The following is a 115,343-nucleotide window of genomic DNA, read 5'->3' on the forward strand; positions in this document are numbered from 1 at the left end:
CGAGGCGCCGAAACCGTAGACGCCGAGCCTGCCGCCGGGGGGAAGGTCGCTGCGGAGCAGGGCACGGTAGCCGATGATCCCGGCGCACAGCAGCGGGGCGAGTTTCTCCGCCGACGGTCCCTGCGGCAGCGGGTGGACGTAGTCCTCAAGGGCGGTGAGGTATCCGGCGTAGCCGCCGTCGGCGTCCCAGCCGGTGTAGGTGGACGACGGGCAGAGGTTCTCCGCCCCTCTGACGCAGTGGCGGCAGCGCCCGCAGGTCGAGCGGAGCCAGGCCACGCCGACCCGGGCGCCGCGCGGCAACCGGGAGGCCCCCTGGCCGTGCCCGGCCACCCGGCCGACGACCTCGTGGCCGGGCACGGTCCTCGGCCGCCTGGGGGGCAGGTCCCCCTCCGCCAGGTGCAGGTCGGTACGGCAGACGGCGCACGCCTCGACCTCGACCAGCACCTCACCGGGACCCGGTTCGGGGACGGGCAGCCGGACCCGTTCCAGGGGGCGCGTGGCCATCGGCCCCGGGCGGGAGACGACCCAGGCGTCCATCTCGGCCGGGCTCCCGCCCACGGTCACGGAGTGTTCCTGATCCGCCGCCCGGTGATCTCCACTGGGACGATCTTGATGTACAGGTCGCGCTCTCCGCCGGCCCAGGGGGCGACCCCGGATCCGGCCGCGGCCTCCCGTTCCTCGCCGGTGACGTGGTGGGCGCCGCCGCGCGCCAGCACACTCCAGCCCTCGCGGTTGACGTCGTCGATCCGGTCGACCTCGAACGCGATCTTGAACTCGACGCCCCGGACGCCCGTGCGGAGGCTCTCGTCCAGGGTGCCGCCCAGGGAGGTACGGAAGATCACCGCGCCCTCGCGCAGCACGTAGTTGACAGGCAGGATCGCGGGACCGCCCGCCTCCTCGAAGGCCACCCTGCCGACGCCTCCCGGCGCGATGAGCCGCAGGCACTCCTCGGTCCCCAGCGGTTCGAGACGGGCGTGGGGGCCGGGAGCCCCGTGGCCGGGCGGCAGGTCGACGGTGCCGCCGAGCAGTTCCTCCGGGCTCGTGTCCAGGGCGGCGGCCAGCCGCCTGACGGTCTCCGCGGTCGGGGAGGCGGTCGTCTCCTCCAGGTAGCCGAGGTATCCGGAGTCGATTCCGGCCAGCGCGGCCAGCCGTTCGCGGGTCATGCCGAGCTCCTCGCGTCTGCCGGTCACCCGTCGGCCCAGGTCGCCGGGTGCCGTCGCACGTTCGGTCATCGCAGTCTCCAATGGCAGGTGAGGGGCGTCCGGGGCTCCGGCGCGCTCTTTCTGCCTGCCTCCCCCCGGTGGGCCGCCCTAATCCGGCCACGGCTCCGTCGGCCGGGAGCGCCGGGGGCTCCACAAAATCTACATTGTAAAGCGTGGAGGTCTTGTCAATTAGGGAAAGGCCGCCGGGGTCGCGCCCGGAAGACGATGGCCGGGTATCCTGTAACGCTACTTTTGGTAATTATGGTGACGTACGTTCTTTTTGAACGGTCTCGTAGTGCGGAGCATGCGGTGTGACCTGCGTCGTGAGGGTTCTCCGCGCGTCCCGGCCTTCTGGAGGGTAGAGTCCGGGGAAGTGATGATTTGCGGCTTTTGGTGAGCAAGATTCTGGGTCGCGCCCCGGAACTCTTCCCGGGGGCCCCTCGTTTGGGGTAAATGTGGGCCGTACGATAAACCCTCATTTATATGCATTAGATCGGTGGGCATATTGCATTGTTCCGGCATGGGCCCCGGGGTGGCCGCGCGGAGCGGTGATGGGGACCGACAGGTGCCTGGGCAGGGCGAGGGGTGGCGTCCGGCGAGGACGGCCGGGGGCCGGACGCCGGGAACCACGATGAATTCGACACCGGACCTGAGGTGCTGCTGAGTCGATGACGGAAGACAACCGGTTCCGTGACTACGCCGCGCCGGGGGGCGACTTCACCTGGTCGCCGCCCTCGCGCAACGGTCAGAGCCCCACGAATTCCCCGGCCTCCCCGGCCCCTCAGGACGACGAGACCCGGCCCGTGCGGGCGCGCACCGTGCTCACCGGTGGCGATTCCGGCGCCGAGCCGCCGGACGGGGACGCGAACGGGAACGGGGACAGGCGGGAGAGCGGTCCTGAGCATCCCCTGCCCGGCGGTCCCAACGGGACACGCGCCTACCGGAGCCCGGCCGGTCGCCGGGCCGCCCCCGGCGCGGGAGAACCGGACGACGCGGCCCCGAGCGCGGCTCAGGCGCCGGGCGCGGCTCAGGCCCCGACGACGCCGGAACCGAGCCCGGGCTCCTACTACAGCGAGTGGACCGCCAACGACCCGACGGACGTGTTCTCCGCGATCCGCGGCACCGGCCGCGGCACCGGTCGTGGCCGTCCCGGCACGAGTGAGCACGAGCGTGAGCCCGTCCACGAGGAGGAACGTCTCCGGGGACTCGGCGCCGCCTACGAACGCCTGTCGGGATCGCTCTCCGGGAGGCTGTCCGGACTGAGACGGCGCCGCGAGTCCCCGCCGCCCATAACGCCACAGTCGCCGCGGCCGGCGCCCGTGCGCGCCTCGTCCCGGCTCGACACCGACTTCACCGGCATCACCTCCTACCGGGTCCCCCGCCTGTCGCGTCCCTTCCTGTGGTGCGCGGGCGCCGACCCCGCCCTCATCCCGAACCGCAGTGAGCTGTACCGGTACTCGACGATCGGCGTCTTCGTCTGCCTGGTCTCCTTCGTCGCCGCCACGATGTTCGCGGTCTTCGCCTCGGTCATCGGCGGTGGCTTCTCCCTGGCCGTCCTGCCGTTCGCGGCCATCTGGGGCATCCTCATCTTCTGGGTCGACCGGTCGATCGTCGCCGAGCCGAGCTACGGCAAGGTGCTGTCCGGCACCGACGCCACCGGCCTGCTCGACCCGGTCGGCAAGGTCAGGAAGCCCGGCTGGCTGACCTACGTGATGCGCGGGGTCCTCGCCCTGGGCGTCTCCTTCGTCATCGCCGAGGCCGTGACCCTGCTCATCTTCCACTCCGAGGTCCGTGACCAGCTGGCCTTCAACCAGAACGCGCGCGCCGACCGGCTCGACGCCACGTTCAAGGCGGCTGACCAGGACAAACGCAAACAACTCGATGCCAAGTACGACCGGGTGGAGCTGTGCGCGACCGCCAAGAGCAAGGAGAAGGTGCGCGACGCCGCGCTGAGGAAGAAGCAGGACGAGTCGCTCGGCAGGAGGGGCGAGGGGCTCAGCGGCACCGTCGGGTTCGGCCCGATCGCCACCAAGCTGGAGGCCGACTACAACAAGGCCCAGCGGGAGTACGTCACGGCCCAGGGCAGGTGTGACCTGGCCCGCGACTCGGTCAGCAGGGAGTTCAAGACCTACGAGGGCCAGGAACGCGCGAACCGGGAGGCCGAACGCGCCGACGTGCGCAGGAACGTCGGCTGGGTCGCCCAGGAGCAGGCCCTGCACGACTTCATCGACAACAGCGGCAGCGCCGTCGTCGTCGCCCTGCCGTGGGTGCTGCGGGTCACCATCCTGCTGCTCGACCTGCTGCCGCTCAGCGTCAAGCTCTTCGGCGGCCCGACGGTCTACGAAAGGCGGCTGCGCGAGCTGGCCTACAGCCAGGCCTACGAGACGCAGCGCCTGCGCGACTCGCACATCGCCAAGATCGACATGAGGTACGACCTCGACCGGCTGAACACACGGGACAGCTACGACCGGGGCCGCGAGGACATCCGCGGCCCGGGCCGGAGCGTCTCGGGGACCCGGATCGACCGCAATCCATCTCCCTGAGGACCCGAGGAGTCTCGTTGACCGATTTCCACGCCGGGCAGGGCGGATCGGCCTCCTCATCCGCCACCGGCCACCGTACGGCGATCGCCCGCTACCGCGAGCTGGCCGACCGGGCGATGACCGCGCTCGGCCAGGAGGACGTCCCGCAGGCGGCGGCCTTACGCCAGGCCCACGACCGGGCCGCGGGACTGGCCGTGAAACTGAGGGAACGCTGCGCGAAACCCGTCTCGGTGGGGATCGTCGGAGAGTACAGCGCGGGCAAGTCCATGCTGCTGGGCACGTTGCTCGGCGCCCCCGGGCTGCTGCCGGTCTCCGGTTCGCCCACCACGGGGAACGTGACGGTGCTGCGCGTCGAGCCCGCTCCGCCGGGCGAGCCGACCCGGGTGCGCGCGGCCAGGATCGAGTACCTCACCCGTGACGAGCTGGCCGAGACGGTCGGCTACATCATGGACGAGCTGGTCAGGACCGTGCAGCGCGCCGGAGGCGGCAGGGACGTCTCCGCGCTGGGCGGCTACAACCCCGTCAGGGACGGCTGGGACGTCCTGAACCGGTGGGCGGAGAACACGCTGGACTGGGCGGCGATGGAGAACTCCAGGCTGTTGGGCATCACGCTCGAACTGACGAGGATCCGTGACGCGCTCAGGCTCGCGGGGGAGTTCGTGCTCGACGGCCACACGGGGCTGACCCTGCCGGTCGAGCCGGACATGCTCCGCCAGGCGCTCGACATCGAGGACATCAGGGACCTGCCGCGTGTTTTTCCCAGGACCGCACAGGGCTTTCCCCTCTCACCCCGCGACCCGCTGACCGCCCAGACGCTGCGGACCACCTTCACCCTGATCCGCAGGGTCGTCTGCCAGGTCTCGGTGGCCCAGGGCGACTGGGCGGGGCCGCTGCCCGGGGACGGCACCGCGGCGGAGCTGTGCGACCTTCCAGGGCTGGGCGCGACCGCGGTCCGCGACGAGTACCTCAGCGTCAGGGAACTGGACGAGATCGACGCCATCGTGATCGTGCTGCCCTCGCACCGGGCCGAGCGTGACGACGCGCGGCAGTTCTACTCGCTGCTCGAACGCAACCGCAGGGGCAAGGGCGCGCTCAGCGAGTCGATCCTGGTCGCGGCCAACTGCTTCGACCTGCTGCAGCCGCCGGACGTCCCGTTCGCGGGCGTGGCCGACCTGGTGGCCTCCTCCCGTGACCTGTCCTCCCTGCACCGGATGGCCACCACCCTCAACGGGCGCAGGGAGGACCGGGTGGCCTTCACCTCCTCGCTCGTCGCGATCGCCGCCCAGGGCCTGCCGTACGAGACCGGCGGTGAGGAGGGGGAGAAGATCACCGCGTCCCTTGGCGTCGCAGGGGCCCAGGCGGAACGGTGGAAGCGGATCGCCGCGGACCTGGCCCTGACCGATCCGGGCCACCCGTACACCGCGGCGTTCGGCGGGTTCGGGCGGGACGGAGGGGTCGCGGGGCTGCGGGACATGCTGGACCGGCACGTGCGGACCTACGGCGTGTTCCTCAAGCACGAGGCGGTCGTGCCGATCGCCACCGACCTGCTGGCGGCGCTGCGGGCGCTGGACCGGATGCTGCGCCCGGCGCTCGGCGGCGCCCCGGCGGGGGTGCGTGACACGGGCTCGCTGACCGCGCTGTTCCGGATGATCGAGGAGGAGACCTCCCACACGGTCAGGTCGCTGGGGTTGCTGGCCGACCCGGAACGCCTCGCGGCCGACGGCACGCAGGTCGTCCCCGGCGGCTCCGCGGTCCTCGACCTGGCGCGGGCGGGCGCCACCTACGACGTGTTCACCTGGCGGGAGTGGCAGCAGTACCGGGACCGGGTCGGTGACGACGGCCGGATCGGGCCGCCGCTCGGCGGGGGAAGGGCGGGCGGCCGGGGCTTCGGCGTGGCGCGGCGCATGCCGACCGAGGCCGACGCGACCGCCCCCGACACCACGGAACGGCTCTTCGCCAGGTTCGAGCCCACCTGCGTCAGGGCCGTCGGCGAGGCCAGGGAGATCTACCTGGAGGCCGTCGCCGCCTGGGCGGAACGGCGCCATCGGGAGCTGGCCCACGTGCGCGAACGGCTGCGCGCCCCGGACACGGCGGAGTCCGTAGGGCGGCTGCTGGCCGCGCTCGACCCGGAGGACGACGGACAGGCGCGCGGGCACAACCTGCTCAGCCTGGTCTCGATGGACTGGCTGCCCGACGCGGCGGCGGGTCTGCTGCCGGTGCCCGTCCCGCCGTCCCGCGGGGACCGCTCCCACGGGAGCGCCTACGGGGACTCCTACGAGGACAGGGAGCGGATCGCCGAGCGGTTCCCGCTGCGGACCGCGCAGGCGCTGCCCTGGAACGGCGGGCGCCGCAACATCGCCGGGGACGCGGGAGCCAGGATCGTCACCCACCAGATGAACATCTTCCGGGTGCGCGGCGACATCGTCGCGGCGGTCGGCCACCACGTACGGCGCCACCTGCTGGCCGACGCGGTCCGGCTGGGCCGGGAACTGCGCGTGGAGCTGCAGGAACTGCGTGAGGCCGTACCGGCTGAGGAGAGCGTGCGGCGCCTCACCCGGCGGGGGACGCACGACGGCGGACGGGCCCCGGCGGGTGGCCCGGTCCGTGATCTGCTCGACGAATGGGACGGGAAGTCCGGAGGTAACGCCCGATGACCGTGCGCCTGCTGTTCGCGGGACCCAACGACGGCGAGGGGGACGACGAGACCTCAGCCGGTGTGTTCACGATCTTCGAGGTGAACGGGGAGTACCGCCTGCCCGACGTGTTCGCCGAACCGGACGGGGTGGCGAACGCCGTGGACGTCCACGGGCCGGGGCCGCAGCCACCGGGCGACGAACTGGCCGCGCGGATCGCCGAGCTGTACACGCTTCCCGGCTGGCGCCCGCGCCGGATGCCGGGACGCTACCTGCTCGTCCAGGGGCCCGCCGTCCCGGCCGCCGACCTCGGGCTCGGCGGTGAGCGGACCGTCAGGATCGCCTGGTGGATCGGCGAGGCGGGGTCGGGGCCCAGGGAGTTCACGCTCGAGCTGCGGCTGATGCCGCCGGGGGCGCGTCACGCCAGGAGCGGCGTCAACCGGGACGCCACCCGGCGGGTCGCCCCGATCGGCGAGCCCCGGCGGCACGTGAGCTTCTTCGGGCACGCGGCGGTCGACTTCGGCACCTCCTCCTCGACCGTCACGCTGTACGACAGGACGGGCGGCAAACGCGTCGAGATGGACGAGCAGCAGTTCGAGGTGCTGCTCGCCGGGTTCGACCGGCTGCTGCTCGACGGCCCCGCCGGGACGCACGAGGCCGACTGGGCGCAGGCGCGCGAGGACATCGTGCGCGGCCTGACCACCCGGCTGAACTCGCTGCTCGGCCTGTCGGGCACCGGCGACTCCGTCCGGGTCACCGTCGCCACGGAGGGTCTCGAGGTGCTCCAGCCGGGCTTCCAGCATCTGCCGGTGCCGAGGGTCCGTTACCGGGACGTGCTCTGCAAGGAGCTCGACGTGGCGATCTCCCGGATGGACGAGAAGCTGGGCACGGCCTACGCCATGAGCCTCGACGGCTGCTACGCCGACGCCTTCGGCACGCCCGCGCTCGGCTCGCTGTACCTGCACCAGGTCGTCTTCGACGGTGACTCGCCGGAGATCTCCAGCGAGATCAAGGTGCTTGAGGGCTCTCCGCTGCGGGCGGTGCTCGGCGACCGGGCCGACCGGGTGACACGCGCCTACCCGGGGCTGAAGCGCGCCTTCTCCCGGCCCCGTGAGCTGCCCGAACTGCGGAGCGAGGGCGGGGCTCCGGTGACGACGGACACGTTGCTGATGCACGCCTACAACGACCTGGTCGACAAGACCATCGAGTACGGTAACGAGAAACGTTCCGCGGAGTGGGGCATCCGCGGGCTGAACCACCTCGTGCTGACCTACCCGACCACGCTTCCGCCGTCGGGGCGCCGCGCGCTGGAGAAACTGGCGCAGTCCAGTCTCAGGATGGCCAGGGTGACCACGACGTTCGACGAGGCCGTCGCCGCCGCGTTGTTCTTCGTCATGCGTGACTTCGGCGGCGAGTCCGACACCGGTGTCGAACCGTTCCGCGCCAGGTCAAGGCGGGTACGGCCGGGGCGTCCAGCCTGGCGGCAGAACATGCTGGTCATCGACATCGGCGGGGGCACGACGGACGTCGCGCTGTTCGCGCTGCACCTGATCGACCGGCAGGTGCCCGCCGGGGACGTCCCCGAGGAGTTCTTCGGCCGCCACTACGTGATCCGTCCCGAGGTGCGGGGCTCGACCGGGCACCCGCAGCTCGGTGGCGACCTGCTGACCCTGCGGGTGTTCCACTGGCTGAAGGCGGAGATCGCCGACGCCCTGATGGCCCTGACCGACCGCGACGGCGGGAAGACCGCCGGGAGCGCCGTCGGGGGCCCCGCCGGGAGCACTGTCGGGGGCACGGAGGAGGAGGCGTGGCTGGGGCACTGGCCGTCCTCCCACGTCGGCGCGGACGGCGTGCCGCGCCCGATCGCCCCGGCCTTCATCGCCAACCCCGACCCGGGGCCGAGGCCCGAGCAGGTCTGGACGGCGCTGCGGGAACTGCTGCCGACGCACAGCCCGGCACTGGCGGCGGGCGGGCGCGCCGCGCCGGGACGGGCGTTCTTCCGGCTGTGGCAGGAGGCCGAACAGGCCAAACGGCTGCTGGGCGCGGGCCGGGAGTACACCCTGCCGAAGAACAAGCTGCAGGAGGTGCTCAACAACATCGACGGCCGGTCGAGGCCGCCCGCGGCGCTGGTCGAACGGCTCGGGCACACCGTGGTCACCCTGCTTCCCGAGCAGTTCGAGCACCTGGCGACACCCGTGATCACCGCGGCGGTCGACATCGCGCTCACCACCTTCAGCGCGCAGCGCCGCCGGGAGCCCGAGGAGCCCATCGACATCGTCGCGCTGTCCGGCAAGACCAGCACGATGCCCCTGGTCGAACGCATCGTGGCCAGACGACTGCGCGAGCTGACCCTGAACGCCACGGACGGGACGGACGCCGTCCCGGTTCCCCGCCTGGTCGTCGAGCGCCGCTACGCCAAGCAGGCCACCTCGATCGGCGCGTGCTGGGCGCACAGCTTCAGCCGCTACGCCGATATCGAGAGCGAGGACACGGGCGGGCCCTCGGGTGAGGCCGAACGTCACGTGGACGGTCGCGAGCGGCTGCGGGCGGGCCAGAACGTCGTCGGCATCGCCGTGGACAACCTGTTCCAGAGCCTGCCGTGCGACTTCTCCCTGCAGAACGCCGACACGCGGGTCGGCATGCTGCTCAACGCGGGCGACCAGCTCGACATCGCCGACCGCACCGGCAGACTGTCGGTCCGTACGGCCTGGCGCCCGATGAAGGAGGACATCCACATCCACCGCGAGCTGGGCGGTGACCGGGGCGAGTCCATCGAGTGGGGCAGGTTCACCTTCGACAGCAGACAGGACAGGCTCACCAGGGCCAACGTCGACTGGGGCAGGATCCGCTTCCAGATCGAGGTCAACCAGGAGCTGGAACCGGTCATCCACCTGTGCCACGGCGGCAACCCCGTCTACCTCGTCGACGGCGACCACGGCGAGGTCGGGACGGCGCTGAACGGCGGACGCCGGGGCGTCCCGCTGGAGGCCACGGGGCTGCCCGCCGCCATCCACGTCAGGAGGACTCCGGACGCGCTCGACGACAGGGCGACCGTCGAGCTGTTCCCGATCCTGGCTCCGGGCGAGGAGACCCGGCGCCACCTGCGCTCCTACCTGCTGGAGAGCGGAGGCGACGGCCGGGTGTTCAGCGGGGCGATCTCCCCGGCCTGGCTGCCCCCGCCCGCCCAGGCGCACGGCGCGGCGACGTGGGAGTTCCTCTGGGTGGACGGGCGCGGCAACCTCTCCCCGCTGTTCCGGATGTCCGCGCCCCGCAGGGACGCGCACGTGCGCTACCACGTCACCCTCGACCACCTGGGGCGGCTGCGGATCCACGTCGGCTACCCCCGCTACCTGGCCGCCCGCGGTCTCACCGATCTGGCCGACTACCCCGGCGCGGTGTTCACCTCCCCGATGGAGCCGGGGGAACCGTTCGGCAAACCGGAGTGGGAGCCCTTCACCGGTGACCACTGACCTTCGACAGGACGACTCCATGCGAACGCTCGACGATCTGCTCGAACCCCTGCTCGGCCTGGACGGGCGGCCCGCGCCGTTCGCCGGGCCGCTGCGCGACCTGCTGCGCGACGTCGTCACCCGCCTGGACACCCATCTCGACCAGCGGGCCGCGCAGGCGCCGACCGACCTCTACCTGCGGGGACAGGACCTGATCGGCCGGCTGCGCACCGTCTGCCGGGTGCCGGGCAGGCAGGTGCACCGGGCGGTCCAGGCCGAACTGGACGATGCGGCCAGCCCGCTGCGGGTGCCGCTGTGGAGCGCGCTCGGCGACCTGGCCGGGCAGCTGATCATCCTGCTGCACAGGGACGGTCCCCGGCAGGGGGAGGAGGCGGACGGCGACCTGGTGCTCGGCCTGGTCGGCGTGCTGCTCGGCCTGACCCACCCCGCCCCGCACCAGGAGACCCGCCGGGAACCCCCGGCCGCTGTGGAGCCGGTGAAACCCGTGGAACCCGCGGCGTCCGTCGCGGAGCCGGTCGAGGAGACGGACAGGAGAGGGCCGGACGACCTGACCGTACGGCTGCGCGACGAGTACGACCGCCTCTACCAGGACAGCGTCGTCTACCTGGGCGAACCCGATGAGGCCCCGGAGACGGCAGAGGAACTGTGGATCGGCCTGCACGTGGCCTGCCTGCGGCTGCCCGAGGCCATCGCCAGGTTCCAGCGCGAGCACTTCGCGCGGACCTTCGGAGGCGAGCCGGGCGAGGCCGTCGTCCCGGCGCTGCCGGCGATCGGCTTCCCCGGGCTCGGTGACCCCAAGGGGCCCGGCGGCGACCACTGGCGTTCGGCGAGGACCGAGAGGATGTACGACATCCTGGTGGAGATGTTCGCCGTCGCCGAGCTCGACCCGGGCGTCTACCACGGCCTCGACGAGATGGCGCGCGACGCCCAGGCCCCGATCAGGCTGGACGCCGAGACCCGGCGTCAGTACCGGGAGCGGGCGTGGACCAGGCTGCGGGAGCTCGACGAGCTGCAGCCGGGCGACGGCCTGGAGATCAGATACCTGGCCTGGGTCGACGAGGTCGTCTCCTCGTTCTTCCCGCTGCCGCTGCCCGTGCCGGACAGCTGGTGGGCCGAACGGTACCGGCGCTCCCGCGCCCTGGTGCTCGACGCGGTCCGGGCCGCGGGCGGCAAGGCCGACGTCCTGGACGGCAGGCCGTACGACAGGGCGTTGCGCGGCAGGCTCAGCGGAACCCAGATGATCATGCCGGTCGAGGAGGCCGACGCCGACCGGGTGCTGTGGACGTTGCGGCTGCCGTGGGAGTTCGGCGGCAGCGGCGAGCCCGGCCGGGTCGTCCACGGGGTACGGCGTCGCTGACGTGATGGCCGTTATGGCGGTTAGTGACCGTATCGGCGGGTAGGACCGCCACGTGGCACAGGGGGGATGGATCTCCCGCTGGCCGGTTGTCCGGCAGCTCAGGGGAGAAGACGGCAGGTCGCGCGCCGCCCGTTCGGCGCGCACCGACGCGCTGCGCCCCAGGACCGAGCTGGCCGACAGCGTCGCCAGGTCCGTCTGCCCCTACTGCGCGGTCGGATGCGGCCAGCTCGTCTATGTCAAGGACGGCCGCGTCACCCAGATCGAGGGCGACCCCGACTCGCCCATCTCGCGCGGCAGGCTCTGCCCGAAGGGCTCGGCGAGCAAACAGCTCGTCACCCACCCCGGCAGGCAGCGGCACGTGCTCTACCGGCGTCCCCACGGCACCGAATGGGAGCCGCTCGACCTCGAAACCGCGATGGACATGATCGCCGAGCGGGTGCTCCGTACCCGCAGGGAGACCTGGCAGCAGCAGGAGGAGGGCAGGACGGTCCGGCGCACCATGGGCATCGCCAGCCTGGGCGGGGCGACGCTGGACAACGAAGAGAACTACCTGATGAAGAAGCTCTACACCGCCCTCGGCGCGATCCAGGTCGAGAACCAGGCCCGTATTTGACACTCCTCGACCGTCCCCGGTCTGGGGACCAGCTTCGGGCGCGGCGGCGCGACGAATTTCCAGCAGGACCTCGTCAACGCCGACTGCATCGTCATCCAGGGCTCGAACATGGCCGAGTGCCATCCGGTCGGGTTCCAGTGGGTGGTCGAGGCCAAGGCGCGGGGCGCGAAGGTGTTCCACGTCGATCCGCGCTTCACCCGCACCAGCGCGCTGGCCGACCGGCACCTGCCGATCCGCGCGGGCGCCGACATCGTGCTGCTCGGCGCGCTGATCAATCACGTGCTGGTCAACGAGCTGGACTTCCGCGAGTACGTGCTGGCCTACACCAACGCCTCGGCGATCGTCTCCGAGGACTTCAGGGACACCGAGGACCTCGACGGGCTGTTCTCCGGCTTCGACGCCGGCAGCCGTAAGTACGACCCGTCGAGCTGGGCCTACGAGGGGACCAAGGAGGAACCCGCCGCCGGGCTGCGCGGCGAGCAGCTCGAAGGCGGGGCCTACCACGCGGAGGTGGCCGGTCCCGACCAGTACGGCTCCGGTGGCGCGCGGGAACAGGCCAGGCCGCCCGCCGATCCGACGCTGCGCCACCCGCGGTGCGTCTACCAGATCCTCCGGCGTCACTTCGCCCGCTACACCCCGGAGCTGGTCGAACAGGTCTGCGGCGTCTCCAGGGAGGACTTCGCCGAACTGGCCGGGGCGATCACCGAGAACTCCGGCAGGGAACGCACCACCGCCTGGGTGTACGCGGTCGGCTGGACCCAGCACACCGTGGGCGCGCAGTACATCCGCACCGCCTCGATCCTGCAGCTGCTGCTGGGCAACATGGGACGGCCGGGCGGCGGCATCATGGCTCTGCGCGGCCACGCGAGCATCCAGGGTTCGACGGACATCCCGACGCTGTTCAACATCCTGCCCGGCTACCTGCCGATGCCGAACGCCCACGGGCACGACACCCTCGACGACTACCTGCGGGGGGCGGGCGCGGAGACGGGCTTCTGGGGCAGGAAACGCTCCTACATGGTGAGCCTGCTCAAGGCGTGGTGGGGGGAGAACGCCACACCGGACAACGACTTCTGCTTCGGCCACCTGCCCCGCCTGACCGGCGACCACGGCCACTACACGACCGTGATGGGGCAGATCGACGGCACCGTCAAGGGCTACTTCGTGGTGGGGGAGAACCCGGCCATCGGCTCCTCGGGAGGCAGGGCGCAGCGGCTCGGGCTGGCCAACCTCGACTGGCTGGTCGTGCGGGACCTGACCCTCGTCGAGACCGCCACGTTCTGGAAGGACGGCCCGGAACTGGCCACCGGGGAGATGCGCACCGAGGACATCGCGACCGAGGTGTTCTTCCTGCCCGCCGCCAGCCACGTCGAGAAGGAGGGCACCTTCACCAACACCCAGCGGCTGCTGCAGTGGCGGCACAAGGCACTCGACGCGCCGGAGGACTGCCGCAGCGAGCTGTGGTTCTACTACCACCTCGGCAAGCGGATCAAGGCCGCGCTGACCGGCGACGAGATCGACCGCCCGCTGCGCGAGCTGACCTGGGACTACCCGGAGGAGGGCGAGCGCGCCGAACCGTCCGCGCCCGCCGTGCTGCGGGAGATCAACGGCACCGGCCCCGACGGGCGGACGCTGTCGGCCTACACCGACCTCAAGCCGGACGGCTCGACCCGGTGCGGCTGCTGGATCTACTGCGGCGTCTACGCCGACGAGGTCAACCAGGCCGCCAGGCGTAAACCGGGCGACGAGCAGAGCTGGGTGGCGCCCGAGTGGGGCTGGGCCTGGCCCGCCAACCGGCGCGTGCTCTACAACCGGGCCTCCGCCGACCCCGAGGGCCGCCCGTGGAGCGAACGCAAGGCCTACGTCTGGTGGGACGCGGAGAGGGGCGAGTGGACCGGACACGACGTGCCCGACTTCGAGCCGGCCAAGCCGCCCGGCTACCTGCCACCGCAGGGCGCGCAGGCCGAGGACGCCCTGGCCGGGACCGACCCGTTCATCATGCAGGCCGACGGCAAGGGCTGGCTGTTCGCCCCCGCCGGTCTGGCCGACGGGCCGCTGCCCACCCACTACGAGCCGCACGAGTCACCGCTGCCCAACCTCCTGTACGGCCAGCGGGCCAACCCCGCCCGCCGCGTCTACGACCGCCCGGAGAGCCCGTACAACCCGCCCGAGTCACCACGTTTCCCGTACGTCCTGACCACCTACCGGCTGACCGAGCACCACACGGCGGGCGCGATGAGCAGGCCGCTGCCCTACCTGGCCGAGCTGCAGCCCGCGCTGTTCTGCGAGGTCTCACCGGAACTGGCCGAACTGACCGGGCTGGTCAACGGCGGCTGGGCGACGATCGTGACGACCCGCACCGCGATCGAGGCCCGGGTCCTGGTCACCGAACGCGTCCGGCCGCTGCGGCTGCAGGGCCGTACGGTCCACCAGGTCGGCCTGCCGTACCACTGGGGATGGGGCGGGGGCGGGCTGGTGACCGGCGACGCCGCCAACGACCTGCTGCCTCTCGTGCTCGACCCGAACGTGTACATCCAGGAGGGCAAGGCCGTCACCTGCGACCTGAGGCCGGGCAGGCGCCCGACCGGCCCGGCGCTGCTCGAACTGATCAGGGAGTACCGCGATGGCTGAGCGGATGGGCTTCTTCACCGACACGAGCATCTGCATCGGCTGCAAGGCCTGTGAGGTGGCCTGCAAGGAGTGGAACGACGTACCCGACGACGGGTTCGTCTTCAGGGCGACCTCCTACGACAACACCGGCAGTCTGGGCGCCGACACCTGGCGTCACGTGGCCTTCGTCGAGCGCCCCCGCCCGGCCGGCGAGGAAGGCGACGGCCTTGAGGGCTGGCTGATGTCGTCCGACGTGTGCAAGCACTGCACGCACGCCGCCTGCCTGGACGTCTGCCCGACCGGCGCGCTGTTCCGCACCGAGTTCGAGACGGTCGTCGTGCAGGCGGACGTGTGCAACGGCTGCGGCTACTGCGTGCCCGCCTGCCCGTACGGCGTGATCGCCCGGCGCGAACCCGACGGCAGGGCCTTCAAGTGCACGATGTGCTACGACCGCCAGCTCGGCGGCCTGGAACCCGCCTGCGCCAAGGCCTGCCCGACCGACTCCATCCAGTTCGGGCCGCTCGACGAGCTACGGGCCAGGGCCGAGGAGCGCGTGACGAGCCTGCACGAGCAGGGCAGGACGGAGGCCCGCCTGTACGGCGCCAGTCCCGACGACGGCGTCGGCGGTGACGGCGCCTTCTTCCTGCTGCTCGACGAGCCCGAGGTGTACGGCCTGCCACCGGACCCGGTGGTCACGACGAGGGACCTGCCGCAGATGTGGCGGTGGGCGGCGGGCGCCGCGCTGTCCCTCACCGGTGCCGTCGCCCTGTCCTTCCTGGGCGCCTCCGCAGGCCGGGGCCTTCTGGGGCGGGGGAGCGGCAGGTGAGGCGCGGGGAGGAGCCGATGGTGCCCGAGGCCGGGTTCCGGTCCTACTACGGGCAGCCCATCATCAAAGCCCCCGTCTGGCACGAGCCGCACATGCCGGTCTACCTGTACCTCGGCGGCCTGTCCGGCGCCGCCGCCACGATGGCCGCCGTCGCCGGGCTCGCGGGAACCCGCAGGCTCGCCCTCACCGCCAGGGTGACCGCCGCGCTCGGCGCCGCCGCGGGCGCCGGGTTCCTGGTCGCGGAGCTGGGCAGGCCGGAGCGCTTCCTCAACATGCTGCGCGTGTTCAAGCCGACCTCCCCGATGAGCATGGGCTCGTGGATCCTGGCCGCGCACAGCGGGGCGACCGGGCTGGCCGCCGCCTCCGTGCTGGCCCCCCTGTTGCCCGCCCGGCGGACCCCCGCCTTTCTGCGCGCCCCCGCCGTCGCGGCCGTACTGCCCGTCGCGGGCGACGCCGCCTCCGCCGCCGCCGTGATCACCGGTCCGCTGATGGCGACCTACACCGCCGTCCTGCTCGCCGACACCGCCGTACCCGCCTGGCACGAGGCGCTTAAGGAACTGCCGTTCCTGTTCGCCGGGAGCGCGCTGGCCAGCGCGGGGGCCGCGGGCATGCTGGCCACCCCGAGGGCGTCCGCGGCCCCGGCCAGGGCCATGGCCGTACTGGGGGCCGCCGCCGAGACCGCCGCGGGCGCGCTGATGGAGCGGCGGCTCGGGCTGGTCGGCGAGCCGTACCGGACGGGGGAGGCGGGCCGCAGGATGCGCGTGGCCCGCGCCCTGACGGTCGGCGGCGGGCTGCTGGCCGTCGTGGCGGGACGCAGCCGTGTCCTGACCGCGCTGTCCGGCGCCGCTCTCACCGCGGGCGCGCTGTACACCCGTTTCGGCCTGCTCGCGGCGGGCCGGGCCTCGGCCGCCGACCCTAAGTACACCGTCGTCCCCCAGCGCCTGCGCCTGGAGGCGGGCCAGGCGGCCTCGGTCCCCGCCGGATCCTGAGCCCCGCGGGCCGCGTTGACGTCGGGGTTTTCAGCGCAGCCGTACGGCCGCACCGTCGAAGACGGTCAGCTCGCCGACGACCGGCGCGCCCGGCACCTCCCCGGCGACGAGCAGGCCGCCGGAGGTCTGGGCGTCGGCCAGCAGCAGCACGTCCTCCTCGTCCAGGTCTCCCGGGTCCAGGTGTGGTTCGACCCACGCCAGGTTGCGGCGGGTGCCACCGCTGACGTAACCGTCCCGCACCGCCTGACGCGCCCCCTCCAGGTACGGCACCGCCGCCGCGTCGATCACGGCCGTCACGCCGCTCGCCCTGGCCAGCTTGTACAGATGCCCCAGCAGGCCGAAGCCGGTCACGTCGGTCGCGCACTCGACGCCCGCGGCGAGCGCCGCCAGTGAGGCGTCCCGGTTGAGCGTCGTCATCGCCGCGACGGCCTGCGGGAAGACCTCACCGGTCGCCTTGTGCCTGCTGTTGAGCACGCCAACCCCGAGCGGCTTGGTCAGCGACAGCGGCAGGCCCGGCCGTCCGGCGTCGATGCGCAGCAACCGCGCGGGGTCGGCCAGGCCGGTGACGGCCATGCCGTACTTGGGCTCCGGATCGTCCACGCTGTGGCCGCCCGCCACGTGACAGCCCGCCGCCCGTGCCACGTCCAGGCCGCCGCGCAGGACCTCCTTGGCCAGGTCCATCGGCAGCACGTCCCTGGGCCAGCACAGCAGGTTGACGGCCACCAGCGGCTCTCCGCCGACCGCGTATACGTCCGACAGGGCGTTCGTCGCGGCGATCCGCCCCCAGTCGTAGGGGTCGTCGACCACGGGGGTGAAGAAGTCGGCGGTCGCCACGACCGCCCGGCCACCCTCGACGCGGACCACGGCGGCGTCGTCGCCGTCGTCGAGCCCGATGAGCAGGTCGTCCGGCCGGTCGCCGGACAGCAGCCCGGCGACCACGGCCTCAAGCTCGCCGGGCGGGATCTTGCAGGCGCAGCCGCCTCCGTGGGCGTACCCCGTCAGCCGGGGCCTGCCCGTGTCCGATGTTCCCGTTCCCGTTCCCGTTCCCGGGAGGGTGTCCGGTCCCGCTGCCATCTACGTCTCCTCCGGTCGGCCGCCGACGGTCGCGCGGGGACACCGGCCCCTTCGTGCCCCTTCGTGTCCCCTCGCCTCCCCGCGGTCTTACCCGTCCACGGGTATGTTCTCCCTTGGAGGCGTCTGGGTGCCTGGTGGACCCCCCGGTCTTCAAAACCGGTGAGGCCGAGGTTCTCGGCCTGGCGGGTTCGATTCCCGTCCGCCTCCGCTCCTCCGCCCCGGCCCCCGTCTGGCCGCGCGTAACCTTTGCGCGTACGCTATGACCAAATGACCAAAGGAGTCATAGCTTTGGCAATCGCGTTCACCACCGAGGAGAAGGCGCGCATCACCCGCGTGCTGCTCGACGCCGGTGAGGAGCTGTTCACCACGCAGGGTCTGAAGAAGACCTCGCTGGAGGAGCTCGTCGCCCCGGCGGGCATCGCCAAGGGCAGCTTCTACTCCTTCTTCGACTCCAAGGAGTCGCTGTACCTGGAGATCATGCTCCGCCGCGCCCCGAAGGTGGCCGCCCACATCGCGGCGGCCCTCGACGACCCGCCGGGGGAGGAAAGCCTGGTCGCCGTCATGCACGCCATCACCGGCGTGCTCACCGGCGACCCCCTCTACCGGCGGCTCCTCACCCGGCCGGACGAACTGGAGATGGTGACCCGGCGTGTCGGCCCCGAGCAGATCGCCCGCGTCGCCCCACAGGTCATCACGCCGCTGCTCGACCATCTGGCCGCGGGACAGCGCTCGGGCGTCGTGGTCGCCGACATTCCGCCGGAGACACTCGTCGGAGTGATCCGCGGCGTCGGCCTCATCGTTCTCAACCGCGACCGGTTCGGCCCCGCCTACGAGGCGGTGCTCGAAGCCACCATCAGGACTCTGGCAAGGGGAATGCTGACATGAGCGTTCTGGACAAATACGCGAGCATGGCCGGGATGACCGACGAGGCGTGGAAGCGTCACGCCAACCCGTGGAGCGTCTGGACCCGGTTCGCCGCCATGCCGTCGGCCATCATGGCGATCTGGAGCCGCACCTGGATCGGCTGGTGGTCGCTGGCGCCGCTGGCGCTGGTCGTCCTGTGGCTGTGGGCCAACCCGCACGCCTTCCCGCCGATCACCAAGCCGACCGCCTGGTCCTCCGTGGGCATCTACGGCGAACGCCTGTGGATGCAGGACCGCTCCCGCATGCCCGCCGGGTTCGCGGTCGCCCAGCGGGTCTGGGCCGTCGGCGGTCTCGCCGGTCTCACCCTGCTGGTGTGGGGGCTGGTCGCCCTGGAGATCTGGCCGACCGTGTTCGGCCTGGTCCTCATCGTGTACGGCCAGCTCTGGCGAATCGACCGGCTGGGCATCCTCTACAACCAGACGCGGCCCTCCGAGGCGGGCGAAGCCACGGGAACCGTGTAGACGACGTTCGCCGGGAGATCGGTGATTCGACGGGCCGATCTCCCGGCGGCGGACCGGCTCGGTGCCGGTCGTGAGTTCTGGCGTGGCCGGGTCTACCGAGCCGAGGGCGACGCGGGCGGGGTTTCGCCGGTCACGCGGTGGTCCCGCTGGTTCGTCGTCACGACGCCTTGCGGCTCAGGGTTCCGACGAGGGCGCGGATGTAGGCGCCGGAGGCGGTCCTGGACTGGTAGTGGTAGGTGGCGCTGGTGACCGTGGTGCTGCCCGCGGCGCATCGGGGGTTGAGCAGGGTGGCGGTCCCGCCGGGGCGGGGGGCGTCGCCGGAGCTGGGGGCGACGGTCCAGGTGTAGCCGCGCTTGGAGGCGGTGCCGGTGCCGGAGAAGGCCTTCGGCTGTCCGGCGTAGATGTCGTCGACGTTGCCGCCGATGACCGCCAGGCCCCCCTTGGGCAGCAGGGGGACCACCCCGCCGGGCACGACGGAGACCCGGCGCTTGACGGAGGTGCCGCTGTTGCCGTTCCAGAACGTGGCCCGCGCCGAGCCGGAGAAGCCCGAGGTGAGGGCGGCGGAACGCCAGTCGGCCTGGTGGCCGCCGCAGCCGGGGCCCTCACCGGCCGCCTGGGCGGTACTGAAGGGCGCCCTCGTGACGGTGGGAAGGACGGCGGCCTGGACGGGCGATATGAGAGCGGGCGTACCGGCCAGGGCGACGAGGGCGGTGGCCAGCGACAGAACAGACAGATGGCGCATGGGAAGCTCCTTTGAACGGACGTGCCCCCAGCCGCCGGGATGCGGTGTCGTGGGGGCGACGGCAACCTATCGCCACAGAAGGTAGTCGCGTGATTACGGTAGGGAAATGGCCGGTTCAGGTCACCCGCTCGGAACCGGCCCCCCGGCATGGCGACGCCTATCGCGTAGGTCACCCAGTGCGGTAGCCCGGACCGGGGCGCTTCTCATGTCGATCTGCTCCGGATGCGGCGCCCGGGCCGATCGGCCGGATTCGGCCGCGGCCTGCCTGGTCTTGACCACGAGCATCTCGGAGAAGCCGAGCACCGACGCGGTCACCTTCAGGTCAACGCCGGGCAGCACCTCGGCGTAGGTCGCGGTGTCCCCTTCCGGCACCGGCCTCGGCGGGCTCGCCGGCCAGGTCATCGCCACCGAACGCCCGCCCTCGCCGATGACGGCCGGCGGCGTCGTCCCGCCGTACCCGCTCGGGCGGCGCCGAGGTCTCCGAGGTGAACGATCCGTCGGGGTTGGCGAACACCTGGCGGTTCTCCGTGCGCAGGGACGAGACCTCGACCCGCTGCCTGTCGTCCCGCGCCTGCCGGGAGGCCTCATACTCCGTCCTCGCGGCCGGGACCTTCGGGGCCGTGGTCGCGGAGTCCCCGGCCGCCGGGGCGCCGAAGGTCACGAACGTACCGGCCGGCAACGCCATCACCATGGCGACAACCGCTCCGCGGGGGGAACACCGCACCCAGGCCTCCACAGAATCTGCGTAACCACGTTTTCACGGAGTGCTCAACGGTTGCGTCGCGTACCCGCACGGAACAAGAATTCCGGGATTCGAAACCGGCGCCATCAATGGCACCAGCGGTCAGCCGGAGGGTCAACCCGCCGAGTCAAGGTCGATATCTTCTTCGTGCGGTCCTGCGACCCGCTTCCGCTCTATTCGGGGGGCGAATATTTCAGGTTTCAGTGAAGGTTGCCCAGGGTGATTGAGAAAAGGCGAGATGTGAGGAGGCTTCATCATCGTCTCACCTGTCCCGGAAGTGTTGAGATGGAATTTCCCCAGGTAGAGACGCACGTCCGAGTATTCATCATGTCTCATTTCCGGAGAATTCTCCGCATGGGCTGAGTCGGCTCCCGGTGATTCCGGTATTCGCCGGGCCCGGGTCATGTGAGTCGGGGGAACGTGGGGTAGTCGGCCGATCCAGCATTTCCGGGCCGGGCGCAACCGGTTTTCCGGCCCCGGTTGCCGCCTTTCGCGGATCGATTCAAAGTGTCATGTCGAAATCGCATTCCGTGTTCATTAATTGTCATGGAACATGGCCCGGCGGGGAGGGCGCGGTGGGGTCGAACCTCGCCGTTCGGAGGAGCCGGTCGCCGTTCCCGCCGGGATCGGGCGGTGAGCGGACCGGCGGCCTCCACGCGGATCCCATGGCTCGGACCGGCCGGTGAGACCCGCCGCGCGAAGCGCTCCCGCGACGACGCCGGTCCGTTCGAGGACGAACCGACCAGGTCACCCGCGGTTGCCCGCGGAGAGGCAGGGGAAAGATGGGAAACGTTGTGGTTTGTCCCCCGTGAGTTCGCCGTGGCGCGAACGGCCACTTCGACGGCGACCGAAAGCGACCGGCAGCGACAGGGGGACACGGTGAGCACGAGGTACGGGGTCCACTCCGAGGTCGGCACGCTGCGGCAGGTGATCGTGCACCGGCCCGACCTGAGTCTGAAACGGCTGACCCCGGTCAACAAGGACGAGCTGCTCTACGACGACGTGCTCTGGGTCGGCCGCGCCCAGATCGAACACGACGCGTTCGTCGAGATGATGCGCGGGCGGGGCATCGAGGTGTTCCACCACCGGGAACTGCTCGCCGAGGCGCTCGAAGCCGCCCCCGAGGCGAAACGGCACGCGGTCGAGCGCACGGTCACCCACCTGACCGTCGGGCCGTCCCTCGTCGACGAGGTCCGTTCGGAACTCGCCTCGTGGAGCGGGGCCAGACTCGCCGAACACCTGATCGGCGGGCTGACCAAGGAGGAGTTCGCCGCCGCCGTACAGGCCGGTCGTGAGGGCTTCGACGGGCGCTCCCTGGTCGCCGCGACGGCCGAGCGGGGGGCGTTCATCCTGCCGCCGCTGCCCAACTCCCTCTACCAGCGCGACCCCTCGGCCTGGCTGTACGGCGGCGTCTCGCTCAACCCGCTCTACTATCACGCCCGGCGGCTTGAGACGATCAACCAGAGCATCGTCTACCACTTCCACCCGATGTTCGCCGACGACGGCTTCGCCTACTGGTATCCCCCGATGGGCGACGACGGCCGCTTCGACGAGGAGGACTTCGGGCACGCCTGCATGGAGGGCGGCGACATGATGCCCATCGGCAACGGCGTCGTCGCCGTCGGCGTCAGCGAACGCACCAGCCCCGTCATGGTCGAGCACCTGGCGAAGGAGCTGTTCACCGCAGGGGCCGCGACCCGGGTGCTGGCGGTCAAGATCCCGCCGAACCGCTCCTACATGCACCTGGACACGGTCTTCACGCTGCTCGACGTCGACAAGGCGACCGGATATCCGCCGGTCGTCGAGAACGCCGAGGTCTACTCGCTGCGGCCCGCCGACAGACGGGGCACCGCCGTGCGGGTCCACCGCGAGCCGGGCCTGGCCGCCGCGTTCGAGGACGCCCTCGGGATCGGCAAGCTGGACATCATCCCCACCGGGGGCGACGACTACCAGCGGGCCAGGGAGCAGTGGGACAGCGGCAGCAACTTCGTCGCCCTGGAGCCGGGGGTCGTGGTCGGGTACCACAAGAACGAGTTCACCAACCGCAAGCTGCGTGAGCACGGCGTCGAGGTGATCGAGATCGAGGGGTTCGAGCTGGGCAAGGGCAGGGGAGGCGGGCACTGCATGACCTGCCCGATCCTGCGTGACCCGGTCTGACCACGAGAGGTTCTCGGGGAGGACCGCGATGACACATCCGGCACTGGTGTTGTTCCTGGCGCTGTTCGGTCTCTACAGCCCGGTCGCGGCGCTGGCGTCCTATCTGCCGATCGTCCGGCCGTACGGCGGAGGCCAGGTCAACCGGCTGGCGATCGGGCTGGCCCTCAACGTCGCCGTGTTCGTCCTGGCGGCCCTGTGGGTCGGGGAACCGCTGCTCAAGCTGCTGGGCATCAGCACCGCCGCGCTGACCGCCACCGGAGGCATCGCCCTGGCGTACGCCGCCATCCCGCTGATGCGCGGAAAGGCCGGAGCCGTCGAGGAGCTGGAAAGGCTCCAGGAACAGGAGAGGCTGGAGACCGCGCCGCCGCCGGATCCCCCGCCCGATCCCAAGTCGATCCTCTTCACCCCGCTCAGCTTCCCGCTGACCGTGGGCGGCACGACCTTCGCCTTCGGCGTCGCGGCCTCGGCGGAGGCCTCGACCGTGCGGGACAAGCTCGCCCTGTCGGTCGCCGCACTGTGCTTCGCCGCGGTCACCGGGCTGACGCTCTACCTGTCGGGGCACGTCCAGCGGCGTATCTCGCTCAAGGGGGCGATGCTCCTGGACCGGGTGGCGGGCATCCTGCTGACCGCGATCGCCGTCATCCTGCTCGCCAACGGCTTCACCGACCTCGTCACGGCCCGCCTCGGCCGCTGACCGCCCGGAGCCGCCGGGCGGTCTCGGGCGGTGGCCGTCCGGGGTCACCGGCCGCCGACGAAGGAGCGGGCGGGGACGAACAACTCGTGCCCGGTGTCGAAGAACACCCGCACCCCGGCGTCCGTCCACTCGGTCGTCCGCACCGAGGCGGTGAACGTCCCGAGGCCCAGCCGGTGGCCGTAGGAGAGACCGGGGTCCCGGCCGACGAAGATCTCGCGGGACTCTCCCAGCAGGGTGCTCCTGCGGACCAGCGCCAGAAGGTGCGCCGAGCCGTCGTCGTACGCCACGGTGGCCGGTTGGGCGTCGCGGTAGACCACCTCGGAGCGGGGCAGGCCCACCGCGAGGGAGAGCGCCACCCCCACCGCGACGCCGAGGAGGAGCACGCCGAGGAGTCTCAGGCGCGCTCCCGTGGCTGAAGGTGCTGACATCGGCGGCCTCCGTCTCGGGGATCGGTCACCTGGTTCGTCGCTCCCGCGCCGCGGAAGGTTCACGCCCTTCCCGGCGTACGGCGGGGCGGGACGGTGGCGCGGGCTGTACCGCGTGTCTCCGGCAGGCTGGATCGATCGTCGCGTACCCACGCGGACATGCTTGGCGGAACGGCGGCCGGGCCCGTCACGCGGGATGCGGGCCGCCGCCGTCACGAGAAAACGACACCCGAAAAAGGATGACTTATCAGTGTTCAGAACTTTTCTGGGGCGGGGTCTGTCAGACGATGCGTGGTTCACCGGCCTCCCGGGACGCCCGGCCCGCCGATGACGGCGGACCCGCCCCGGCGCCTTTCACGCGTGACCACCCGTAAGCCCCAAGGACAGCCCTCCGGCGTCCGGCTCGACGGCCGGGTGCCGGGATCATGACGAGGAGAGAGATGAGATCGGTCTTGCTCGGCGCGGCCACCGGCCTCGCCGTCCTGTTCACCGTGGTCCCGCCCGCCGCCGCCCGGCTCACGACCCGGGCGGCCCAGGTCGCCGCGCCGGAGGCGGGCAACACGGGCAACGCGGGCAACGTGGGCAACGGCGGGAACGCCGGGAACAGGGTCGTGTACGGCTGGGCCGTACGGTCCGGGAACTCGGCCTTCTCGATCACCCCGCGCAGGGCCGTCCACGGCCATGTGGGGGAGAGCGGCCTGCTCGCGTGGGAACTGGGCAGGAAGGCCGGAGCCCCTCTCACGATCCGTTACACCGGGAGGCTGGACTTCCGTCAGGTGAACAGGACGTGCGGCAGGCCCTCGGCCGGTTATCCGTACGACACCTCCGACAGGAGCGCCTACGGCACCAGGAGGTGTTCCTCGGCCCACCTGCGGAAACTGCTGAAGGACAGGATCGCGGTCCGGGTCGAGTACACCGGCGCGCTGGTCGCGGTCAAGGTGCGGGAGCTGGTCCTGCCCTGACGAACGGCCGTCCCGCGAACCGTCCCGGAGGACGCCCGCGGGCCGGGGAAGAATGTTCCCGGTGGGACTTCGGGATTCGCCCCCTCCGGGGTGGGCCGTTCGCCGTCGGCGCCCTGCGGGAAAGCGGGCAACGTCAGAAGGGACGGTATTTTTTGGTGGTTTCGTAGAAGGCGAAACCTGTACGTCGTGGTGAAACGTTCACCGCCCCAAAACGGAATCAACGGCCCGTCGGATTCGGCTTCGGTATGTTCGCGACCTATGGTCGGGAGATGGACCAACGTCGGCGTGTGCCGCGTACCGACGCCGTGCTCGCCGACCCCCGGCTCGTCGCGGCCGAGGGCCGGCTGGGAAGGACGGTCGTCAAGGAGGCGGTCGTCCGGGCGCAGTCACGGGCCCGGCAGGGCGGGATCGAGCCGGAGCGGGTCGCGGACGCGGCCGTGGAGGGGCTTCCGCCGTACGCGGCGAGCCTGCGGCCCGTGCTCAACATGACCGGTGTGATCGTCCACACCAATCTCGGCAGGGCGCCGCTGTCCCGGGCCGCGACCGAGGCGGCGACGGCCGCCGCCGGATACACCGACGTGGAGTTCGACCTGGCGAGCGGGGCCAGGGCCCGCAGGGGACGGGGCGCCCTGGACGCGCTCGTCGCCGCGGTGCCCGGCGCGCGTGACGCGCACGTGGTCAACAACAACGCCGCGGCCCTGGTGCTGGCGGCGACCGCGCTGGCGGCGGGCCGGGAGATCGTGATCAGCAGGGGTGAGCTGGTGGAGATCGGGGACGGCTTCCGCATCCCCGACCTGCTCGTCTCGACCGGTGCGAGGCTGCGTGAGGTGGGCACGACCAACCGCACCGTCTACGCCGACTACGAGCGGGCCGTGGGGCGGGAGACGGGCTTCGTGCTCAAGGTGCACCCGTCGAACTTCCGCGTCGAGGGCTTCACCGGCTCCGTCGGAGTGGGGGAGCTGATCCGCCTGGGGGTGCCCGTCGTGGCCGACATCGGCTCCGGGCTGCTCACCGGGGAACGGCTGCTGCCGCAGGAGCCGGACGCCGCGAGCGCGCTCGCCGCCGGGGCGGGCCTGGTCACCGCGAGCGCGGACAAGCTGCTCGGCGGGCCGCAGGCCGGTCTGCTGCTCGGCCGCCCCGACCTGGTCGAGCGCTGCCGGCGGCACCCGCTGGCCCGCGCGCTGCGGGTCGGCAAGACGACGCTCGCCGCCCTGGAGGCGACGCTGCGCGGTCCCGAGCCTCCGGTGCTCGGGGCGCTGCGCGCCGACCCGGCCGCGCTGCGCGCCCGTGCCCGGGTGCTCGCCGAGAAGCTGTCCGGGGCCGGGATCGACGCCGTCGCCGTGCCGAGTCTGGCCACCGTCGGCGGGGGAGGCGCCCCCGGCGTGACGCTGCCGAGCGCCGCGGTGAGCCTGCCCGAGCGGCTGGCCGTACCGTTGCGGACCGGTGAGCCGCCCGTCGTCGGGCGGATCGAGGCGGGCCGGCTGCTGCTCGACCTCAGGGCCGTCCCCGGGGAACGGGACGGCGACGTGGTCCGCGCGGTCCTCGGGGCGGGTGGCTGATGCAGGTCGTCGCCACGGCGGGCCACGTGGACCACGGCAAGTCCACTCTGGTGCGCGCCCTCACCGGGATGGAGCCCGACCGGCTGGCCGAGGAACGGCGCAGGGGGCTGACGATCGAGCTGGGATACGCCTGGACGACGTTGCCCTCCGGCGAGCGCCTGGCCTTCGTGGACGTCCCGGGGCACGAGCGCTTCCTCGGCACGATGCTGGCGGGGGTCGGGCCGGTTCCGGCGGTGATGTTCGTGGTCGCCGCCGACGAGGGCTGGATGCCGCAGTCGCAGGAGCACCTCGTCGCGCTTGAGGCCCTCGGCGTACGGCACGGCCTGCTCGCGGTGACCCGCGCCGACCTGGCCGACGCCACACCGGTGGTGGGGGAGGCCGGGGCCAGGCTCGCGGCGGCGGGCCTGACCGGGGTCGAGGCGCTGGCGGTGAGCGGGCACACGGGGCAGGGGCTCGGCGCGTTGGGACAGGCACTCGACCGGCTGGTCTCCCGGCTGCCCGCGCCCGACCCCGAGGCGCCGGTGCGGCTGTGGATCGACCGGGTCTTCAGTGTGCGCGGCAGCGGCACGGTCGTGACCGGGACGCTGCCCGCGGGCCGGGTCACCGTCGGGGACGAGCTGGCGCTGGGCGGCGGCCTCGCCCGGGTGCGGGCGCTGGAATGCCTGAAGGAACCGGTGACCTCGGTGACCGGCGTGGCCAGGGTCGCGGTCAACCTGCGCGGCGGCGCCCCGGAGCGGGGCCGGGCGCTGCTCACCCCCGGCGCGTGGACCATGACCGACCTGGCCGACGTACGGCTCTCGCCGGTGGGGGGCGCGGGCGAGGAGACCGTCCTGCCGGGCAGGCTGACCGCGCACATCGGCTCGGCGGCCGTGGTGTGCGCGGTCAGGCCGCTCGGCGACGGTCTCGTACGGCTGCGCCTGGCCGGGCCGCTGCCGTTGCACGTGGGCGACGTGCTGCTGTTGCGCGACCCGGGCAGGGCCACGGGGCAGGGCGCCGGAGGGGAGGGGGCCGAGGTACGGGTGCTCGCCGGGGCGAGTGTGCTCGACGTGCGCCCGCCCGCGCTGCGCCGCAGGGGCGCCGCGCGCCTGCGGGCGGCCGAACTGGCGGGCACGGGGCAGACAGGCACGGGGCAGGCGGGTACGGTGCCCGGCGCGGGGGAGCTGCTGCGCACGCATCGGCTGCTGCGCGGGGCGGACCTGCTGGCCATGGGGTGCGTCCCCGAGGGCGAGCCCGTGTGCGGCGACTGGTACGCCGACCCCGCCCACTGGTCGTGGCTGGGCGAACGGCTGGCGGAGACGGTGGCACGGCACGCGGCCGGGCGTCCGCTTGAGCCGGGTATGCCGGTCGAGGCGGCCAGGAACGCGCTCGGCCTGCCCGACCGGAGGCTGGTCACCGCCCTGGTACGACCGCCGCTGGCCGTCATGGGCGGGCGGATCGTGAGCGGGCCGCCCCCGGGCCTGCCGGAGCCGGTCGCCCGCGCGGTCTCCCGGCTGCGCGCCGAACTGTCCGCCAGGCCGTTCCTCGCGCCCGAGGCGGGCCGCCTGGCGGAGCTGGGGCTGGGGCCCAGGGAGCTGGCGGCGGCCGTACGGGCGGGGATGCTGCTGCGGATCGCCGAGGGGATCGTGCTGCTGCCCGGCGCGGACACGGCGGCGGCGCGGCTGCTGGCCCGCCTGCCCCAGCCCTTCACGGTCAGCCAGGCCAGGCAGGCCCTGGACACCAGCCGCCGGGTCGCGGTGCCCCTGCTCGAACACCTCGACCGCGGCGGCCTCACCGAACGGCTCGACGGGGTCAACCGCCGTTGCCCGGTGACCGCTACCAGGTGACGGGGATGCCTTCGAAGCCGCCGGTGAGCGAGTTCTCCCGCGTGACGAGTTCCTCGGCGGGCACGGCGAGCGCCAGCGTGGGGAAGCGCTGGAACAGCGTGCCGAAGACCGCGCGCAGCTCGATCCTGGCCAGGCTCGCCCCGATGCAGTAACGGGCGGCGTAGCCGAAGGCCAGGTGCGGGTCGTCGGTGTCCCGGGAGACGTCGAAGCGGTCGGGGTCGGCGAAGACCCGCGCGTCACGGTTGGCCGCCGTCGTGCTGATGACCACCGCCTCGCCGCGCCTGATCGTGACCCCTCCGACGGTCACGTCCTCGTGCGCGTAGCGGGGCATGCCGTGGTTGCCCGGCGCGGCCACCCGCAGGATCTCCTCGACCGCCGTGTTCACCAGCGAGGGGTCGGCGATCAGGGCGTCCCGCTGCCCGGGGTTGGCCAGCAGCAACAGCACGCCGTAGTCGATCCGGTTGACGGTCGTCTCGTGCCCGGCGAACAGCAGCCCGGCGGCGAGCGCGGCGATCTCCTCGTCGGGCGCGTCCATGGTCGCGAGGTCGGAGAACACGTCGCCGGCCGGGTTCTCCCGCTTGACGCGGATGATCTTCCTGGTGTACTCGCCGAGCTCGGTCAGGGCGGCGGCCGAGCGCTCCCGGTCCGTCAGGTCCGTCATCGTCTCGGCCAGTGCCCTGAAGTGCTCCCGGTCGCCGTACGGCACGCCGAGCAGCTCGCAGATCACGAGTACGGGCAGCGGAAGGGAGAGCACCTGCCGCAGGTCGGCCGGGCGCGGCCCCTCGGCCATCCGGTCGAGCAGGCCGTCCACCAGCTCCTGGACGTGTGGGGCCAGGGCGGCCATCCTGCGGGCGGAGAAGGCGGGGGTGAGCAGCCTGCGCATCCGCTCGTGCTGGGTCTTCTCGGTCTCGATGTCGCCCATCGGGCCGCCGAGGATCACCGAGTTGGAGATCCTGGCCGCCCGGTCGGGGTCGGGCGCGGAACGGCCGAGTCTCCGGTCGGCGAAGGCCTGCCTGGCCTCCTCGTAGCCGGAGACCAGCCAGGCGACGTCGCCGGCCGCGGTGCGCACCCGGGTCACCGGCTCACTGGTCTGCAGCGCACGGTACGCCGCCGGGACGTCGAGCGGGTCCTGCCGGTCGAAGGGCAGCCTCGGCAGATCGTCGGGGCCTGTGTGGTCGTTGACGGGTTCGTCCATGGACGGAGGGCACCCCCTGGGTTCGGCGGCGGAACCGCTGTCGGACGCCCCGCCGTACGGCGAGGCGATGGATAGTGCGATCTCAGGGTTTTTCGCACCATGATTATTTTTGACCATACCTGTAGGTATGGTCATGTGGACCGTGTGAATAGCGCCATATCTGGTAATCGCGTTCCATTCTTGGGAATGGCGCGGCGCCGGAGGTTCATCGTCGTGTCAGGACGTCGTCGGCGGGCCGCAAAATCGGCGGGCAGAGGCAAGCTTGGGAATGCGCCTCCCCAAACCCCCTGGTCAAGGGGAGTATCGTCCATATATGCGGATTAAGGCGTGTTATTGGATGGCGCCGCTTTCCCTCCCGTCCGTCCGCCAAGGGCGGGCGGGCCGGTACGTGACGGCGGGCACGGCCCGGGAGCGCGGCCGTCCACGGGCCGGGCGCCGGAGATGAGGCGCTGATGGTGCCCGAGCCCTCCACCTTCCTCGAAGGCCGTTCCCCGCGGAGCGGCCTCGACGCGCTCGCCGACGACCTGGTCAAGACCCTGGAGAGCGTGGGAGCCCACCTGGGCGCGGTCTACCTGCTGGCGCCGGACGCCGACGTGCTGGAACTCGCGGTGATGAAAGGGGCGCCCCGCGACTTCATCCGCCCCTGGGAGCGCATGAGCATGGCCATGCCCATGCCGGTCACCGACGCGATCCGCCACAGGCAGCTGGTGTGGGTAGGCGACGAGAAGGAGATGGCCCGCGTCTACCCGGGGGCGGCGCTGGTCATGCCGTACGAGTTCTCCCTCGCCGCGGTGCCGCTGCTCGGCTCATCCCCCGTCTCCGGCGCTGTCCACGGCACCGTCTACGGCGGGATGTTCGCCCTGTGGGCGGGCACGCACTCGTGCGAGCTGTCCCCGGGCGAGCGCGAACGTCTTCTGCGCGCCGCCGCGGAGATGGCGCGGGGGCTTGAGGAGGCCGACAGACAGGGCCGCAGGCTGCGCCCCGGCCTGGAACCGCGTGTGCTGCCCGCCCCCAGCATGCAGCCCGCGGAGGTGATCGCGGCGGTGGCCGACCGTCTGCCCGAGGGCGTCTGCGGTCTCGACGCGGGAGGCCGCGTCACCTTCGTCACCTCCAAGGCCGCCGCGCTGCTCGGCATGCTCCCGGCCCGGCTGCTCGGCTCCCACCCGTGGACCCAGGTGCCCTGGCTGAACGACCCCGTCTACGAGGACCGCTACCGCGCGGCCATGATCAGCCAGCAGGCGGCCTCGTTCGTCGCGCTGCGCCCGCCCGACCGCTGGCTGTCCTTCGAGCTCTACCCGGCGCTCAACGGGGTGACCATGCGCATCTCCCCGGCCATGGTCGAGGCGGCGGACATGCCCGTCCAGCCCCCGGAGGCCGGCCTGCCGGGTCCCGTCTCCGAGGCCGACCTGGCCCTGCCGACCAGGGTCGGTGCCCTCTACCACATCCTCCATCTGGCCAGCACGCTCACCAAGGCCGCCAGCGTGCAGGACGTGGTCGACCTGGTCGCCAACCGGCTCATGCCCGCCTTCGGCGGTGACGGGATGGCGCTGATGGTCGCCGAGGACGGCAGGATGAGCGTCGTCGGCGACCGCGGCTACCCGCCCCACCTCAGGGAGCACTACGACGGCCTCCCGCTGACCTCGCCGACCCCGAGCGTGCGGACCATGGTCACCGGGGTGCCCAGCTTCTTCGGCTCCCAGGAGGAGCTGGACGAGGTCTACGGCTCGGAGATCGCCGTGGACGACGGCATGGCCTCCTGGGCGTTCCTGCCGCTGATCGCCTCGGGGAGGTCCGTCGGCACCTGCGTGCTCGCCTTCGCCAGGAACCACCGTTTCACCGTCGAGGAACGCGCCCTGCTGACCGCGCTCGGCGGCCTGATCGCCCAGGCCCTCGAACGGGCCCGCCTCTACGACGCCAAGCTGGAACTCGCCCACGCCCTGCAGCAGAGCCTGCTCCCGCACGCCCTTCCCCGGCTGCCCCGGCTGAGCGCCGCCGCCCGCTACCTGCCCGGCACCGAGGACATGGACATCGGAGGCGACTTCTACGACGTCATCAGCCTCTCCGACGACACCGTCGCCGCCGTCGTCGGCGACGTCCAGGGGCACAACGTCACCGCGGCCGCCCTCATGGGGCAGGTGCGCACCGCGGTCCGCGCCTACGCCACCGCCGGCGCCGACCCCGGCGAGGTCCTGGCCCGCACCAACCACCTCCTGGTCGACCTGGACCCCGGCCTGTTCGCCAGCTGCGTCTATCTGCGGCTCGACCTGCGCCGGAACCTGGCCTGCCTGGCCCGCGCCGGGCATCCCCAGCCGCTGATGCGCCTGCCGGACGGCCGGGTGGAGGTGGTCGAGGTCCCCGGCGGGCTGCTGCTGGGCATCGACCACTCCGTTGACTACCCGCACACCGAGATCCCGCTGCAGCCGGGCTCGACGCTGGCCCTCTACACCGACGGCCTGGTCGAGACCCCCGGTGTCGACATCGACGAGGCGCTCGCGGACCTGGCCGTCGAACTCGAACGTGTCGGGGAGCGCCCCCTGGAGGAGGTGGCGAGCACCCTGATCAGGCACGCCCAGCAGACCAGCCACCGCAGCGACGACATCGCGCTCCTGCTGCTGCGCCTGGCCGCCGGGCCGTACCAGGGCGGGACCCCCGGCGGGACCAGGGTGGTCCTGGGGTGACCGTCCCGCCGTGGCGCGCACGGGGTTCAGCCCTCCGGGGGGACCCCGGAGTAGGAGCGGGCGATCCCCGCGGTCACCCTGAGCAGCGGCTCGACCAGGCGTTGCAGCCCCCTGGCCCGCCGGGAGGACAGGACGATCCCGACGGCGGCGACCGCGTGGCCGTCGACGAGCACCGGCGCCGCCGCGGAGCAGGAGCCCAGGCTCATCTCCTCGAACGTCAGCGCGTATCCCTGGGCGCGCACCGTGGCCAGTTCCCGGGCCAGCCGTCCCGGCTCGACGATCGTGCGCGGAGTCGGCCGTTCGAGCTCACGCGCCAGATAGGCGGCCTGGAACCACTCGGGCTCGTGGGCCAGCAGGGCCTTGCCGACCCCCGTCGGATGCATCGGCAGCCGGCCTCCGGTCTTGGAGACCAGCCGTACCGCCCGCCTGCCGTGCAGTTTGTCGACGTAGAGCACCTCAAGGCCGTCCCGCACGGCCAGGTGCACGTTCTCACCGGTGTCGGCGTAGAGCTCCTGCAGCCACGGATGGGCGACCTCCTGCAACCTGCCCGGCGCGAGCTGGCCGAGCTCCCACAGCCGCAGCCCGATCCGCAGGCGGCCGTCGGCCGTACGGCTCAGCGCCTGCCAGGCGACCAGCTCGCCCACGAGGCGGTGCGCGGTCGCCAGCGGTACCCCGCTGCGCCGGGAGACCTCCGAGAGGCTGAGATGGGGATGGCCGGTGTCGAAGGCGCCCAGGATCGCCAGGACCTTCGACGTCACCGAACGTCCCGGCTCCCGCGACCCCCCGGCCATCACGCCCCCCTGTCCCGGGCCACCCGGATGAAAGGCGCCCACAACGACAATCCTCTCCCTTGTCTTCCGCCCAGTGGAAGGCGGGGCTCGGTTTTCCGCGCCGGGTCCACGATGCTCTTCCCATGACTCATCCCCAGCGGACACAGGTCGGGATCATCGGGGCGGGGCCCGCCGGGCTGCTCCTGTCCCACCTGCTGCACCTGCGCGGCATCGACTCGGTGGTGCTGGAACGCCGCAGCCGCGACCACGTCGAACGGCGGGTCAGGGCGGGGGTGCTGGAACAGGGGACGGTCGACACCCTCGTCGCAGCCGGGGTCGGCGACCGCCTCGTCAGGGAGGGCCTCGTCCACCACGGCATCGAGCTGCGCTACGACGGGGCGGCCCACCGGGTGGCCTTCGAACGGCTGGTCCCCGGCCGCGCCATCACCGTGTACGGCCAGCAGGAGGTCGTCAAGGACCTCATCGCCGCCCGTCTCGCCGCGGGCGGCGACATCCGCTTCGAGGTCGGCGACGTGGCCGTGCACGACGCCGGGACCGACGCCCCCTACCTGACCTTCGACGGGGGACGGCTCGACTGCGACGTGATCGCGGGCTGCGACGGATTCCACGGCGTGTCCCGGGCGAGTGTCCACGAAGGGGGGCTCACCGTCCACGAACGGGACTACCCCTTCGCCTGGCTCGGCGTCCTGGCCAGGGCCGTGCCGTCCGCCGAGGAGCTGATCTACGCCTGGAACGAGCGTGGCTTCGCCCTGCACAGCATGCGCACCCCCGAGATCAGCCGCTTCTACCTGCAGGTCCCCGCCGGGGAGGACATCGCGGACTGGCCGGACGAGCGGATCTGGGCCGAACTGCGCGCCCGTCTTGAGACGGTGCCCGGCTTCACCCTGACCACCGGGGAGATCCTGGAGAAGGGCGTGACGCCCATGCGGAGCTTCGTGGCAGAGCCCATGCGCCACGGCAACCTGTTCCTGGCGGGCGACGCCGCGCACATCGTCCCCCCGACCGGCGCCAAGGGCCTCAACCTCGCGGTCGCCGACGTGCGGGTGCTGACCGAGGCCCTGGCGCACCGGTACGCCACCGGTGCGGACGACCTGCTCGACGCCTACTCGGAGACCTGCCTGAGGCGGGTCTGGCGGGCGCAGCACTTCTCCTGGTGGATGACGACGCTGCTGCACACCTTCGACACCGACGACGCCTACGGGCGGCGGCTGCAGATCTCCCACCTGGACTACGTGACCTCCTCCGAGGCCGCGGCGACCACGCTGGCGGAGAACTACGTCGGCCTGCCGTACGAGCGCGACCTCCCGGAAACGACAGGAGCACGACCACTGTGAAGGACGTCTACATCGCGGACGCCGTCCGCACCCCGATCGGCCGGTACGGCGGGGCCCTCGCCTCGGTCCGTCCCGACGACCTGGCCGCCGGAGTCGTCAGGGCGCTGCTCGACCGTTCCCCGGGCCTGGACCCGGCCAGGATCGACGACGTCGTCCTCGGCGCGGCCAACGGGGCGGGCGAGGACAACCGCAACGTGGGCCGGATGGCGGCGCTGCTGGCCGGGCTGCCCGTCACGGTGCCCGGCGCCACGGTCAACCGGCTGTGCGCCTCGGGCCTGGAGGCGGTGATCCAGGCCGCCAGGGCGGTCGCCGTCGGCGACGCCTCCCTCGTCGTGGCGGGCGGCGTCGAGTCCATGAGCCGAGCCCCCTGGGTGCTGCCCAAACCGGAACGGGCCTACCCGCGCGGACACGAGCAGCTCCACTCGACCACGCTCGGCTGGCGGCTGGTCAACCCCAGGATGCCGGACCGCTGGACGGTCTCCCTCGGAGAGGCCACCGAGGCGCTCGCCGCCCGCTACGGCGTCACCCGCGAGGCCCAGGACGAGTACGCCGCGCGCAGCCACCGGCTGGCGGACCAGGCGTGGCGGACGGGGGCGCTCGAGGCGGAGACCGCGCTCGTCGAGGGCAGCGACCTGACCGGCGACGAGTCGATCCGCCCCGACACCTCCCCGCAGGGGCTGGCCAGGCTCAGGCCCGCCTTCACCGCCGAGGGCACCATCACCGCGGGCAACTCCTCCCCGCTCAACGACGGGGCGGCGGCCCTGCTGGTCACCGACGCCGAGGGGCTGGCCGAGCACGGCCTGCGCCCCCTGGCCAGGGTGGTCTCGACCGGCGTGGCGGGCGTCGACCCGGTCAGCTTCGGCATCGGCCCGGTGCACGCGGTCGCCAAGGCGCTGGACAGGGCGAAGCTCTCCCTGGGCGACCTGGCGACCGTGGAGCTCAACGAGGCCTTCGCCGCCCAGGTCCTGGCCTGTATGGCCGAATGGCCCGGCCTGGACCCGGAACTCGTCAACCCCGCGGGCGGCGCCATCGCGATCGGCCACCCGCTCGGCTGCTCGGGAGCCAGGCTCGCGGGCACCCTGGCCCACCGCCTCTCCAGGACCGGCGGGTACGGCGTGGCCACGCTCTGCATCGGCGTCGGACAGGGGCTCGCGCTCGTCCTGGAAGGCACAGGAAGCACAGAAGGCACAGAAGGAACGTCATGACCCACCCTCCCTATCTGAGCCCGGACTACCGCAGCAGCGTGCTGCGGGCGCCGTCCAGGCCACCGGTCGCCTTCCGCGCCGACCCGGACGCCGTCGAGCTGACCGGCCCGGTCTTCGGGCACGACGAGATCGGCGAACTGGACGCCGACCTGACCCGCCACCACGCGGGCGAGCCGATCGGCGAGCGGATCATCGTCACCGGCCGGATCCTCGACTCGGCCGGCAGGCCCGTCCCCGGCACCCTGCTGGAGGTCTGGCAGGCCAACGCCGCCGGGCGCTACGCCCACCGGCGCGACCAGCACCCCGCGCCGCTCGACCCCAACTTCACCGGCGCGGGGCGGTGCATGACCGACGAGCAGGGCCGCTACCGGTTCGTCTCGATCAAGCCGGGCGCCTACCCGTGGCGCAACCACCACAACGCCTGGCGGCCCGCGCACATCCACTTCTCCGTCTTCGGCACCGCGTTCACCCAGCGCCTGGTCACCCAGATGTACTTCCCCGGCGACCCGCTGTTCCCCTACGACCCGATCATGCGGTCCATCCCCGACCCGGCCGCCCGTGAACGGCTCGTCGCCCGCTTCGACCTGGACGTCACCGAACCCGAGTGGGCGCTCGGCTACCGGTTCGACATCGTTCTCGGCCGCACCCCGACGGAGGAGCAGTGAGCATCGCGCGACCGACCCCCTCGCAGACCGTGGGGCCGTTCTTCGGCTACGCGCTGCCCTACCCCCAGGGCCCCGACCTGGTCGCGGAGGGACACCCCGGGGCGATCACCGTCACCGGGCGGGTGCTCGACGGGGCGGGCGAGCCCGTGCCCGACGCCATGCTCGAACTGTGGCTCGGCGAGACGGGCACCAGGAGGGCGCTGGACCGCGCGGGCGAGGGCGTCTCCGGCTTCGGGCGCTGCCCGACGGACGCCGACGGGTCCTACCGGTTCCGCACCGCCAGGCCCGCCGGGCCGTACCTGGCGATGCTGGTCTTCGCCAGGGGGCTGCTGCGCTCCGTCGCCACCCGCGTCTACCTCCAGGACGGCCCCGACCCGCTGCTCGACACGCTCGACCCCGAGCGCAGGGCCACCCTGATCGCCGAGCCCGACGGGGAGGGGGGCTACCGTTTCGACGTGAGGCTCCAAGGGGAAGGGGAGACGGTCTTCCTTGAGTTCTGACCGTTCCTTGAGTTCCGGCCCCGCTTCGGGCTCCGAGCGGGACACCGGCCTGCTGAGCCCGGTCAGGGCGGGCACGGCGGCCGAGGCGGCCACCTCGGACCGCGCGTGGCTGCGCGCCATGCTGACGGCGGAGGCGGCGCTGGCCCGTGCCCAGGCCCGCGCGGGCACGGTGCCGCCCGAGGCGGCGGCGGTGATCGGCAGGGTCGCGGGCGCGCTCGCCCCGGACCCCGTGGACCTCGCCCTGCGGGGCAGGCAGTCGGCCAACCCCGTCGTGCCGCTGGTCGCCGAACTGCGCCGGGCCGTCGCACGGGCGGCCACCGGGACGGCCACTGGGGCGGCGCGGTACGTCCACCACGGCGCCACCAGCCAGGACATCCTCGACAGCGCCGCCATGCTCGTCTGCCGGGACACGATCGGGATCATCGGCGCCGACCTCGACCGGGCCATGGCCACCCTCGCCGGGCTCGCCGAGACCCACCGCCACACGCTGACGGCGGCCAGGACACTCGGCCAGCACGCCGTGCCGACGACCTTCGGCCTGAAGGCGGCGGGATGGCTGTCCGGCCTGCTCGCCGCACGGGCACGGCTGCGGGACCTGCGCACGCCCGCCCAGCTCGGCGGGGCCGCGGGCACCCTGGCGGCGCTCGGCGGCGACCCGGAGCTGCCCGCGCTGTTCGCCGACGAACTCGGGCTGGCCGCGCCGCCGGTGCCCTGGCACGCCGAACGGTCACCGGTCGCCGAACTGGGCGCGGCCCTCACCCAGACCTCCGGCGCGCTCGGCAAGATCGCCCTCGACGTGATCCTGCTCGCCCAGACGGAGGTCGGCGAGGTCGCCGAGTCCTCCACGGGGGGCTCCTCGGCGATGCCGCACAAGCGCAACCCCGCGCTGGCGGTGCTCGTGCGCTCCGCGGCCCTGCAGATCCCGGTGTACGGCCAGCTCCTGGCCTCGGCGCAGCTGGCCGAGCACGAGCGGGCCGCGGGCGCCTGGCAGGCCGAGTGGCACGCGACGCGCGAGTGCCTGAGGCTGACCGGCGGCGCCGCCGAGACCACCGCGGAACTGCTCGCCGGGCTGCGGGTCTTCCCTGAGCGGATGCGCGCCAACCTGGACCTCACCGGCGACCGCGTCGTCTCCGAACGCCTGGCCGCCCTGCTCGGCAGGGACCGGCTCGACCGGGCGGCGGCGCAGGAGGGCCCGCTCAGGCGGACGCTCGCGGGGGAGGTTCCCGAGGAGGCGTTCGACCCCGCGGGCTACCTCGGAGCGGCGCAACCCCTCATCGACCGAGTTCTGACCGCCTACCGGGAGCAGTCTTGACGATCCTCAGCCACCGCGTCGACGGGCCCGCCTGGGCGCCGCTGCTGGTGCTCGGCCCCTCGCTGGGCACCACCCTGCACGTGTGGGACCCGCAGATGGAGGCGCTGACCGCCTCCTGGCGGGTGCTCCGCTACGACCTGCCGGGTCACGGCGGCTCGGCGCCCGTGAACGAGGTCACCGTCGGCCTGCTCGCCGACGCCGTACTCGCCCTGGCCACCCAGGAGAAGGCCGACAGGTTCGCGGTCGGCGGCATCTCCCTCGGCGGCGCCGTCGCCGCGACCGTCGCCGTCACGGCCCCAGAGCGGGTCAGCCACCTGGTGCTGTGCTGCAGTTCCGCCCGCTTCGGCGAGCCGGGACCGTGGCACGAGCGGGCGCACGCCGTACGGCGGGACGGCATGAAACCGCTGGCCGACGTGCTGCCCGCCCGCTGGTTCAGCGCCCCCGACACCGGCTCGGAGGCCGTCACCGAGGTGCGGCGGATGCCGTACGGGGTGGACGTGGGCTCCTACGCCGCCTGCTGTGAGGCGCTGGCGGACTACGACCTCACCGGTGAGCTGGGCGCGGTCACCGCGCCGACCCTGGTCGTCGCGGGGGCGGACGACCCGGCGACGCCCGTCGCCCACGCCCTCACCCTCGCCGGCGGCATCCCCGGCGCGCTGCTCACGGTCGTGCCCGGCGCCTCCCACCTGGCGGGCGTCGAACGGCCGGAGGAGGTCACCGCGGCGATCGTCCGCCACCTCGGCGGCGAACGCGCCGCCGAGGGGGCCAGGACCAGGCGGCGGGTGCTCGGGGACGCGCACGTCGACCGCGCGGAGGCCGCGACCACCGGCTTCACCCGTGACTTCCAGGAGTTCATCACCCGCTACGCCTGGGACGGGATCTGGAACCGTCCCGGGCTGGACCGCCGCACCCGCAGCTGCGTCACCCTGACCGCCCTCGTCGCCGGGGGTCACCTGGAGGAACTGGCCATGCACGTCCGCGCGGCCCTGCGCAACGGGCTGACCCCCGACGAGATCAAGGAGGTGCTGCTGCAGAGCGCCGTCTACTGCGGGGTGCCCGCGGCCAACGCCGCCTTCGCCGTGGCGCAGCGGACCCTGGACGAGGTCGGAGTGCTCTGACCTGGTCTTGTACGTGACACATCCGGGAGGTAAGGAACCGGATGAGTGGGTAGGAGAGCGCCCGTGAACGGCGAAACGCATATCACGGGATCAGACGGACCAGCACCGGCGCCCTCCCCGATCACGGCGGATCTCGTGCTCTCGGTCAACCGGGAGCGGCACCCGATCACCGTGGACACCAGGGAGACGCTTCTCGACACGCTCCGCGAGCGGCTCGGGCTGACCGGCGCGAAGAAGGGCTGCGACCACGGGCAGTGCGGGGCGTGCACGGTGCTGCTCGACGGCAGGAGGGTGAAGTCCTGCCTGACGCTGACCGTGACCCTGGACGGCAGGGGGGTCGTGACCGTGGAGGGGCTGGCGGACGGCGACGGGCTCCACCCGCTGCAGACGGCGTTCGTCGAACACGACGCCTTCCAGTGCGGCTACTGCACCCCGGGCCAGCTGTGTTCCGCGGTCGGCGTGCTGGCGGAGGCGGCGGCCGGATGGCCGAGCGCGGTCACCCGCGACGACGGCGCCGACTCCGGCGTGGACCTCGACGAGGAGGAGATCCGTGAGCGCATGAGCGGCAACCTGTGCCGCTGCGGCGCCTACGTCAACATCGTCGCGGCCATCGGGGAGGTGGCGGGATGAGGCCCTTCTCCTACCTGAGGGCCCCGGACGCGCCGACCGCGGTCGCCACGGCCACCGGCAGGCCGGACACCGTGTACCTCGCGGGCGGAACGAACCTGGTCGACCTGATGCGGCTCGGTGTCGCCGTCCCCGACGTCCTGGTCGACGTCAGCGGGATCGCCTCCGGCGCGATCGAGGAGACCGGGGACGGCGCCCTGCTGATCGGCGCGGGCGTGCGCAACAGCGACCTGGCCGCCGACCCATTGGTACGGCGCCGCCACCCCCTGCTGTCCCAGGCGGTGCTCGCCGGGGCCTCCGGCCAGATCCGCAACATGGCGACCGTCGGCGGCAACCTGATGCAGCGCACCCGCTGCCCCTACTTCCAGGACGTCACCAAACCCTGCAACAAACGCCTGCCCGGCACCGGCTGCCCGGCCAGGACGGGTGAGCACCGCAACCTGGCGATCCTCGGCCACTCGGACGACTGTGTGGCCACCCACCCCTCGGACATGGCCGTCGCGCTGGCCGCGCTCGGCGCGATCGTGCACGTCGAGGGCGCCGAGGGGCCGCGGACCGTGCCGATGCCCGGACTGCACCGGTTGCCGGGGGAGGAGCCGGAACGCGACACCGTGCTCGCCCAGGGTGAGCTGATAACCGCCGTCGAGGTGCCGCCGCTGTCGTTCCCCGGCCGCTCGCGCTACCGCAAGGTCAGGGACAGGGCGTCGTTCGCGTTCGCGGTCGTCTCCGTCGCCGCCGTCCTCGACGTGGCCGACGGGACGGTGCGCGACTGCCGGATCGCGTTCGGCGGCGTCGCACACGCGCCCTGGCGGGCCGAGACGGCCGAGGCCGCGCTGCGCGGCGCGGCGGCGACCGAGGCCGAGTTCACCAGGGCCGCGGAGGCCGAGCTGGCCGCCGCACGGCCGCTGCCCGGCAACGCGTTCAAGGTCCCCCTGGCCCGCAACGTGCTCGTCCGCACCCTCGTCGACCTCGCGGAGGCGTCATGACCACCCTCGCGAAGCCCACCTCCTCCGTCGGTTCGGCGCTCGACCGGGTCGAGGGCCTGGAGAAGGTGACGGGCCAGGCGAAGTACGCCTACGAGTACGCCCCGGACGACCTGGTCTACGCCGCACCCGTGCAGGCGGGCATCGCCAGGGGCGAGGTCCGCGCGGTCGACGCCGACGCCGCCCTCAAGCTCCCCGGCGTGATCGCCGCCATCTGGTACGGCAACGCCCCCAGGCTGGCCCCCGCGGAGAACGCCGAGCTCTCGGTGCTCCAGTCGCGCCGGGTCGCCTACCGGGGCCAGTACGTCGCGGTCGTGGTCGCCGAGACGCTGGAGAACGCCGTTGAGGCGGCCAGGCTGCTGCGGGTGGACTACGACGTCGAGGAGCACGACGTCGAACTGCGCGCCGACCACCCCGGTATGTACCGCCCGGAACGGGTCAACCCGGTCTATCCCGCCGATACCGAGCAGGGAGACCCGGACGCCGCCCTCGCCGCGGCCGAGGTGGTGGTGGACGAGGTCTACTCGACCCCCGCCGAGCACAACAACCCGATGGAGCCGCACGCCACCGTCGCCGTGTGGGACGGCGACGGGCTGACCCTCTACGACTCGACCCAGGGGGCGACCTCGGTCCGCGACATCGTCGCGCCGCTGTTCGGGCTGCCACCGGGCAACGTCCGGGTCGTCTCCCCGCACGTGGGAGGCGGTTTCGGGTCGAAGGGCACGCCGCTGTCGCCGGTCGTGCTCGCCGCGCTGGCCGCGAAACACGCGGGGCGGCCCGTCAAACTCGCGGTGACCCGCAGCCAGATGTTCTCGGTGATCGGCTACCGCACCCCGACCATCCAGCGGATACGGCTCGGCGCCGACGCCCGGGGACACCTCGGGGTGATCGTCCACGACGTGTTCGAGCAGAGCTCGCGGATCAGGGAGTTCGCCGAGCAGACGGCGACGCCCACCCGGATGATGTACGCCGCCCCCAACCGGCGCACCACCCACCGGCTGGTCAGGCTGGACGTGCCCACGCCCTCCTGGATGCGCGCCCCGGGCGAGGCGCCCGGCATGTTCGCCCTGGAGTCGGCGCTGGACGAGCTGGCCTTCGCCTGCGGGGTCGACCCGATCGAACTGCGCGTCCGCAACGAGCCGGAGACCGACCCGGAGAGCGGCCTGCCCTTCAGCTCCCGCAACCTGGTCGCCTGCATGCGCGAGGGGGCGCGCAGGTTCGGCTGGGCGGATCGCGACCCGGCCCCCGGCGTCAGGCTCAGGGACGGCCTGCTGGTCGGCACCGGCGTCGCGGCCTCCACCTACCCGGTCTACCGCCGCCCCTCGAAGGCGAGCGCGACGGCCCTGCCCGACGGCACGTTCACCGTGCGGATCGCCGCGATGGACATCGGCACCGGCGCCAGGACCGCGCTGACCCAGATCGCCGCCGACACACTGGGCGTCCCGCCCGGCCTGGTCCGCGTGGAGATCGGCGACAGCGCGCTGCCCGACGCGTCACTCGCGGGCGGCTCGATGGGCACCGCCTCCTGGGGCACGGCCGTGGTCAGGGCCTGCGAGGCGCTCACCGGGGCGCTGCGGGAGCGGGACGGTCAGGTGCCCCCGGACGGCGTCGAGGTCTCCGCCGACACCGCGCGGGAGATCGGAGGGGAACGGCGTTTCGCGCAGCACGCCTTCGGCGCCCAGTTCGCCGAGGTCGGGGTGGATCCCGCGACAGGGGAGACACGGGTGCTGCGGCTGCTCGGGGTGTTCGCCGCGGGCCGGATCGTCAACCCGAAGACCGCCCGCTCGCAGTTCATCGGCGGCATGACCATGGGCATGTCGATGGCGCTGTTCGAGGAGAGCGTCATGGACCGTGAGTTCGGCGACTACCTCAACCACGACCTCGCCCAGTACCACGTGGCCGCCTGCGCCGACGTCCGCGACGTCGAGGCCGTCTGGATCGACGAGGACGACCCGCACCTCAACCCGATGGGCACCAAGGGCATCGGCGAGATCGGCATCGTCGGCACCGCCGCCGCCGTGGCCAACGCCGTCCACCACGCGACCGGGGTCCGCGTCCGCGACCTGCCGATCCGCATCGACAGGCTCGTGCGCTGATCTTCAGGCACACCGCGGGCAGGCTCGCGGACGCGGCGCCCGGCTGGCTCGTCGAGACGGTGCGGATCAGGCCCGCGGCGCCCCGCCGGTGGCCGATGCTGCGCACGGCGCTGGCCGTGGTCGTCCCGCTGCTGGCGGGACTCGCCATGGGGCGGATCACCCTGGGGCTGCTGCCCGCCATGGGGGCCATGGGCACCGCCCTGGCCGACCAGGGCGGCTCCTACCGGGCCAGGGTCGTCAGGATGGGCGCCGCCGCGCTCGGCGGCGCGGTGGGCTTCCTGGTCGGGGCCGCGGCCAGGGAGACCGGCTGGTGGGCGGTGCTGGTGACCGTCGTGGTCGCGGTGCTGTCCGCGCTGATCAGCACCACCGGCGCCGCCGGGTCGAGCGCCGGGCTCCAGCTCCTCGTGATGACCGTGCTCGGCACCGGCGTCCCGCTGGGACCGCCGGGGGCGGGCACGCTGCTGTTCCTGCTCGGCTCGGTGTGGGCGCTGGCGCTCGCGCTGGCCGACTGGCCGCTGCACCCGAGGGCGCCGGAGGAGGCGGCGGTGATCGCGGCCTACCGGGCGCTCGGCACCCTGGCCGCCGGGCGTGACGCCGGCACCGTCGTCGCCTTCGACACCGCCCTCAGGAACGCCTACGACACCGTGTTCGGCGCCCGTTCCGCGTCGGCGGGGACCGACCCGTGGAGCACCCGCGCGGTCGCCCTGCTGAACCAGGCCTCGCTGGTCCGCAACGCCCTGATCTCCCTCGACCTTGAGGGGCGCGACCCGCCGGAGGGCACGAAGGCGGCCGTCGAGGGGGTCGCGGACGCGCTCGCCGGAGGGCCGCTCCCGGCGAGGACGCCGCAGGAGGAGCCGGACTCGCCCGCGACCCGCGCCCTCGGCTCGGCCCTCGAAGGGGCCGTCGAACTGCTGTCCGGCGGGGACCCGCCCGCGGACGGCCCGCCGTACGAGTGGCGGGACAGGGGCGAGCGTCTCAGACAGGTCTGGGAACGGGTGTGGTCGGGTCGTCTGACCCGCGTCTACACCGTCAGGCTCGCGTTGTGCGTGGGGGTCGCGAGCGCGTTGAGCGAACTGCACCTGGTCGAACGGTCCTACTGGACGACGCTGACCGTCGCGCTGGTGCTCAAACCCGACTTCGGCTCGGTCTTCGCCCGCGCCGTGCAGCGCGCCCTCGGCACTCTCGCGGGCACGGTGATCGGCACCGTCGTGCTCGTCGCCGTGCCGTACGGCCCCGCGCTCCTGGCCCCGGTCGCGGTCTTCGCCGCGCTCCTGCCGTACGGCATGCAGCGAAACTGGGGGCTGATGTCGGCCTTCCAGGCGCCGCTGGTGCTGCTGCTGGTCGACCTGCTGACCCGGGGCGGGCCGAGACTGGCCGAGATCCGGCTGGTCGACACGCTGGCCGGATGCCTGATCGTCCTGCTACTGGGATATCTGCCGTGGCCCGCGAGCTGGGAGGCGCCGGTCGGGCCGAGGTTCGCCGACGCGGTCTCGGCGACCGCCGACTATCTCCGGCACGCCTTCGACCCCGGGCACACCGGCAGGGCGGCGCTGCGCCACCGCGTCTACGACGCCCTGGCCGACCTGCGCACCGTCTTCCAGCGGGCGATGACGGAACCGGCCGTGGTCAGCAGGCGCGTCACCACGTGGATGCCCGCGATGACCGCCCTCGAACAGGTGGCCGACGCGACCGCCGCGACCGTCGCCAGGACCGAGCACGGCGCCCCGCCGCCGTCGGCCGGGGCGGTCGGGGCGGCGGTCGCCTCGCTTGAGGGGATCGCGCGGGACGTGCGCGCGGGCACCCCGCCGGGACGGCCGGAGCTCGCGCGGGAGGACGCGCTGGAACGGGTGAACGCCGCGGTGCGCGGCCTGGGCGACACCGTCTCCGGGCACCACACCTGCTGACCCGGCTAGCGTTCCCCGGCGCGCTCCTCGGCGGCCAGGGCGGAGTGCCGGTAGGAGTAGGCGAAGTACACGACCAGGCCGATCACGAACCACACCGCGAAGCGGACCCATGTCTGCCACTGCAGGAAGGTGATCAGCCAGAGTGAGAAGAGGATGCCGATCGCCGGGACGACGGGCATCCCCGGGCAGCGGAAGGTCCTGGGCAGGTCGGGCCGCCGGTAGCGCAGGACGATCACCGAGGCGCACACCACGACGAAGGCCAGCAGGATGCCGATGTTGGTCAGCTCGGCCGCCTCGACGATGGGCAGGAACCCGGCGATGAGCGCGGAGATGACACCGACGATCCACGTCACCCGGGTCGGCACGTGCCGGGTGGGGTGTGTCTTGGCGAACCACCTGGGCAGCAGCCCGTCACGGCTCATCGAGAACCACACGCGGCTGACGCCGAGCATGAAGGTGAACATGACGGTCAGGATGCCGACGATCGCGCCGACCGCGATCACGTCGGCCAGGCCCCGCAGGCCGACCGCCTTGAACGCCGTGGAGAACCCGCTCTCCTTGTCGATCTCGGTGTAGTGCTGCATGCCCGTCAGCACCAGGCAGGCCAGCACGTACAGCACCATCGAGACGCCCAGCGAGTAGATGATCGCCTTGGGCATGTGGCGCTGGGCGTCCTTGGACTCCTCGGCGGCCGTGCTCATGGCGTCGTAGCCGAAGACGGCGAAGAACACCGTGGCCGCGCCGGTGAACGCGCCGCCGATGCCGTAGGGGAAGAAGGGGGTGTAGTTCGAGGTGTTGATGTGGAAGAGACCGACCACGATGACCAGCAGCACCACGGCGACCTTCAGGCCGACGACCGCCATCTCGAACCTGGCCGCGTTGCGCATGCCGAGGTTCAGCAGGTAGGCGATCAGCAGGCACAGCAGGGCGGCGAACAGGTCGACCCGGTGCCCCGCGCCCGTCCCCGGCGCGCCGAGCATCCACGAGGGCAGGTTCACGCCCAGGTCGCCGAGCAGGAACGAGAAGTAGCCCGAGATGCCGATGGCCACGACCGCGACGATCGCGGTGTACTCGAGCAGCAGGTCCCAGCCGATGAACCAGCCCGCGATCTCGCCGAGCACCGCGTAGCCGTAGGTGTAGGCCGATCCGGCCTTGGGGATCAGCCCGGCGAACTCGGCGTAGGAGAACGCCGCCGCCGCGCTGGCGATTCCGGCGATCAGGAAGGAGACGACGACGGCCGGTCCGGCGATGCCGTTGGCGACGGCGCCCGCCAGGGTGAAGATGCCCGCGCCGATGATGCCGCCGACTCCGATGGCGGTGAGCTGCCAGAGTCCCAGCACGCGGGTGAGCTGCTCGGTTCTTTCACCCTCGGGTTCCTCGATGTGCTCGATGGGCTTGCGGCGCAGAAGGCCGGTTCCCGCCCGCAGTCTGGCCATGGCGCTCCCCTCGCACGACGACTCACGACGACTGCGGCGGACGACCTGATCCGGCCCGCCACGTCCGGGTCCTACCCCTTTTTCGTGATGCTTACTCCATGAGAGGTGTTCTGTCAGATTGGGGAGTATTGGCTGGTAGGAGGGGTTTTTGCGGGGTAGCGTCGAGGTATCGAATCCCGGACACGGGGGGAGACGCCATGCCGAGCGATCCCGATCATGTGCTCGACGCCATCGACGGAGTCGTCGACGAGTGGCTCGCCATGAGCGAGGACTCCATGCGCTGGGCGCCACCGGAGAAACCCGCGCCGAGACCGCGGCTCACGTTGCCCACGCCACCCCTGCCACCCCTGGTCGAGGGGCTGCTGCAGGAGGTGGGCGCCCGCGCCCAGGCCGTGGCCGAGGCGTTCCGGCCATTGGGGGAGGGGGTGGTCGGCGTCCTGTCCTCGATCTTCGACAGCGACGCCGTGCGCCGTCTGCTCGAGCCCGCCGACTGGCCGGAGGAGCACCCCGAGCTCGACGTGGACGACCCTGAGGAACCTCAGGCGCCCTCGGGGGCGTCGGCTGAGGTGTCGTCGTCGAGGGCGAATCGCAGGTAGCGCTCGGCGGAACGCCGTACGGCCCGCGCGCCGTCGGTGCGCACGACCCGCTTCCACCAGCCGCCGTAGACCCGCTCGAAGTCGTAGGGCTCAAGCAGCGACAGGGCGCGGCGGACCGTCCTCGGGCGCTCGGGGATGAGGTTCGGGTAGCTGTACATGAACGAGACCCAGCGCCGGTCGGAGACCACCTGGAGGATGTCGCCGGAGAACAGGGCCGCCGGGCCCTGCGCCCCGTCGCGCCGGTGCAGCACCTGGCCGCCCTCGAAGTGCACGCCCGCGTTGATCAGGGTCAGGTCGTCGCCGATCTCCAGGGTCTCACCCTCCCAGAACACGACCGACTCGTCCGGGCGGGCCACCCACTCACGGTCCTTGGCGTGGATGTAGACCGGCGCGTCGAAGGCGTGCGCCCACTCGACCATCGAACCGTAGAAGTGCGGATGGCTGATCGCGATGGCCTTGATCCCGCCCAGTTCGCGGACCTGCCGGACGACCTCCTCGTCGAAGTGGGTGACCATGTCCCACAGCACGTTGCCCCCGGCGGAGCGCACCAGCAGCGCGCGCTGGCCGATCGCGGTCGCCGGGTCGGTGCCCAGGCCGACGACGCCGGGTCCCTCCTCGGCGACCACGGCCCTGTGGCCGGCCGCGCTCAGCTCGGCCAGCGACGTCCAGCGCTGCCCCTGCCAGCCGACGTACTGCCGCTCGTCCTCACAGATCGGGCAGTTCTCCCTGAGAGCGGCGTACTGAACGCCACAGGTCACGCAGATCGGCAGGTCGTTCACGGTGACTCCCTCGTGAGCCGTACGGTTCCCCGAAGACTTCCTGAGCCGACGCTAGCCGACGGGTCCGCGGGGCAGGTCGTAGGCCTGGGCGAGGAGTTCGTAGGAGCGGATCCTGTCCTCGGGGTCGTGGACCATCGTGGTGACCATCAACTCGTCGGCCTCGGTGCGCTTGCGCAGCGCGTTCAGGCCCTCCCTGACCTCCCCGGGGTCGCCCAGGACCACGTTGGACAGGTAGTCCTCGACGAAGACCCGCTCGGCCGGGGTGTAGGGGTGATCCCGCGCCTCCTCGGGTGTCGGCACCGGCTGGGGAGCCCCCCTGCGCAGCCTGAGCATGGACAGCGCGCCGGGCAGCGCCAGGCTCAGCGCCCGCTCCGGGGTCTCCGCGGCGACGGCGGAGACTCCGATCATCGCGTACGGCCGCTCCAGCACCGCGGAGGGCTGGAAGGCGGAACGGTAGAGCTCAAGGGCGGGCAGGGTGTTGGCCGCGCTGAAGTGGTGGGCGAAGGCGAACGGCAGGCCGAGGACGCCCGCGAGCTGGGCGCTGAAGCCGCTCGATCCGAGCAGCCAGATCGGCGGGCGCCCCGACTCCGGAGTCCTGGGGGTGGCGACGACCTTGCGCAGCGGGTGCCCCTCGGGGAAGGAGCCGTCGAGGAAGGCGGTCAGCTCGGCCAGCTGCTCGGGGAAGTCGTCGGCGTCCGGGCCGTTCCTGCGCAGCGCCCGAGCGGTCGCCTGGTCGGTGCCCGGCGCCCTGCCGAGTCCGAGGTCGATGCGGCCGGGATGCAGCGCGTGCAGGGTGCCGAACTGTTCGGCGACGACCAGCGGGGCGTGGTTGGGCAGCATCACACCGCCGGACCCCAGCCGGATGGTCCGTGTCGCCGCGGCGAGGTGGGCGATCAGCACGGCGGGGGAGGAACTGGCGACCGAGGGCATGCCGTGGTGCTCGGCCACCCAGATGCGGTGGTATCCCCACTCCTCGGCTCTCCTGGCCAGCTCGGTGCTCGCCCGCAACGCCCTGGTCGGGCTCACTCCCGACCCGACGACCGCCAGCTCCAGGATCGAAAGCGGAACCTCGGCGGTCCCCCGGGCCACACCGCGGATGATGTCTTCAGCCATGACAGTGGCAACCCCAACGAACCGGAGGGTATTTCCGGTTGTCCGGGATCGTTTTCCCGTCCGTTCCCGGTACCCCCGCCGGACCGGGGGTACCGGGGACGGGGTTCAGCGTCTCCAGGCGCAGACGGCGGTGTGGTCGTCCTCGTGGGACTCGTCCCGGAAGCTGAGCTGCCAGAAGAACTCGGGGAGGGACGGCACCGAGGGCTGTGACCACCAGGCGGAGACCTGCTCGCTGACCTCCTCCTCGCCCATCGGCCTGGCCAGGCCGCCGGTGCACAGCAGCAGCATGTCGCCCCGCAGGAGATCGACCATCGCGGTCCCGGCCGGGCCGTCCCCGGGGAGGGCGTCCGGCGTCCGCGCGCCGTCCCCGGCGGGCAGGACCGGGGACCAGTGACCCTCGCGCAGGAGCGCCGCCGTGCCGTCGCCGATCCGTGCCACGTGGACACGGTGCTCGGCGGTGTCGATGATCGCGGCCAGCAGGGTGGTGCGCAGGGCGGCGGCGGGGACGCCGGTCCGCTCGGCCCGCTCCGTGAGGTCACGGGTGACGGCGGCGAAGAAGTCCTCCGCCGGGGCCCCGTCCTCGGCGTGCCGCAGCAGACCGAGCAGGTTGCGGCGGGCGGAGGCGCAGGCCTCGGCCGCGCCGACGTGGGACAGTTCGGCGTCCGCGAGTCCTCCCGCGGCGCACGCGAGCAGCCGGGAGCCGTCGATCTGCCACAGCCCCATCGCGTCCCTGCGGGGAGCCCCGTCGCGGCGGTTGGCCTCCCCTCTGACAGAGGCCGCCCTGACGGCCAGTTCTGGCAGGTCGGCGCCGTCGAGCTCACTGTCCGGTCGTTTCCCGATCGCGTCGGGGACCGCCCCGGTGACGGGGCGCGCCATCGGCCGGCCGCCGATGACGAGCGGGTCGAGGACCCTTCCTGCGGGGACGAATCGTGGCTTCGCCTGGAGTCGCTTCACATCCGTGCTTTCTGTTCGATCCGATGTCAGACCGCGTCCGCGGGCAGGGGAGGGGGAACCCTCCTGATCTGGTCTGGTCGGGACGATCGATCGCACGCCGGTCGGGGCGGACGGCCCGTACGGGCTCCGTCACGAAGGGCCGGCGTCCTCTCGGTCGTTGGAGCTCCCGGCCGGGAATCCCGAAATTACCCTAAACCCTGGCAAATCATTTGATATCGGGAATTGGACTTGCTAATCCGGCTTGTGGTGCGCATGTCAAACCGACGTGGCAGGGCGTTCGGGGGTTTACTGCAGACCCAAAAATAATCACCACTGTGACCTGATCCGGGACGCCCGCCGTACGGCTCGTGCCCGTCGGCGGGAACGGCTGGTCCGAGACAGGACGGCCCGCTCATCGGGGGACTCGCCCGTATGATCCGTACGGCTCCGCCTGTCGGGGCCCTCCGTAGAACTTTGGACTTCATTTGCTGATTAATGCTGATATCTCGGTGAATATCGGTGCATATGGGGAGGAGGTCATAAATATTCCTAAGGAGTGATCCGCGGGGGTTTCAATGATGAGAAGGATCATCGTGCTGCTGGCCACCGTGGCCGTCGTACTCGGTGGCGGCGCCACCAGAGTCCTCGCCCAGCCCAGCCTCAACGAACAGGACAAGACCTTCCTGGCTCAGGCCCACCGGTCGAACCTGACCGAGATCGAGGCGGGCAGGCTCGCCGAGAAGAAGTCGAGCAACAAGACTCTGCAGAACGTCGCCAAGAGGATCGTGGCCGACCACCTCAAGCTGGACGTGGCCGTCAAACGGGAGGCGCAACGGGCGGGCGTCACGCTTCCCGAACAGCCCGCGCCCAAGCAGCGCGCCACACTCGACAAGCTGTCGAACCTGAACGGCGCGGCCTTCAACAACGCCTGGATCAGGGCGCAGATCGCCGGGCACCGCCAGACCCTCACGGTCATCAACACCGAACTGAGGGACGGCTCCTCCGCCGCGGTCAAGAAGATCGCCTCAGAGGCCAAGCCCGTCGTGCAGGCCCACCTGGAGATGCTGCAGCAGGCCCGGGGCAACGGCGGCGGCGGTGGGGGCGGCAACGGCGGCGGTGGCGGTGGAGGTGGGTCCCCCGCGCCGCGGAGCACCCCGACCGGCAGTGTCCTCCCGCACGAATAGGCCCGTCTGAGAGACGGCACGATGCGGGAGACATCCTGACCCGGCTCCGGCCGGGTCAGGGGTGTCCGGAAAGGCCCTGATGACCCAGATAACGCAGGACCGCCAGGACACGGCGGTTCCCACTCGCGGTCGGCGGCAGGCCCAGCTTGGTGAACACGCCGGAGACGTGTTTCTCCACGGCCGCCGCCGACAGGTGCAGGCGCGCCGCGACCTCGGCGTTCGAGCAACCCTGCGCCATCAGCGCGAGCACCTCCCTCTCGCGGGGGCGGAGCGGGGGAAGGTCATCCATGGCACACCGTCTTCCTGGAGGTAGGGAAAACCGGAGAGTCGGCGCAGGCCCCTTGCGGGTTTGCGGCCGTACGGCCTAAATGTAGGCCATGCGGTCGAAAATTACGCCGGATGGCCGGAAAGCACCGGGCAGGAAGAAGTCCACATTCATCGAGGAGACGCGCAGACGTCAGATCGTGGGCGGCGCGATCACGACGATCGCCAGCGCGGGGCTCGCCCAGGCGTCGCTGGCCCGGATCGCCGACGAGGTGGGGATCAGCAAGAGCGTGATCTCCTACCACTTCGACGGCAGGGACGAGCTGATCGAGGAGATCGTCACCTCCCTGCTGGCGGAGTCGAACCGGTTCATCAGGTCCAGGGTCGAGCGGGAGACCGGCGGCCCGGCCCGGCTCCGCGCCTACGTCGAGGCGAGCTTCGCCTTCATGGCCGACCACCGCGAGAACTTCGTCGCCATGGTCGACATCTGGGGAAGTTTCGGGACGGCGGAGGCGAAACGCGCCTTCAACGCCACCGCCTACGACCCCTGTCGCAGGCACATCGAGGGGATCCTGCGCAGAGGGCAGCAGGACGGCGACTTCCGGGACTTCGCCCCCCGCACGCTCGCCTCGACCGTTCAGGGCGCCATCGACGGCGTCATGCTGCAGTGGGTCTTCGACGAGGCGGCCGTGGACCTCGCCGGGTGCGCCGCCGAGCTGGCCGACATGTTCGACCTGGCCACCCGCGCGAGCGCCCCCGGGGAAGGCCGGTGAGCGCCACCAGCCTCGGCGACCTGCTCAGGCGGCGGGCCGAGACCGACGGGCGACGGCCGCTGTTCCGCTTCGGCGGCGTCACCACCACCGTCGCGCAGGTCGAGGAGCGGACCAACCGGCTGGCGGCCGTACTGCGGGCCCACGGGGTGCGCCGCGGCGACCGGGTGGCCGTCATGCTGCCCAACGGCGTCGGCTTCCCCGTCGCCTGGCTGGCCGTGGGCAAGCTCGGCGCGGTCACCGTCCCGGTCAACGCCGGCTACCGGAGCGACGACCTCGCCCACGTGATCGCCGACTCGGGCGCCGTGCTCGCCCTCGCCGGCACGGCACAGGCCGCGCGGGCGCTGCTCGGCGCTCCGGTCGGGCAGGTCGGGTTGCTCGACCCGGCCGACGCGGGGCCCTTCGGGCAACCGGTTCCCGGTGTCTTCGACGCGGGGGCGGAGGCCGACGCCGCCTCGCCGTACCTCGAACCGCCGCAGGTCGGCCCCGACGACCTGGCGAACCTCCAGTACACCTCGGGCACGACGGGATTCCCCAAGGGATGCATGCTCACCCACGGCTACTGGCTGCGCCTGGCGGAGCTGGCGGCGGGCATCGTCGGGGCGGGTGAGGACGACGTCGACCTGACCGCCCAGCCCTTCTCCTACATGGATCCGCAGTGGAACACCGTGCTGTGCCTGATGAAGGGCATCCCGCTGGTGATCCTGCCGAGGTTCTCCGCCTCGACGTTCTGGCGCTCCGCGCGTGAGGAGGGCGCCACGTTCTTCTACCTGCTCGGCACCATGCCGGTCTACCTGTACCGGCAGCCGGAGGACCCGCTGGACCGCGCGCACCGGGTCAGGATCGTCCTGTGCTCGGGCATCGTCGCCGACCTGCACGCCGCGTTCGAACGGCGCTGGGGGGCGCCCTGGCGGGAGGCGTACGGCATGACCGAGACCGGCGTCGACCTGGCGGTCCCGGCGGGCGACGACGCCTGCGTCGGCAGCGGGGCCGCGGGGGTGCCCGTACCCGGCAAACAGGTCGAGATCGTCGACGGTGAGATCGTCGTCACCGGCAGCCCGATGATGCTCGGCTACTGGAACGACCCCGAGGCCACCGCGGAGCGCATCCGCGACGGCCGGCTGTACACCGGCGACCTCGGCCGCAGGGACGAGCGCGGTTACATCCACCTCGTGGGCAGGCGCAAGGACATGATCCGCCGCGGCGGTGAGAACGTCGCCGCCGCCGAGGTCGAGGCGGTCCTCGCCCGGCACCCCGCCGTCCGGGCCGCGGCGGTCGTCGCGGTCCCGGACGAACTGCGGGGCGAGGAGGTCAAGGCGTTCGTCCAGGTCGCGGCCCCCGTGCCACCGGGGGAACTGGTGGAGTTCGTCCGAGGGCGCCTGGCCGGTTTCAAGGTGCCGCGTTTCGTGGAGTACGTCGAGGAGTTCCCCATGACCCCGTCGGAACGGATCGCCAAACACCTGCTGCCCTCAGGCAGGGAGAACGAGTACGACGCGCTCGGGGAGGCCGTGTGAGCGACAGCGTCAAGGACACCGCTGAGGACACCGTCAGAGACATCGTCACGGCCCGCCACGGCGCGGCCCTGGTGGTCACCTTCGACCGTCCCGAGGTGCTGAACGCCTTCAGGGACCGCACGTTCGCCGAGCTCGGCGCGGCCCTGGACGAGGCGGAGCGGGACGAGACGGTGCGCGCCGTCGTCCTGACCGGGCGCGGACGCGCCTTCTCCTCGGGCGTCGACCTCACCGAGACACGCGAACGCCTGAGCCGTACGGCGTCGCGGGACCTGGCCGCGACCGTCGAGGACTTCCAGGACGTCACCAGGCGCCTGGTCGCCTTCCCGAAGACCGTCATCTCCGCGGTGAACGGCATCGCGGTCGGCGTGGGCGCGGAGCTGGCGATAGCGAGCGACCTGCGGATCGCGGCGGAGGAGGCCGAGTTCGCCTTCATGGAGGTGCGCCGCGGCCTCTACCCGACCAACGGCGTGCTGTACTTCCTGCCCCGCCTGGTCGGGCACGGCAGGGCGGTCGACCTGCTGCTTTCGGGAGAGCGGATCGGCGCCGCCGAGGCGCTCGGCGCGGGCCTGGTCAGCCGGGTCGTGCCCGGTGAGGACCTGCTCGCCACCGCCGTCGCGCTGGCCGAGACCATCGGGTCGGCCGCCCCCGTGCCGGTCGGCCTGATCAGGCGGCACCTGCGCAGGACCTGGGAGCTCGACCTGGAGGGCGTGCTCGCCCTGGAGGTCGAGGGCTCCCTGGCCTGCCTGCGCAGCGCCGACCTCGCCGAGGGGCTGCACGCCTTCGGTGACGGGCGCGGCCCCGAGTTCCACGGCGACTGAACCGGCCGCGCCGTTCCCGGAACGGCCGTGAAACCCCGGAGACCGTTCCGGGAGGTCCCCCCGTCCCTTCGCACCTCGCCTGCCCGCCGACCGTGGCCGCAGGCGGCCCTGGCGTGACCGCGCGCCCGGACCCGTGACGCCGGAAAACCCGCTCGGGGGCCACGAAACCAAGGAGTCTCGATGGCGCAAGGTGAGACAGCGCTCCGCCGCGGACTGCGGCGGCGGCACATGACAATGATCGGCATAGGCGGCGTCATCGGCGCGGGCCTGTTCGTCAGCAGCGGCTCGGTGATCGCCATGGCGGGTCCCGCCTCGGTCGTCGCCTACGCCGTGGGCGGCGTGATCGTCGTCCTGGTGATGCGGATGCTCGGCGAGATGGCCGCGGCGCACCCGACCACCGGGTCCTTCTCCCGCTACGCGGAGCTGGCCCTGGGCCGCTGGGCGGGATTCCTCGTCGGCTGGGGCTACTGGTACTTCGCGGTCGCGGTGATCGCCTTCGAGTCCGTCGCGGGCGCCAGGCTGGCCTCCGGCGTCGTTCCCGGCCTGCCGGTGTGGCTGGGCGCCCCGGTGCTGCTGGCCGTCCTCACCGTGGCGAACCTGGTCTCGGTGCGGGTGTTCGGCGAGACCGAGTTCTGGCTGGCCTCGGTCAAGGTCATCGTGGTCGTCGCCTTCCTGGCCGCGGGCGCGCTGTACCTCACCGGGCTGTGGCCGCACGGCGGGGCGGGCCTGTCCGCGCTGACCGAGCACGGCGGCTTCGCCCCGAACGGCTGGGCGGCGGTACTGGCCGCGCTGGTGACGGTGGTCTTCTCCTACTTCGGCGCGGAGATCGTCACGATCGCCGCCGCGGAGTCCGCCGAACCCGCCAGGGAGGTCGCGCGGGCGACCGTCAGGGTGGTGTGGCGGGTGCTGGTCTTCTACGTCGGCTCGATCCTGCTGATCGTCGCGGTCGTGCCGTGGAACCGGGTCCCGGCCAACGGGGAGGACAGCCCCTTCGCCACCGCCATCGAGGCCTTCGGCGTCCCCGGCGCGAGCGGCCTGATGACCGCGGTCGTCCTGGTCGCCGTGCTGTCGATCCTGAACGCGGGGATCTACGGCTCCTCCAGGATGCTGATGTCCCTGGCCGAGCGCGGGGACGCGCCCGCCGTACTGGCCCGGGTGCGGCCCTCGGGGGTGCCCGCCCCGGCGATCCTGGCGGGAAGCGGTCTCGCGCTGGTGGTCGTGGCCGTCGCGGGCCTGGTCAGCCCTGATGAGATCTTCGCCTTCCTGCTGAACGCCTCCGGCCTGCTCACGCTGGTCCTCTACCTGTTCATCGCGGTGAGCCAGCTACGGCTGCGCGCCCGCACCGACCCGGAGACGCTGCAGGTGCGCATGTGGGGGCACCCCTGGCTGAGCTGGACGGTGCTCGTCCTGCTCGGCGCGGCCCTGCTGGCCGTCTCCGTCTCTCCCGGCGTCGGGCCCGTCGTGCTCGGCGTCGGCGTCATCCTGGCCGTGACGCTGCTGGCGTACACGGTCAGGGCCCGGCTGGGCCGTACGGTCCCGCCGGTCACCGATCCACTGGAGGTCCCCTGATGCGCCCACCCGGCAGAACCTCGGCCGTGGTCGCCGTTCTCACCGCGCTGTTCCTGCTCCTCACCGCGGGTCCCGCGGCCGCCGCCGAGGCCGGGTTCGCCTGCCTCGTCGGCAGGGCCGCCAAGCCACCGGTCCCCGGCGTCATCCTCGACGTCCGGGGCCCCGGGGTCGCCTACACCGGCGCCGCGGGCGCCTTCCGGCTCGGCGGCAGGGACCTGCGGCCGACGGACGCCTTCCGCGCGGCCAGCGTCACCAAGACCTTCACCGCCGCGACCGTGCTCAAGCTTGCAGAACAGGGCAAGCTTCGCCTTGACGACCCGATCAGCAAATATCTCGACCCTTCCCTGGTCGGGCGGGTCCACGTGCTCGGCGGCCGTTCCCACGGCGCGCGGATCACCGTGCGCGAGCTGCTCGACCACACCGCGGGCCTGTACGACTACGCCGCCGACGAGAGGTGGATCGCCGAGGTCGCCGCCCATCCCCGCAGGACGTGGACACCGGGACGGCTGGTCGACTGGGCTCTCACCCACGGCAGGCCGTACTTCAAGCCGGGCAAGGGCTACCACTACTCCGACACCGGCTACATCCTGGCCGGGTACGTCATCGAGAAGGTCAGCGGCCTGCCCCTGCACCGCGCCTACCGCACACTGCTCCTCGACCCGCTCGGGCTGCGCGGGACCTACCTCGAGCACTGGGAACGGCATCGCGGGGCGCCGCTCTCGCACCCCTACCTCGGCTCCGTGGACACCAGGAACTGGAACCCGACCTTCGACACCTTCGCCGGAGGCGGCCTGGTCTCCACCGCGGCCGACCTGACCACCTTCTTCCGCGCCCTGTTCGAGGGCAGGGTCTTCCACGACCCGGCGACGCTGCGCGCCATGCTGACCGCGACCCCGCAGAGCAAGGGCACCTACGGCCTCGGCGTCCAGCGCCTGACATCAGGCGACGAGGTCCTGTGGTTCCACCCCGGAGCCTGGGGAGCCGTCGCGGCCTACGCGCCCGCGCGGCGGATCTCGGTCGTGGCGACCGTCAACCAGGCTCAGGACGAGGGGGCGCTGGCGGCGCTGCTGCGCGACGCCTACGCCACGGCCCTCGGCAGGCCCGTTCCCGGCTGCGGATGACGACCAGGACGAAGTCCCACTATCCCCCTGGGAAGCGGCAAAGGTCCCGCAAAAGGGTCGTAACACGGTAATCGCCGACCTTGTCCTCCCAGGTCACCGCCCTAGTCTGGACATCACCCAAGGGCCGTTCCCGCCACGGGACGGCCGAAGGGGGCTGGGGGATTCCGTGAGGATTGTCGTCGATCTCAACCGTTGTGAGGGCTACGCCCAGTGCGCCTTCCTGGCGCCGGACGTCTTCTCCATGCACGGCCAGGAGGCCCTGATGTACGACCCGGGCCCCGGCGAGGAGCGGCGCGAACAGGTCCTGCGGGCCGCGGCGGCCTGCCCGGTGCAGGCCATCACCGTCGAGTGGGACACCGCGCGACGGCCAGGGGGAGCGTTCACCGATGTCCGCTGAGACGGCCGCACGGGAGTTCAGACGGCGGGGCCGGGTGGTCGTCGTCGGAGCCTCCCTCGCGGGGCTGCACGGAGCCGAGGCGCTGCGCGCCGGGGGCTTCACCGGATCGCTGACCGTGATCGGCGACGAGCCGCGCGAGCCGTACGACAGGCCGCCCCTGTCCAAGCAGGTCCTGCTGGGCAGGACGGCGGCGGAGGCGACCACACTGCCGCGTGCCCGCGACCTTGACGTCCGCTGGCGGCTCGGTGTGGCCGCGACCGGGCTCAACCTGGCCGAACGGCGGGTCAGCCTCGCCGACGGCGACGAGATCGAGTACGACCGTCTGCTCATCGCGACCGGCACCCGCGCCAGGCCGTGGTTCAAGGAGACGGAGGCCGCCCTCGACGGGGTGTTCGTCCTGCGCACCGCCGACGACGCCGCCGGACTCAACCGGCACCTGGCGGCGGGCCCCCGCCGGGTGCTGGTCGTCGGAGCCGGGTTCACCGGCTCGGAGATCGCCTCCGCCTGCCGGGAGAGGGGCCTCGAGGTCACGGTCGCCGAGCGCGGCCCCGCCCCTCTCGTCGGGGCGCTCGGCGGCGTCGTCGGCGCGGTCGCGGCGCGGCTGCAGCGTGAGCACGGCGTGGACCTGCGCTGCGGCGTCACGGTGACCTCCCTGGAGGGCGACGCCGCGGGACGGCTCAGGCGCGCCCACCTGTCCGACGGGAGCGCGATCGACGCCGACGTGGCGGTGGTCGGGCTCGGCGCGATACGCAACACCGAGTGGCTGGCCGGATCGGGACTGGCCGCCGGGCCGAGGGGTGTCGCCTGCGACGCGGGATGCCGCGCCTTCGACGTCCACGGCATCGTCACCGACGACGTCTTCGTCGCCGGGGACGTCGCCAGGTCCCCCCACCCGCTCTTCGGCTACCAGTTCCTCTCGCTCGAACACTGGGGCAACGCGGTCGAACAGGCCGAGATCGCCGCCCACAACATGATCAACTCAGGGCTCGACCGCCGCCCCTACCTGTGGGTCCCGGCCTTCTGGTCCGCCCAGTTCGGGGTCAACATCAAGTCCATCGGCGTCCCGCCCATGGGGGAGGAGATCGTCGTCACGCAGGGCGCCCTGGAGGAGGACCGCTTCGTCGTGACATACGGCTTCCAGGGGCGCGTCATCGCCGCGGTCGCCTTCGACCAGGCCAGATGGATCGACTTCTACCGCAGGCTGATCGAGTCGGCGGCGCCCTTCCCGCCCGACTTCCCCAACGTGGACAGGCGTGCCGGGGGCATCCGGCCGATCTCCGCCGACTTCCCCGACCCCTCCCTGCCGAGCCACGGCCCGACCGTGACGCTGAGCGGATACGCGCCCAGCGAGCGCAGGCTCCAGTTCACCCCGGCCCGCGCCTGACCGGCGACGCGCCAGACGACGCCCGAGGATCGTGAGGACCGTGAGGAAGCAGCCATGACGCAGGGCACCCTGCTGCGGCAGATCACCGACTACGCCAACCGCGCCGACCCCTACCCGCTGTACGCCGAACTCCGCAGGACGCCGGTCTCACGGCAGGACGACGGGATCTACGCGGTCAGCACCTACTGGGAGATCCTCAGCCTGCTGCACGACCCGAGGATCAGCTCCGACAGCCGTAACCGGCTGCCGGGCGCGGCGGGCGGCCTGCTGCCCGACGCCGAGGAGGACACGGGCCTGCCGCCCAGCTTCATCAGGCTCGACCCGCCCGAGCACGACCGGCTGCGGCGGCTGGCGATGCGGCCGTTCGGGCCGCCGCACACCCCCCGGCGGATCCACGACATGCGCGGGGAGCTCGACCGGATGGTCACCGGCCTGATCGACGGCCTGGGGGACAGGCGGGAGGCGGACCTGGTCGACGACTTCGCCTACCCCTTCCCCGTGATGGTGATCTGCAGGCTCCTCGGCGTGCCCCACGAGGACGAGGCACGCTTCCACGTCTGGGCGGAGAAGATCGTCGCGGGCATCGACCCGAGCTCGTCGGAGGACCCCGCGCAGCGGCAGCTCACCGCCCAGCAGGCCCGGGTCGAGCTGGGCCGCTATCTCGCCGGGCTCGCCGAGGAGCACCGCCGCGCACCCGGCGACGACCTGCTGTCGGCCATGGTCACCGCGCAGGACCCGCAGGGACGCCTGACACCGATCGAGATGATCACAACGGCAGTCCTGCTGTTCATCGCGGGCCACGAGACCACCGTCAACCTCATCACCAACGGGATGCTCACCCTGCTGCGCCACCCCGAGGCCCTGGCCAGGCTCAGGAAGGAGCCGGAGCTGGCCGTACCGCTGGTTGAGGAGCTGCTGCGCTTCGAACCGCCGGTGCAGTTCCTGCCGCAGCGCACCGCCCTGGCCGACATCGAGGTCGCCGGGACCGTCATCCCGAAGGGGGCGCCGATCTGGCTCGTGCTGGCCTCGGGAAGCCGCGACCCCAGGCGTTTCGACGAGCCCGACAGGTTCGACCCGGAGCGGGCGGACAACCAGCACTTCGGCTTCGGCAGCGGAGTCCACTACTGCTTCGGCGCGCCGCTGGCCCGCCTTGAGGCGCAGATCGCGCTGACCCAGCTGGCCCGCAGGCTCAGCGACCCCGGGCTCGTCGACGACCCGCCGCCCTACCGGCGGAATCCGGTCCTGCGCGGCCCCCGCCACCTCAGGGTCGCCTTCGACGGCCTGACGGGGTAGGCCGGACGGCCGTCAGCTCAGGTAGTCGCGCAGCGCCTGGGACCTGGACGGGTGACGCAGCTTGGACATGGTCTTGGACTCGATCTGGCGGATGCGCTCCCGGGTGACCCCGTAGACCTTGCCGATCTCGTCCAGCGTCTTCGGCTGGCCGTCGGTCAGCCCGAACCGCAGGGCCATCACCCCGGCCTCACGCTCGGACAGGGTGTCGAGGACGGCGTGCAGCTGCTCCTGCAGCAGCCCGAACGCCACCGCCTCGTCGGGGGTGATCGCCTCGGAGTCCTCGATGAGGTCGCCGAACTCGCTGTCGCCCTCCGTGCCGAGCGGGCTGTGCAGGGAGATCGGCTCCCGGCCGTACCGCTGGACCTCGACGACCTTCTCCGGGGTCATCTCCAGCTCGCGGGCCAGCTCCTCCGAGGTCGGCTCGCGGCCCAGGTCGGACATCATCTGCCGGTGCACCCGGGCCAGCTTGTTGATCACCTCGACCATGTGGACCGGGATGCGGATCGTCCGCGCCTGGTCGGCCATCGCCCGGGTGATCGCCTGCTTGATCCACCACGTCGCGTAGGTGGAGAACTTGAACCCCTTGGTGTAGTCGAACTTCTCCACCGCGCGGATCAGGCCCAGGTTGCCCTCCTGGATCAGGTCCAGGAAGAGCATGCCCCTGCCGGTGTAGCGCTTGGCCAGCGAGACCACCAGACGCAGGTTGGCCTCGAGCAGGTGGTCCTTGGCGTGCCGGCCGTCCTCGGAGATCCACTCCAGCTCGGCGCGCACGTCGACCGGCAGCCGGTCGCCCTCGACCTCGAGCTGCTCCTCGGCGAACAGGCCGGCCTCGATGCGCTTGGCCAGCTCGACCTCCTGCTCGGCGTTGAGCAGGGGAACCTTGCCGATCTGCCGGAGGTAGTCCTTGACCGGGTCCGCACTCGCACCCGCGACCGTCACCAGGGCGTCGGGCGTCTCGTCATCGTCGTCGGCCAAGATCAGCACGTTTTCCTCAGCGGAGGCCGTCACGGCGATCACATCCTTCATGGAGCCGGCAGGACAAACACCTGTGCATTTCAACGTACGTCCTGCACGGGTGTGCTGCGGCCACTCAGGGGGCGGCGTGGCGCAGGACGTCCGGGGCCGGTGGGGCGCGCGGTACGGCGGCCACGCGCCGCCGAGGAGGGCGCAGCGGTGGCCGCCGTGACGATTCCGGCCCTGCGGGACAGGAGATTCGCGACGTATGCGTGGGTTTCGCCCCTTCCGCTTCTTCGGCTTCCTGGAATGCGGTGGGAAACGACCCCCGGAACACCCGCGACGCGGCGCGGCGGCTCAAGTCGTGAGCGTTCTCCGCCGGTGACCGGATGGCGGACGAAAGACGACCCACAACGAGGGGGTACGGCGGGCCGCCATGTCGTGACGCGCTTCGTGAAAGCGCTTGTCGTGATCGATGATGATCTCGCCGGAGACGCGAGGAAAACCGGCTTCCGGCCTATTGGGGCGTGTGCAACAATCGCCGGGCGAGTTCCGGTGTCGAAGGTGTCGAAGGCCCGCCGGGGGCTCGGACGGCTGCCTCCGGCTGTCTCCCGGCGTCACCTCGCGCGGGCACCGGGGGGCCGGACCGAGGAGGTGGGGGCGCTGCCGCGTGGCGAGCGACCACTGGACGAGGGGGACAGCGCGCTGCTGCGATTCGCGGCCGAACTGCGCGAACTGAGGGAGAAGGCGGGCGGCCCGCCGTACCGGTCGCTGGCCCGCAGGGCGCACTACTCGGTGGCGACGCTGTCCGGCGCGGCGGCGGGCAGGAGACTGCCGAGCCTGGCGGTGACCCTGGCCTACGTCGGAGCCTGCGGGGGCGACGGTGCCGAGTGGGAACGGCGCTGGCACGAGGTGGCCGCGGAGCTCGCGGAGAGCGGCCCGCGGGAGACAGGGGAACGGGAGGCCGGGCAGGAACCGCCGTACGTCGGCCTGGCGGCCTTCCGCAGTGAGGACGCCGACCGGTTCTTCGGCCGCGAACGGCTCGTCGCGGAGTTACGGGCCCGCCTGGCGCGGCGGAGGCTGGTCGCGCTCTTCGGCACCTCGGGCGCGGGGAAGTCCTCGCTGCTGCGGGCCGGGTTGCTGCCGCGCAGGAGGGCCGAGGGCGGACAGGGCCCCGTGGCGCTGTTCACCCCGGGCCCGCGTCCCCTGGAGGAGTGCGCGATCCAGCTCGCCCGGCTCACCGGGGACACCCCGGGCGGGCTGCGCGACGAACTGGCGGACGGCCCGCTCGGCCTGCACCGGGTCGTCCGCCGGGCCCTGGCCGACCGTCCGGAACAGGCCGAGCTGCTGCTGGTCGTCGACCAGTTCGAGGAGGTCTTCACCCTCTGCGACGACGAGACGGAGCGCGGCCGTTTCGTCGCGGCGCTGGTCACCGCGGCCGGCGCGGACGACAGCCGCTGCCGGGTCGTGCTCGGGGTGCGCGCCGACTTCTACGCCCACTGCACCCGCCACCCGGACCTGGTCGAGGCCTTCGCCGACGCGCAGCTCGCCGTGGGCCCCATGACCACCGACGAGTTGCGCCGCGCCGTCGTGCAGCCCGCGGTCCGCGCGGGCTGCACGGTCGAGACCGCGTTGCTGACCGCCGTCGTGGCCCAGGTGAACGGGCAGGCGGGAACGCTGCCCTCCCTCTCGCACGCCCTGCTGGAGACCTGGCGCAGACGCAGGGGGAACGCGCTGACCCTGGCGGGCTTCCAGGCGGCGGGCGGTCTGCACGGCGCGCTCGCGCAGACGGCCGAGTCGCTCTACGCCGCCTTCGGCCCCCGGCGGCAGCGGCTGGTCAAGAGCCTGTTCCTGCGGCTGACCGCCCTCGGCGAGGGCACCGAGGACACCAAACGGCCCGTCTTCCGCCGTGAGCTCGACCAGGACGACCCCGACACCCCGGTCGTCCTGGAACGCCTGGCGGCCGCGCGCCTCATCACCCTCGACCGCGAAACCGTGGAGATCTCCCACGAGGCGCTGCTGGGCGCCTGGCCCCGGCTGCGCGGCTGGCTGGCCGAGGACCGTGAGGGGCTGCGCGTCCACCGCAGGCTCACCGAGGCGACCGACACCTGGGAGTCGCTCGGCCACGATCCGGGAGCCCTCTACCGGGGGGTCAGGCTCGCCCAGGCGCAGAGCTGGGCCGAGAAGGGAGACGCCGTGCTCACCGGCAGGGAGCGCGCCTTCCTCGACGCCAGCCTGGCCGCGCGGGCCGCCGAGCTCGACGAGGGCAGGCGTCACGCCCGCCGCCTGCGCCAGCTCGTCGCCGCGCTCACCGTGCTGCTCCTGCTGGCCGTCACCGCCGTCGTCTACGCCGCCGACGCCAACGGCACGGCCACCCGCCAGCGCAACATCGCCGTCTCCCAGAAGGCCGCGGGCGAGGCCGCCGCGCTGCGCGCGACCAACCCCGCCCTGGCCGCCCAGCTCGGGCTCGCCGCCTACCGGCTGGTGCCGACGGAGCAGGCCAGGGGCACCCTGCTGAGCGCCTTCGCCACCCCCTACGCCACCCGTCTGACCGGGCACACCGACAACGTCAACGCGGTCGCCTTCAGCCCCGACGGGCACACGCTGGCCAGCGCGAGCCGCGACCGCACCGTGCGGTTGTGGGACCTCGCCGACCCCCACCGCCCGGTGGCGCTCGCGGTCCTGGCGGGGCACACCGGCGGTGTCGGCGCGGTCGCCTTCAGCCCGGACGGGCACACGCTGGCCAGCGCCGGGCAGGACCGTACGGTGCGGTTGTGGGACCTCGGAGACCCTCGCCGCGCCGCGGCGCCGGTCGTCCTCACCGGGCACACCGGCGAGGTGAACGCGGTGGCGTTCAGCCCCGACGGACGGGTGCTCGCCAGCGCGGGAACCGACCGCACCGTGCGTCTGTGGGACGTCGCCGACCGCGCGCGCCCCAGACCGCTGGCCCGCGTCACCGGCCACGACGACGCCGTCGCCTCGGTCGCCTTCGACCCGAGAGGCCGCACCCTCGCCAGCGCAGGGCAGGACCGCACGGTGCGGCTGTGGGATCTCACCCGGCCGCGGGCCCCCACCCGGACGGCGGTCCTGATCGGGCACACCGGCACCGTGAACGCGGTGGCGTTCAGTCCGGACGGCCGCTCGCTGGCCAGCGCGAGCCAGGACCGCACCGTCCGGCTGTGGGACACCGGCGACCCCGGGAAGGTCAGGGAGAGACGCGTCCTGCGCGGCCACACCGACGGCGTGCGCTCGGTGGCCTTCAGCCCGGGAGGACGCGACCTGGCCGGCGCGAGCACGGACCGCACGGTGCGGACGTGGGACGTGTCCGACTCCGGCGCCGAGGAGCCCGCCGTGCTGTCGGGCCAGGTCGGGGCGGTCGTCTCGGTGGCCTTCGCCCCCGGCGGCAGGAGCCTGGCCAGTGCCAGCGACGACCACACCGTCTGGGTGTGGGACCTGCCGGGCCCCGTGCTCGCCGCGCACCGCGACGCGGTCTGCTCGGTCGCCTTCAGTCCCGACCGGCGCGCCCTGGCCAGCGGGGGATCGGACCGTACGGCGTGGCTGTGGGACGTCGCCGACCCCTTCAGGCCCAGGGCGCTGAGCGAGCTGACCGCGCACCGCGGCCCGGTGTGCGGGCTCGCCTTCGCTCCCGGCGGCCGTGTTCTGGCCACGGCGGCCCACGACCGCACGGTGCGGCTGTGGGAGGTCACCGACCTGCTCCACCCGACGGCCCTGGCGACGCTCACGGACTTCACCGGCGACGTCAACGCGGTGGCCTTCTCACCCGACGGCCGTCTCCTGGCCACTGCGGGACTCGACCGCGCGGTGCGGCTGTGGGACGTCTCCCGTCCCGGGCGGCCGGAGCCGGTGGCGACGTTGACGGGGCACACCGACGGGGTGAACGCGGTGGTCTTCTCCCCGGACGGGAAGGCACTGGCCACCGGCGGCTGGGACCGTACGGTGCGGCTGTGGGACGTCTCCCGTCCCGGGCGGCCGGAGCCGGTGGCGACGTTGACGGGGCACACCGACGGGGTGAACGCGGTGGCGTTCTCCCCTGACGGGAAGGTGCTGGCCGGCTCGGGCTTCGACCGCACCGCCAGGCTGTGGGACGTCTCCCGCCCGGAGAGCGCGCGGCCCCTGTCCACGCTGACCCCGCACACCGACACCGTCTACGCCGTGGCGTTCGCCCCCCGGGGCCACATCCTGGCCACGGCCGGAGCCGACCGCACGGTGCGGCTGTGGGACACGACCGACCCGCGCCTGCCCGTGGAGCTGGCCACCCTCGACGGCCACACCGAGGGGATCCACGCGCTGGCGTTCAGCCCGGACGGGCACACCCTGGCCACCGCGGGCCGGGACCGCACGGTCCGGCTGTGGGAGATCGACTCCGAGCGCGCCGCCGCCCTGGTGTGCGCCGTCGCGCACCCCGGGATCACCCGCGCCGAGTGGGGCCGCCACTTCCCCGACATGCCGTACGAGCCACCCTGCCGGTGACCCCCTCGGCGACCACCCGGTGACCACGGACAGCACACAGGGAGAAGACAGCCGGTTCACACCGATGCATGCTGGGGCAGAACGCGCCGCCGCGGTGAGGTGTTCGGCAGACCTCCTTCCCTGGAGGTTCCCTGCGAGTTTCCCTGCGAGAGGACAGGCTCGTGACCCAGTTGCAGGACGTGATCTCCGACCTGGCCGCGGAGGGCGAGGAGGTCGACCGCATGGTCGAAGGCCTCGACGCCGACGGGTGGGCGCTTCCCACCCCCGCGCCCGGATGGACGATCAGACACCAGATCGCGCACCTCACCTTCATCTTCCGCCTGGCCGAACTGGCGGCCTCCGACCCCGAGACGTTCGGGGCGCTGGCCGCGCGGGCGGGCAAGGACTTCGACGGGGCGGTGAACGCCGCCCTGGCGGACTATCTGGACGACCCGCCGGAGAAGCTGCTGGCCCGCTGGCGGGCCGGGCGCTCGGCCTCGCTCGCGGCGCTCGCCGCGGTGCCGGAGGACCAGGTCGTGCCGTGGCTGGTCAGGCCGCTGCCGCCCGCCGTGCTCGGCTGCGCCGGATACATGGAGCTCTTCGGGCACGGCCAGGACATCGCCGACGCGCTCGGGGTACGGCGGGAGCCGACGGACCGGATCAGGCACCTGGCCTGGTTCGCCACCCTGACCAGGGACTTCGGCTACCAGGCGCGGGGACTGACGCCGCCGGGTGAGGAGTTCCGCTTCGAGCTGACCGCGCCCTCGGGCGAGTCGTGGGCCTTCGGGCCCCGGGACGCCGGACAGCGGGTCACCGGCCCGGCCCACGACTTCTGCCTGCTCGTGGTCAGGCGCAGGCACCGTGCCGACCTCGCGCTCACCGCCTCGGGGGCGGAGGCCGACCGGTGGCTGGACATCGCCCAGGCCTACCGGGGGCCCGCGGGCCAGGGCCGTACCCCGGGACAGTTCGCCGCCCGCTGACGGAAACCCCGCGACGATCCCGCGCGGCCCGGGGCGCGCCCACGACGGGCGTGCTCCGGGCCGCGCACGCGTGGGGGCGGATGACGTGATCCGTCCGCCGGGGTGGCGCAATCCAAGAGATGCGTCACGACCCGCGGGAAGGGAGCATGAAAGGGTCACCCGAGCAGGGAGGTCCCATGCCCACCGTCTTCGGATCGCTGCGCAGCCTGCTGCTCGCGCCCTCCCTGGCCGAGGTGACCTTCGCGGGACGCGGCTTCCAGGTCGTCCCCTCCGAGGCGACCCGGCGCCTGGAGGCGATCCCCCAGGCGGTGGTGTGCGGGTTCGAGTGGGGCGTCAACGCGCGGGACCAGTGGGAGGTCGAGCGCAGGCTCGCGATGGTCGACCGGGAACTGCGCGGCTTCGCCTACGAGGGCGCGACGATGGCCTGCGCCGTCCTCGACGCGATGGGCGGCGGCCGTGGCACCCGCACCCGCGACCTCCTGCTCGGTCCCGGCAGGCCGCACCTCTTCCTGACCTACATCGGCATCGGGTTCGCGCTCGCCCGGCTGCCGAGGGTGCTGTGGAGCAGGGCGGTTCCCGACCTGACGGGCCTGCCGTACCACCCGACGATGAGCTGGCTGGCCGTCGACGGGTACGGCTTCGACCGCGCCTACTTCGACACCGCGCGCTGGGTCGGCCGGCAGCGCGTGGCCGAGCCCTACCCGTGGGAGGGCATGCCGGACTACTTCCCGAGGGCGGCGGACCAGGGGGTCGGGCGGGCGCTGTGGTTCGTCCACGGAGGCCGTCCCGGCGACGTCGCGGCCACGGTCGGGCGCTTCGCGGAACACCGGCGGGCCGATCTGTGGAGCGGCGTCGGGCTGGCGGCGGCGTTCGCGGGCGGGGCGGACGCGGAGGACCTGGCCGCACTGCGCGAGGAGGCCGCCGAGCACGGGGCGGAGCTGGCCCAGGGCGCGGTCTTCGCGACCAAGGCCCGCCACTACGCGGGGTTCGTGCCGCCGCACACCGAGACGGCGGTCCGGGCCCTGGCGGACCTGACCGCGGAGGCCGCGGTCGCGCTCGCGGACGACTCGGCCGTCGAGCGGGGCTCCGGGGGGCTGCCCGCCTACGAGCTGTGGCGAGGGAAGGTGCGCGCCCACCTCTCCCTGCGGACGGGCTGACGGCGGACGCCGCATTTCCGCGTAATTGTTGCGGCCTTTTTGTGAATTGACGGCACGGGAACATCCGCTGTCGTCGCCGTGAATCATGCGCCCGATTGCCGGAAGCTTTCCTTTGCGTTTCCGTGAGCACGTTTGAAGTAGACAGTCGGTCAAGGTGCCTGTGTAGATTTGTCGGCAGATGGGCGAGGAGACGGATCTATCCGGAATAAGGGGCGTGAGGCGGCAAGTGGCCAATGCTTTGAGGGCGCTGAGGCGCCGAATTCTGACCCCGGGCGTCTCGGCCACGAAACTCGGGACGCGCGGTTTCAATGAGAAAAGCCCACAGGCGAGAGAATTGCTCGAAACGATTGGTGAATCGTTTCTGGCCGGCTACGCGCACGTGGCCGGTTCACGCTCGGCCCGTGAGGCGGAACAGCGGCTGGAGACGATCCCCACCCGCTTCCGCGGCTTCGCCTACGAGGGCGCGGGCATGGGCGCCGCCGTACTGGACGCCCTGCCGTTCACCGGGGGCCGCAGAACGGGAGACCTCCTCGCCGGGCGCGGCGACGACCACCTCTACATGGTCTACGTCGGGGTCGGCTGGGCGATGGCCAGGCTGCCGCGTTTCCTGTGGCCCGACGTCTCGGCCTACGACCCGCTGCTGCGCTGGCTCGTCCTCGACGGGTACGGCTTCCACCAGGCCTACTTCCACACCGGCCGCTACGTCCACGCCCGTTTCCGCGACCCCGACTTCCCCTGGACGGCCGACCGCTTCCGCTGGTACGCCGGGCACGCCATCGACCAGGGCGTGGGACGGGCCATGTGGTTCGTCGGCGGGACGGACGTGGAACTCGTCGCCACGATGATCGACGGATTCCCCGAGGAACGCAGGGCCGACCTGTACGCGGGCGCCGGGCTGGCCGCCAGCTACGCGGGCGGCGCGGACGAGGGGGAACTGCTGGCCTTCTGGGAGCGCGCGGGCGGATACCGCCCGCAGATCGCCCAGGGCTGCGCGTTCGCGGCCGAGGCCAGGCAACGGGCCGGCCTCGTGGTGCCGCACACGCTCCTGGCCACCCGGGTCTTCTGCGACATGACCCCGGAACAGGCGGCGCGGATCAGTGAGAAGGCCCGTCCCGACGGGCCCGTCCAGGGCGAGGTGCCCGCCTACGAGGTGTGGCGGCGGCGCATCGCCGACGAGTTCGCATCCCTTGGGAGGTGTTAGGACGTGACAGCGACAGCGGGCTGGCTGCGCAGGCAGCTCCCCGGAGTCCTCGCGCTCGTACTGATCGTGAGCGCGTTCGTGGTGGCCCGCATTCCCACGCCCTCGGCCGCGGACACGGCCCGCATGGCGAGCAGGTACTTCTTCGCCCCGATGTCCATCGCCCTGCCCGGAGGCTTCCGGCAGCAGGAGATCCGCGGGGTGCACCCCGACTACACGCACATCGACGCGTGGATCTCCTCGGTCGGGGCGGCGATCGCGATGAACGACCTCGACGGCGACGGCCTGTCCAACGACCTGTGCCTGGTCGACCCGCGCATCGACCAGACCGTGGTCACCCCCGTCCCCGGCGGGAAGGCCGACAGGTACGCGCCCTTCGCGCTCGACCCCGGCGCGCTGCCCATGAACGACCACATCGCCCCCATGGGGTGCGTCCCCGGCGACTTCAACGAGGACGGCCGCCTCGACCTGCTCGTCTACATGTGGGGCCGTACGCCGATCCTCTACCTCGCCAGGCCGGACGCCGCCGGGCTCGGCCCCGACGCCTACCGGCCGGTCGAGCTGGTGCCCGGCCCCAACGCCACCGGCGGCCTCTACAGCGGCCCGCAGTGGAACACCAACGCCGCGACCGTCGCGGACTTCGACGGCGACGGGCACGACGACGTCTTCATCGGCAACTACTTCCCGCAGAGCGCGGTGCTCGACTCCCGCGGCACCGGCCTCGTGCGCATGAACCACTCCATGTCCGACGCGCACAACGGCGGGGACGACTTCTTCTTCCGCTGGACCGGCTCGGTCACCGGAGCGGACCCCTCGGTCACCTACCAGCGGCTCGACGACGTCCTGCCCGAGACGGCCTCCAAGGGATGGGAGCTCGCCGCCGCCGCCACCGACCTCGACGGCGACCAGCTGCCCGAGCTGTACCTCGCCAACGACTTCGGCCCCGACCGGATGTTCTACAACCGCTCGACGCCGGGCCACATCAGGCTCTCGCTCGTCGAGGGGGTGCGCTCGCCGCTGATCCCCAAGTCGAAGACGATCGGCCACGACTCCTTCAAGGGCATGGGCCTCGACTTCGGCGACCTCAACGGCGACGGCGTCTACGACATGTTCGTCAGCAACATCACCACCTCCTTCGGCATCGAGGAGAGCAACTTCCAGTTCATGTCCGCCTCCGGCGACAAGGCCGCCCTGCGCGAGAGGCTCAGCCGGGGCGAGGCGCCGTGGACCGACCGCAGCGCCCAGGCGCGCACCGCCTGGTCGGGCTGGGGCTGGGACGTCAAGATCGACGACTTCGACAACGGCGGGGACCTCAGCATCGTCCAGGCCACCGGGTTCGTGAAGGGCGAGGTCGACCGCTGGCCGCAGCTGCAGGAACTGGCCACGGCCAACGACCAGCTGCTGCAGAACCCCTACTGGTGGCCGAACGTGCGCGCGGGCGACGACGTCGCGGGAACCCAGACGCTGCACTTCTTCGTCAAGTGCCCCGACGGCACCTACGTCGACGTGGCCAAGGAACTCGGGCTGGCCGTACCGGTGCCGACGCGGGGGGTCGCGACCGGTGACGCCGACGGCGACGGCAGGCTCGACTTCGCGGTCGCCAGGCAGTGGGGCGAGCCCGTCTTCTACCGCAACCAGAGCCCCTCACCCGGGGCCTTCCTCGAACTGCGGCTGACCCGCGAGGCCACCCCGGTGCCCGGCGCGCTGCCCGCCCCCGGCTCACCGGTGACCGGCGCGCAGGTCACGGTGACGACGCCGGACGGGCGCAGGCTCCTCGGCAGGGTGGACGGCGGCAGCGGGCACTCGGGCAAGCGCAGCAGCGAGGTGCACATCGGGCTCGGCAGGAACGTCACCGGTCCCGTGCGGGTCAACCTGCGCTGGCGCGACCGGGCCGGACAGGTACACGACCAGGATCTTCAGCTGACGCCGGGCAGGCACCGCCTCGAACTCGGCGGCCAGGCCAAGGAGAGATGACCGAGATGTCTGACAGGACGCACAACCCCCCGCGCCACGACCCCAAGGTCACCATCGCACTGCGCAACTTCGCGATATCCATCACGGTCTTCAACACCGTCGGCTACATCCTCCTCGGGTTCGAGCAGCCCTGGCTGTGGCCCTTCGTCGCCGTGGCGACCGGCTACGTGGTGGAGATCGCGCTTGAGTTCGTCTCGGCCAAGGCCGAGGGACGGGCGCCGCGCTACACGGGCAACGGGCCGCGCGGCCTGGTGGAGTTCCTCTACCCGGCGCACATCACCAGCCTGGCCATGAACATGCTCATCTACGTCAACGACCAGATCCTGGTGATGATCTTCGGGGTGGTCGTCGCGGTCGGCGCCAAGTGGGTGCTGAGGGCACCGGTCCGCGGGAAGATGCGGCACTTCATGAACCCGTCGAACTTCGGCATCGCCGTCATCCTGCTGATCCTGCCCTGGGCCAGCATCGCGCCGCCGTACCACTTCACGGAGAACGTCGACACCTGGATCGACTGGCTCATCCCCGCGATCATCATCCTCGGCGGCAGCATGATCAACGGCAAGCTCACCGGGCGGATGTGGCTGATCGCCGCCTGGGTCGGCGGCTTCGCCGTGCAGGCGGTCCTGCGCGGCCTGTTCTTCGGCACCTCGATCTCCGGGGCGCTGGGCATGATGACCGGCGTCGCCTTCATCCTCTTCACCAACTACATGGTCACCGACCCGGGGACGAGCCCGTCGAGACCCGCGGCGCAGATGCTCTTCGGTGGCGGCGTCGCCCTGACGTACGGCCTCCTCACGGCCGTGCACATCCCCTACGGCATCTTCTTCGCCACCGCGGCCGTCTGCCTCGTCCGCGGCGTCTTCCTGTGGTCGCTCCACTTCGTGGACAAGGCGCGTGAGCGGCGCGAGACCCTGGCGCGCCTGACCGCGCGCGCCCAGGACGGCCTGGCGAGCACCGGCAAGGAGGTCGCCTCGGTATGAGCAGGATCGCGATCGTCGGCATGGCGTGCCGCTACCCCGACGCCGCCTCGCCGAGGGAACTGTGGGAGAACGTCCTGGCCGGACGGCGGGCGTTCCGCAGGCTGCCCGACACGCGCATGCGGCTCGAGGACTACTGGGACGCCGACCCGGCGGCCCCCGACCGCTTCTACGCGCGCAACGCGGCCGTCATCGAGGGCTACTCCTTCGACCGGATCGGCTACAAGATCGCCGGAAGCACCTACCGCTCGACCGACCTCACCCACTGGCTGGCGCTCGACACGGCCGCGCTCGCCCTGGCCGACGCGGGCTTCCCCGGCGCGGAGGGACTGGCCAGGGAACGCACCGGCGTCATCGTCGGCAACACCCTCACCGGGGAGTTCGCCAGGGCCAACCTGATGCGGCTGCGCTGGCCGTACGTGCGGCGCACCGTCGCGGCGGCGCTCAAGGAGCGGGACTGGGACGACGAACGGCTCACCGGGTTCCTCGACGACCTGGAGGCCTCCTACAAAAGCCCCTTCCCCGTCCCCGACGAGGACACCCTGGCGGGCGGGCTCTCCAACACGATCGCCGGGCGCATCTGCAACCACTTCGACCTCAAGGGCGGCGGCTACACCGTGGACGGCGCCTGCTCCTCCTCACTGCTGTCGGTGGTCACCGCGGCCAGGGCCCTGGCCGACGGCGACCTCGACGTGGCCGTCGCGGGCGGGGTCGACCTGTCCATCGACCCGTTCGAGATCGTGGGCTTCGCCAAGACCGGGGCCCTGGCCAGGGGGGAGATGCGGCTCTACGACCGCGGGTCGAACGGCTTCTGGCCCGGCGAGGGCTGCGGGATGGTCGTGCTGATGCGCGAGCGGGACGCCGTCGAGGCCGGAAGACGGATCTACGCGACCGTCGCCGGGTGGGGCGTCTCCTCGGACGGAAGGGGCGGCATCACCAGGCCCGAGGTCAGCGGGTACCGGCTGGCGCTGCGCCGCGCCTACGAACGGGCGGGCTTCGGCATCGAGACCGTCGCCATGTTCGAGGGGCACGGCACCGGCACCGAGGTCGGCGACAGGACCGAGCTCACGGCCCTGTCCCAGGCCCTCTCCCACGCCGACGGCCCGCGTGCGGCGATCAGCTCGATCAAGGGGATGATCGGGCACACCAAGGCCGCCGCCGGGGTCGCCGGGCTCATCAAGGCCACCCTGGCGGTGCACCACCAGGTGCTGCCGCCGACCACTGGCTGCGTCGACCCGCACCCGGTGCTGACGGAGGAGACGGCGCGGCTGCGGGTGCTGCGCAAGGCGGAGCCGTGGCCCGGCGGGACGCCGGTGCGCGCGGGCGTGACCGCCATGGGCTTCGGCGGCATCAACACCCACGTGGTCCTCGAGAAGCCCGGCCCGCGCAGGCAGGCCAGGCTCGACGGCAGGACCAGGGCGCTCGCCTCCTCGGTCCAGGACGCCGAACTGCTGATGCTCGACGGCGCCTCACCCCCCGAGCTGCGCGAACGCCTGGCCGAGCTGGCGGACTTCGTGCCCGCCCTGTCGTACGCCGAGCTGGGCGACCTGGCCGCCACGCTCCAGCGTGAGCTGCGCGGCCTTCCGTACCGGGCGGCCGTCGTCGTCTCCTCGCCCGAGGACGCCGAACGCGGGCTGCGCCGGGTGCTCGCGGCCCTCGACGCGGGGGAGATCCCGCTGTTCTCCGCGGACGGCAGGGGCTTCCTCGGCCACGTGAGCGGGCCGGGCAGGATCGGCTACCTCTTCCCCGGGCAGGGCTCGGGCAGGGGGACCAGCGGCGGAGCCCTGCGCAGGCGTTTCGCCGAGGCCGAGGAGGTCTACCTCAGGGCGGACCTGCCCTCGGGCGGCGACATGGTCGCGACCGAGGTGGCCCAGCCGCGCATCGTCACCGGCTCCGTCGCGGGCCTGCGCGCCCTGGCCGTCCTCGGCGTCGAGGCGGACGTCGCCGTCGGCCACAGCCTGGGCGAGCTGTCCGCGCTGCACTGGGCGGGGGCGATGGACGAGGAGACCCTGCTGCGGGTCGCCGCGGCCAGGGGCAGGGCCATGTCCGAGCACGCCGCCTCGGGGACCATGGCGGGCATCGCCGCCTCCCCGGACGCGGTCACCGCCCTGACCGGGGACCTGCCCGTCGTGATCGCCGGATACAACGGCCCCCGGCAGACCGTCGTGGCCGGGCCGGTCGACGCCGTACGGGAGGCCGGGCGCAGGGCCCTCGCGGAGGGGCTGCAGTGGACCCCCCTGCGGGTGTCGCACGCCTTCCACTCGCCGCTCGTCGCGCCCGCCGCGCGGGAGCTGGGCGAACGGCTGGCAGGGGAGGAGTTCGACCGGGTCGGGGCGCGCGTCGTCTCCACGGTCACCGGGGAGGCGCTGACGCCGGAGACCGACGTCCCGGCACTGCTGCGCAGGCAGGTCACCGACCCCGTGCTGTTCGCCCAGGCGGTGGAACTGGCGGCCAAGGACATCGACCTGTTCGTCGAGGTCGGCCCCGGACGGGTGCTCAGCGGGCTGGCCGCCGCGGTGACCGACGTGCCCGCGGTCGCGCTGGACACCGACGAGGAGTCGTCGGCCGGGCTGCTGCGGGTGGTCGCCGCCGCCTACGTCGCCGGAGCCCCGGTCGCGCACGAGGCGCTCTTCCACGGCAGGCTGGTCAGGCCGCTGCGGCTCGGCGCGCCGCTGTCGTTCTTCGAGAGCCCCTGCGAGCGGGCCCCCGAGGTACGGCTGCGCCCCGCCGTACGGCCCGCGGAGCAGCGGGAGGCCCCGCAGGCCCCGCAGCCGCCGCAGGAGGGCGGCGCGGGGGAGAGCGCCCTGGACATGCTGCGGAGGCTGGCCGCCGAACGCGCCGAGCTGCCCATGGACATGGTGCGGGCCGACAGCCACCTGCTCGACGACCTGCACCTGAGCTCCATCACGGTCGGGCAGATCGTCAACCAGGCGGCCCGGCGGATGGGCCTGTCCTCGGCGCAGGCGCCGACCAACTTCGCCACGGCGACCGTGATGGAGCTGGCCGACGCCCTGGGCACACTCGCCGAGACCGGCCAGGGCCAGGAGACGGCGGCGACGGTCGCCGGTGCCGCCGCCTGGGCCAGGCCGTTCTCCGTGGACCTCGACGAGATGCCGCCGCCCGCCGCACGCGTGCGGGAGGACAACGGCCGCTGGACGCTGCACACGGCGGGGGAGCACCCCTTCGCCGAGACGCTGCGCCGGGAGCTCGAAGAAGCGGGCGTCGGCCGGGGAGTCCTGGTCTGCCTGCCGCCCGAGTGCGCGCGGCAGGACCTGGAGCAGGCCCTGCTCGGCGCCCAGGCGGCCCTGGCGGCCGAGCCGGGGACCCGGTTCGTCCTGGTACAGCACGGCAGAGGCGCCGCCGGACTGGCCAGGACGCTCTTCCTCGAGGCGCCCCATCTGCGCACGACCGTCGCGCACGTGCCGGTGACCGAACAGGCCGTCGGCTGGGTCGTCGGCGAGGTCGCGGCGACCACGCGCTACGCGGAGGCCCACTACGACGAGGAGGGCACACGCCGGGTGCCGACCCTGCGCGCCATGCCGGTACGGCCCGCCCGCGTCGTCCAGCCGCTGGACGGCACGGACGTGCTGCTGGTGACCGGCGGCGGCAAGGGCATCACCGCCGAGTGCGCGCTCGCCCTGGCCTCCGACAGCGGCGCCGCCCTCGTCGTCGTCGGGCGCTCCGACCCGGAGCGGGACGAGGAGCTCGCGGCCAACCTGCGGCGGATGTCCGACACCGGGGTGACCGTCAGATACGCCAGGGCCGACGTCACCGACGCCGACGGGCTGCGCGCGGCCATGGCGGAGGCGACGGCGGAGACCGGGCCGGTCACCGCGGTGCTGCACGGCGCGGGACGCAACGAGCCGGGCGCGATCACCGGTCTGGACATGGCGGCCTTCCACCGCACCCTCGCCCCCAAGGTCGACGGGCTGCGGGCGGTGCTCGACGCGGTCGACCCCGGCTCGCTGCGCCTGCTGGTGACGTTCGGCAGCATCATCGGCCGGGCGGGGCTGCGCGGGGAGGGGCACTACGCCACCGCGAACGAGTGGCTGGCCTGCCTCACCGAGGAGGTCGCCCGCGACCACCCCGGCTGCCGTGCCCTGTGCGTCGAGTGGTCGGTCTGGTCGGGTGTCGGCATGGGGGAGCGGCTCGACGTCGTCGAGACGCTGTCCCGGGACGGCGTCACCCCGATCACCCCCGACCAGGGGGTGCGGATCATGCGCAGGCTGCTGGCCGACCCCGATGCTCCCACGGTCGTGGTGGTCAGCGGGCGCACCGAGGGCGTCGGCACCGTCCGCCACGACCTGCCCCCGCTGCCGCTGCTGCGCTTCGTCGGCAGGCCGCTGGTCCGCTACCACGGCGTCGAACTGGTCGTCGAGACCGAGCTGAACGCGGGCACCGACCTCTACCTGGCCGACCACCACCTCGACGGCAACCTGCTCTTCCCCGCGGTCTTCGGCATGGAGGCGATGACCCAGGTGGCCGTGGCGACCCTCGGCACGGCTCAGGAGAGGCCGCCGACGATCGAGCAGGCCGAGTTCCTGCGGCCCATCGTGGTGCCGCCGGACGGCACGACGACGATCAGGATCGCCGCCGCCGTCACCGGGGACGAGACCGTCGAGGTGGCCGTGCGCAGCGCGGAGACCGGCTTCGACGCCGACCACTTCAGGGCGCGGCTGCGCTTCGCCGGGGAGACGGCCCAGGACGGGCCGCCGGAGCAGGTCGCCGAGGGGCTGCCCCCGGTGCCGCTCGACCCGATGGCCGACCTGTACGGCGAGGTCCTGTTCCAGGGCGGGCGTTTCCAGCGGCTGCGCCGCTACCACAGGGCCGCGGCCAGGCACGTCGACGCCGACGTGGCGGCGGACGGGAACACCGGCTGGTTCGCCGGGTTCCTCTCCGGTGAGCTGCTGCTCGGCGACCCCGGGGTGCGCGACGCGCTGATGCACGGCAACCAGGTGTGCGTGCCGGACGCGACGCTGCTGCCCTCGGGGATCGAACGCCTCCAGCCGGGCGGCGCCGCGCTGACCGAGGCGGGCGAGCTGCGCTACTGCGCGACCGAACGGCTGCGCGACGGCGACACCTACGTCTACGACATCGCCGTGCGGGACGGCGCGGGCCGGGTCGTCGAACGCTGGGACGGGCTGCGGCTGCGGGCCGTACGCAAGGGGGACGGGCGGGGGCCGTGGGTCGCGCCGCTGCTCGGCCCCTACCTGGAGCGCGCGGTCGAGGACCTGACCGGGGCCGCCGTCGCCGTCGTCGTCGAACCCGGCCCGGCCACGCCCGGCCCCGACCTGCGGGGCCTGCCCGACCTGCCCCACCTGCCGGAACGGACCGGGAACACGGCGGAGCGCAGGGCCATGACCACCGTGGCGGCAGGGCGCGCCCTCGGGCGTCCCGTCGAGGTCCGCCACCGCCCGGACGGGCGGCCCGAGGTGGACGGCGGCAGGACGGTCTCGGCCTCCCACGGCGCCGGGCTGACCCTGTGCGTCGTGGCCGTCGGCACGACCGGCTGCGACGTCGAGGCCGTGCGGGAACGGACGGTCGAGGACTGGCGGGGACTGCTCGGCCCGCACTTCGGGCTCGCCGAGCTGGCCGCGATGGAGCTGGGCGGCAGCCTGGACGCCGCGGCGACACGCGTGTGGGCCGCCGCCGAGTGCCTGCGCAAGGCGGGCCTGCCCCCCGGGGCGCCACTCACCTGGACCTCGGAGCGGCGGGACGCGTGGACGGTCCTCGCCTCCGGCGGCCTGCGGATCGCGACGCTGGTGACGACGCTGCGGGACGCCGTGGAGCCGGTGGTCTTCGCGATCCTCACCGAGGGGCGGCGGTGATGGGCAACTACTTCGAGTATCTGCACACGGTCGGCTTCGAGGAGACCAACCTCGTCGGCAACGTCTACTACGTCAACTACCTGCGCTGGCAGGGGCGTTGCCGGGAGATGTTCCTCAAGCTCCACGCCCCCGACGTGCTCGGCGAGCTGCAGGAGGACCTGAAGCTGTTCACGCTGCGGGTGGACTGCGAGTTCTTCGCCGAGATCACGGCCTTCGACGAGCTGTCCATCAGGATGCGTCTGGTGGACCTCGCCCAGACCCAGATCGAGTTCGGCTTCGACTACGTCCGGCTCGACCCGGGAGAGGTCCCATGTGGGGAGACGCTGGTCGCCAGGGGCAGGCAGCGGGTCGCGTGCATGCGCGGCCCGAACAGCCGGACCGTCCCGGCCAGGGTCCCCGAGCCGCTGACCCGCGCGCTCGAACCATACCTGTCCTAGGAACGGCCAACCGGGGAGATCAGCATGAGCGTCAATCCTGAGCCGTCCCACGAGACGGGTTCCGCCGGACCGGAGCCGGACGCCGTGACGGGCACAGCGACGGGCACAGCGACGGACGTCGTGGCGGACGCCAAGGCGATGCGCAGGGCGTTCGGGATGTTCGCCACCGGCGTCACCGTGGTGACCGTCGGCGGCGGTGGCCCGCACGCCATGACGGCCAACTCCTTCACCTCGGTCTCGCTCGACCCGCCGCTCGTGCTGGTCTGCGTCGACCGCGGCGCGATCATGCACGGCCGCCTCGCCGCGGAGGGGACCTTCGGGGTCTCCGTCCTGGCCGCCGACCAGGAGTCCCTGGCCAGGCACTTCTCCAACCGGTGGCGGCCCCTGGGAGCCGCCCAGTTCGACACCGTCGACTGGCTTCCCGGGCCGCTCACCGGCGCTCCGCTGCTCGCGGGCACACTCGCGCGCTTCGAGTGCGAGCTGTGGCGCGCCTACGACGGAGGCGACCACTCGATCTTCATCGGGCGGGTGCTCTCCATGGAACAGCAGGACGACCGGGACGGCCTGCTGTTCTTCCACGGCAGGTTCCGCCGGATCATTCCAGATCGAAGTGAGGTGACAGCTTGAACCCCACCGGACGAGGCGCCGCGGCCGTGCCGGGCGGCGGGGCGTCGTCCCCGGCGCCCGGCCGGCTGAGACCGCCCGGACCGCCGCGCAGAGCCGCGATGGGCCTGTTCCTGAAACTGGCCCGTGACCGGCTCGCGCTGATGACGTCGGCCGCCGAACGGTACGGCGACGCGGTCCGGATCTCCCTCGGGCCGAAGACGCTCTACTTCTTCAACCACCCCGACCACGCCAAACACGTGCTGGCCGACAACAGTGCCGGCTACCACAAGGGGATCGGACTGGTCCAGGCGCGCCGTGCCCTCGGGGACGGGCTGCTGACCAGCGAGGGCGAACTGTGGCGCAAACAACGCAGGATGATCCAGCCCGCCTTCCAGCACCGGCGGATCGCCCAGCAGGCGGGTGCCGTCGCGGAGGAGGCGGCGGGGCTGGTCGGCAGGCTGCGGGCGCATCAGGGAGGCGAGCCGGTCGACGTGCTGGGGGAGGTGACCGCCCTGACGCTCGGGGTGCTCGGCCGTACCCTGCTGGACGCCGACCTGGGCGCCTTCGGTTCGGTCGCGCACTCCTTCGAGGCCGTGCAGGACCAGGCGATGTTCGAGATGGTCACGCTCGGCGCGGTGCCGACGTGGCTTCCGCTGCCCAGGCAACTGCGCTTCCGCCGGGCGCGTGAGCAGTTGCAGCGGGTCGTCGACCGCCTGGTGGCCGAACGTTCGGCGCGCGGCGCGGTCGAGGGGGACGACGTGCTGTCCCGGCTGATCGTCTCGACCGGGCAGGAGTCCGATCCCCGGGTCGGCGGCAGGCGGATGAGGGACGAGCTGATCACCCTGATGCTCGCCGGGCACGAGACGACGGCCAGCACCCTGGGGTGGACCTTCCACCTGGTGGACCGCAATCCCGGGGTGTGGGACGGGCTGCACACCGAGGCGGTCGAGGTGCTCGGTGACCGGCTGCCCGGCTACGAGGATCTGCACCGGCTGAGGTACACCACGATGGTGGTCGAGGAGGCCATGCGGCTCTACCCGCCGGTGTGGATTCTGACGCGCAGCGCGCAGCGGGACGACCTGGTCGGCGCCTACCACGTGCCGGCCGGGGCGGACGTGCTGATCTGCCCCTACACGCTGCACCGGCATCCGGGGTTCTGGAGGGACCCGGAGCGCTTCGACCCGGAACGGTTCGCCCCCGAGGGAGCCGCCTCCCGGCCGAGGTACGCCTACATTCCCTTCGGCGCCGGTCCCCGCTTCTGCGTCGGCAACAGCCTGGGCATGATGGAGGCGGTCTTCGTGGTCGCGATGGTCGCCAGGGAACTGCGCCTGACCGGGGTTCCCGGCCACCGGGTGGTCGCCGAGCCCATGCTCTCGCTCAGGATGCGCGGAGGGCTCCCGATGACGGTGCGCCCGGCCGGGTGAGGGGGGTTCCCAGGGCGGGAGGTTCCCGGGACGGGACGGCGACGGCCGCAGGCCTTCATGGCTGCGGCCGTTTCCGATGGGCGCGGGAGGTCAGCTCGCCACCGAGTTGAGCGCCACCAGGCGCACGTCGAGCAGGGCGAGCAGCACCGGGGGGTCGAGGGTTCCCATCGGCCGCAGCTGTACGTCGGCGGGCTTGACCACGACGTCACGCCGCACCGTGATCGGTCCGTAGCTCCCGACGTAGAGCGACGGGTCCCTGCCCAGACTGCTGATGATCTTCTCATTTCCCGGGGTGACGGAGTGGGCCAGCAGATGCCAGGTGCCCTGGGGCACCCTCTCAAGCACGTAGGGGCCGGGCCTGCGCAGCACCGTGCAGCGGACCGGTGGCCCCTGCGGGATGCACGTGGGGAAAAGCCCGACGAAGATGAGGCCGCACTGACCCGAAGACGGAGCCCAGATCTTGCCCTGGACGGTCGTCAGCCGGGTCTCCTCACCGTCGTTCCTGCCGCTGGTGAGGATCAGCGGGGCGAAACCGCCGTGTTGCCGGTAGGTGGTCGGCGCGAGACCGACGCAGCTCTTGAAACGGGAACTGAAGGTGCCGACGCTTGAGTAGCCGACCTGGATGCTGATGTCGGCGACGCTCAGCGAGGTCGACAGGAGCAGCCGTTTGGCCTCCTGCAACCGCAACGCCGACAGGAAACGTCCAGGTGAGATACCGGTTACCTGTCTGAAGACCCGGGAGAAGTGAAATTTGCTGAACATGGCGGTGCGGGCCATGTCATCGATGGTGAGCTCGTCGCCGAGATGCTCACGCATGGTCTCGATAACTCGTCTCACAGCTTTCTCAAGAACTTCCTCCATCATTCCTCTCCGTGTGTTGAATATTCATCAATATGAATGACGGGAAAGGTCGGCCTGTAGTCGGCTGGTCGTCTCGGAGAGTTCGACTCCCATATTCATTCGCCCCTTCCGGGGCTTGTATGTGCCAGTCGAACGACTAATAAAAAAGATCGGCATCAATATTTCTAAATCAACATCTGACTGCTGTCAACTGTGCTAGTGAAGCGTGCTCACCGTGTCTGAGCTGCTACTCTAGGTTGTGAGCGGCTTTAATTGGGTGTTAGTGCGCCACAGAAAACCCTGAAGAATGAGGCTTGACAGGACGGCAATTCAGAAGATGCGTCGGACGGGGTGCCGCTCGGACGATGGATCAGACCGGAACTGAATTCGATATGTGAGTTCCAATTGGTCGCAGATCCCGCCGTGCCGGGCCAGGGCCTCGACGTCCCGTGCCCGCTGCCGGGCCGGTCCGTGAAACGAGGGTTCGGCCGACGCGCCGGCTTCCGGCCCCCACGCCGCACCCCCTCGCCGACAGGAGGAAACGCCGGTGCAACCGGGTATCCCAGACGAAGAACAGGCCAGGACCATGACTCTGGAGGCCTTCGCGGACACGATCGTCCCCGGTGAGAAGCGCTCACCCGGCGACGAGGCGGTCGCGGGGGCGGCGGCGGGCGGGGGTGCGGTCGCCGCGGGCGCCGTCGAACTGCTCGAAACCCCTGCGGCCGGGCTGGCGCCCGCGCTCGGCGACCTCGCCCGGCTGCTCAACGAGCACGCGCGGGCCTACGCGGACCAGAACGGGATCGACCTGACCGCGGCGCTGCCGCCGTTCGTGGCCCTGCCGTTCCCGCATCGGACCGCCCTGGTCGGGATACTGACCTCCCCCGGTCACCCGGAGCGGGAGGTGTGGGTCAGCGTCGCGCTGTTCAGCAACATGGCCTTCGACACCGCGGCCCACATGCACACCATCGACGCCCTCGCCGCCGGCCACCCGGGGCTGACGGCGATGGGTTTCTCCGGGCCGCAGGAGGACGGCCTGTGGCGCTTCCCCGTCTACTCCTACGGCCGCGAACTGGCCCGCCTCCACCCGGCGACGACCTCAACGGGGAGCCCCGCATGACCGTGACCGAGACGACGGACGTCCTCGTGGTCGGCAGCGGCTTCGGCGGCGCGATCACGGCCTACCACCTCGCGGCGGGCGGCGCGCGGGTCGTGGTGCTCGAACGCGGTCCCTGGCTGCGGGGCGAGGACTTCGACCACGACTTCAAACTCGGGTCGAGCTACACGCGGATCTTCGACTTCGTGGTCGGCGACGGCATGAGCCTGCTCGGCGGCAACTGCGTCGGCGGCGGCAGCGTCGTGTACTTCGCCGCCATGCCCCGCGCCCCCCGCTTCGTCTTCGACCGCAGGGGGGCCATCGGCCGCAGGATGTGGCCCAAGGCCGTCACCCGCGACACCCTGGAGCCCTGGTACGACCGGGTGGCCGAGGCGCTGCCCGTGACCAGGCAGGACTGGGACGCGGTCACCTACTCCGGCGGCCTGTTCGCGGCGGCGTGCGCGCACGCCGGGCGCACGGCCAACCCGGTGCCGGTCGCCATCGACGGCGAGAGGTGCACCAACTGCAACTGGATGATGGCCGGGTGCCGCTTCGACGCCAAACGGTCGCTGCTGTTCAACTACCTGCCCGCCGCGGTGGCGCACGGCGCCGAGGTACGGCCCATGCACGAGGTGCAGCGCCTGACCAGGAACGACGACGGCGGCTACCGGGTGCACTACGACATCGTCGACGACGAGGACTACCGGGTGCACACCGGGAGCGGGACGATCGACGCCAAGATCGTGATCCTGGCCGCGGGCGCCGGGGCGACCCCGGTGATCCTGCAGCGCTCCGCGCCGGACCTGGGGGCCATGCCGTACGCGGTCGGCAGGTACTTCTCCGGCAACGGCGAGCGGCTCAACACCGCGATCCTCAACGAGGACCGGGTCCGAGACCTGCTCGGGCTGTCCCGCGGCGACGGCCCGGCCTACGCGGCCTCCCAGATCGGCAAGGGGCCGTGCGTCGCGAGCTGGGACCGCCTGGACGGCACGCTGCCCGAGTACTCCCGCTACTCGCTGGAACAGCTCTACTTCCCGCCCGGCTTCGGCACCATCCTCGCCCAGGTGCCCGACGCCACCGGCCCGACCTGGTTCGGCGCGGAGAAGAAGGAGATCGTACGGCGCTGGCAGTCGTGGCTGACCGTCTTCACGATGAGCGAGGACGACAACGAGGGCGTCTTCGGACCGCCCCCGCCGACGGGCAACGCCGCACGGATCTCACAGCAGATGCTCGGGCGCGGCCCCATCCAGTACCGCCCGACCGCCAACACGCTGCGCGGCTGGGAGCTGGCCGACGCCGAGGTCCGCGACATCCTGGAGCGCGACGGGCTGTCCAGGGTGATGCCGTGGACCAACGACGTGGTCGGCGCCTACACCGTGCACCCCCTGGCCTCCTGCCGCGTCGGCGACGACCCCAGCACCTCGGCGCTCGACGACCGTCACGAGCTGCGCGGGCACCCGGGCATCTTCGTCACCGACGGCTCGGCCGTGCCGGGGGCGCTGACGGTCAACCCGGCGATGACCATCGCGGCGCTGGCCGAACGCGCCGTCCCGGGCATCGTGCAGGCCGCCAGGCAGCGCGGCGTCGAGGTCACCTACGGCGCCCCCTCCCCGGACGGCGCCACGAGCGGCAGACGCGCCGCGCTGCCGTTCGTGGCCGGTCTGACGCGCAAGTAACCCCCCGGGCGCGGGCGGGTGAGCCCGCGCCCGGCCGACCTCAGGGAGCGCGCGATGGAAACGACACTCCTGCGCCGGGTCCTCAGAAAACCGCTGCGCGGCTCGCTCCGCCAGGTCAGGCACGTCCGCCCGGTGCCGCCCGCGCGGGCCCGGGGCCTGGTCGCCGAGGTGTACACGCGCTCGGAACGGGAGTTCGGCATGCTGGCGCCGCCGGTCGCCCTGCACTCGCCCGCCCCGGAGATCCTGGCCGCCTCCTGGATGATGCTGCGGGAGACGCTCCTGACCGGCGGCGGACCGGGCCGGGCGGTCAGGGAGGCGGTCGCGACCGGCGTCTCGCTCGGCAACGCCTGCCCCTACTGCGTCGGTGTGCACGGCGCCGCCCTGGGCGGCCTGGTCTCGTCGGACGGCGGCGCGCGGCGTGACCTCGCGCCGGTCGAGGAGTGGGCCAGGGCGAGCGGGACGCGCGGGCGGGCGACGCCGTTCCCCGGGGAACAGGCCGCCGGGCTCGCCGGGGTCATCGTCGGGGTCGCGGTCACCTTCCACTACCTCAACCGCATGGTCAACGTGTTCCTCGACGAGACGCCGCTGCCGCCGCGGACACCGGGGATGGCGCGCGGCACCCTCATGCGGACGCTGGGCCGGCTCATGCGGCCGGCGGGCGGCGGCGTCGAGCCGGGCGGCTCGCTCGACCTGCTGCCCATGGCCCCGCTGCCCGGCGACCTGTCCTGGGCGGCGGGCGCGCCGGGCGTCGCGGGGGCCTTCGCCCGCGCGGCCTCGGCGATCGAGGCGGCGGGCCGCCGTTCGGTGCCGGGCCCCGTCCGTGACCTGCTGACGGCCAGGCTGGCGGCCTGGGACGGCGGCCACCCCGGGCTCGGCGGGGCGTGGGCGGAGGAGGCGGTCGCGGACCTGGCCGCCGAGGACCGCCCCGCCGGGCGGCTGGCCCTGCTGACGGCCTTCGCCTCCTACCGGGTCGGCGAGTCCGACGTGGACGCCTTCAGGGAGAGCCGTGGGGCGGGAGACCGGGAACTGGTCGAACTGACCGCGTGGGCGAGTATGGCCGCGGCCAGGACGGTGGGCGGCTGGACACGCGGGGAAAGTCCGTGAATCCCTTTCCCGGCCGATGGAAAACGTCCGGCCGCGGCACGGGAAACGCGCCGCGGCCGGACATTCGAGAAAGCTTTTCTTTTCCGGGGCCCTCAGGTGTGCGCCGTCGCGCAGCCACACACCATGGCCGACCGCTCGGATTCGTTCGGACGGCGGTGCAGGACCATCGCGACCACCATCGGGACGAAGACGACGGCGTTGTAGAACAGGTGCAGCTCGACCCGGGGAAAGAAGATCTGCAGGACACTCGTGGGGACCGGCCTGCCCATCAGGTGGTTGCCGGTCATCGCCTGCAGGAGCAGCAGCAGGTGCTCGAAGTGGTGCCAGACCTGGATGCCGAGTGAGATGTTCCACCAGGTGCGGGAACGGCCGGTGAACCCCTTCCTGAGCATGACGAGCCCGATGAGCATGAACAACGCGTAGCCGTAGTGCATCCACTCGGAGGTCACCAGCCACGGGAACGGCAGCCCGAGCACGCCGCGCGCCTGCGGAACCGGCCAGCCGAGGACGTAGATCTGCACGGCCTGCGCCACGTGCTCGGCCCAGTGGGCGACGACGAGCACGAGGAAGACGTTCAGCCAGGTCCTGTGCCGGGGTCCGTTGACGATTGCCATTCTTCCAGGAAAGCGACCCGCCGAAGCCGCCTCAGAAGCCATGCGGAAACCTCCGCTCTCGCGCCGAACAATTTCTCTGACGTTGCGACGACAACGTCGTCAACCGTAGCGGTGCCGAATCGGCCGCTTCTTCTCCTGGATTGCCGGATTCGCCTTACGCGGACGATAACGCCGGTCCGCTGAAAGCACAATGGGAGAAGACAATGGGATCTTCACTCGTGCACGCTTGCTGCGAAACGCCCAGTGATTCCGCCATGAGCGAGGTATTTCTGATGCTGGTGAGCGTGACAGGCGGCACCGGATTCGTCGGGGCCCATTCGGTCGCGGCGTTCCTGCGGGCGGGGCACCGGGTCCGCCTGCTCGTCCGCGAGCCGTCCGGGGTCGCCCGCGCCCTGGCCCCCCTCCTGCCCGGCCCGGCGCCGGGCGGGAGTCCCGGCGCGGACACCTTCGGGGACACCGTCGAGGTGGTGACCGGAGACGTCACCGACGGCGAGGCGGTCGGCAGGGCGGTACGGGGGGCGGACGCCGTGCTGCACGCGGCGGCGGTCTACACCTTCGACAGCAGACGGCGCGCGAGCGTGCGGCGGACCAACGAGCGGGGCGCCGAGGTCGTGCTCGGGGCCGCGCGCGCGGCGGGAGCCGACCCGATCATCCACGTCTCCAGCGTCGCGGCGTTGTTCCCCGCCCCCGGCCGGGTCGTCCGTGAGGACACCCCCGTCGGCAGGCCCCGCGAGCCGTACATGGCGAGCAAGGCGGCGGCCGAGGCCGTAGCCCGGGGCCACCAGCGGGAGGGCGCCCCGGTCGTGATCACCTACCCGCCGGCTCTGCTCGGCCCGCACGATCCCAGGCTCGGCGACCAGACCGTCAGGCTCCGGGACGTCCTGCGGGGCCTGATGCCCGTTTGGCCGCTCGGCGGGCTGCCCCTCGGCGACGTGCGGGACACCGCCGCGCTGCACGCCGCGCTGCTCACGCCGTACGGCGGCGGCCCGGCCAGGCACTTCGGGCCCGGCCACTACCTGACGACCCGGCGCTATGTGGAGGTGCTGCGCGAGGTGACCGGACGCCGCCTGCCGACGCTCTTCCTGCCCGCCCGCGCCATGCTCCCGGCCGGGCTGCTGGCCGACCTCGCGCAGCGGGTGTGCCCCTGGCACCTCCCGGCGCAGTACGGCGCCGTCTACGTGTGCGCCTGTGCGACACGGGTGGCGGAGGAGGCGAGCACCGGCGGCGTCGTCCCGCGTCCCATCGCCGAGACGGTCGGCGAGACCGTGCGCTGGCTGCACGCCAACGGGTCGCTGTCGGACCGGCAGGCGGGCACGGCGCGCGGGGACCTGACGCCGGTGAGGGCGTCGTGACCCCGACCGGCAGGCGGACCGGCCTGCGGGACGAGGTCAGGGACGCGCCCGCCCCCGCCGACGCGCGACAGGAGGACGGGCCCGGTGAGCCGCCGCGCTCGATGGGCCTGCTGCGTGAGCGGCACGGCAGGCTGCGCGGCCGGATCGCCGCGGGCTCCCGGGCCGCGGTCGAGCGGCAGCGGTCGCTGGGCAAACGGACGGCGCGGGAGCGGCTCGACCTGCTGCTCGACGAGGGCTCGTTCACCGAGATCGACATGTACCGCCGCCACCAGGCGAACGACCTGGGGATGGGTGAACGGCGCCCGCACACCGACGGGGTGGTCACGGGCTCGGGAACGGTGGACGGGCGCCGGGTCTTCGTCTACGCCCAGGACTTCACGATCTTCGGCGGGTCGCTGGGCCACGCGCACGCGGCGAAGATCCACAAGGTGATGGACCTGGCGATCGCCACCGGAGCGCCCCTCATCGGGCTCAACGACAGCGGCGGCGCCCGCATCCAGGAGGGGGTGATGTCCCTGGACGGCTACGGCGGCATCTTCCGCCGCAACGTCCAGGCCTCCGGCGTGATCCCGCAGATCAGCGTGATCCTCGGCCCCTGCGCCGGGGGAGCGGCCTACTCCCCGGCCCTGGCCGACTTCACCTTCATGGTCCGCGAGACCGCGCGGATGTACCTGACCGGCCCCGACGTCGTCGAGGCGGTCAGCGGCAGGCGGGTCACCCACGACGAACTGGGCGGCGCCGAGGTGCACGGCGGTCGTTCCGGGGTGGCCACCTTCGTGCACGACGACGAGGAGAGCGCGCTTGAGGACGTGCGCTACCTGCTGTCCCTGCTGCCGAGCAACAACCTGGAGCCGCCGCCCGCCGGGCCGCCGCGCCAGGCCACGACCGACCACCGGCCCGGGTTCGCCGAGATCGTGCCCGTCGAGCCGAACAGGCCGTACGACATCCGCTCGGTCGTCGCCGAACTGGTCGACGACGGCGAGTTCCTCGAACTGCAGGAGGGCTGGGCGCCGAACGTGGTGTGCGCGCTGGCCCGCATCGACGGCGAGGTGGTCGGCCTGGTCGGCAACCAGCCCATGGTGCTCGCGGGGGCCCTGGACGTCGCGGCGTCGCAGAAGGCGGCGAGGTTCGTCCGCTTCTGCGATGCCTTCGGCATCCCGCTGGTGACACTGGTCGACGTTCCCGGATTCCTGCCCGGCCCCGACCAGGAGCACGCGGGCATCATCAGGCACGGCGCCAAACTGCTGTACGCCTACTGCGAGGCCACCGTGCCCCGCGTCCAGGTCATCCTGCGCAAGGCGTACGGCGGCGCCTACATCGTGATGGACTCCCGCTCCATCGGCTGCGACCTCTCCCTCGCCTGGCCGACGAACGAGATCGCCGTGATGGGCGCGCAGGGGGCGGTCAACGTCATCTTCCGCAAGGAACTGGCCGCCGCGGCCGACCCCGCCGAACTGGCCGCCGAACTCGTCGCCGAGTACTCCGAACGGCTCATGCACCCGCACTACGCCGCCGAACGGGGGCTGGTCGACGACGTGATCGACCCGGCGGAGACACGCGCCGCGGTCGCGCGCGCCCTGGCCATGCTGCGCAACAAGCGCCAGACGCCGCCGCAGCGCAAGCACGGCAACATCCCCCTCTAAGGACCGCTCTCCTCGACCTCGGCCCGCATCCGGTCCCTGGACAGGGCGACCGATCTCGTCGCGCTGTCCAGGTCGTCCCCCGAGCTGACCATCAGGGCGGTGAGCTGGGCCTCGAAGCAGCGCTCGGCGTCGTAGGGGGCGATGAGGTAGTCGCCGAGCTCCAGGGTGACCAGCCCGTGGATCGCGCTCCACATCTGGTGGGCGACGAGTTCGGCGTCCTCGGCCCTGAACCGGCCCGCCTCGAAGCAGCGGGTGGCGCACTTGACGACGTTGCCCAGTGTGTAGCGCCCGTGCTGGCGGTCCTCCTCCGTCAGTGAGAAGCCGGCCAGCGAGGCCCCGCCGAACATCACCGCGTACAGGTGCGGGTTGGCCAGCGCGTTGTGGCGGTAGGCCCTGCCGAGCAGTGCCATGTCGGCCACCGGGTCGTCGGTCTGGCGCACGTGGGTGAGGTGGCGCTGCAGCCGGGCGAACCCCTCGTGCACGATCTCGCGCACCAGCCCGCTCATGCCCCCGAAGTGGGTGTAGACCGCCATCGTCGAGCTGTCGGCCTCGGTGGCGAGCCGCCGGGTCGACAGGGCCTGTGGTCCCTCCTCGGCGAGCAGCCGGGCGGCGATGTCGACCAGTGCGGGACGTGTCCTGGGGTCTGCCCGGCGGGGACTCATGTTGACAAGTATTACATAACGCCGATATGTTTCTAAGCACAACACCGTTATGGTATTGCTGACCCCGCCCGGAGGAGGCGCCTCATGGCCGCCCCAGCTCGCGCGTCCGGCCCGGCCCCCACCTGGGCGCCGTCACCGTTGCGGCTCCCCGTCGAGGGCGCCCTTCCCGAGGGGCTCGACGGGTGCTTCCTCCAGGCCTTCCCGCATCCCCTCGGCGACGGCAGGACCCTCCTGTCCGGCGTCGGCCTGCGCGGGGGAGAGGCCTTCCGGCACCGCGCGCGCACGACCGTCCCCCCGGCGAGCCCCTTCGGGCCGGTGCCCGCCCTGGCCCCCGCAGTACGGCCCGCGAACCCCGGCGGCCGGGTCCCCGGCCCTCTCTCGCTCGCCAGGCCCGTTCGCGACCCCGCCACCGGCCGGTGGCACACCGTCGCCTCCTACCCCGGGCTGGGACACGCCGAGCACCTGGTCGCCGACTCCGGCGGCGTCGTCCGCCACGCCCGGCCCTTCGCCCTCGACGGCGCACCCCTCATGACCGCCGCCGCCCTCACCGGACGCCACGTCGTCGTGTTCGACCTGCCGGTCCTCCACGACCGCGCGGCCGCCCTGGCCGGGACCCGCCCGCCGTACTCCTGGCGGCCGGGCGCGAGGGCGCGTGTCGGCCTGCTGTCCCGCGAGGGGGCGCCGGAGCCGCGCTGGTTCGAGATCGGCCCCTGCCACGTCTCCCGGGCGGTGAACGCCTACGAGGAGGACGGGCGGGTCGTGGTCGACGTCGTGCGCCACCCCCGGGCCTACGACGGGGCACCCGGCCCGCAGGGACGGCCGCGGCTGTGGCGCTGGACACTCGACCCGGCCACCGGTGCCGTCGAGGAACGAGAGCCGGCACCGGGGACGGAGACGGCCCTGGCCGACGAGCGGGTGACGGGGCGCGCGCACCGCCACGTGTTCGGCTCCCGTGACCCGCGGGAGGGCGCCGCGCTCGTCCGGTACGACCTGGCGACCGGCGGCCTTCGGGAACACCGGCTCGGCGCGGGGAAGCGTGCCGGGGACCCCGTGTTCGTGCCCCGGGGGCCCGGTGAGGCGGACGGCTGGCTCCTCGTCTTCGTCCGGGACGACGCCAGGCGCGAGGGCGGGCTGCTGGTGTTCGACGCGCTCGACCTGGCGGCCGGGCCGTGCGCCGTCGTCCACGTCCCCTGCCCGCCGCCCGCCTACGGCCGCGCCGCCTGGCTGCCCGCCTGAACCCGGCGGAGAGCCGCACGGGAGCGCGTGGAGAGCACAGGGGAGCATCGCAATCCGGGAGATGCGCTGTACAGCGGGCGGATGTGACGCTGACTGCGTGACCGGACGCGATGGCGGCCGTCCACGGCGGGGGTGACGGCCCCGGCCGCCGGCGCCCGCCCGTGCCCGTCGTGCCCGCGAATCCGCCCCGCCCCCGGCCCCCGGTTCCCGCCCGCGTGGGCGGCCCGTACGGCGGGCTCAGGCGGAACGAACGGATTGGAGTACGCGATGGCTTCCCCTTCCACCCAGGGTTCCATCCAGGGACGCTTCGCCGTCCAGGCGGCGCTGACCCCGGACGCGACGGCCGTCTCCTTCGGCGACCTCCGCCTGACCTACCGGGAGCTGGACGAACGGGCCAACCGGCTCGCGCACCTGCTGCTCGGACGGGGAGCCCGTCCGGAGAGGCCGGTCGCGGTGCTGATGGAGCGCTCGGCCGACATGGTCGCCGCCATCCTGGCGGTGCTCAAGACCGGGGCGTTCTACCTGCCGCTGCACACCTCCCACCCGCCGGAGCGCATCCAGTGGATCATGGACCACGCGGGCGCGCCGATCCTCCTCGCCGACGTGACGACCCTCGGGCGCGGCCTGCCGGAGGGCGGTCCGCTCGTCGTCGTCGACGGAGGCCGTGAGTCGGCCGAGGAGCCCCCGGCCGACCCGGGCGTGGACGCCCACCCCGACCAGCTCGCCTACCAGATGTACACCTCGGGCTCGACGGGAGAGCCGAAGGGCGTCGGCGTCACCCACCGGGGCGTCCTCGGGCTGGCCTTCGACTCCTGCTGGGAGGGCGGGAGGCACGAACGGGTGCTGATGGTCGCGCCGCACGCCTTCAGCGTCTCCACCTACGAGCTGTGGGTGCCGCTGCTGCACGGCGGCCGGATCGTCGTCGCGCCCCCTGGCGTCCCCGGCGTGGCCACCCTGGGCAGGCTCGTGACCGAGGAGGCGATCACCGGCCTGCACCTGACGGCCGGGCTGTTCCGGGTGCTCGCCGAGGAGGCGCCCAAGTGCCTGGCCGGGGTGCGCGAGGTGCTGACCGGCGGGGACGTGATCGCGCCCGAGGCCGTACGGCGGGTGCTCGACGCCTGCCCCGACACGGTGGTCAGGGCCATGTACGGCGCCACGGAGACGGCGCTGTTCGTCACCCACGGCCCGATGACCGCCCCCTACACCGAGGAGGGCGCCGTACCGGTCGGCGGCCCGCTCGACGACGTACGGCTGCGCGTCCTCGACGAGACCCTCACCCCCGTCCCGCCCGGCACGGTCGGTGAACTGTACGTGGGCGGGACCCGCCTGGCGCGCGGCTACGCGGGCCGGGCCGACCTGACCGCGCAGAGCTTCGTCGCCGACCCGTTCGCGGGACCCGGCGAGCGGATGTACCGCACCGGCGACCTGGTACGGCTGACCGCCAAGGGACAGCTCGACTTCGTCGGCCGCGCGGGCGACCAGGTGAAGATCCGGGGCTTCCGGGTCGAACCCGCCGAGATCGAGGCGGTCCTGGCGAGACACCCCGGGCTCGCCCACGTCGCGGTCGTCGCCAGACGGGCCGAGGACGGAGAGAGAAGACTGGCCGCCTACGTCGTGCCCGGACCCGGTGGCGCCGACGTCGAGGCGCTGCGCGCCCACGCGGCGCGGGCGCTGCCGGACTACATGGTGCCCGCCGCGTTCGTCGTGCTCGACGCCCTGCCGCTGACCCCCAACGGGAAGCTGGACCGCGCGGCGCTGCCCGAGCCCGACTTCACGGGCCTGCCCGCCTACCGCGCCCCGAACGGCCGGCTTGAGGAGACCCTGTGCGCCCTGTTCGCCGAGGTGCTCGGCGTGGCGCGGGTCGGCGTCGACGACAGCTTCTTCGACCTCGACGGTCAGTCGCTGCTGGCGATGCGCCTGATCAGCCGCATCCACGCGGAACTGGGCGAGGACCTGCCGATCAGCGCCCTGTTCGACACCCCGACGGTCGCGGGCCTGGCGGCGCGGTTCGGCGGCGCCTGACGGCCCTCCGGCTCTTCGAGCGTCCGAAGCCCGGTAACGGAGAAGGAGAACGAGATGGCCAACCCCTTCGAGAACCCGGACGGAACCTTCCTCGTGCTGGTCAACGAGCAGGGGCAGCACTCCCTGTGGCCCGTCTTCGCCGCCGTGCCCGCGGGATGGGCCGTCGCCCACGGCCCCGCGGGGCGTGAGGACTGCCTCGGCCACATCAGGACGCACTGGACCGACACCCGGCCCCGTGACCTCGTCGCCCACCTGGACACCCCGCGCTGAACGCCCCGGCCGGGGCCGTACGCCGCGATCCGCACAGGTCCCTCACCGGCCGTTCACGGGTTCCGCGGACACGCGGGGGCCCGCGCCCACGGACACCACCGGCAACCGGCCGCGCGCCGGTTCCCGACCACCGCAACGCACGAGGAGTGGCACGTGACCATCGACGCCGCGCGCGGTACGCCCCCGGGGACCGTCACAGCGCCCCCGCCGCCCCCGCCGTCCCCGCCGCCCCCGCAGGAACCCGTCCGGCTGCTCACCCCGGACGGCAGGCGGGTCGAGCACCCGGACTACGACGCCGTCTTCACCGCGCGGGAGGTCAGGAGCCTCTACCGGGACCTGGTGATCGTCAGGAGACTCGACGAGGAGGCCCTGGCCCTGGCCAGGCAGGGAGAGCTGGCCGTCTGGCCCTCGCTGCGCGGCCAGGAGGCGGCGCAGGTCGGCTCGGCCCGCGCCCTGCAGCCCGGGGACATGGCCTTCCCCAGCTACCGCGAGCACGGCGTCGCCTGGTGCAGGGGCGTCGACCCGGTGCGGGAACTCGGCTCCTTCCGGGGGATCAACCACGCCGGGTGGGACCCCAGAGAGCACAACCTGCACCTGCCGACGATCGTCATCGGCAGCCAGGTCCTGCACGCGACCGGCTACGCCATGGGCGTCCAGCGCGACGGCGCGGAGGACGCGGTGATCGCCTACTTCGGCGACGGCGCGACCAGCGAGGGCGACGTCAACGAGGCGTTCGCCTGGGCGGCCGTGCAGAACGCGCCGATCGTGTTCTTCTGCCAGAACAACCAGTGGGCGATCTCCGAACCCACCGAGCGGCAGTCACGCGTCCCGCTGCACCGGCGCGCGGACGGCTTCGGCTTCCCCGGCGTCAGGGTGGACGGCAACGACGTGCTGGCCTGCCTGGCGGTGACCGCCAGGGCGCTGGACAACGCGCGCAGCGGGCAGGGGCCGACACTGGTCGAGGCGTTCACCTACCGGATGGGGGCCCACACGACGACGGACGACCCCGGCCGCTACCGCCCGCGCGCCGAGACCGAGGCCTGGCTGCTCAAGGACCCCGTCGAACGGGTCAGGACCTACCTGCTGGCCTGCGGCGCCGCGGACGAGGCCTTCCTCGCCGAGGTCGAGGCGGAGGCGGAACGGATCGGGGCGGACCTGCGCACCCGGTGCCGGGAACTGCCCGATCCGGACCTCGACGAGCTGTGGGACAACGTCTACGCGGCCGAGCACCCGCTGGTCGAGGACGAACGCGCGGCCTTCGCCGCCTACCTCGCCTCCTTCGAGGACACGCCGCGATGAGGGACACACGCGAAGGGAGGCACGGCGGTGGGCGTTGAGACCCTGTCCCTGTCCCGGGCGATGAACGAGGGCCTGCGCAAGGCCATGGAACGCGACCCCAGGGTCCTCGTCATGGGGGAGGACGTCGGCAGGCTCGGCGGTGTCTTCCGGGTGACCGACGGCCTGCAGAAGGACTTCGGCGAGAGCAGGGTCATCGACACGCCCCTGGCCGAGTCGGGCATCGTCGGCACGGCCATCGGGCTGGCGCTGCGCGGCTACCGCCCGGTGTGCGAGATCCAGTTCGACGGCTTCGTGTTCCCCGCCTTCAACCAGATCACCACCCAGCTCGCCAAGATGCGGCTGCGCTCCCTCGGCACGCTCGAACTTCCCGTCGTCGTCCGGATCCCGTTCGGCGGCGGCATCGGCGCCGCCGAACACCACAGCGAGTCCCCCGAGGCGTACTTCACCCACACCGGCGGCCTGCGCGTGGTCGCCTGCTCCAACCCCTCCGACGCCTACACGATGATCCAGCAGGCCATCTCCTGCCCCGACCCGGTGATCCTGTTCGAGCCGAAACGGCGCTACTGGGACAGGGCGCCGGTCGAGCTCGACCCGTCGGGAGCGGTGCCCCTCGGCCGGGCCGTGGTCGCCCGCCCGGGGCGGGACGTGACGCTGCTGGCCTACGGCCCGGCCGTACGGACCTGTCTCGAAGCCGCCCAGGCCGACGAGAGCCGCTCCGTCGAGGTCGTCGACGTCCGCTCGCTCAGCCCCCTGGACGAGGCGACGGTGCTGTCCTCGGTGCGCAGGACCGGCCGGTGCGTCGTCGTGCACGAGGCCCCGGTGTTCAGCGGGTACGGCGCGGAGCTGGCGGCGAGGATCACCGAACGGTGCTTCTACGACCTGCGGGCCCCGGTGCTGCGGGTCGGCGGCTTCTCCACGCCCTATCCGCCCTCGCGTCTCGAACGGCACTACCTTCCCGACCTCGACCGCGTCCTCGACGCCGTCGACCGGACCATGGCCTGGTGACCATGAGCGAGCTGAGACGGTTCGCGCTCCCCGACGTCGGTGAGGGGCTCGTCGAGGCGGAGATCGTCAGGTGGCACGTGCGCCCCGGCGAGACCGTGCGGGTCAACCAGGTCATCCTTGAGATCGAGACGGCCAAGGCCGTCGTCGAGCTGCCCTGCCCCTTCGCGGGCGTCGTGGGGGAACTCCTCGTCGAGGAGGGCACGACGGTCGAGGTCGGCACACCGCTCATCACCGTGGCCGTCGGCGGGGACGCGCCCCAGGCGGCACCGCCCGTCGCCCCTCGGGAGGAGGAGCGGGTTCCCGTGCTCGTCGGGTACGGCGCCATGCCGGGCGCGACGAGCCGCAGACCGCGCAGACGGACCTCCCCCGAAAGGCCCGAAAGGCCCGGAGAGAGCGGAGGGAGCGGAGACCGTGGCGCGGGCGAGCCGCCCGTCCGCAGACTGGCCAAGGACCTCGGCGTCGACCTGGCCGCCCTCGCCAGGACCGGCCAGGGAGGGCCGGTCACCCACGAGGACGTCCGGCGGGCGGCGGCCGTACCGGACCCGGAGCCCGGCGACGGGCAGGAGCGGATCCCGGTCAGGGGGGTGCGCAGGCACACGGCGGAGGCGATGGTGCGTTCGGCGTTCACCGCCCCGCACGTGACGACCTGGCTGCAGGTCGACGTCACCGCGATGACGGAGCTGGTCACGAGGCTGCGCGGGCTGGCCGACTTCGCCGGGACCAGGGTCTCGCCGCTGCTGCCCGTCGCCAGGGCGCTGGTGATCGCGGTCAGGCGCAACCCGATGATCAACTCCTCGTGGGACGAGGCCGCCCAGGAGATCGTGCTCCGGCGGCGGGTGAACCTCGGCGTCGCCGTCGCCACGGAACGCGGGCTGATCGTCCCCAACGTCAAAGGCGCCGACGGCCTGTCGCTGCCCGCCCTGGCCCGCGCCCTGACGGAGCTGACAGGGACCGCGCGGTCGGGCGGGGCCACCCCCGGGGACCTGTCGGGGGGAACCGTCACGATCACCAACACGGGTGTCTTCGGCGTGGACGCCGGAACCCCGATCCTGACGCCGGGGGAGTCGGCGATCCTCGCGCTCGGCCAGATCAGGGACATGCCCTGGGTGTACGAGGGACGGGTCACGGTCCGCAGGGTCGCCACGCTGGCGCTGTCGTTCGACCACCGGATCGTGGACGGCGAACTGGGCGCCACGGTGCTCCGCGAGATCGGCGCCATGCTGGAGGATCCGCTCCTGATGCTCGCCTGGTCCTGACCGGTCCCGACATGAGGACGCCGCCCGGCCGCGGGGCCGGGCGGCGTCCTCGCGGGCGGGTCAGGCCGGGTTGACGGGGCTGTTCTGGTAGGCGGCGAGCCGCCACTGGCCGTCCTCCTTGACGACCAGCCAGGAGGCCCGGATGGCGCGCTCCGGGGAGACCTCGGTCTCTCCCGGGGCCAGCACGCCGCCCTGCGTGATCAGCACCCCGGTCGTCTCGCCGAGGAACCTGACGTCGATGGGGCGCCCGGTCACCTGGGTGCCCTTGAACGGGCCCTCGAACGCCTCCGCCATGAACGAGCGGATCTCCTGGCGGCCCTTGCGGTAGAGGCCGGGCAGGATCATGCTCCCGTCCTCGGTGAAGACGCCGGCGAAGGCCTCCGCGTCGTGTTCTGCCCACGCGTCGACGACGCGCTGGGGAACGGCCGCCACGGCGGCCCTGTCCGCGTCCGAGGGGCTGGTCGTTGTCATGGGTTGCCCTTTCTCCTGGCTGTCTGATGGTCGTCGGGAAGTCTCAGGCGGCCTCGTCCGGGATCTCCCAGGCGGGGGACGGGCACGCGCGGGCACGCGCGGCCCTCCTCCGCGCCAGGGTCCAGGTCACGCCCTCCGTCTCCTTGTCGTCACCCGGCGGACAGGACGGGTCCTCCCGCCGGGCCTGGGGTCGCTCGGACACGCGGCCGGTCGGCCGTCCTGATGCGGGAACGTCGGCGGTCAGCACCATTTCCTCCTGGGAACCAGCTGGGAACGAGCGGACGAGAACCGGGAGGCGCGCCGCTCGTACGGTCACGGAAGGCGGGGGAGCGGTGGTCCCCAGGAGACGGTCGGGAACCGTCCGGAGCCGGACGCCCTGTCGTCCACTGTCATCCACTGTCATCCACCGGCGATGGCGGCGACCGCCTCCGGTGTGCTCGCCCTCCGACCGTCCCACCCGGCGCCGGGCCCCCGCATCTCTCGGATTGCGCTGTCCGGGAGAACGGCGGTGATCAGCGCAACCTGGGAGAAAGGCATCGCCACCACCGGGTGCCACCATGGAGTTCCGCGGCGCCGCCCACAACTTCCCCGAGGAGTCGAGGTGCGAGACGAGCAGACAGGCCCCGTGACCCGCCCGCTGACCGGTGAGGAGTACATCGAGAGTCTGCGCGACGACCGTGAGATCTACGTGTACGGCGAACGCGTCAAGGACCCCACGACCCACCCGGCCTTCCGCAACCCCATCCGGATGACGGCGCGGCTCTACGACGCGCTGCACGACCCGGCCAGGCGCGCGGTCCTCACCGCGCCGACCGACACGGGAAGCGGCGGATACACCCACAGGTTCTTCACCACACCGCACAGCGCCGAGGACCTCGTCGCCGACCAGCGGGCCATCGCCGAGTGGGCGCGCATGAGCTACGGCTGGATGGGCCGCAGCCCCGACTACAAGGCCTCCTTCCTCGGCACGCTCGGCGCCAACGCCGACTTCTACGAGCCCTTCGCCGACAACGCGCGCCGGTGGTACGCCGAGTCGCAGGAGAAGGTCCTCTACTGGAACCACGCCATCGTCCACCCCCCGGTCGACCGGAGCCGCCCGCCGGACGAGGTCGCCGACGTCTTCGTCCACGTGGAGCGGGAGACCGACGCGGGCCTGGTCGTCAGCGGGGCCAAGGTGGTCGCCACCGGCTCGGCGCTCACCCACTACAACTTCATCGCCCACTACGGACTGCCGATCAAGAGACGGGAGTTCGCGCTGGTGGCCACGGTGCCGATGGGCGCGCGGGGGATGAAGCTGATCTGCCGCCCCTCCTACACCGCCGCCGCGGCGGTGATGGGCAGCCCCTTCGACTACCCGCTCTCCTCACGCCTCGACGAGAACGACACCATCCTGGTACTGGACAAGGTCCTCATCCCCTGGGAGAACGTCTTCGTCTACGGCGACGTGGGAAAGGTCCAGCTGTTCACCGGGCACTCCGGCTTCATCGAGCGCTTCACCTTCCACGGCTGCACCCGCCTGGCGGTGAAACTGGAGTTCATCGCGGGCCTGCTGGCCAAGGCGCTCGAGATCACCGGCACCAGGGACTTCCGGGGCGTGCAGAGCAGGATGGGCGAGGTCCTGGCCTGGCGGAACCTCTTCTGGGCGCTGTCGGACGCCGCCGCGCGCAACCCCGTCCCGTGGCGCAACGGCGCGGTGCTGCCCAACCCCCAGTACGGCATGGCCTACCGGTGGTTCATGCAGGTCGGCTATCCCAGGATCAGGGAGATCGTGCTGAAGGACGTCGCCAGCGGGCTGATCTACGTCAACTCCAGCGCCGACGACTTCAAGAACCCGGACATCCGTCCTTACCTGGACAGGTTCGTCCGAGGTTCGAACGGGGTGGACGCCGTCGAGCGGGTCAAGGTCATGAAGCTGCTGTGGGACGCGGTCGGCACCGAGTTCGGCGGCAGGCACGAGCTGTACGAGCTCAACTACGCCGGCAACCACGAGAGCACCCGCGTCGAGCTGCTGCTCGGGCAGGGCGCGTCGGGGCAGATCGACGACTACAAGGCGTTCGTCGAGCGGTGCCTCGGGGAGTACGACCTGAACGGCTGGACCGTCCCCGACCTGTCCTCCTTCGACGACCTGCGCCACGCCAGGAACGACCTGCTCAACGGCTGACCTCACCGCTTATTTCGTGACATTTAGTTATCTGAGAAGTAGGGGTGACTTGTCAGGGCCGCTGTGTGATCCTCATGCTCAGGTGACCAGTGATCCGCACACGTGAGGAGAGGGACGCCGGTGGGACGGGTGTTGGTCGTCGAGGACGACGACAGGATCGCGCAACTCGTGGCCCGGGTCCTGCGGGACGAGGGCCACGCCGTGGACAGCGCCTCGACCGGGCACGAGGGGCTGCGGGCCGCGCTCGCCCACGACTTCGACCTCGTGGTGCTCGACCTCATGCTTCCCGGCCTCGCCGGGGACCGGGTCCTCGAACGTCTCGTCGAGACACGTCCAGAACAGCGCGTCCTGGTCCTGTCGGCGCTGTCCGACGTCGGGGTCCGGGTCGCCTGTCTTGAGGCGGGTGCCGCCGACTTCCTCGGTAAGCCCTTCGCAGTCGCCGAACTGGTCGCCCGGGTCCGCACCCGGATGCGCGGCCAGGCCCCTGGAGCCGCCCAGCGGTGGCTTGAGGCGGGCGCCGTACGGCTCGACCTGCGCCTGCGCAGGGCCGTGGTGGCCGGACGGCGGACGGAGCTGCCCCTGCGAGAGTTCCTCCTGCTGCAGCACCTCATGCGGCGGGCCGGGCAGGTGTGCAGCCGCGCCGAACTGCTCGCCGACGTATGGGGACTGACCTTCGACCCCCGCAGCAACGTCGTGGACGTCTGCGTCCGGCGGCTGCGCGCCAAACTCGACGGTCCCCAGCGGGTGGAAGCGGTGCGCCATGTCGGCTATCGGTTCGTCACGGACTAGCCGCCTGCTGATCGGCGCCTGGGCGGTAGGGGCACTGGTCGCCCTGGTGCTGATGTACCTCCTGCCGGGCGGCGAGACGATCCCCTTCCATCTGGTGTGGATCGGCCTGTCCCTCATCTACGGCTTCACGGTCTGGCGCCCGGTGTCCATGATCGTGGCGCTGCTGGCGGTGACGGTCAGCACGGGCTACGTGCTCGCCCACCACGCCGACCTGGGGGAGATCGGCTGGGAGGAGACCGCGGAGGTCCCCCTGATGTCGATCCTCTTCGCCGTCATGGTCTGGCACGTCTACCGGAGGCAGCAGGCGCTCGCCGAGGTCGCCAGGCTGGCGGAGGCGGAACGGCGCGGCGCGGAACGGCGGCAGCTGTTCGTCAGGTTCGCCTCCCACGAACTCCGTACCCCGATCACCGTCGCCCGCGGATACCTGGAACTGGTCGGGAGGACCGTCGGTCCCGCCGCGCGGGAGGACCTGGCCGTCGTCATCGAGGAACTCGACAAACTGACCGTGATCAGCCGACGGCTGATCACGCTGATGCAGGCCGACGACCCCCACCCGGAGCAGCTGCCGAGGGACGTGGACGCGGAGCTGGCCAGGATCGTCCGGCGGTGGCGGCCCGCCGCGCCCCGCTCGTGGTCGGTGCGCTCGGCGGTCGGCCCGAGACCGGTGAACGCCGAACGCCTGGAGGCGGCGCTCGACTGCCTGCTGGAGAACGCGGTCAAGTTCACCGGCCCCGGCGACCGGATCGAGGTGACCGGCCGTACCGGATCGGGTGCCTGGGTGGTCGAGGTGACGGACTCGGGGGTCGGCGTCACCGAGGAACAGGCCAGAGCCCTGACCTCGGGAGGGCCCGGCCCGGCCCGCACCGAGACCGGGAGCGGCCTCGGCCTGGCCATCGCGCGTGCCGTCGTCGAGGGATGGGGCGGCGGCCTGACGGTGACCGGCTCCCCGGGCTCAGGCACCACGGTCACCCTGCGGGTGCCCGACACCCCGGCGCCGGATGACAGGGGAGGAACGGGACCCACGGCCGTTTCCGCTCGCCACGGGCGCGTCCCAGGCGAGCCGGAATGACATGTCGATGACAGACACGTCATCTTTCATGGCCCCGGCCACGGGGTGAGCCCATGATCCGGGCATGTCCCGTCGTAGATCCAGGTTCGCCCCGTGGGCGGTCGCGGTCACCCTCATGGCCGGGGCGCTCGCCTCTCCCGCCCTGGCGCCCCCCGCCGCCGCGCAGGACAGCTCGATCACCGTCCAGGCCCGTGACCTGGCGACCGGAGCTCCGCTGCCGAAGTTCCAGTACATCGTCAACGCTGACAACACCCGTCTGCCGGACGACCCCGACCCCGCCCTCCGCACCGGGGTCGCGGCCACCGAGAGCAACAGCCCCGTCGTCGCGGAGGGCGACCAGGACAGGGCGACACTCGACCTGCCGGACGGCCGCTACCTCGTCTCGGTCAGGTCGGACGACCACAAGATGTGGGGCAGGCACATCACGCTGCCCCGGGACGCGGGCACGGTACAGGTCGCCATGTCCGAGGCCGATGACGCCCACCCGCTCCCGCTCGGCAAGATCAGGGTGTTCGTCTTCGACGACAACCAGTGGGCCAACGGAGCGCCCGACACCGGGGAGGCCGGGCTGCCCGGCTTCCAGGTCACCCTGGAGGAGCAGACCAACTCCCAGGTCGCCGTCGACTACCACAACCGCCCGTTGTGCGGCGGCGACTGCCGTACCGCCTCCGACGGGTTCGTCCAGATCGACGACCTGGGCCCGGCGACCTACTTCATCAAGGTGACGCCCCCGGACGCCTGCGGCAAGGACGGGTCGGGCCGGTGGACGCAGACCACCACCATCGACGGCGGCGTCGGACTCCAGGCCGGGGTCGAGGAGGGAAGTGACGGCACGGGAGCCCCCGGGGAGTCGCTCTGGGAACCGCCGGACCGGCGTACCGGCTACTGGTTCGGCTTCGTGTGCACGGCCACGGACTTCGCCGCCCCCGGCACCGGGTCGATCAGCGGGACCGCGAAGAACTGGAAGGCCTGGCCGCCGTTCGAGGTCCTGGAGACCGCCGAACCGGTCGAGAGCCCGTACATCGCCCTGACCAGCAGCGCCAACGACACCACACTCTACGTCGGGCAGGGCGACGAGGAGGGGAACTTCACCGTCCCCAGGGTCCCGCCGGGGTCGTACATCCTGTCGATCTGGGACGAACAGCTGAGCTACATCACCCGGTTCCTGCCCGTCGAGGTGACGGCGGCGGGACAGAGAGTGGACCTCGGAGACGTGGGGGTCTCCCGCTGGTTCGGCTGGCTGTCCGGCCACGTCTACCAGGACACCGGCGTCGCCGCCGACGGTACGGCACTGCCCTCGGGCAGCAGGGGCAACGGCGTCCGCGACTGCGCCGATCTGAAGAACGAGGTCACCTGCGAACCCGCCATCCCCAACACCGACGTGGACCAGCGGTGGCGGGACGGCTCGATCAAGGACTCCACGTTCACCGACGCCCAGGGGCGCTACGAGTACACCAACGCCGAGGGCGGCCCGCTCGGCAAGTGGTTCATCGGCGAGGTGGGATTCGCCCGCTTCGGCACCACCGGGGCCGCGGTGCACAGCGAGTACGACCCGTCGCGGTCGGCGCACGTGCCGACGGACGAGGGCGGCGGCCTGCTCACCAACCAGCTCGTCATCGAGGGCCACCGCAGCGAGGTCGACTGGGGCAAGTACTCCTACGGCGGCAAGCCGGGGCAGATCATCGGCATCACCTACTTCGCCACGACCCGCAACGAGTTCGACGCCCGCATGCAGGTCCACGAGAAGTACGAGCCGGGCATCCCCGGCGTGACGGTCAGGCTGGAGGGGCCCGGACCCGACAACCAGCCGGGTACCGCCGACGACGTCGTGCTCAACGAGTACGTCACCGACCACTGGAAGCCCTCGACCGGATGCGATGTCCTGGACCACAAGGGCGACGACATCTCCGTCCAGCTCAACCCGCTGATCGGCCCCAAGTGCGTCGAGGTCCCCGCGACCGGCAACGAGACCAGGGACGCGGCCTTCGACGGCGGCTACGCCTTCGCCGACCACTGCCCGGCGGCGACCGGCGGCTTCGGCCACTTCGACGCCGAGGGGGAGACCGTCTGCGGCGACGGCAGCGCGCCGGTCCCGCTGGTCGCGGGCACCTACGTCACCCACGTGGTGATGCCCGCCGACCCCCGAGACCCCCGGCCGTGCAACCCCACCGGCCAGAAGTACGTCAGCGGCCCCGGTGGGAACGGCTGCCTCTACCGGCCGGTCCGCGAGGAGGACGTCAACGTCGACCTGGGAGGCCGGTTCACCCCCGCCATCCCGCCGCCCCCGTGCGTCGGGGACGGGCACGTCATCGACCAGTCCACGCTCACCCCGCGCAGCCCCTACCACGGGGTCGAGCCGAGCCCGTCGCGGCCGCTGTGCGACAAACGGCTGGTCGTGCTGCAGAACAACCAGAACGCCAACGCCGACTTCCACCTGATGACCAACTTCAGGAACGGCCCCGACGTGGCCGAACCGGGACGCATCGTCGGCCTCGTCTCCGACGACATCTACTTCGACCGCGACCCCAAGTCCGTCTGGTACGGCGAGCCCCGCGCCATCGGCAACATCCCCATCGGCATCCGCGACTACAACTGGCGCCTGATCACCACGGTGAAGACCAGCGAGAACGGCGGCTACGAGGCGCTGCTGCCCTCCACCGAGACCTACAACTGCCCCATCCCGCAGGGAACCTGCCCCGGAATGTACGTGGTGGTCGTCAACGACCCAGGGGACAAGGCCCACCCGAACCCCGACTTCAACCCCGACTACCTGACGGCGTCCTTCGCCTGGGACGTGTGGCCCGGCCAGACCGACCAGCTCGACACCCCGCTCGATCCGATCTCCGGGACGGCGTGCGAACTCCCGGTGAACACCCCCGAGGTGCTCGAGGTCTCCACGCCGTACACCACGGCGGGCGACCCGGCGGCGGAACGCCGCGTCACCATCCAGGGCGACTTCTTCGGGACCACGGCGGGCAGCGTGACGCTCGGCGACCCGGTGGCCCCGCAGAGCCGTACCCTGACCGTTGCCAACGGCGGGATCGTCAGCTGGGGCGACCGCCGGATCGTCATCACCGTCCCACCGATCGGGGTGACCCCCGCCCAGATACGCCCGGGACCGAAACAGCTGTCGGTCCGCACCGCCGCGGGCTTCTCCTCGGTCAACGGGCTCACCTTCCACGTGCGCGGCAACACCGGCGGCGTGGACTACCGGCCCCCGGTCGTCGAGGTGGCCCCGCCCACCACCCCCGGGGCCATCCAGAGCGCGGTCAACGTCGCGGCCCCCGGCAGCCTGCTGGTGCTCAAGCCCGGCGTCTACCACGAGAACGTGCTCATGTGGAAGCCCCTCCTGCTGCAGGGACTCGGCCCCGGCGGCCTCGTCGGCGCCCGCGAACTGCTGGAACGCGCCCCGGAGGACCCACGCGCCGACATCCAGGGCACCGTCGTCGACGGACGGTTCTTCCACGACAACAAACTCACCTGGACGACGGCGCTGACGGCCGCCGGGCCCCTGGCCGGGGTGGACGCCGACCACCCGGTCCTCGAAGGAGCGGGCATCACGGTCGCGGCCAAGACCGCCACGGCCTTCCCCTCGGGCCTGACGGCGGCCCGTATCGACGGCCTCGGCGTCACCACGGGCCAGGGCCAGGGGGCCGGAGGCGTCCAGCTCCAGGCCCACGCCGCCAATCTGCAGATCACCAACGACATCTTCGAGAGCGACGGCGGCCTGTTCGCGGGCGGCATCGGCCTCGGCCAGCCGTACACCGACAGCCACAACACCGGCGTGAAGATTCTCAACGACAGGATCCTCGGCAGCGGCGGCCTCGCCCGCTCCGGCGGCATCGGGATCTTCCGCGGCTCCGACGGCTACGAGGTGGCCAGGAGCATCGTCTGCGGGAACTTCGGCGTCGAGTACGGCGCGGGCATCTCCCACTGGGGCCTGTCACCCGGCGGGTCCATCCACGACAACCAGGTCTACTACAACGACTCGGTCGACTCCGGGGCTGGGATCAGCGTCGCCCAGGAGATCCCGCGCCCGCTGCCCGACGGCACCACCCCGCTCGGCGACGGCTCCGGCGCCGTGGACGTCGAACGCAACCTGGTCCAGAGCAACTACTCCGGCGACGACGGCGGCGGCCTCTTCATCGAGAACGCGCACACCGCCCGCGTCAACGTCCGCAACAACATGATCGTGGACAACGGCGCCGCCGATCTCGGCGGCGGGATCATGATGGACGACTCGGCGAACGTGGCGATCGTCAACAACACCGTCGCCAACAACGTCTCGACCGCCTCGTGCGAGACGTGCGACGACACCCCGCACTCCGCGGGCCTGGCGGCAGAGGCCAACGACCCGCTCTTCCAGGCCACCCTGCCCCCGGGATCGCCCACCTTCGCCAACCCGGTGGCGCTGTTCGACAACGTCTTCTGGCAGAACCAGGCCTTCACCCTCAGCAAACCGGGCCCCGGCGCCACACTCGTCTCGCACGGGTCCATCGACCTGGAGATCCACGGCACCGCGAACGGAGCCGACACCTTCACCCCGCGGTACTCGTCGCTGACGGCCGGCACGATCCGCGGCTCGGACGGTGCCGACCACCCGCTCCCGGCGGGCCAGGGCAACGTCTTCGGACAGGACCCGCGGTTCGTCCAGCCCTTCACCCTGGAACTGGCGGTCGCCGGGTCGCGCCTCGACCCGCAGACGGCCTCCGTCACGATCACCGGGCAGGACCCGCCCGTCGGGCTCACCGGCGACTACCACCTGACGGCCGGCTCGCCCGCGATCAACAGGGGGGCGGCCTACTCCACCTACCCGGCGCCGCGGACCGCCACCGCCGTCCCCGCGCCGCCGACCGACTACGACGGCCAGACCCGGCCACGGGGAACGGGCCCAACCCCCTTCGATCTCGGCGCGGACGAGGTGCGATGACCATGAGACGCAGAGACCTCCTCAAGGCCGGAGCCCTGGTCGCCGGACTGGCCGTCGGCGGGCAGACCCTGGAGGGCACGGCGCACGCCGTACCCGGCGCCGCGGCCAGGATCTCCCTGGCGGGCACCGACGGCTACATCACGATCCCCGGCAGGGCACCGGTCTACGTCTTCGGATTCCTCGCGGTGCCGCCGGAGAAGTCCGTCGCCGAGCTGACCGCGGCCTACAAGGGCAAGGCACAGCACGTCGCGCCCGTCCTCGGCCTCGGGCAGGACCAGGACGTCCACATCACCCTGACCAACCTCGGCCTGGTCGGCAGACCCGACCTCGTCGACTCCCACACCATCCACTGGCACGGCTTCCGCACCCCGGCGACCGTGTTCGACGGGGTGCCCGAGGTGTCGGTCTCGGTGCCGATCGAGCGGCGGTTCACCTACTTCTACCGGCCGCACGACCCGGGCACGTACATGTACCACTGCCACTTCGAGGACGTCGAGCACGTCCAGATGGGCATGACGGGCATCGTGTTCGTCCGGCCCGCCCAGGACGGCTCCCCGACCCTGGACCCGCTGCACAGGAGCACCTCCTACGCCTACAACGACGAGGACGGCTCGACCGCCTACGACCGGCATTTCGCGATCCTGCTCAACGAGATCGAGGAACGCGAACACGACGCGGACGAGCAGATCCAGGAGTTCATCTTCACCGACTACGACCCGCAGTACTTCACGCTGAACGGCCGGGTCTACCCCCAGACGATCCTGCCCAACGGGCACCCGTCCCTGCCGGAACAGCCGGTCTCCGCCCTCGTCCAGGTCAACCCGGGGGACCGGGTCCTGCTGCGGCTGGCCAACCTGGGCTACGAACAGCACGCCATGCAACTGCCCGGTATCCCCATGAAGGTGGTCGGCGAGGACGCGACCCTGCTGCGCTCCCCGTCGGGCGCCGACACCTCCTACATCACCTCAACCCTCTACATCGGACCGGGGGAGGCCAGGGACGTGCTGTTCACCGCCCCGCGCTTCAACCCCGGGGCCCGAGTGTCCACCGACGCCCGGGGGCCGCACAACACCTATCTGCTCAAGAACCGGGACTTCAGGAGGCTGTCGAACCGCGGAGTCCCCGGCCTCGGCGGCATGGCGACAGAGGTCCGGGTCTACCAGACGCCGCTGCCGGCCCAGACCGTGGTGGGGGAGACGTATGCGTAAGGTGATCGCGTCGTTGTGCGTCCTGGTCGCGGTGCTGGCGACGCAGGCCGTCCGGCCCGAAGCGCGGGCCCAGGCGGAGGCGGCGCCGAAGCAGGGGCTCGTGTGCGCCACCGGGCCCTCGTTCGACCTGACGGCCACCAGCGGATACGCCGAGACCCCCGACGGCAACAGCGTCCTCATGTGGAGCTACGCCCCGACGGGGGGAGGCTTCCAGAGCCCCGGCCCGACCCTGTGCGTCGAACAGGGCGACAGGGTCACCGTCCGCCTCCACAACGACCTCGCCGAACCGGTCTCCATCGTCCTCCCCGGCCAGTCCGGGGTCGAGGAGACCGGCTCCCCGGGACCGCTGGCCGCGCAGGCCCCCCCGAAAGGCGAGGCGACCTACACCTTCACGGCGGACGAACCCGGCACCTACCTCTACGAGAGCGGCAGCGACCCCTCGAAACAGGTTGAGATGGGCCTGTACGGCGCGCTCGTCGTGCGCCCCCGGGACCGTCCCGACCAGGCCTACGACGCGGCCAGCAGGTTCGACCCGAGCCGGGAGTACCTGATGCTGCTCAGCGACATCGACCCCGACCTGCACCACGCGGTCGAGACGGGCGGCGTCTACGACTTCACCACCCTGCGCAACCGCTACTTCGCGATCAACGGCAGGCAGTTCCCCGACACGCTCCAGAACAACGGGGTCCCCTGGCTGCCCGCCCAGCCGTACGGCGCTCTGGTCCGGGTGAAACCGTACGACGCGACGACCAACCCGCTGCCCGCGCTGATCAGGATGGTCAACGTCGGCGCGCTCAACCACCCCTTCCATCCACACGGCAACCACGTGCGGCAGATCGCCCAGGACGGCAGGCGACTGCGGACGCCGGAGGGCGGCGACGCCGGAGGCGAACACTTCGGCGACACCGTCGCCTCCGGGCAGACCCAGGACTTCCTGTTCACCTGGAAGGACCAGGACTCCTGGGACCCGCAGGGCAACCCGCTGCCCGCCTCCGTAGCGTCGCCGGACTACCGCAACCTGACCTTCAAGAACGGTGACACCTGGTCAAGCGGCAGCGCCTACCTGGGGGCCAAGGGGACGCTCCCCGTAGGCACGACCTCGCAGAACGTCTGCGGCGAGTGGTACTTCCCCTGGCACAGCCATGCCCTGAACGAGTTCACCAACTTCGACGCGGGCTTCGGCGGCATGGCGACCCTGCTACGGGTCGATCCCCCCGGCGGGTGCGCCGCGGTGGCGGGAAGCTCCGTGATCCTCGCCGGGACCCCGGAGTCGGGCTCCGCCGCCGCGCTGGCGAGCGCGGACTCCTCCTACTACCAGGTCACCTCAACGACCACCGAGACCCCGGCCGCCGACTGGTACGGAGGCTTCGCCGGAGTCCCGGCCGGGGCGAGCGCCCTGACCGTCACCTACACCGGGCACAATCCGGCCGGCACGCTGCCGACCACCCTGTGGGCCTGGAGGTGGTCGACGGGAACCTGGGTCAGGCTCGGGGCGGAGACCGGCGTCGGAACCTCCGACACCATGATCACCCGGGTCCTTCCCGCACCCCAGCCGGACTTCCTCGGCACCGGCGCGAACCAGGGGAAGGTGCGGATCCGGGTGCTGACCACCGGCACCACGACCGGTTTCCTCACCCGAGGGAACCTGCTCAAACTCACCTACGACGCACCATGAGGGACCAGATGCGCAGAACTCTCGTGCTCGTCCTGATCGCGGCCTGTCTCGTCCTGCCCGGCTCACCCGCGGCGGCGGCGGGCGTCACGATCGAACTGTGCGCCTCGGCGGGTGAGCTGCGGCTGCCCGACCAGGTCTCCACCGCCGTCTGGGGCTTCTCCCAGGCCGGGCCCGGTGGCTCCTGCACGGGCGCGACCCCCTCCCTGCCGGGCCCCGTGCTCTCGGTCAAGGAGGGGGAGGAGGTCTCCCTCGTCGTGCACAACGGCCTGACGATCCCTGTCTCACTTGAGGTGCCCGGGCTGACCCTCGACCAGGGCGGCGGCGTCACCGCGGCGGCGGGGGAGAGCACGACCGCGACCTTCACCGCCGCCGCCCCCGGCACCTACCTCTACCAGGGAACGGAACGGCAACTGCCGATGGGCCTTTACGGCGCGCTGGTCGTACGGCCCGCGACGGAGGGCCGGGCCTACGCCTCCGCCGCGACCGCCTACGACAGGGAGGCGATCCTGGTGCTCTCGGCGATCGACCCGGCGTTCAACGCCGCGCCGACGACCACCGACCCGCACCGGTACGCGCCGAAGTACTGGCTGGTCAACGGCAGGGCCTACCCCGAGACCACCCCCGTCGACGGGGGGCCGCCGGGCACCAGGGTGCTGCTGCGCTACCTCAATGCGGGTTTCGACAACACCTCGATGCGTCTCCTCGGCGCCTACGAACGGGTGATAGCCCGGGACGCGCACCCGCTGGGCAACCCGTTCGAGGCCACCACCGAGACGGTCCCCGCGGGTGGCACGGAGGACGCCGTCGTCACCGTGCCCTCCTCGGGAACCAGGCTCGCGCTCTACAACCGTCAGCTCCACCTGACCAACGGAGCCGTCTCGCCCGGCGGGATGATGACCTTCATCGAGGTGTCGTGAGCCCGAGAACGCGGGTGGCGCTCGTCCTGGCGGCGACGGTCGGTCTCGGCGGTACGGCGGCGGCCCTGGTGTGGCGGCTGTCGACGCCCCTCGCACCCGTCACGTCCGCCGCGCCCGTCCAGGCCGTCTCGGCCCCCGCGTCGGAGAGCCCGCGGGGGCCGGACACCCGTCCCCCGCCCGGCGGGCCCGCCTTCGACCGGCCGGTCGTCCCGGCGGACCGGCTCGCCGACCGGGCGGGCATCCGGCTCGTACGGGTCTCGGCCAGCGGGGCGGGAGGGCTGCTCGACGTGCGGTTCCAGGTCGTCGACCCCGGCAGGGCCCAGGCGGTGCACCACGCGGACACCCCGCCGCTCGTCGTGGACGAGGCCACCGGGCTGGTGGTCGAACAGCTCTACATGGGCCACGCGCACACCGGAGAGCTGAAACCCGCAGTCACCTATTACCTGGTCTTCGAGAACTCCGGCAACTGGGTACGGCCGGGAAGCAAGGTCACCGTCCTGCTGGGAGACGCGCAGGTGCGGCATGTCACCGTCTCGTGAGAGGGGTCCGGCCCGCCTGGCGCTCTGCCTGTGCTTGGCGTTGCCGGTCGTCGTCTGGCTCGCGGCCCCCGCCTCGGCGCACGGCGTCCTCGTCGGCTCGGACCCGGCGGGTGGAACCGTGCTGGCACGGGCCCCGCGCACCGCGACGCTGACGTTCGACGAGGTCGTCGCGGAGAGGCTCAGTTACGCCCGGCTCGTGGACGGCTCGGGGCGCGTCCTGGAGGACGTCACCTGCTCCGTCGACGGGACCCGGCTCGTTCTGCGGCTTCCCGGACTGCCCTGGGGCATCTACGGCATTGCCTGGCAGGTGCTCACCGCCGGGGACGGCCACAAGGCCGACGGCATGGTGGTCTTCGCCGTCGGTCCCGCCCCCGCCGGGTGGGCGCGGGCCCCGGCCGCCCTTCCTGCGGACTTCGCGCGCGACCCGGCCGTCCCCGGACAGAACGGCCGGGTCGCGGCCCGGGGCTGGGCACGCCTGTGCCTGTTGGCCGGGGTGGTCGCGGTCGCGGCGCTGCTGCGCCGTGTCCTCGTGGCGGGAGTCCGGTACCCGTCCGGGCTCGTCACGGGCGGCCGTCCCGACCCGGCCGCCGCCACGGCCGCCTGCGCGGCGGCCGTACTCCTGCTGGGGGCCGCCCTGTTCACCCGGCAGGCCGGGGCGCCCGCTGTCTCAGGGCCCGCCGCCCCGGCGGCGTCCGTGACGACGACCCGGGGCGTGGTCTCCGGCGACCTGGTCGTCGCGATCTCGGTCACCCCGAACCGGGCGGGGACCAACGGGTTCACCGTCACGGCGGCCAGCTCGCGCCGTCCCCCGCCCGCGCCCGTCGACGGGGTCTCGCTCAGGTCACCCGCCGGGCTCACCCCGCTGCGCAGGCTGGAGTCCGGCCGCTACGTGGGAACCGGAGAGCTGGGGGCGGCCTCGACACGGCTGACGGTGGTCGTCACACGGGGCGGAGAGGTACAGGAGATCCCCGTCGCCTGGAGGCTCGGATGAGGTGGGCGGCCGTGGCCGCCGGGCTCGCGGTTACGGCCGCCGCGTGGTCCGGGCACGCGCGGGCCGTACCTCAGGCACCCGCGGCCCGGGTCATCGTGGTGCTCGACGACCAGGTGGACCCTGGAGCGGTCCGGGGGTACGGCGAGACCCGGCGGGTGGCTCTGGAGCGGGAACTACGCGCCAGGGCGGAGAGGGGGCAGCGCGGCCTCCTGAAACGCCTGGCGGCCCTGCGCTCCCGGGGGCTGGTCTCCGCCGTACGGCCGCTGTGGATCGTCGACGCGGTCGCCGTGACGGCGGACCCCTCGGTGCTGCCCGAACTGGCGGCGCTGCCCGGGATCCGCCGGATCCGCTCCGACCGGACCGTCCAGGCACCCCGCCTGACGGAGTCGCGGGAGCGGCCCGAGGCCAACCTGACGCTCGTCGGCGCTCCCGCCATGTGGGATCTCGGACACCGGGGCCGCGGCGTGGTCGTGGCGAGCCTGGACACCGGGGTCGACCTCACCCACCCCGACCTCGCGGCCGGGTACCGAGGAGGGACGAACAGCTGGTACGACCCCAACGGGGAACACCCTGGCACCCCCGTCGACGTCAACGGCCACGGCACCGCGACCATGGGGATCATGGTCGGCGGAGACGCGGGAGGCACCTCCGTCGGCATGGCGCCGGACGCGACGTGGATCGCGGCGAAGATGTTCGACGACCGTGGCTTCGCCACCCTGAGCGCCGTCCACCTGGCCATGCAGTGGCTGCTCGACCCGGATGGCGACCCGGCGACCGACGACGCGCCCGACGTGGTGAACGGCTCGTGGACGGGCGCGACGGGCGGGTGCGACCCCGAGTTCCGGCCCGACCTCGCGGCGCTGCGGGCGGCGGGCATCGTGCCGGTCTTCGCCACGGGAAACCTGGGACCCACGGCGGGCTCGATCCGTTCCCCGGCGGACGACCCCGGGGCGTTCGCGGTCGGCGCGAGCGACGCCTCCGACGTCGTCGCCCCCTTCAGCGGCCGGGGACCGTCGGCGTGCCAGGGCACGAGCGCGCCCCTGTTGACGGCGCCCGGCGTCGACATCAGGACCACCGACCTGTACGGCCTGCACGTCACCGCCTCCGGCACCTCCCTGGCCGCGCCGCACGTCACGGGAGCCCTCGCGCTGCTGCTCGGCGCCTACCCCGGCCTGGACGCCGACCGTCAGCGGGCGGCGCTGCTGCACGGCGCGCACGACCTCGGCGACCCGGGCCGGGACGACGACAGCGGGTACGGGCGGCTCGACGTCCTGGCCGCCTACCGGTGGCTGGCGGCCACACCGGACTTCACCCTGGCCGTGACCCCCGGATCGCGCGTCGTGGACACCGGCGGCGGCACGGCCGGGTACGTTGTCGCGGTCGGCGCCATGAACGGGTTCACCGGCCGGGTGACCCCCACGGTCTCCGGCCTCCCCGCGGGAGCCGTGGCCTCCTGGGAACCCGCCCAGGTCATGGAGGCGGGGCGCTCACGGCTGACGGTCTCCGTCCTCGGCGGTACGGCGCCGGGCGGTTACCCCCTCACGATCTCCGGGGAAGGCGGCTCATCGGCCCACTCGGCCGGGGCCGTGCTCCTGGTCAGCGCGGGCGACTTCGCCCTCACCGCGAGCCCGGCCGCGCTGTCGGCCGCACGCGGCGGATCGGCCGCGTCCACCGTCTCGGTGACAGCGTCAGGGGGATTCACCGGAGAGGTGACGTTCACGGTCACGGGCCTGCCCTCCGGGGGTACGGCGAGCCTGTCGCCGAACCCGGTACGCGGCGAAGGAGGCAGCAGGCTGACCGTCCGTACCGCCTCCTCGTCCCCGCGCGGTTCCTTCTCCCTCAGGGTCACGGGGCACGGCGGCCCGCTCACCCACACCGTCACGATTCCCTTCACCGTCCGCTAGTGCCCGCTTCGCCGGCGGCGCGGCCTGAGGTGGCCATGCCCTCCGCATGGCGCGGGCCGCGTCTTCGGTGAAGACTGACAGGGAAGTACACGGGGGTGTGACGGGGGGTGTGACGACTGTCGGCGGACCCCGGAACGGCGCCGGGGAGAGTGGAGAGAACGGGTGCGGCGCTCATGCTCCCTTGGCTGGCGTGACTCCGAGTACCTCGCGGCCCGGCCGGGACGGGATCGGGTCAACCGGTTCGTCGTGATGCTGCTGGTCCTGCAGCGCGCGAGCTACCTGGTGCCCGCCGTCGCGGGGGCCTTCAGCGCCGACCGCCTCTACCGGAGCGCCGCGCTGAACGCGGTCCTGCTGACCGTCGCGGTCGCCTGGAACGCCGCGCTGGTCGTGACCACCCGGCGCCGAGGCTGGTTCGCCCGCTGGACGGTGGCCGCGGACGTCGCGGTGACCTGCGGGCTCCTGCTGGCGGTCGGCGCCAACTGCCTCGGTGACTTCCGCGCCCCGGCGAACTGGTCGTCGTCGGCCCTCATGGCCACGGGGGCGTTGACCGGGGCGGTCGCGGAGTCCCTCGCGTGGGCGTGGGCGCTGCTGCCGCCCGCGCTGGCCTACCTGGTGGCGCACGCGGGCGACCTCGGCAGCAGGTACCCGTTGCCGATCGACATCGCGGTGCGCCTGAACTCCTACCTGTGGTTCGCGGCCATCGTCTGCTTCATCCACCGTTACCTGAGGGCGCAGGCGAACCGCCTGGACGACCTGGCCGACCGGCGGCTGGCCGCCGAGACGGGCCACGTCGCCGACCAGGCGCGTTCCGCCGAGCGTCTGGCGCACTACCGGCGGCTGCACGACACGGTGCTCACCACCCTGACGGCCATCGCCCGTGGGGGTCTCGACCACAGGGAGGAGCAGGTACGGCTGCGCTGCGCCGCCGACGCGGAGTACGTCAGGCTGCTCATCGGGCGCGAGGGCACCGGAACGGCCGCCCGCCTGGAGGACGGCCTGGCCAAGGTGATCACCAGGGCCTCCGGGCTCGGGCTGCGGGTCCGCTACGCCGCGGCCGCCCTGCCCGAACGGGTGCCCGCGGCCGTCGTCTCCGCTCTCGCGGACGCCTCGCAGGAGGCGCTCAACAACGTGGCCCTGCACTCCGCGACGAAGGAGGCCTGGCTGACGGTCGTCGGCGAGGACGCGCACGGGAACGGTCCCGGGAACGTTCCTGATGACGGCCGGGGCCATCGGGTGACCGTGCGCGTCGTGGACCGGGGGAGAGGCTTCGACCCGGCCTCCACCACCCCGGGGTTCGGGCTCGCCTCCTCCGTCGCCGGTCGCATGCGGGAGGTCGGCGGTCAGGCCACCGTCCTGTCCGCCGAAGGCGAGGGCACCTGCGTCGAGCTGGTCTGGCCCGGTGACCCGGCCGGGAGCGGGACGGGTCGGTCCTCGACGGTCACGTCAACCGGGACGGAGGCCGGTCCCGGAGGGGCCGGGCGTCAGGGTGACCGCGGCGTGCACGGTTGACCCGCGGGACACGACCGCGGCCGGGCCCTCAAGGGATCCCCCTGGCTCGTGAGGAGCCTTACCGGGAGTTCCCCCACCTGTTCTCCGACGCCAGGAGCGAAGAGCGTCGGCTCACGCTTTCCCGGTGCCGCGCGTGAGGGGGTGAGCTTGGGCTTTCCCGGTGCCAAGTGTGAGGAGCGTCCGGCTTGGGCGCGTCGGTGCTTGGACTGAGGAACGCAGGAGCGCAGCGACGGAGTGACGAGGGAAAGCGCCGACTCGGAGCGCCCAAGCCCGCGACGCCGAAGGCGGAGCAAGGAGACACAGCGACGAGGGAAAGCGCCGACCCGGAGCGCCCAAGCCCGCGACGCCGCAGGCGGAGCAAGGAGACACAGACACAGCTATCTCAGCCAGCCGTCCTCCCTCACCCGGGTGGCGAGGTCGAGTTTGGTGTAGGCGGGTCTGCCCGCTCTGCGGTACTTCTCCTTGACCCGGTCGAGGTAGTTCTTGGCGGTTCCCGGCTGGACTCCCGCGCTGCGGGCCGCCGCGGACAGCGTCATCCCCGACGCGTAGGCCAGCAGTACGGCCCGTTCCTGGGGGGAGAGCACGGGGCGGTCGGCGGCGCGGTCGGACAGCCAGCAGAGCGCCAGTTCGGGGGAGTGCGTGCTTCCCCGGGTGGCGACCTCGCGGACGGCGGAGGTCAGCACGCTCAGGTCGTGGTCCTTGGTGAGGTATCCACCGGCCCCGGCCCTGACGACCTGGGAGCCCATGCTCGGTGAGGTGATCACGCTCACCACGAGCACCCGGCTTCCCGTGGCCACGAGCCTGCGTACGTTGCCGATCGGGTCGGAGCGGTCGGCCAGGAGCAGGTCGAGGATCACCACGTCGGCGGGGGCGTGTCCTCTGGAGAGCAGTTCCGTGACCGTGCGTGCGGTGCCCGCCAGGCGTATGTCGGGGACTCCGGAGAACCAGGCGGTCAGTCCGTCGAGCAGCATCCGGTCGTCGTCGACCACTGAAACCGCGATCATGGTTGCCCTTCCCGGCACCGAGGAAACGGGGTGGTCTCGCCGTGATATGAACGCGTCAAAATCCCATTATTTCCTTACTTTTCGACCTGACTAACATAGATCATTACACCGGTCGAAGTGAGAAATATGACATATACCAAGGCACACAGCGGCTGAGTCGCGCCCGGTGGAAGGGCTCAGTCCCCGCGAGCCGTACGGCCGGGCAGGAGGGCCTCGCCGCCGAGCCAGGCGGCCAGTCGCTCACGCTCGACGAGGATCAGCCCGCCTTGGCTCGCCTCGGTCAGGGCGGGGCGGGTGAGGCGGCCGGAGGTGACCAGGACGCCGGTGTGCCCGGCGAAGGCGTGGGCCAGCGCGCCGAGGAAGTCGCGGACCTGGGGGGCGCCGACGCTGCCGGTGTAGCGCTTGCACTGGAAGGCGAAGCGACGGCCTCCGGGGCCGATCGCGGTCAGGTCGACGCCCCGGTCGCCCGCGCCGCCGAGCAGTCTGACATGACGGAAACCGTCCCGGCGCAGCAGTTCCGCGGTCAGCCTCTCGAACTCCGTGCCCGTCAGCCGGTCGACCCGCTCCAGCTCGGAGTTCTCCCGGAACCACCTGCGCTCCCGCTCGGCCATCGCCCTGGCGCGCGCCACGGCGACGGCCGTGGCCAGGACGAGCGCGGCGACGGCGGCGGCCACGAACCACGGCCAGTTCCGCTGCAGGAAGGGCAGGGCCGCC

The 115,343-nt window shown here is 72.4% G+C and carries 85 protein-coding genes, 1 tRNA gene and 3 pseudogenes (2 of these 89 cut by a window edge); 68 read left to right on the plus strand and 21 right to left on the minus strand.

Going from position 1 to position 115,343, the window contains the following annotated elements:
- Together ACFYY8_RS35245 and ACFYY8_RS35250 are read right to left on the minus strand one after the other, a co-directional pair.
- Positions 1-564, minus strand: partial view of a zinc-binding alcohol dehydrogenase family protein gene (locus ACFYY8_RS35245; protein WP_390048645.1) — the 5' portion only. It extends 462 nt beyond the left edge of the window; the window shows 564 of its 1,026 coding nt (coding positions 1-564); the start codon lies at positions 562-564; its stop codon lies off the left edge, out of view.
- Positions 561-1,232 (minus strand): pyridoxamine 5'-phosphate oxidase family protein, encoded by a 672-nt coding sequence (locus tag ACFYY8_RS35250; RefSeq protein WP_352015751.1) that lies wholly within the window; start codon positions 1,230-1,232, stop codon positions 561-563. Before ACFYY8_RS35250 ends, ACFYY8_RS35245 begins: the two co-directional genes overlap by 4 nt.
- Before the next feature lie 638 nt (positions 1,233-1,870).
- Here ACFYY8_RS35250 and ACFYY8_RS35255 point away from each other — a divergent pair.
- From ACFYY8_RS35255 to nrfD, 7 genes are read left to right on the plus strand one after another with little or no spacing between them, the layout of a single operon-like run.
- Positions 1,871-3,745, plus strand: coding sequence for a DUF4407 domain-containing protein (locus ACFYY8_RS35255; RefSeq protein ID WP_390048647.1), 1,875 nt, complete (start codon positions 1,871-1,873; stop codon positions 3,743-3,745).
- Between the two features lie 17 nt (positions 3,746-3,762).
- Entirely contained in the window at positions 3,763-6,399 is a 2,637-nt protein-coding gene (locus ACFYY8_RS35260; RefSeq protein ID WP_390048649.1) for a hypothetical protein, read from the plus strand.
- Positions 6,396-9,848 carry a hypothetical protein gene (locus tag ACFYY8_RS35265; protein WP_390048651.1) on the plus strand — a complete coding sequence of 1,151 codons (3,453 nt, stop codon included), beginning with the start codon at positions 6,396-6,398 and terminating at the stop codon, positions 9,846-9,848. The genes ACFYY8_RS35260 and ACFYY8_RS35265 overlap by 4 nt, the downstream gene beginning before the upstream one ends.
- Positions 9,849-9,867: 19 nt before the next feature.
- On the plus strand, positions 9,868-11,205 hold the full coding sequence (locus ACFYY8_RS35270) for a hypothetical protein (RefSeq protein WP_390048653.1): 1,338 nt from the start codon (positions 9,868-9,870) through the stop codon (positions 11,203-11,205).
- 52 nt (positions 11,206-11,257) lie between these two features.
- Positions 11,258-14,449 carry a formate dehydrogenase gene (gene fdh / locus ACFYY8_RS35275; protein WP_390048655.1) on the plus strand — a complete coding sequence of 1,064 codons (3,192 nt, stop codon included), beginning with the start codon at positions 11,258-11,260 and terminating at the stop codon, positions 14,447-14,449.
- Positions 14,442-15,254 (plus strand): 4Fe-4S dicluster domain-containing protein, encoded by an 813-nt coding sequence (locus ACFYY8_RS35280; RefSeq protein ID WP_390048657.1) that lies wholly within the window; start codon positions 14,442-14,444, stop codon positions 15,252-15,254. Before fdh ends, ACFYY8_RS35280 begins: the two co-directional genes overlap by 8 nt.
- Positions 15,251-16,243 (plus strand): NrfD/PsrC family molybdoenzyme membrane anchor subunit, encoded by a 993-nt coding sequence (gene nrfD / locus ACFYY8_RS35285; RefSeq protein WP_390048659.1) that lies wholly within the window; start codon positions 15,251-15,253, stop codon positions 16,241-16,243. Before ACFYY8_RS35280 ends, nrfD begins: the two co-directional genes overlap by 4 nt.
- Here nrfD and selD read toward each other — a convergent pair.
- Positions 16,233-17,317 (minus strand): annotated as a pseudogene (selD, locus tag ACFYY8_RS35290) (selenide, water dikinase SelD); the annotation flags it as partial. The gene nrfD and the pseudogene selD sit on opposite strands and share 11 nt — an antisense overlap.
- 115 nt (positions 17,318-17,432) lie before the next feature.
- Between selD and ACFYY8_RS35295 the strand changes: the two are divergent.
- The 3 genes from ACFYY8_RS35295 (at position 17,433) to ACFYY8_RS35305 (ending at position 18,702) form a co-directional block, all read left to right on the plus strand.
- Positions 17,433-17,525 (plus strand) — tRNA-Sec (locus ACFYY8_RS35295).
- 80 nt (positions 17,526-17,605) lie between these two features.
- Positions 17,606-18,202 (plus strand): TetR/AcrR family transcriptional regulator, encoded by a 597-nt coding sequence (locus ACFYY8_RS35300; protein WP_390048661.1) that lies wholly within the window; start codon positions 17,606-17,608, stop codon positions 18,200-18,202.
- Positions 18,199-18,702, plus strand: coding sequence for a DUF6653 family protein (locus ACFYY8_RS35305; protein ID WP_390048663.1), 504 nt, complete (start codon positions 18,199-18,201; stop codon positions 18,700-18,702). Before ACFYY8_RS35300 ends, ACFYY8_RS35305 begins: the two co-directional genes overlap by 4 nt.
- Before the next feature lie 157 nt (positions 18,703-18,859).
- On the opposite strand, the gene ACFYY8_RS35310 is transcribed toward ACFYY8_RS35305, so the two are convergent.
- Both ACFYY8_RS35310 and ACFYY8_RS35315 read right to left on the minus strand, forming a co-directional pair.
- A complete protein-coding gene (locus tag ACFYY8_RS35310; RefSeq protein ID WP_390048665.1) occupies positions 18,860-19,444 on the minus strand; it encodes a hypothetical protein in 585 nt (194 codons plus the stop codon).
- 322 nt (positions 19,445-19,766) lie between these two features.
- The gene (locus tag ACFYY8_RS35315; RefSeq protein WP_390048667.1) at positions 19,767-20,123 is read right to left on the minus strand and encodes a hypothetical protein; all 357 of its coding nucleotides are present in this window, start codon (positions 20,121-20,123) and stop codon (positions 19,767-19,769) included.
- Positions 20,124-21,065: 942 nt separating this feature from the next.
- Here ACFYY8_RS35315 and ACFYY8_RS35320 point away from each other — a divergent pair.
- Together ACFYY8_RS35320 and ACFYY8_RS35325 are read left to right on the plus strand one after the other, a co-directional pair.
- Positions 21,066-22,343 (plus strand): arginine deiminase, encoded by a 1,278-nt coding sequence (locus ACFYY8_RS35320; RefSeq protein ID WP_390048669.1) that lies wholly within the window; start codon positions 21,066-21,068, stop codon positions 22,341-22,343.
- A 28-nt stretch (positions 22,344-22,371) separates the two neighbouring features.
- The gene (locus tag ACFYY8_RS35325) at positions 22,372-23,037 is read left to right on the plus strand and encodes a MarC family protein (RefSeq protein ID WP_390048671.1); all 666 of its coding nucleotides are present in this window, start codon (positions 22,372-22,374) and stop codon (positions 23,035-23,037) included.
- A gap of 44 nt (positions 23,038-23,081) precedes the next feature.
- Here the strand turns inward: ACFYY8_RS35325 and ACFYY8_RS35330 are convergent, their stop codons facing one another.
- Positions 23,082-23,465, minus strand: a complete 384-nt coding sequence (locus ACFYY8_RS35330; protein ID WP_390048673.1) for a hypothetical protein — start codon at positions 23,463-23,465, stop codon at positions 23,082-23,084.
- A 437-nt stretch (positions 23,466-23,902) separates the two neighbouring features.
- Between ACFYY8_RS35330 and ACFYY8_RS35335 the strand changes: the two genes are divergently transcribed.
- From ACFYY8_RS35335 to ACFYY8_RS35345, 3 genes are all read left to right on the plus strand, one after another.
- Positions 23,903-24,424, plus strand: a complete 522-nt coding sequence (locus tag ACFYY8_RS35335) for a hypothetical protein (RefSeq protein WP_390048675.1) — start codon at positions 23,903-23,905, stop codon at positions 24,422-24,424.
- 269 nt (positions 24,425-24,693) lie between these two features.
- Complete coding sequence (selA, locus tag ACFYY8_RS35340) at positions 24,694-25,983, plus strand: L-seryl-tRNA(Sec) selenium transferase (protein ID WP_390048677.1); 1,290 nt, start codon at positions 24,694-24,696, stop codon at positions 25,981-25,983.
- Positions 25,983-27,806: a SelB C-terminal domain-containing protein gene (locus ACFYY8_RS35345; protein ID WP_390048679.1), complete on the plus strand. Its 1,824-nt coding sequence runs from the start codon at positions 25,983-25,985 to the stop codon at positions 27,804-27,806. Before selA ends, ACFYY8_RS35345 begins: the two co-directional genes overlap by 1 nt.
- Here ACFYY8_RS35345 and ACFYY8_RS35350 read toward each other — a convergent pair.
- Positions 27,796-29,001 carry a cytochrome P450 gene (locus tag ACFYY8_RS35350; protein ID WP_390048681.1) on the minus strand — a complete coding sequence of 402 codons (1,206 nt, stop codon included), beginning with the start codon at positions 28,999-29,001 and terminating at the stop codon, positions 27,796-27,798. The genes ACFYY8_RS35345 and ACFYY8_RS35350 overlap by 11 nt on opposite strands.
- A 452-nt stretch (positions 29,002-29,453) precedes the next feature.
- Here ACFYY8_RS35350 and ACFYY8_RS35355 point away from each other — a divergent pair, with 452 nt between their 5' ends.
- Positions 29,454-31,679, plus strand: a complete 2,226-nt coding sequence (locus ACFYY8_RS35355; RefSeq protein ID WP_390048683.1) for a SpoIIE family protein phosphatase — start codon at positions 29,454-29,456, stop codon at positions 31,677-31,679.
- 26 nt (positions 31,680-31,705) lie between these two features.
- Here the strand turns inward: ACFYY8_RS35355 and ACFYY8_RS35360 are convergent, their stop codons facing one another.
- Positions 31,706-32,437: an IclR family transcriptional regulator gene (locus ACFYY8_RS35360; protein WP_390048685.1), complete on the minus strand. Its 732-nt coding sequence runs from the start codon at positions 32,435-32,437 to the stop codon at positions 31,706-31,708.
- Positions 32,438-32,592: 155 nt separating this feature from the next.
- On the opposite strand from ACFYY8_RS35360, the gene ACFYY8_RS35365 reads away from it, so the two are divergent.
- The 10 genes from ACFYY8_RS35365 to ACFYY8_RS35410 all read left to right on the plus strand — a co-directional run bounded on the left by ACFYY8_RS35365 (position 32,593) and on the right by ACFYY8_RS35410 (position 44,214).
- Positions 32,593-33,804, plus strand: coding sequence for a 4-hydroxybenzoate 3-monooxygenase (locus tag ACFYY8_RS35365; RefSeq protein ID WP_390048687.1), 1,212 nt, complete (start codon positions 32,593-32,595; stop codon positions 33,802-33,804).
- Entirely contained in the window at positions 33,801-35,009 is a 1,209-nt protein-coding gene (locus tag ACFYY8_RS35370; protein WP_390048690.1) for a thiolase family protein, read from the plus strand. Before ACFYY8_RS35365 ends, ACFYY8_RS35370 begins: the two co-directional genes overlap by 4 nt.
- Positions 35,006-35,674: a protocatechuate 3,4-dioxygenase subunit beta gene (gene pcaH / locus ACFYY8_RS35375; protein WP_390048693.1), complete on the plus strand. Its 669-nt coding sequence runs from the start codon at positions 35,006-35,008 to the stop codon at positions 35,672-35,674. Before ACFYY8_RS35370 ends, pcaH begins: the two co-directional genes overlap by 4 nt.
- Positions 35,671-36,174 carry a protocatechuate 3,4-dioxygenase subunit alpha gene (gene pcaG / locus ACFYY8_RS35380; RefSeq protein WP_390048695.1) on the plus strand — a complete coding sequence of 168 codons (504 nt, stop codon included), beginning with the start codon at positions 35,671-35,673 and terminating at the stop codon, positions 36,172-36,174. Before pcaH ends, pcaG begins: the two co-directional genes overlap by 4 nt.
- Positions 36,164-37,486: a lyase family protein gene (locus tag ACFYY8_RS35385; RefSeq protein ID WP_390048697.1), complete on the plus strand. Its 1,323-nt coding sequence runs from the start codon at positions 36,164-36,166 to the stop codon at positions 37,484-37,486. Before pcaG ends, ACFYY8_RS35385 begins: the two co-directional genes overlap by 11 nt.
- Positions 37,483-38,604, plus strand: a complete 1,122-nt coding sequence (gene pcaC, locus ACFYY8_RS35390) for a 4-carboxymuconolactone decarboxylase (RefSeq protein ID WP_390048699.1) — start codon at positions 37,483-37,485, stop codon at positions 38,602-38,604. Before ACFYY8_RS35385 ends, pcaC begins: the two co-directional genes overlap by 4 nt.
- Before the next feature lie 120 nt (positions 38,605-38,724).
- Positions 38,725-39,234 carry a (2Fe-2S)-binding protein gene (locus ACFYY8_RS35395; RefSeq protein WP_390048819.1) on the plus strand — a complete coding sequence of 170 codons (510 nt, stop codon included), beginning with the start codon at positions 38,725-38,727 and terminating at the stop codon, positions 39,232-39,234.
- Entirely contained in the window at positions 39,231-40,217 is a 987-nt protein-coding gene (locus ACFYY8_RS35400) for an FAD binding domain-containing protein (RefSeq protein WP_390048701.1), read from the plus strand. Before ACFYY8_RS35395 ends, ACFYY8_RS35400 begins: the two co-directional genes overlap by 4 nt.
- A complete protein-coding gene (locus ACFYY8_RS35405) occupies positions 40,214-42,310 on the plus strand; it encodes a xanthine dehydrogenase family protein molybdopterin-binding subunit (RefSeq protein ID WP_390048703.1) in 2,097 nt (698 codons plus the stop codon). The genes ACFYY8_RS35400 and ACFYY8_RS35405 overlap by 4 nt, the downstream gene beginning before the upstream one ends.
- 59 nt (positions 42,311-42,369) lie before the next feature.
- Positions 42,370-44,214: an FUSC family protein gene (locus tag ACFYY8_RS35410; RefSeq protein ID WP_390048705.1), complete on the plus strand. Its 1,845-nt coding sequence runs from the start codon at positions 42,370-42,372 to the stop codon at positions 44,212-44,214.
- A gap of 5 nt (positions 44,215-44,219) precedes the next feature.
- Here the strand turns inward: ACFYY8_RS35410 and ACFYY8_RS35415 are convergent, their stop codons facing one another.
- Complete coding sequence (locus tag ACFYY8_RS35415; protein WP_390048707.1) at positions 44,220-45,650, minus strand: amino acid permease; 1,431 nt, start codon at positions 45,648-45,650, stop codon at positions 44,220-44,222.
- 197 nt (positions 45,651-45,847) lie between these two features.
- Between ACFYY8_RS35415 and ACFYY8_RS35420 the strand changes: the two genes are divergently transcribed.
- Entirely contained in the window at positions 45,848-46,246 is a 399-nt protein-coding gene (locus ACFYY8_RS35420; RefSeq protein ID WP_390048709.1) for a hypothetical protein, read from the plus strand.
- Here ACFYY8_RS35420 and ACFYY8_RS35425 read toward each other — a convergent pair.
- From ACFYY8_RS35425 to ACFYY8_RS35435, 3 genes are all read right to left on the minus strand, one after another.
- Positions 46,189-47,025, minus strand: a complete 837-nt coding sequence (locus ACFYY8_RS35425; RefSeq protein WP_390048711.1) for an MBL fold metallo-hydrolase — start codon at positions 47,023-47,025, stop codon at positions 46,189-46,191. The two genes, ACFYY8_RS35420 and ACFYY8_RS35425, sit on opposite strands and share 58 nt — an antisense overlap.
- A gap of 51 nt (positions 47,026-47,076) precedes the next feature.
- Complete coding sequence (locus ACFYY8_RS35430; protein WP_390048713.1) at positions 47,077-48,138, minus strand: LLM class flavin-dependent oxidoreductase; 1,062 nt, start codon at positions 48,136-48,138, stop codon at positions 47,077-47,079.
- Positions 48,139-48,243: 105 nt separating this feature from the next.
- Positions 48,244-49,092, minus strand: a complete 849-nt coding sequence (locus tag ACFYY8_RS35435) for a protein phosphatase 2C domain-containing protein (protein ID WP_390048715.1) — start codon at positions 49,090-49,092, stop codon at positions 48,244-48,246.
- Between the two features lie 554 nt (positions 49,093-49,646).
- Between ACFYY8_RS35435 and ACFYY8_RS35440 the strand changes: the two genes are divergently transcribed.
- A complete protein-coding gene (locus ACFYY8_RS35440; protein ID WP_390048717.1) occupies positions 49,647-50,255 on the plus strand; it encodes a DUF4142 domain-containing protein in 609 nt (202 codons plus the stop codon).
- 55 nt (positions 50,256-50,310) lie between these two features.
- Here ACFYY8_RS35440 and ACFYY8_RS35445 read toward each other — a convergent pair.
- Positions 50,311-50,541, minus strand: a pseudogene (locus tag ACFYY8_RS35445) (response regulator transcription factor); the annotation flags it as partial.
- A gap of 91 nt (positions 50,542-50,632) precedes the next feature.
- Between ACFYY8_RS35445 and ACFYY8_RS35450 the strand changes: the two are divergent.
- From ACFYY8_RS35450 to ACFYY8_RS35485, 8 genes are all read left to right on the plus strand, one after another.
- Entirely contained in the window at positions 50,633-51,292 is a 660-nt protein-coding gene (locus ACFYY8_RS35450) for a TetR/AcrR family transcriptional regulator (protein ID WP_390048719.1), read from the plus strand.
- Complete coding sequence (locus tag ACFYY8_RS35455) at positions 51,289-52,803, plus strand: AMP-binding protein (protein ID WP_390048721.1); 1,515 nt, start codon at positions 51,289-51,291, stop codon at positions 52,801-52,803. Before ACFYY8_RS35450 ends, ACFYY8_RS35455 begins: the two co-directional genes overlap by 4 nt.
- On the plus strand, positions 52,800-53,621 hold the full coding sequence (locus tag ACFYY8_RS35460) for an enoyl-CoA hydratase/isomerase family protein (protein ID WP_390048723.1): 822 nt from the start codon (positions 52,800-52,802) through the stop codon (positions 53,619-53,621). The genes ACFYY8_RS35455 and ACFYY8_RS35460 overlap by 4 nt, the downstream gene beginning before the upstream one ends.
- 180 nt (positions 53,622-53,801) lie before the next feature.
- The gene (locus tag ACFYY8_RS35465; protein ID WP_390048725.1) at positions 53,802-55,190 is read left to right on the plus strand and encodes an amino acid permease; all 1,389 of its coding nucleotides are present in this window, start codon (positions 53,802-53,804) and stop codon (positions 55,188-55,190) included.
- Positions 55,190-56,311: a serine hydrolase domain-containing protein gene (locus tag ACFYY8_RS35470; RefSeq protein WP_390048727.1), complete on the plus strand. Its 1,122-nt coding sequence runs from the start codon at positions 55,190-55,192 to the stop codon at positions 56,309-56,311. Before ACFYY8_RS35465 ends, ACFYY8_RS35470 begins: the two co-directional genes overlap by 1 nt.
- A 166-nt stretch (positions 56,312-56,477) precedes the next feature.
- Positions 56,478-56,708 carry a ferredoxin gene (locus tag ACFYY8_RS35475; RefSeq protein WP_390048729.1) on the plus strand — a complete coding sequence of 77 codons (231 nt, stop codon included), beginning with the start codon at positions 56,478-56,480 and terminating at the stop codon, positions 56,706-56,708.
- The gene (locus ACFYY8_RS35480) at positions 56,698-58,092 is read left to right on the plus strand and encodes an NAD(P)/FAD-dependent oxidoreductase (RefSeq protein WP_390048731.1); all 1,395 of its coding nucleotides are present in this window, start codon (positions 56,698-56,700) and stop codon (positions 58,090-58,092) included. Before ACFYY8_RS35475 ends, ACFYY8_RS35480 begins: the two co-directional genes overlap by 11 nt.
- A 54-nt stretch (positions 58,093-58,146) precedes the next feature.
- A complete protein-coding gene (locus ACFYY8_RS35485; RefSeq protein WP_390048734.1) occupies positions 58,147-59,385 on the plus strand; it encodes a cytochrome P450 in 1,239 nt (412 codons plus the stop codon).
- Between the two features lie 12 nt (positions 59,386-59,397).
- Here ACFYY8_RS35485 and ACFYY8_RS35490 read toward each other — a convergent pair.
- Positions 59,398-60,378 (minus strand): annotated as a pseudogene (locus ACFYY8_RS35490) (RNA polymerase sigma factor); the annotation flags it as partial.
- Between the two features lie 516 nt (positions 60,379-60,894).
- On the opposite strand from ACFYY8_RS35490, the gene ACFYY8_RS35495 reads away from it, so the two are divergent.
- The 10 genes from ACFYY8_RS35495 (at position 60,895) to ACFYY8_RS35540 (ending at position 79,390) form a co-directional block, all read left to right on the plus strand.
- Positions 60,895-64,830: a hypothetical protein gene (locus ACFYY8_RS35495; RefSeq protein ID WP_390048737.1), complete on the plus strand. Its 3,936-nt coding sequence runs from the start codon at positions 60,895-60,897 to the stop codon at positions 64,828-64,830.
- Between the two features lie 161 nt (positions 64,831-64,991).
- Positions 64,992-65,789: a TIGR03084 family metal-binding protein gene (locus tag ACFYY8_RS35500; RefSeq protein ID WP_390048739.1), complete on the plus strand. Its 798-nt coding sequence runs from the start codon at positions 64,992-64,994 to the stop codon at positions 65,787-65,789.
- Between the two features lie 176 nt (positions 65,790-65,965).
- Positions 65,966-66,946 (plus strand): DUF1702 family protein, encoded by a 981-nt coding sequence (locus tag ACFYY8_RS35505; RefSeq protein WP_390048742.1) that lies wholly within the window; start codon positions 65,966-65,968, stop codon positions 66,944-66,946.
- A gap of 178 nt (positions 66,947-67,124) precedes the next feature.
- Positions 67,125-68,147, plus strand: coding sequence for a DUF1702 family protein (locus tag ACFYY8_RS35510; RefSeq protein WP_390048744.1), 1,023 nt, complete (start codon positions 67,125-67,127; stop codon positions 68,145-68,147).
- Between the two features lie 3 nt (positions 68,148-68,150).
- The gene (locus ACFYY8_RS35515) at positions 68,151-70,118 is read left to right on the plus strand and encodes a CRTAC1 family protein (protein ID WP_390048746.1); all 1,968 of its coding nucleotides are present in this window, start codon (positions 68,151-68,153) and stop codon (positions 70,116-70,118) included.
- Positions 70,115-71,098 carry an enediyne biosynthesis protein gene (locus ACFYY8_RS35520; protein WP_390048748.1) on the plus strand — a complete coding sequence of 328 codons (984 nt, stop codon included), beginning with the start codon at positions 70,115-70,117 and terminating at the stop codon, positions 71,096-71,098. The genes ACFYY8_RS35515 and ACFYY8_RS35520 overlap by 4 nt, the downstream gene beginning before the upstream one ends.
- Positions 71,095-76,923 (plus strand): SDR family NAD(P)-dependent oxidoreductase, encoded by a 5,829-nt coding sequence (locus ACFYY8_RS35525; protein WP_390048750.1) that lies wholly within the window; start codon positions 71,095-71,097, stop codon positions 76,921-76,923. The genes ACFYY8_RS35520 and ACFYY8_RS35525 overlap by 4 nt, the downstream gene beginning before the upstream one ends.
- Positions 76,923-77,360, plus strand: a complete 438-nt coding sequence (locus ACFYY8_RS35530; RefSeq protein WP_390048752.1) for an acyl-CoA thioesterase — start codon at positions 76,923-76,925, stop codon at positions 77,358-77,360. Before ACFYY8_RS35525 ends, ACFYY8_RS35530 begins: the two co-directional genes overlap by 1 nt.
- A 24-nt stretch (positions 77,361-77,384) precedes the next feature.
- The gene (locus tag ACFYY8_RS35535) at positions 77,385-77,987 is read left to right on the plus strand and encodes a flavin reductase family protein (RefSeq protein WP_390048754.1); all 603 of its coding nucleotides are present in this window, start codon (positions 77,385-77,387) and stop codon (positions 77,985-77,987) included.
- Entirely contained in the window at positions 77,984-79,390 is a 1,407-nt protein-coding gene (locus ACFYY8_RS35540) for a cytochrome P450 (protein ID WP_390048756.1), read from the plus strand. Before ACFYY8_RS35535 ends, ACFYY8_RS35540 begins: the two co-directional genes overlap by 4 nt.
- A 90-nt stretch (positions 79,391-79,480) precedes the next feature.
- On the opposite strand, the gene ACFYY8_RS35545 is transcribed toward ACFYY8_RS35540, so the two are convergent.
- Entirely contained in the window at positions 79,481-80,227 is a 747-nt protein-coding gene (locus ACFYY8_RS35545; protein WP_390048758.1) for a helix-turn-helix domain-containing protein, read from the minus strand.
- A 550-nt stretch (positions 80,228-80,777) separates the two neighbouring features.
- On the opposite strand from ACFYY8_RS35545, the gene ACFYY8_RS35550 reads away from it, so the two are divergent.
- Genes ACFYY8_RS35550 through ACFYY8_RS35560 form a run of 3 tightly spaced genes read left to right on the plus strand, consistent with a single transcriptional unit; the run spans position 80,778 to position 84,103 of the window.
- Entirely contained in the window at positions 80,778-81,347 is a 570-nt protein-coding gene (locus ACFYY8_RS35550) for a DUF5987 family protein (protein ID WP_390048760.1), read from the plus strand.
- Positions 81,344-82,999, plus strand: coding sequence for an FAD-dependent oxidoreductase (locus tag ACFYY8_RS35555; protein ID WP_390048762.1), 1,656 nt, complete (start codon positions 81,344-81,346; stop codon positions 82,997-82,999). Before ACFYY8_RS35550 ends, ACFYY8_RS35555 begins: the two co-directional genes overlap by 4 nt.
- Before the next feature lie 54 nt (positions 83,000-83,053).
- Positions 83,054-84,103 (plus strand): carboxymuconolactone decarboxylase family protein, encoded by a 1,050-nt coding sequence (locus ACFYY8_RS35560; RefSeq protein WP_390048764.1) that lies wholly within the window; start codon positions 83,054-83,056, stop codon positions 84,101-84,103.
- A 92-nt stretch (positions 84,104-84,195) separates the two neighbouring features.
- Here ACFYY8_RS35560 and ACFYY8_RS35565 read toward each other — a convergent pair whose 3' ends face one another.
- Positions 84,196-84,717, minus strand: a complete 522-nt coding sequence (locus tag ACFYY8_RS35565) for a hypothetical protein (protein WP_390048766.1) — start codon at positions 84,715-84,717, stop codon at positions 84,196-84,198.
- A 254-nt stretch (positions 84,718-84,971) separates the two neighbouring features.
- Here ACFYY8_RS35565 and ACFYY8_RS35570 point away from each other — a divergent pair, with 254 nt between their 5' ends.
- On the plus strand, positions 84,972-86,069 hold the full coding sequence (locus tag ACFYY8_RS35570) for an NAD-dependent epimerase/dehydratase family protein (protein ID WP_390048768.1): 1,098 nt from the start codon (positions 84,972-84,974) through the stop codon (positions 86,067-86,069).
- 101 nt (positions 86,070-86,170) lie between these two features.
- Complete coding sequence (locus ACFYY8_RS35575; protein ID WP_390048821.1) at positions 86,171-87,712, plus strand: acyl-CoA carboxylase subunit beta; 1,542 nt, start codon at positions 86,171-86,173, stop codon at positions 87,710-87,712.
- Here the strand turns inward: ACFYY8_RS35575 and ACFYY8_RS35580 are convergent.
- Positions 87,709-88,374, minus strand: a complete 666-nt coding sequence (locus ACFYY8_RS35580; RefSeq protein WP_390048770.1) for a TetR/AcrR family transcriptional regulator — start codon at positions 88,372-88,374, stop codon at positions 87,709-87,711. The genes ACFYY8_RS35575 and ACFYY8_RS35580 overlap by 4 nt on opposite strands.
- Before the next feature lie 84 nt (positions 88,375-88,458).
- Between ACFYY8_RS35580 and ACFYY8_RS35585 the strand changes: the two genes are divergently transcribed.
- The 6 genes from ACFYY8_RS35585 (at position 88,459) to ACFYY8_RS35610 (ending at position 95,462) form a co-directional block, all read left to right on the plus strand.
- Positions 88,459-89,610, plus strand: a complete 1,152-nt coding sequence (locus ACFYY8_RS35585; protein ID WP_390048772.1) for a carotenoid oxygenase family protein — start codon at positions 88,459-88,461, stop codon at positions 89,608-89,610.
- Between the two features lie 267 nt (positions 89,611-89,877).
- The gene (locus tag ACFYY8_RS35590; RefSeq protein WP_390048774.1) at positions 89,878-91,632 is read left to right on the plus strand and encodes an amino acid adenylation domain-containing protein; all 1,755 of its coding nucleotides are present in this window, start codon (positions 89,878-89,880) and stop codon (positions 91,630-91,632) included.
- A gap of 54 nt (positions 91,633-91,686) precedes the next feature.
- Complete coding sequence (locus ACFYY8_RS35595) at positions 91,687-91,902, plus strand: MbtH family protein (RefSeq protein WP_390048776.1); 216 nt, start codon at positions 91,687-91,689, stop codon at positions 91,900-91,902.
- 153 nt (positions 91,903-92,055) lie between these two features.
- Complete coding sequence (pdhA, locus tag ACFYY8_RS35600; protein WP_390048778.1) at positions 92,056-93,201, plus strand: pyruvate dehydrogenase (acetyl-transferring) E1 component subunit alpha; 1,146 nt, start codon at positions 92,056-92,058, stop codon at positions 93,199-93,201.
- Between the two features lie 27 nt (positions 93,202-93,228).
- Complete coding sequence (locus tag ACFYY8_RS35605; RefSeq protein ID WP_390048780.1) at positions 93,229-94,206, plus strand: alpha-ketoacid dehydrogenase subunit beta; 978 nt, start codon at positions 93,229-93,231, stop codon at positions 94,204-94,206.
- A 2-nt stretch (positions 94,207-94,208) separates the two neighbouring features.
- Positions 94,209-95,462 (plus strand): dihydrolipoamide acetyltransferase family protein, encoded by a 1,254-nt coding sequence (locus ACFYY8_RS35610; protein ID WP_390048782.1) that lies wholly within the window; start codon positions 94,209-94,211, stop codon positions 95,460-95,462.
- Between the two features lie 60 nt (positions 95,463-95,522).
- On the opposite strand, the gene ACFYY8_RS35615 is transcribed toward ACFYY8_RS35610, so the two are convergent.
- Together ACFYY8_RS35615 and ACFYY8_RS35620 are read right to left on the minus strand one after the other, a co-directional pair.
- On the minus strand, positions 95,523-95,933 hold the full coding sequence (locus ACFYY8_RS35615) for an SgcJ/EcaC family oxidoreductase (RefSeq protein ID WP_390048784.1): 411 nt from the start codon (positions 95,931-95,933) through the stop codon (positions 95,523-95,525).
- A 43-nt stretch (positions 95,934-95,976) separates the two neighbouring features.
- Positions 95,977-96,135: a hypothetical protein gene (locus ACFYY8_RS35620; RefSeq protein ID WP_390048786.1), complete on the minus strand. Its 159-nt coding sequence runs from the start codon at positions 96,133-96,135 to the stop codon at positions 95,977-95,979.
- A gap of 399 nt (positions 96,136-96,534) precedes the next feature.
- Between ACFYY8_RS35620 and ACFYY8_RS35625 the strand changes: the two genes are divergently transcribed.
- The 11 genes from ACFYY8_RS35625 to ACFYY8_RS35675 all read left to right on the plus strand — a co-directional run bounded on the left by ACFYY8_RS35625 (position 96,535) and on the right by ACFYY8_RS35675 (position 113,625).
- Positions 96,535-98,094: a 4-hydroxyphenylacetate 3-hydroxylase family protein gene (locus ACFYY8_RS35625; RefSeq protein ID WP_390048788.1), complete on the plus strand. Its 1,560-nt coding sequence runs from the start codon at positions 96,535-96,537 to the stop codon at positions 98,092-98,094.
- Between the two features lie 120 nt (positions 98,095-98,214).
- A complete protein-coding gene (locus ACFYY8_RS35630; protein ID WP_390048790.1) occupies positions 98,215-98,883 on the plus strand; it encodes a response regulator transcription factor in 669 nt (222 codons plus the stop codon).
- On the plus strand, positions 98,855-99,952 hold the full coding sequence (locus tag ACFYY8_RS35635; protein ID WP_390048792.1) for a sensor histidine kinase: 1,098 nt from the start codon (positions 98,855-98,857) through the stop codon (positions 99,950-99,952). The genes ACFYY8_RS35630 and ACFYY8_RS35635 overlap by 29 nt, the downstream gene beginning before the upstream one ends.
- 64 nt (positions 99,953-100,016) lie before the next feature.
- Positions 100,017-104,882, plus strand: coding sequence for a choice-of-anchor Q domain-containing protein (locus tag ACFYY8_RS35640; protein ID WP_390048794.1), 4,866 nt, complete (start codon positions 100,017-100,019; stop codon positions 104,880-104,882).
- A gap of 2 nt (positions 104,883-104,884) precedes the next feature.
- Entirely contained in the window at positions 104,885-106,090 is a 1,206-nt protein-coding gene (locus ACFYY8_RS35645) for a multicopper oxidase domain-containing protein (protein ID WP_390048796.1), read from the plus strand.
- A complete protein-coding gene (locus ACFYY8_RS35650) occupies positions 106,083-107,765 on the plus strand; it encodes a multicopper oxidase domain-containing protein (protein ID WP_390048797.1) in 1,683 nt (560 codons plus the stop codon). The genes ACFYY8_RS35645 and ACFYY8_RS35650 overlap by 8 nt, the downstream gene beginning before the upstream one ends.
- An 8-nt stretch (positions 107,766-107,773) precedes the next feature.
- The gene (locus ACFYY8_RS35655; protein WP_390048799.1) at positions 107,774-108,682 is read left to right on the plus strand and encodes a multicopper oxidase domain-containing protein; all 909 of its coding nucleotides are present in this window, start codon (positions 107,774-107,776) and stop codon (positions 108,680-108,682) included.
- On the plus strand, positions 108,679-109,221 hold the full coding sequence (locus ACFYY8_RS35660; RefSeq protein ID WP_390048801.1) for a hypothetical protein: 543 nt from the start codon (positions 108,679-108,681) through the stop codon (positions 109,219-109,221). Before ACFYY8_RS35655 ends, ACFYY8_RS35660 begins: the two co-directional genes overlap by 4 nt.
- The gene (locus ACFYY8_RS35665) at positions 109,205-110,212 is read left to right on the plus strand and encodes a copper resistance protein CopC (protein ID WP_390048803.1); all 1,008 of its coding nucleotides are present in this window, start codon (positions 109,205-109,207) and stop codon (positions 110,210-110,212) included. The genes ACFYY8_RS35660 and ACFYY8_RS35665 overlap by 17 nt, the downstream gene beginning before the upstream one ends.
- The gene (locus tag ACFYY8_RS35670) at positions 110,209-112,116 is read left to right on the plus strand and encodes a S8 family serine peptidase (protein ID WP_390048805.1); all 1,908 of its coding nucleotides are present in this window, start codon (positions 110,209-110,211) and stop codon (positions 112,114-112,116) included. The genes ACFYY8_RS35665 and ACFYY8_RS35670 overlap by 4 nt, the downstream gene beginning before the upstream one ends.
- 162 nt (positions 112,117-112,278) lie before the next feature.
- Complete coding sequence (locus ACFYY8_RS35675) at positions 112,279-113,625, plus strand: sensor histidine kinase (protein ID WP_390048807.1); 1,347 nt, start codon at positions 112,279-112,281, stop codon at positions 113,623-113,625.
- A 377-nt stretch (positions 113,626-114,002) separates the two neighbouring features.
- Here ACFYY8_RS35675 and ACFYY8_RS35680 read toward each other — a convergent pair whose 3' ends face one another.
- Both ACFYY8_RS35680 and ACFYY8_RS35685 read right to left on the minus strand, forming a co-directional pair.
- Entirely contained in the window at positions 114,003-114,629 is a 627-nt protein-coding gene (locus ACFYY8_RS35680; protein WP_390048809.1) for a response regulator, read from the minus strand.
- A gap of 176 nt (positions 114,630-114,805) precedes the next feature.
- A protein-coding gene (locus ACFYY8_RS35685) for a restriction endonuclease (protein WP_390048811.1) crosses the window boundary here: on the minus strand, positions 114,806-115,343 show its 3' portion. Its footprint extends 122 nt past the window's final position; only the last 538 of its 660 coding nucleotides appear in the window; its start codon lies beyond the right edge, outside the window; it ends in the stop codon at positions 114,806-114,808.

The sequence above is a fragment of the Streptosporangium sp. NPDC001559 genome (assembly GCF_042893955.1).
Taxonomy (GTDB): domain Bacteria; phylum Actinomycetota; class Actinomycetes; order Streptosporangiales; family Streptosporangiaceae; genus Streptosporangium.

Coding starts and splice junctions, on each gene's coding strand:
- ACFYY8_RS35250 (WP_352015751.1), bottom strand. CDS start 1,232: ATGACCGAACGTGCGACGGCACCCGGCGACCTGGGCCGACGGGTGACC.
- ACFYY8_RS35255 (WP_390048647.1), top strand. CDS start 1,871: ATGACGGAAGACAACCGGTTCCGTGACTACGCCGCGCCGGGGGGCGAC.
- ACFYY8_RS35265 (WP_390048651.1), top strand. CDS start 6,396: ATGACCGTGCGCCTGCTGTTCGCGGGACCCAACGACGGCGAGGGGGAC.
- ACFYY8_RS35270 (WP_390048653.1), top strand. CDS start 9,868: ATGCGAACGCTCGACGATCTGCTCGAACCCCTGCTCGGCCTGGACGGG.
- ACFYY8_RS35280 (WP_390048657.1), top strand. CDS start 14,442: ATGGCTGAGCGGATGGGCTTCTTCACCGACACGAGCATCTGCATCGGC.
- ACFYY8_RS35305 (WP_390048663.1), top strand. CDS start 18,199: ATGAGCGTTCTGGACAAATACGCGAGCATGGCCGGGATGACCGACGAG.
- ACFYY8_RS35310 (WP_390048665.1), bottom strand. CDS start 19,444: ATGCGCCATCTGTCTGTTCTGTCGCTGGCCACCGCCCTCGTCGCCCTG.
- ACFYY8_RS35325 (WP_390048671.1), top strand. CDS start 22,372: ATGACACATCCGGCACTGGTGTTGTTCCTGGCGCTGTTCGGTCTCTAC.
- ACFYY8_RS35330 (WP_390048673.1), bottom strand. CDS start 23,465: ATGTCAGCACCTTCAGCCACGGGAGCGCGCCTGAGACTCCTCGGCGTG.
- ACFYY8_RS35335 (WP_390048675.1), top strand. CDS start 23,903: ATGAGATCGGTCTTGCTCGGCGCGGCCACCGGCCTCGCCGTCCTGTTC.
- selA (WP_390048677.1), top strand. CDS start 24,694: ATGGACCAACGTCGGCGTGTGCCGCGTACCGACGCCGTGCTCGCCGAC.
- ACFYY8_RS35345 (WP_390048679.1), top strand. CDS start 25,983: ATGCAGGTCGTCGCCACGGCGGGCCACGTGGACCACGGCAAGTCCACT.
- ACFYY8_RS35350 (WP_390048681.1), bottom strand. CDS start 29,001: ATGGACGAACCCGTCAACGACCACACAGGCCCCGACGATCTGCCGAGG.
- ACFYY8_RS35355 (WP_390048683.1), top strand. CDS start 29,454: ATGGTGCCCGAGCCCTCCACCTTCCTCGAAGGCCGTTCCCCGCGGAGC.
- ACFYY8_RS35365 (WP_390048687.1), top strand. CDS start 32,593: ATGACTCATCCCCAGCGGACACAGGTCGGGATCATCGGGGCGGGGCCC.
- pcaH (WP_390048693.1), top strand. CDS start 35,006: ATGACCCACCCTCCCTATCTGAGCCCGGACTACCGCAGCAGCGTGCTG.
- ACFYY8_RS35400 (WP_390048701.1), top strand. CDS start 39,231: ATGAGGCCCTTCTCCTACCTGAGGGCCCCGGACGCGCCGACCGCGGTC.
- ACFYY8_RS35405 (WP_390048703.1), top strand. CDS start 40,214: ATGACCACCCTCGCGAAGCCCACCTCCTCCGTCGGTTCGGCGCTCGAC.
- ACFYY8_RS35415 (WP_390048707.1), bottom strand. CDS start 45,650: ATGGCCAGACTGCGGGCGGGAACCGGCCTTCTGCGCCGCAAGCCCATC.
- ACFYY8_RS35420 (WP_390048709.1), top strand. CDS start 45,848: ATGCCGAGCGATCCCGATCATGTGCTCGACGCCATCGACGGAGTCGTC.
- ACFYY8_RS35430 (WP_390048713.1), bottom strand. CDS start 48,138: ATGGCTGAAGACATCATCCGCGGTGTGGCCCGGGGGACCGCCGAGGTT.
- ACFYY8_RS35440 (WP_390048717.1), top strand. CDS start 49,647: ATGATGAGAAGGATCATCGTGCTGCTGGCCACCGTGGCCGTCGTACTC.
- ACFYY8_RS35450 (WP_390048719.1), top strand. CDS start 50,633: ATGCGGTCGAAAATTACGCCGGATGGCCGGAAAGCACCGGGCAGGAAG.
- ACFYY8_RS35465 (WP_390048725.1), top strand. CDS start 53,802: ATGGCGCAAGGTGAGACAGCGCTCCGCCGCGGACTGCGGCGGCGGCAC.
- ACFYY8_RS35470 (WP_390048727.1), top strand. CDS start 55,190: ATGCGCCCACCCGGCAGAACCTCGGCCGTGGTCGCCGTTCTCACCGCG.
- ACFYY8_RS35480 (WP_390048731.1), top strand. CDS start 56,698: ATGTCCGCTGAGACGGCCGCACGGGAGTTCAGACGGCGGGGCCGGGTG.
- ACFYY8_RS35485 (WP_390048734.1), top strand. CDS start 58,147: ATGACGCAGGGCACCCTGCTGCGGCAGATCACCGACTACGCCAACCGC.
- ACFYY8_RS35505 (WP_390048742.1), top strand. CDS start 65,966: ATGCCCACCGTCTTCGGATCGCTGCGCAGCCTGCTGCTCGCGCCCTCC.
- ACFYY8_RS35510 (WP_390048744.1), top strand. CDS start 67,125: ATGGGCGAGGAGACGGATCTATCCGGAATAAGGGGCGTGAGGCGGCAA.
- ACFYY8_RS35520 (WP_390048748.1), top strand. CDS start 70,115: ATGACCGAGATGTCTGACAGGACGCACAACCCCCCGCGCCACGACCCC.
- ACFYY8_RS35525 (WP_390048750.1), top strand. CDS start 71,095: ATGAGCAGGATCGCGATCGTCGGCATGGCGTGCCGCTACCCCGACGCC.
- ACFYY8_RS35530 (WP_390048752.1), top strand. CDS start 76,923: ATGGGCAACTACTTCGAGTATCTGCACACGGTCGGCTTCGAGGAGACC.
- ACFYY8_RS35535 (WP_390048754.1), top strand. CDS start 77,385: ATGAGCGTCAATCCTGAGCCGTCCCACGAGACGGGTTCCGCCGGACCG.
- ACFYY8_RS35555 (WP_390048762.1), top strand. CDS start 81,344: ATGACCGTGACCGAGACGACGGACGTCCTCGTGGTCGGCAGCGGCTTC.
- ACFYY8_RS35560 (WP_390048764.1), top strand. CDS start 83,054: ATGGAAACGACACTCCTGCGCCGGGTCCTCAGAAAACCGCTGCGCGGC.
- ACFYY8_RS35565 (WP_390048766.1), bottom strand. CDS start 84,717: ATGGCAATCGTCAACGGACCCCGGCACAGGACCTGGCTGAACGTCTTC.
- ACFYY8_RS35570 (WP_390048768.1), top strand. CDS start 84,972: ATGAGCGAGGTATTTCTGATGCTGGTGAGCGTGACAGGCGGCACCGGA.
- ACFYY8_RS35575 (WP_390048821.1), top strand. CDS start 86,171: ATGGGCCTGCTGCGTGAGCGGCACGGCAGGCTGCGCGGCCGGATCGCC.
- ACFYY8_RS35580 (WP_390048770.1), bottom strand. CDS start 88,374: ATGAGTCCCCGCCGGGCAGACCCCAGGACACGTCCCGCACTGGTCGAC.
- ACFYY8_RS35585 (WP_390048772.1), top strand. CDS start 88,459: ATGGCCGCCCCAGCTCGCGCGTCCGGCCCGGCCCCCACCTGGGCGCCG.
- ACFYY8_RS35590 (WP_390048774.1), top strand. CDS start 89,878: ATGGCTTCCCCTTCCACCCAGGGTTCCATCCAGGGACGCTTCGCCGTC.
- ACFYY8_RS35595 (WP_390048776.1), top strand. CDS start 91,687: ATGGCCAACCCCTTCGAGAACCCGGACGGAACCTTCCTCGTGCTGGTC.
- ACFYY8_RS35610 (WP_390048782.1), top strand. CDS start 94,209: ATGAGCGAGCTGAGACGGTTCGCGCTCCCCGACGTCGGTGAGGGGCTC.
- ACFYY8_RS35615 (WP_390048784.1), bottom strand. CDS start 95,933: ATGACAACGACCAGCCCCTCGGACGCGGACAGGGCCGCCGTGGCGGCC.
- ACFYY8_RS35635 (WP_390048792.1), top strand. CDS start 98,855: ATGTCGGCTATCGGTTCGTCACGGACTAGCCGCCTGCTGATCGGCGCC.
- ACFYY8_RS35640 (WP_390048794.1), top strand. CDS start 100,017: ATGTCCCGTCGTAGATCCAGGTTCGCCCCGTGGGCGGTCGCGGTCACC.
- ACFYY8_RS35645 (WP_390048796.1), top strand. CDS start 104,885: ATGAGACGCAGAGACCTCCTCAAGGCCGGAGCCCTGGTCGCCGGACTG.
- ACFYY8_RS35650 (WP_390048797.1), top strand. CDS start 106,083: ATGCGTAAGGTGATCGCGTCGTTGTGCGTCCTGGTCGCGGTGCTGGCG.
- ACFYY8_RS35655 (WP_390048799.1), top strand. CDS start 107,774: ATGCGCAGAACTCTCGTGCTCGTCCTGATCGCGGCCTGTCTCGTCCTG.
- ACFYY8_RS35665 (WP_390048803.1), top strand. CDS start 109,205: ATGTCACCGTCTCGTGAGAGGGGTCCGGCCCGCCTGGCGCTCTGCCTG.
- ACFYY8_RS35670 (WP_390048805.1), top strand. CDS start 110,209: ATGAGGTGGGCGGCCGTGGCCGCCGGGCTCGCGGTTACGGCCGCCGCG.
- ACFYY8_RS35680 (WP_390048809.1), bottom strand. CDS start 114,629: ATGATCGCGGTTTCAGTGGTCGACGACGACCGGATGCTGCTCGACGGA.